General features: G+C 29.1%; 97 protein-coding genes, 1 pseudogene and 1 riboswitch (1 of these 99 running past the window's edge). Of the genes and pseudogenes, 87 read left to right on the top strand and 11 right to left on the bottom strand.

The annotated features are described in order from the left end of the window. From I2E83_RS11795 to I2E83_RS11685, 23 genes and pseudogenes are all read left to right on the top strand, one after another. Window positions 1-1743: the 3' portion of a methyl-accepting chemotaxis protein gene (locus tag I2E83_RS11795; protein ID WP_195429947.1), read on the top strand. 366 nt of this gene lie to the left of the window's left edge; only the last 1743 of its 2109 coding nucleotides appear in the window; the start codon falls outside the window, past its left edge; the stop codon is at window positions 1741-1743. Window positions 1744-1913: 170 nt separating this feature from the next. After that, complete coding sequence (locus I2E83_RS11790) at window positions 1914-2969, top strand: aldose epimerase family protein (protein WP_195429945.1); 1056 nt, start codon at window positions 1914-1916, stop codon at window positions 2967-2969. A 41-nt stretch (window positions 2970-3010) separates the two neighbouring features. Continuing rightward, the gene (gene fsa, locus I2E83_RS11785) at window positions 3011-3661 is read left to right on the top strand and encodes a fructose-6-phosphate aldolase (protein WP_195429943.1); all 651 of its coding nucleotides are present in this window, start codon (window positions 3011-3013) and stop codon (window positions 3659-3661) included. Window positions 3662-3690: 29 nt separating this feature from the next. Beyond that, the gene (tkt, locus tag I2E83_RS11780; protein ID WP_195429941.1) at window positions 3691-5688 is read left to right on the top strand and encodes a transketolase; all 1998 of its coding nucleotides are present in this window, start codon (window positions 3691-3693) and stop codon (window positions 5686-5688) included. A 71-nt stretch (window positions 5689-5759) separates the two neighbouring features. Continuing rightward, window positions 5760-7235: an L-fucose/L-arabinose isomerase family protein gene (locus I2E83_RS11775; protein WP_195429939.1), complete on the top strand. Its 1476-nt coding sequence runs from the start codon at window positions 5760-5762 to the stop codon at window positions 7233-7235. 145 nt (window positions 7236-7380) lie between these two features. Next, a complete protein-coding gene (locus tag I2E83_RS11770; RefSeq protein WP_195266514.1) occupies window positions 7381-7560 on the top strand; it encodes a hypothetical protein in 180 nt (59 codons plus the stop codon). A 1-nt stretch (window position 7561) separates the two neighbouring features. Beyond that, window positions 7562-9115 (top strand): recombinase family protein, encoded by a 1554-nt coding sequence (locus tag I2E83_RS11765; protein WP_195429938.1) that lies wholly within the window; start codon window positions 7562-7564, stop codon window positions 9113-9115. Between the two features lie 54 nt (window positions 9116-9169). Continuing rightward, window positions 9170-9994, top strand: a pseudogene (locus I2E83_RS11760) (sugar phosphate nucleotidyltransferase); the annotation flags it as partial. Between the two features lie 96 nt (window positions 9995-10090). Beyond that, window positions 10091-10483, top strand: coding sequence for a hypothetical protein (locus I2E83_RS11755; protein ID WP_195266518.1), 393 nt, complete (start codon window positions 10091-10093; stop codon window positions 10481-10483). 178 nt (window positions 10484-10661) lie between these two features. Further along, the gene (locus I2E83_RS11750) at window positions 10662-11276 is read left to right on the top strand and encodes a PH domain-containing protein (protein WP_195429937.1); all 615 of its coding nucleotides are present in this window, start codon (window positions 10662-10664) and stop codon (window positions 11274-11276) included. Window positions 11277-11570: 294 nt separating this feature from the next. Continuing rightward, window positions 11571-12647, top strand: a complete 1077-nt coding sequence (gene ytvI / locus I2E83_RS11745; protein WP_243242200.1) for a sporulation integral membrane protein YtvI — start codon at window positions 11571-11573, stop codon at window positions 12645-12647. Between the two features lie 180 nt (window positions 12648-12827). Continuing rightward, on the top strand, window positions 12828-13262 hold the full coding sequence (locus I2E83_RS11740; RefSeq protein WP_195266532.1) for an NUDIX domain-containing protein: 435 nt from the start codon (window positions 12828-12830) through the stop codon (window positions 13260-13262). A 139-nt stretch (window positions 13263-13401) separates the two neighbouring features. Next, window positions 13402-13995 carry a zinc dependent phospholipase C family protein gene (locus I2E83_RS11735; protein ID WP_195266533.1) on the top strand — a complete coding sequence of 198 codons (594 nt, stop codon included), beginning with the start codon at window positions 13402-13404 and terminating at the stop codon, window positions 13993-13995. Between the two features lie 213 nt (window positions 13996-14208). Further along, window positions 14209-14568 (top strand): metalloregulator ArsR/SmtB family transcription factor, encoded by a 360-nt coding sequence (locus I2E83_RS11730; RefSeq protein ID WP_195266535.1) that lies wholly within the window; start codon window positions 14209-14211, stop codon window positions 14566-14568. A gap of 16 nt (window positions 14569-14584) precedes the next feature. After that, window positions 14585-16876: a heavy metal translocating P-type ATPase gene (locus I2E83_RS11725; RefSeq protein WP_195429936.1), complete on the top strand. Its 2292-nt coding sequence runs from the start codon at window positions 14585-14587 to the stop codon at window positions 16874-16876. Window positions 16877-17324: 448 nt separating this feature from the next. After that, a complete protein-coding gene (locus I2E83_RS11720; RefSeq protein ID WP_195266547.1) occupies window positions 17325-17966 on the top strand; it encodes a redox-sensing transcriptional repressor Rex in 642 nt (213 codons plus the stop codon). A 254-nt stretch (window positions 17967-18220) separates the two neighbouring features. Next, entirely contained in the window at window positions 18221-19003 is a 783-nt protein-coding gene (locus tag I2E83_RS11715; RefSeq protein WP_195429935.1) for a short-chain-enoyl-CoA hydratase, read from the top strand. 88 nt (window positions 19004-19091) lie between these two features. Next, window positions 19092-20231 (top strand): acyl-CoA dehydrogenase, encoded by a 1140-nt coding sequence (locus I2E83_RS11710; RefSeq protein ID WP_195266551.1) that lies wholly within the window; start codon window positions 19092-19094, stop codon window positions 20229-20231. Window positions 20232-20249: 18 nt separating this feature from the next. After that, window positions 20250-21029 carry an electron transfer flavoprotein subunit beta/FixA family protein gene (locus I2E83_RS11705; RefSeq protein ID WP_195266553.1) on the top strand — a complete coding sequence of 260 codons (780 nt, stop codon included), beginning with the start codon at window positions 20250-20252 and terminating at the stop codon, window positions 21027-21029. A gap of 21 nt (window positions 21030-21050) precedes the next feature. Further along, window positions 21051-22055 carry an electron transfer flavoprotein subunit alpha/FixB family protein gene (locus tag I2E83_RS11700; protein WP_195266555.1) on the top strand — a complete coding sequence of 335 codons (1005 nt, stop codon included), beginning with the start codon at window positions 21051-21053 and terminating at the stop codon, window positions 22053-22055. Window positions 22056-22074: 19 nt separating this feature from the next. After that, on the top strand, window positions 22075-22917 hold the full coding sequence (locus I2E83_RS11695; RefSeq protein WP_195429934.1) for a 3-hydroxybutyryl-CoA dehydrogenase: 843 nt from the start codon (window positions 22075-22077) through the stop codon (window positions 22915-22917). Between the two features lie 326 nt (window positions 22918-23243). Further along, window positions 23244-24185, top strand: a complete 942-nt coding sequence (locus I2E83_RS11690; RefSeq protein ID WP_195266560.1) for a DNA-3-methyladenine glycosylase 2 family protein — start codon at window positions 23244-23246, stop codon at window positions 24183-24185. A gap of 474 nt (window positions 24186-24659) precedes the next feature. Then, window positions 24660-25613 (top strand): BadF/BadG/BcrA/BcrD ATPase family protein, encoded by a 954-nt coding sequence (locus tag I2E83_RS11685; protein WP_195429933.1) that lies wholly within the window; start codon window positions 24660-24662, stop codon window positions 25611-25613. Window positions 25614-25798: 185 nt separating this feature from the next. Here the strand turns inward: I2E83_RS11685 and I2E83_RS11680 are convergent, their stop codons facing one another. The 3 genes from I2E83_RS11680 to agaV are packed head-to-tail and all read right to left on the bottom strand — an operon-like array spanning window position 25799 to window position 27929. Further along, complete coding sequence (locus I2E83_RS11680; RefSeq protein WP_195266694.1) at window positions 25799-26626, bottom strand: PTS system mannose/fructose/sorbose family transporter subunit IID; 828 nt, start codon at window positions 26624-26626, stop codon at window positions 25799-25801. Then, the gene (locus I2E83_RS11675) at window positions 26616-27428 is read right to left on the bottom strand and encodes a PTS sugar transporter subunit IIC (RefSeq protein ID WP_195429932.1); all 813 of its coding nucleotides are present in this window, start codon (window positions 27426-27428) and stop codon (window positions 26616-26618) included. Before I2E83_RS11675 ends, I2E83_RS11680 begins: the two co-directional genes overlap by 11 nt. 24 nt (window positions 27429-27452) lie before the next feature. Beyond that, on the bottom strand, window positions 27453-27929 hold the full coding sequence (gene agaV / locus I2E83_RS11670; RefSeq protein WP_195266690.1) for a PTS N-acetylgalactosamine transporter subunit IIB: 477 nt from the start codon (window positions 27927-27929) through the stop codon (window positions 27453-27455). 451 nt (window positions 27930-28380) lie between these two features. Between agaV and I2E83_RS18240 the strand changes: the two genes are divergently transcribed. Further along, a complete protein-coding gene (locus tag I2E83_RS18240) occupies window positions 28381-29550 on the top strand; it encodes an AraC family transcriptional regulator (protein ID WP_195266688.1) in 1170 nt (389 codons plus the stop codon). A 280-nt stretch (window positions 29551-29830) separates the two neighbouring features. Here the strand turns inward: I2E83_RS18240 and yajC are convergent, their stop codons facing one another. After that, on the bottom strand, window positions 29831-30109 hold the full coding sequence (gene yajC, locus I2E83_RS11660) for a preprotein translocase subunit YajC (RefSeq protein WP_243242203.1): 279 nt from the start codon (window positions 30107-30109) through the stop codon (window positions 29831-29833). A gap of 1 nt (window position 30110) precedes the next feature. Further along, complete coding sequence (locus I2E83_RS11655; protein WP_195266684.1) at window positions 30111-30542, bottom strand: PTS sugar transporter subunit IIA; 432 nt, start codon at window positions 30540-30542, stop codon at window positions 30111-30113. 170 nt (window positions 30543-30712) lie between these two features. Between I2E83_RS11655 and nagA the strand changes: the two genes are divergently transcribed. The 30 genes from nagA (at window position 30713) to I2E83_RS11500 (ending at window position 70600) form a co-directional block, all read left to right on the top strand. After that, window positions 30713-31852 carry an N-acetylglucosamine-6-phosphate deacetylase gene (nagA, locus tag I2E83_RS11650; RefSeq protein WP_195266682.1) on the top strand — a complete coding sequence of 380 codons (1140 nt, stop codon included), beginning with the start codon at window positions 30713-30715 and terminating at the stop codon, window positions 31850-31852. Continuing rightward, on the top strand, window positions 31852-32376 hold the full coding sequence (locus I2E83_RS11645) for a hypothetical protein (RefSeq protein WP_195266680.1): 525 nt from the start codon (window positions 31852-31854) through the stop codon (window positions 32374-32376). The genes nagA and I2E83_RS11645 overlap by 1 nt, the downstream gene beginning before the upstream one ends. Before the next feature lie 147 nt (window positions 32377-32523). Next, entirely contained in the window at window positions 32524-33687 is a 1164-nt protein-coding gene (locus tag I2E83_RS11640; RefSeq protein ID WP_195429931.1) for an SIS domain-containing protein, read from the top strand. 83 nt (window positions 33688-33770) lie between these two features. Beyond that, entirely contained in the window at window positions 33771-34628 is an 858-nt protein-coding gene (locus I2E83_RS11635) for a tagatose bisphosphate family class II aldolase (protein WP_308463892.1), read from the top strand. 210 nt (window positions 34629-34838) lie between these two features. Next, complete coding sequence (locus I2E83_RS11630; RefSeq protein WP_195429929.1) at window positions 34839-36329, top strand: 4Fe-4S dicluster domain-containing protein; 1491 nt, start codon at window positions 34839-34841, stop codon at window positions 36327-36329. A gap of 305 nt (window positions 36330-36634) precedes the next feature. Next, a complete protein-coding gene (locus I2E83_RS11625; protein WP_195429928.1) occupies window positions 36635-37897 on the top strand; it encodes an O-antigen ligase family protein in 1263 nt (420 codons plus the stop codon). A 251-nt stretch (window positions 37898-38148) separates the two neighbouring features. After that, window positions 38149-38433, top strand: coding sequence for a co-chaperone GroES (groES, locus tag I2E83_RS11620; RefSeq protein WP_008680972.1), 285 nt, complete (start codon window positions 38149-38151; stop codon window positions 38431-38433). Window positions 38434-38447: 14 nt separating this feature from the next. Continuing rightward, a complete protein-coding gene (gene groL, locus I2E83_RS11615; protein ID WP_195266670.1) occupies window positions 38448-40073 on the top strand; it encodes a chaperonin GroEL in 1626 nt (541 codons plus the stop codon). Between the two features lie 224 nt (window positions 40074-40297). Beyond that, window positions 40298-40708, top strand: coding sequence for a type II secretion system protein (locus tag I2E83_RS11610; protein ID WP_195429927.1), 411 nt, complete (start codon window positions 40298-40300; stop codon window positions 40706-40708). 301 nt (window positions 40709-41009) lie between these two features. Continuing rightward, complete coding sequence (locus I2E83_RS11605; protein ID WP_195429926.1) at window positions 41010-41759, top strand: A24 family peptidase; 750 nt, start codon at window positions 41010-41012, stop codon at window positions 41757-41759. Window positions 41760-41897: 138 nt separating this feature from the next. Continuing rightward, window positions 41898-43589 (top strand): GspE/PulE family protein, encoded by a 1692-nt coding sequence (locus tag I2E83_RS11600; RefSeq protein WP_195429925.1) that lies wholly within the window; start codon window positions 41898-41900, stop codon window positions 43587-43589. A 16-nt stretch (window positions 43590-43605) separates the two neighbouring features. Next, on the top strand, window positions 43606-44808 hold the full coding sequence (locus I2E83_RS11595) for a type II secretion system F family protein (protein ID WP_195429924.1): 1203 nt from the start codon (window positions 43606-43608) through the stop codon (window positions 44806-44808). Window positions 44809-45010: 202 nt separating this feature from the next. Continuing rightward, on the top strand, window positions 45011-45439 hold the full coding sequence (locus I2E83_RS18180) for a prepilin-type N-terminal cleavage/methylation domain-containing protein (protein WP_195429923.1): 429 nt from the start codon (window positions 45011-45013) through the stop codon (window positions 45437-45439). 131 nt (window positions 45440-45570) lie between these two features. Further along, window positions 45571-46767, top strand: coding sequence for a type IV pilus assembly protein PilM (gene pilM / locus I2E83_RS11585; protein ID WP_195429922.1), 1197 nt, complete (start codon window positions 45571-45573; stop codon window positions 46765-46767). A 12-nt stretch (window positions 46768-46779) separates the two neighbouring features. Next, entirely contained in the window at window positions 46780-47328 is a 549-nt protein-coding gene (locus I2E83_RS11580; RefSeq protein ID WP_195429921.1) for a PilN domain-containing protein, read from the top strand. 1 nt (window position 47329) lies between these two features. Further along, entirely contained in the window at window positions 47330-48607 is a 1278-nt protein-coding gene (gene pilO / locus I2E83_RS11575; protein WP_195429919.1) for a type 4a pilus biogenesis protein PilO, read from the top strand. An 8-nt stretch (window positions 48608-48615) separates the two neighbouring features. Then, window positions 48616-49536, top strand: a complete 921-nt coding sequence (locus I2E83_RS11570) for a prepilin-type N-terminal cleavage/methylation domain-containing protein (RefSeq protein ID WP_195429917.1) — start codon at window positions 48616-48618, stop codon at window positions 49534-49536. 21 nt (window positions 49537-49557) lie between these two features. Next, window positions 49558-51630, top strand: coding sequence for a hypothetical protein (locus tag I2E83_RS11565; protein WP_195429915.1), 2073 nt, complete (start codon window positions 49558-49560; stop codon window positions 51628-51630). A gap of 13 nt (window positions 51631-51643) precedes the next feature. Then, on the top strand, window positions 51644-52240 hold the full coding sequence (locus I2E83_RS11560) for a type II secretion system protein (RefSeq protein ID WP_195429912.1): 597 nt from the start codon (window positions 51644-51646) through the stop codon (window positions 52238-52240). Between the two features lie 16 nt (window positions 52241-52256). Then, the gene (locus tag I2E83_RS11555) at window positions 52257-55196 is read left to right on the top strand and encodes a VWA domain-containing protein (protein ID WP_195429911.1); all 2940 of its coding nucleotides are present in this window, start codon (window positions 52257-52259) and stop codon (window positions 55194-55196) included. Between the two features lie 666 nt (window positions 55197-55862). Continuing rightward, a complete protein-coding gene (gene kdpA / locus I2E83_RS11545) occupies window positions 55863-57602 on the top strand; it encodes a potassium-transporting ATPase subunit KdpA (protein WP_195429909.1) in 1740 nt (579 codons plus the stop codon). 16 nt (window positions 57603-57618) lie between these two features. Beyond that, window positions 57619-59685, top strand: coding sequence for a potassium-transporting ATPase subunit KdpB (kdpB, locus tag I2E83_RS11540; RefSeq protein ID WP_195429907.1), 2067 nt, complete (start codon window positions 57619-57621; stop codon window positions 59683-59685). Window positions 59686-59700: 15 nt separating this feature from the next. Continuing rightward, the gene (gene kdpC / locus I2E83_RS11535) at window positions 59701-60291 is read left to right on the top strand and encodes a potassium-transporting ATPase subunit KdpC (protein WP_195429905.1); all 591 of its coding nucleotides are present in this window, start codon (window positions 59701-59703) and stop codon (window positions 60289-60291) included. Between the two features lie 24 nt (window positions 60292-60315). Then, window positions 60316-63021 carry a sensor histidine kinase KdpD gene (locus I2E83_RS11530; protein ID WP_195266632.1) on the top strand — a complete coding sequence of 902 codons (2706 nt, stop codon included), beginning with the start codon at window positions 60316-60318 and terminating at the stop codon, window positions 63019-63021. Further along, window positions 62996-63694 carry a response regulator transcription factor gene (locus tag I2E83_RS11525; RefSeq protein ID WP_195266630.1) on the top strand — a complete coding sequence of 233 codons (699 nt, stop codon included), beginning with the start codon at window positions 62996-62998 and terminating at the stop codon, window positions 63692-63694. Before I2E83_RS11530 ends, I2E83_RS11525 begins: the two co-directional genes overlap by 26 nt. A 45-nt stretch (window positions 63695-63739) precedes the next feature. Continuing rightward, entirely contained in the window at window positions 63740-64078 is a 339-nt protein-coding gene (locus tag I2E83_RS11520; protein ID WP_195266628.1) for a hypothetical protein, read from the top strand. 90 nt (window positions 64079-64168) lie between these two features. Further along, window positions 64169-64266: riboswitch (purine riboswitch) on the top strand. A 156-nt stretch (window positions 64267-64422) separates the two neighbouring features. Beyond that, window positions 64423-65871, top strand: a complete 1449-nt coding sequence (gene guaB, locus I2E83_RS11515; RefSeq protein WP_195429903.1) for an IMP dehydrogenase — start codon at window positions 64423-64425, stop codon at window positions 65869-65871. A gap of 426 nt (window positions 65872-66297) precedes the next feature. Next, window positions 66298-67839 (top strand): glutamine-hydrolyzing GMP synthase, encoded by a 1542-nt coding sequence (gene guaA / locus I2E83_RS11510; protein ID WP_195429902.1) that lies wholly within the window; start codon window positions 66298-66300, stop codon window positions 67837-67839. 145 nt (window positions 67840-67984) lie between these two features. Beyond that, complete coding sequence (locus I2E83_RS11505) at window positions 67985-68518, top strand: pyridoxamine 5'-phosphate oxidase family protein (RefSeq protein WP_195266622.1); 534 nt, start codon at window positions 67985-67987, stop codon at window positions 68516-68518. A 336-nt stretch (window positions 68519-68854) separates the two neighbouring features. Then, window positions 68855-70600, top strand: a complete 1746-nt coding sequence (locus I2E83_RS11500; RefSeq protein WP_195430015.1) for an ammonium transporter — start codon at window positions 68855-68857, stop codon at window positions 70598-70600. Between the two features lie 174 nt (window positions 70601-70774). Here I2E83_RS11500 and I2E83_RS11495 read toward each other — a convergent pair whose 3' ends face one another. After that, a complete protein-coding gene (locus I2E83_RS11495) occupies window positions 70775-71539 on the bottom strand; it encodes a hypothetical protein (protein ID WP_195429900.1) in 765 nt (254 codons plus the stop codon). Between the two features lie 374 nt (window positions 71540-71913). Here I2E83_RS11495 and gltS point away from each other — a divergent pair, with 374 nt between their 5' ends. Next, on the top strand, window positions 71914-73110 hold the full coding sequence (gene gltS, locus I2E83_RS11490; protein ID WP_195429898.1) for a sodium/glutamate symporter: 1197 nt from the start codon (window positions 71914-71916) through the stop codon (window positions 73108-73110). Window positions 73111-73208: 98 nt separating this feature from the next. Here gltS and I2E83_RS11485 read toward each other — a convergent pair whose 3' ends face one another. Continuing rightward, a complete protein-coding gene (locus tag I2E83_RS11485) occupies window positions 73209-73631 on the bottom strand; it encodes a GNAT family N-acetyltransferase (RefSeq protein WP_195429896.1) in 423 nt (140 codons plus the stop codon). 224 nt (window positions 73632-73855) lie between these two features. Beyond that, a complete protein-coding gene (locus I2E83_RS11480; RefSeq protein WP_195266612.1) occupies window positions 73856-74035 on the bottom strand; it encodes a hypothetical protein in 180 nt (59 codons plus the stop codon). A 201-nt stretch (window positions 74036-74236) separates the two neighbouring features. On the opposite strand from I2E83_RS11480, the gene I2E83_RS11475 reads away from it, so the two are divergent. The 10 genes from I2E83_RS11475 (at window position 74237) to I2E83_RS11430 (ending at window position 88238) form a co-directional block, all read left to right on the top strand. Next, window positions 74237-75055, top strand: a complete 819-nt coding sequence (locus tag I2E83_RS11475; RefSeq protein ID WP_195266610.1) for an N-acetylmuramoyl-L-alanine amidase — start codon at window positions 74237-74239, stop codon at window positions 75053-75055. A gap of 416 nt (window positions 75056-75471) precedes the next feature. After that, window positions 75472-76824 (top strand): glucose-6-phosphate isomerase, encoded by a 1353-nt coding sequence (locus I2E83_RS11470; protein ID WP_195266600.1) that lies wholly within the window; start codon window positions 75472-75474, stop codon window positions 76822-76824. Further along, window positions 76824-77267: a YaiI/YqxD family protein gene (locus I2E83_RS11465; RefSeq protein WP_195266598.1), complete on the top strand. Its 444-nt coding sequence runs from the start codon at window positions 76824-76826 to the stop codon at window positions 77265-77267. The genes I2E83_RS11470 and I2E83_RS11465 overlap by 1 nt, the downstream gene beginning before the upstream one ends. 127 nt (window positions 77268-77394) lie before the next feature. Further along, complete coding sequence (locus I2E83_RS11460) at window positions 77395-79440, top strand: triple tyrosine motif-containing protein (protein WP_195266596.1); 2046 nt, start codon at window positions 77395-77397, stop codon at window positions 79438-79440. Between the two features lie 57 nt (window positions 79441-79497). Further along, on the top strand, window positions 79498-80244 hold the full coding sequence (locus I2E83_RS11455) for a lytic transglycosylase domain-containing protein (RefSeq protein WP_195266594.1): 747 nt from the start codon (window positions 79498-79500) through the stop codon (window positions 80242-80244). A gap of 115 nt (window positions 80245-80359) precedes the next feature. Then, the gene (locus tag I2E83_RS11450) at window positions 80360-80908 is read left to right on the top strand and encodes a DUF4829 domain-containing protein (RefSeq protein WP_195266591.1); all 549 of its coding nucleotides are present in this window, start codon (window positions 80360-80362) and stop codon (window positions 80906-80908) included. Between the two features lie 232 nt (window positions 80909-81140). Continuing rightward, complete coding sequence (locus tag I2E83_RS11445) at window positions 81141-81857, top strand: pseudouridine synthase (RefSeq protein WP_195266589.1); 717 nt, start codon at window positions 81141-81143, stop codon at window positions 81855-81857. 636 nt (window positions 81858-82493) lie between these two features. Further along, entirely contained in the window at window positions 82494-85799 is a 3306-nt protein-coding gene (locus I2E83_RS11440; protein WP_195429893.1) for a UvrD-helicase domain-containing protein, read from the top strand. 153 nt (window positions 85800-85952) lie between these two features. Beyond that, window positions 85953-87944: an NAD-dependent DNA ligase LigA gene (gene ligA, locus I2E83_RS11435; RefSeq protein WP_195429891.1), complete on the top strand. Its 1992-nt coding sequence runs from the start codon at window positions 85953-85955 to the stop codon at window positions 87942-87944. 6 nt (window positions 87945-87950) lie between these two features. Then, a complete protein-coding gene (locus I2E83_RS11430; protein WP_195429889.1) occupies window positions 87951-88238 on the top strand; it encodes a hypothetical protein in 288 nt (95 codons plus the stop codon). 55 nt (window positions 88239-88293) lie between these two features. Here the strand turns inward: I2E83_RS11430 and I2E83_RS11425 are convergent, their stop codons facing one another. Beyond that, the gene (locus I2E83_RS11425) at window positions 88294-89391 is read right to left on the bottom strand and encodes a PRK06851 family protein (protein WP_347708061.1); all 1098 of its coding nucleotides are present in this window, start codon (window positions 89389-89391) and stop codon (window positions 88294-88296) included. A gap of 522 nt (window positions 89392-89913) precedes the next feature. Between I2E83_RS11425 and I2E83_RS11420 the strand changes: the two genes are divergently transcribed. From I2E83_RS11420 to I2E83_RS11355, 14 genes are all read left to right on the top strand, one after another. Continuing rightward, the gene (locus I2E83_RS11420) at window positions 89914-90732 is read left to right on the top strand and encodes an ABC transporter substrate-binding protein (RefSeq protein WP_195266579.1); all 819 of its coding nucleotides are present in this window, start codon (window positions 89914-89916) and stop codon (window positions 90730-90732) included. A gap of 179 nt (window positions 90733-90911) precedes the next feature. After that, window positions 90912-91559, top strand: a complete 648-nt coding sequence (locus I2E83_RS11415; RefSeq protein ID WP_195266638.1) for an amino acid ABC transporter permease — start codon at window positions 90912-90914, stop codon at window positions 91557-91559. After that, complete coding sequence (locus tag I2E83_RS11410; RefSeq protein ID WP_195266577.1) at window positions 91546-92268, top strand: amino acid ABC transporter ATP-binding protein; 723 nt, start codon at window positions 91546-91548, stop codon at window positions 92266-92268. The genes I2E83_RS11415 and I2E83_RS11410 overlap by 14 nt, the downstream gene beginning before the upstream one ends. 375 nt (window positions 92269-92643) lie before the next feature. Further along, window positions 92644-92856 carry a DUF5808 domain-containing protein gene (locus I2E83_RS11405; RefSeq protein WP_195429884.1) on the top strand — a complete coding sequence of 71 codons (213 nt, stop codon included), beginning with the start codon at window positions 92644-92646 and terminating at the stop codon, window positions 92854-92856. A gap of 264 nt (window positions 92857-93120) precedes the next feature. Further along, a complete protein-coding gene (locus I2E83_RS11400) occupies window positions 93121-93681 on the top strand; it encodes a glycerol-3-phosphate responsive antiterminator (protein ID WP_035285489.1) in 561 nt (186 codons plus the stop codon). A gap of 91 nt (window positions 93682-93772) precedes the next feature. Next, on the top strand, window positions 93773-94528 hold the full coding sequence (locus I2E83_RS11395) for an MIP/aquaporin family protein (protein ID WP_099345759.1): 756 nt from the start codon (window positions 93773-93775) through the stop codon (window positions 94526-94528). A 27-nt stretch (window positions 94529-94555) separates the two neighbouring features. Further along, window positions 94556-96046 carry a glycerol kinase GlpK gene (gene glpK, locus I2E83_RS11390; protein WP_195429882.1) on the top strand — a complete coding sequence of 497 codons (1491 nt, stop codon included), beginning with the start codon at window positions 94556-94558 and terminating at the stop codon, window positions 96044-96046. 448 nt (window positions 96047-96494) lie between these two features. Further along, window positions 96495-98999: a tetratricopeptide repeat protein gene (locus tag I2E83_RS11385; RefSeq protein WP_195429880.1), complete on the top strand. Its 2505-nt coding sequence runs from the start codon at window positions 96495-96497 to the stop codon at window positions 98997-98999. A 292-nt stretch (window positions 99000-99291) separates the two neighbouring features. Then, window positions 99292-99609 carry a PTS lactose/cellobiose transporter subunit IIA gene (locus tag I2E83_RS11380; protein WP_195429878.1) on the top strand — a complete coding sequence of 106 codons (318 nt, stop codon included), beginning with the start codon at window positions 99292-99294 and terminating at the stop codon, window positions 99607-99609. A gap of 39 nt (window positions 99610-99648) precedes the next feature. Next, complete coding sequence (locus I2E83_RS11375; RefSeq protein ID WP_195429877.1) at window positions 99649-99981, top strand: hypothetical protein; 333 nt, start codon at window positions 99649-99651, stop codon at window positions 99979-99981. Between the two features lie 116 nt (window positions 99982-100097). Then, a complete protein-coding gene (locus tag I2E83_RS11370) occupies window positions 100098-100409 on the top strand; it encodes a PTS sugar transporter subunit IIB (RefSeq protein ID WP_195429875.1) in 312 nt (103 codons plus the stop codon). 60 nt (window positions 100410-100469) lie between these two features. Beyond that, window positions 100470-101831, top strand: a complete 1362-nt coding sequence (locus I2E83_RS11365) for a PTS sugar transporter subunit IIC (protein WP_195429873.1) — start codon at window positions 100470-100472, stop codon at window positions 101829-101831. Window positions 101832-101901: 70 nt separating this feature from the next. Continuing rightward, on the top strand, window positions 101902-102996 hold the full coding sequence (locus I2E83_RS11360) for a MupG family TIM beta-alpha barrel fold protein (RefSeq protein WP_195429871.1): 1095 nt from the start codon (window positions 101902-101904) through the stop codon (window positions 102994-102996). A gap of 14 nt (window positions 102997-103010) precedes the next feature. Then, a complete protein-coding gene (locus tag I2E83_RS11355) occupies window positions 103011-103958 on the top strand; it encodes a BadF/BadG/BcrA/BcrD ATPase family protein (RefSeq protein ID WP_195429869.1) in 948 nt (315 codons plus the stop codon). Between the two features lie 186 nt (window positions 103959-104144). Here the strand turns inward: I2E83_RS11355 and I2E83_RS11350 are convergent, their stop codons facing one another. Next, window positions 104145-105323, bottom strand: a complete 1179-nt coding sequence (locus I2E83_RS11350) for a cation diffusion facilitator family transporter (protein WP_195429867.1) — start codon at window positions 105321-105323, stop codon at window positions 104145-104147. A 300-nt stretch (window positions 105324-105623) separates the two neighbouring features. On the opposite strand from I2E83_RS11350, the gene I2E83_RS11345 reads away from it, so the two are divergent. From I2E83_RS11345 to I2E83_RS11315, 7 genes are all read left to right on the top strand, one after another. After that, on the top strand, window positions 105624-106115 hold the full coding sequence (locus I2E83_RS11345; RefSeq protein ID WP_195429866.1) for a hypothetical protein: 492 nt from the start codon (window positions 105624-105626) through the stop codon (window positions 106113-106115). A 541-nt stretch (window positions 106116-106656) separates the two neighbouring features. Continuing rightward, entirely contained in the window at window positions 106657-107952 is a 1296-nt protein-coding gene (locus I2E83_RS11340; protein WP_195429865.1) for a M18 family aminopeptidase, read from the top strand. Between the two features lie 225 nt (window positions 107953-108177). Next, window positions 108178-109083, top strand: a complete 906-nt coding sequence (gene murQ / locus I2E83_RS11335; RefSeq protein WP_195429864.1) for an N-acetylmuramic acid 6-phosphate etherase — start codon at window positions 108178-108180, stop codon at window positions 109081-109083. A 30-nt stretch (window positions 109084-109113) separates the two neighbouring features. Beyond that, window positions 109114-110475 carry a PTS transporter subunit EIIC gene (locus I2E83_RS11330; RefSeq protein ID WP_195429863.1) on the top strand — a complete coding sequence of 454 codons (1362 nt, stop codon included), beginning with the start codon at window positions 109114-109116 and terminating at the stop codon, window positions 110473-110475. A 165-nt stretch (window positions 110476-110640) separates the two neighbouring features. Continuing rightward, window positions 110641-111477: an alpha/beta hydrolase-fold protein gene (locus I2E83_RS11325; protein ID WP_195429862.1), complete on the top strand. Its 837-nt coding sequence runs from the start codon at window positions 110641-110643 to the stop codon at window positions 111475-111477. 157 nt (window positions 111478-111634) lie between these two features. Then, entirely contained in the window at window positions 111635-112714 is a 1080-nt protein-coding gene (locus tag I2E83_RS11320; protein WP_195429861.1) for a MupG family TIM beta-alpha barrel fold protein, read from the top strand. Between the two features lie 24 nt (window positions 112715-112738). Further along, on the top strand, window positions 112739-113584 hold the full coding sequence (locus I2E83_RS11315; RefSeq protein ID WP_195429860.1) for a MurR/RpiR family transcriptional regulator: 846 nt from the start codon (window positions 112739-112741) through the stop codon (window positions 113582-113584). Window positions 113585-113872: 288 nt separating this feature from the next. Here I2E83_RS11315 and I2E83_RS11310 read toward each other — a convergent pair whose 3' ends face one another. Continuing rightward, on the bottom strand, window positions 113873-114301 hold the full coding sequence (locus tag I2E83_RS11310) for a hypothetical protein (RefSeq protein WP_195429859.1): 429 nt from the start codon (window positions 114299-114301) through the stop codon (window positions 113873-113875). 365 nt (window positions 114302-114666) lie between these two features. Between I2E83_RS11310 and I2E83_RS11305 the strand changes: the two genes are divergently transcribed. Beyond that, the gene (locus I2E83_RS11305; protein ID WP_195429858.1) at window positions 114667-115044 is read left to right on the top strand and encodes a hypothetical protein; all 378 of its coding nucleotides are present in this window, start codon (window positions 114667-114669) and stop codon (window positions 115042-115044) included. The last annotated feature ends 299 nt before the right edge of the window (window positions 115045-115343 follow it).

The following is a 115343-nucleotide window of genomic DNA, read 5'->3' as shown; positions in this document are numbered from 1 at the left end:
ATGACTATATCTTTATCTAAATTAATGAGAATTAGAGCTCTAGCAAATAAAAACTTAGAAAATATAAGTATTTTAGATAGTGAGAACAATAGCTTAGGAAATACTGCAATAAGTATGTTAGATTATTTGAAAGAAAATGAGATCAATGATCAAAAGTGGATTTTACAAAAGAATGATGATGTATATTCAATTTATAATATTACTCCAATAAATTCTCCGAATAATGGTAAAAAGATGGGATTATTAATTCAAGAAATAGACCCTAATATTTTTTCAAATGTACTAAAAGATATAGATTTAGGAGAAGGATATAATGTATCAATAGTAGGGTTAGATGGAACGATTATAGGGAATACTGATAAGATTAACATAGGACAGAAATACAAAGAAGAGAAGATTATAGAAGATGTTAAAAGAGAAATTAGCCTACTAGGCGAAAAGGAAGAAAATATAGAAAAAACATTTTCTGGTTCAAATAATAAACAATTAATATCTTTTGCAAGTATAGAAGCTAATGATTGGTATTTATTATCTACTATCCCATATAGTTATTTGAACAAGGAAGCTAATAAGATTAGCATAAATATAATAATAATAGGCTTAATCTCTTTTGTAATAGCTATGATTATTTCTATATTAATATCAAGAGGTATTTCAAGATCATTGCAAGATTTAATTAATCATATGGATAAGGCTAAAGGCGGAGATTTACACATCAATATAAATGATAATTACAAGGATGAAATAGGAAAAGTTAATGGTGCATTTAAAGAAATGCTTAAGAAAATAAGCGTGTTAATAGAAGATATAAAAAGCTTAATTGATAATATATCTAATGGAACAAAAGTAATTTCTATAGCAGCAGAGCATTCATATGCAGTTTCAGAAGAAATATCAGCAACTATGGTAGAAATAGAAACAGGAGCTGTTGGACAAGTATCTAGTGCAACTGAAAGCTTAGATTGTATGAATAATTTATCAAATGAGATAAATATAGTTAATGAAAAAGCAAGCAATGTATTAAGTCATTTAGAAAAGGCAAAATATTTACAAAATGGAGCAGTAGATACAGTAAAAGTATTGAACTTAAGGGCAGGAGAAACTAATGAAATATCTTTGGAAATTGTAAATCAAATAAATGCTTTAAATCATGAAGTAAAAGAAATTAAAGACATAGTTGATATAATAAAAGATATATCAGAGCAAACTAATTTATTGTCATTAAATGCAGCAATAGAAGCAGCAAGAGCTGGTGAAGCTGGAAAGGGATTTGCAGTAGTGGCAGATGAAGTTAGAAACTTAGCAAATAAGTCAAAGGAATCTTCAATAAGAATATCTAATATAATAAGCAATATTCAAAGGAAAACAGATGGAGTTGCTAATATGGCAAATAATTCAAAGGGCGTAATTATACAACAAATGGACGCTTTAAAAGATACTAGTTCAGCTTTTAATGATATCTTCTATTCAATGGGAAAAATTGATATTGAACTAAAAGAAGTCTTTGAATCTATAGAGAGAATAGTTGAGTCAAAGGAAGTTACAAAGACTGCAATAGAAAGTATAGTATCTATATCAGAAGAAACAGAAGCAACAACTAGAGAAGTATCAAGTGCTACTCAAGAGCAAATAAAAGAAATAGAAAAGGTATCTGATTTTTCAAAGGAGTTAGATGCAATAGTAGAAAAGGTAAAATATACAGTTTCCTATTTTAATGTAGATGATTCTAATAATGTAAACTAATAATATTTTAAAGAAGGAGTATATCCTTCTTTTTTTATAAAAATATAAATTGAAATTCAAATTAATCAATAGGATAAATATTGTCCATAAAAACATAAGTAATTTCTTGTAGCATGAATCAGGTATATTATAAGATAAATATGAATATAAGATTAAGTGGGGGGAAGAATATGTCTATAGTTGAACAGTCATTTGGAACAACAAAAAGTGGCATAGAAGTAAAAAGCTATACCTTAACTAATAAAAATAAAATGGAAGTTAAAATAATAACTTATGGTGGAGCTATAGTAGAAATTAATGCTCCAGATAAAAATGATAACTTTAGCGATGTTATTTTAGGATATGACAGTATTGAAGGATATGAAAATGGAAAGAAATTTCATGGAGCTTTAATAGGAAGATGTGGAAATAGAATAAAAGATAGTAGATTTACAATTAATAATGAAGAGTATGTTTTAGCAGCAAACGATGGAGTAAATCATCTTCATGGGGGCAGAAAAGGTTTTGATAAGGTTGTATGGGATGCAGAAATAATTGATGACGAAAACAATATATTAAAATTGTCATACTTAAGTAAAGATGGAGAAGAAGGATATCCAGGAAACTTAAATGTAAATGTATTCTATTCTCTTACAGCAGATAATGAGATAAAGATAGAATATAGAGCTGTTAGTGATAAAGATACAGTAGTTAATCTTACTAATCATGCATATTTCAATCTTAGAGGACATTCTTCAGGTGACATTTTAGATCAAAAGTTAATGGTTAATGCTGATAATTTCACTGTAAATGATAGATATTCAATTCCAACTGGAGAAATAAGAAGTGTAGAAAATACTCCTATGAATTTTAAGGAATTAAAAGCTATAGGAGAAAATATAAACGATCAAGATGAGCAAATTGAATTTGGACAAGGTTACGATCATAATTGGTTACTAAACTCAAAAGGAGATTTATCGGTTTTATCAGCTAAACTTGTTGATGAAGTAAGTGGACGAGTTATGGAAATGTATACAACAAATGTAGGAGTACAAGTCTATAGTGGTAATTTTCTAGATGGATCTGAAATAGGTAAAAATAATGTAGCTTATGAAAAAAGAAGTGGAGTATGCTTAGAAACGCAATTTGTTCCTAATGCTATAAATGATAATAATTTTGAAACTTCATTACTTAAGGCAAATGACGAGTATAGACATACTACAATATATAAATTTACAACTATATAACTAATAAAAAAGATTTATAGATAAAAGGAGAGGTAGTAATAATGAAATTTTTCTTAGATACAGCAAATGTAAGTCATATTAGAGAAGTAAATGAAATGGGAGTTATTTGTGGAGTAACAACAAACCCATCTCTTATAGCAAAAGAAGGCAGAGATTTTAATGAAGTAATAAAGGAAATTACAGAAATCGTAGATGGACCAATTAGTGGGGAAGTAGTTAGTGAAGATGCTGCTGGAATGATAAAAGAAGGTAGGGAAATAGCTAAAATCCATAAAAATATGATAGTAAAAATTCCTATGACAGGCGAAGGATTAAAGGCAACTAAAGTTTTAAACAATGAAGGTATAAAAACTAATGTAACTTTAGTATTTTCAGCTACTCAAGCTTTACTTGCAGCAAATGCAGGGGCAACATATGTTAGTCCATTCCTTGGAAGATTAGATGATATATCAATGACAGGTATGGATTTAATAAGAGATATTTCAGAGATATTTAGCATACACCAAATAAATACAAAAATAATTGCAGCAAGCGTAAGAAATCCAATACATGTTTTAGATGCAGCTAGAGCAGGAGCAGATATAGCAACAGTTCCTTATGAACTAGTTAAACAAATGTTAAAGCATCCATTAACAGATCAAGGTCTTGAAAAATTTAAGGCAGATTGGGAACAAGCTTTTGGAAATAAATAAGATATTGATTATAAGAAAGTGAGGGAAATATGAATAGAGAATTAGATAAGTTATCAATAAATGCTATAAGAGTTTTATCAGCAGATGCAATACAAAAGTCAAATTCTGGCCATCCAGGATTACCACTTGGAGCAGCTACAATGGCCTTTACTTTATGGAGCAAAATGAATCACAATGGAAAAAATCCAAATTGGGATAATAGAGATAGATTTATATTATCAGCAGGACATGGTTCAATGCTTGAATATTCCTTATTACATTTGTTTGGATATGGAATAGGTATAGAAGATATCAAAAATTTTAGACAAGTTGGAAGCTTAACTCCAGGACATCCTGAGTATAAACATACAAAAGGTGTAGAAATAACAACAGGTCCACTTGGACAAGGGATATGTAATGCTGTAGGTATGGCTATTGCAGAAGCATATTTAGCACAAAAGTTTAATAAGGACAAGTTTGATATTATTGATCACTACACATATACAATTGTTGGTGATGGATGTCTTATGGAAGGAATTTCAGGAGAAGCTTCATCATTAGCTGGAACATTAGCTCTTGGAAAATTAATTGCCCTTTATGATTCAAATAATATTTCAATAGAAGGTGATACTGATATCGCTTTTAGGGAAGATGTTGCAAAAAGATATGAAGCATATGGATGGCAAGTTATTAAAGTTCAAGATGGAAATGATATAGATGCAATTTCAAGTGCCATAGATGAAGCAAAAGCAGAAACTTCAAAACCTTCTATTATAATAGTTAAAAATATAATAGGCTTTGGATGTCCTGCAAAGCAAGGAAAAGCATCAGCGCATGGAGAACCATTAGGTGAAGAAAATATCAAAGCATTAAAAGAAAACCTAGGATGGAAGCTTGAGCCTTCTTTCTATGTTCCAGATGAAGTATATGAAAATATGAATAAATATATTAATAAAGGAATAGAAAAAGAAGAAAAGTGGAATGAGTTATTTAATGAATATAAAAATTCTTATCCTGAATTAGCAGATGAATATGTTAAGTGGATAAAAAATGAAGTAGATAAAGATGAATTATTAAATAATGAAGAATTCTGGAGCTTTGATAAAGAAATGGCAACTAGAGAATCTTCAGGAATTATAATAAATAGATTAGCAAGTATTGTTCCAAATTTAATTGGGGGATCAGCAGATTTAGCTCCTTCAAATAAGAGTTATATGAACAATAAAGGAGATTTTTCAGCGGAAGATAGAAGTGGACAAAATCTTCACTTTGGAGTAAGAGAACATGCAATGGCAGCGATATCTAATGGTATATATGCTCATGGTGGACTTAAGATATTCTGCTCAACATTCTTTGTTTTCAGTGACTATATGAAGGGGGCAATGAGATTATCTTCTTTAATGAAGCTACCAGTAACATACGTTTTAACTCACGATAGTATTGGAGTAGGAGAAGATGGTCCAACTCATCAACCTATAGAACAATTAGCAGCACTAAGAAGTATGCCAAATATGGCAGTGTTTAGACCTGCCGATTCAAAGGAAACAGCTGCAGCATGGTATTATGCTTTAACTAATGGTGAAACACCAACATCATTAGTATTAACAAGACAAAAGTTGCCACTATATGAAGGGTGTCCAAAGAGAGCATTAAAAGGTGGATATATAATTAAGGAATCTAAAAAAGAAGTTCCAGATATTATATTAATGGCATCAGGTTCAGAAGTGGAATTAGTGTATAAGGCTGCGGAGAAGCTTTTTGAACAGGGTATTGATGCGAGAGTAGTAAGTATTCCTTGTTTTGAATTATTTGATGCTCAAGATAAGGATTATAAAGAAAGTGTACTTCCAAATAGAGTACGTACAAGATTAGCAGTAGAAGCTTTAACTTCATTTGGATGGCACAAGTATGTAGGGCTAGATGGAGATATAATATCCCTTGATACCTTTGGAGAATCAGGAAATGCAAATGAATTATTTAAGAAATTTGGATTTACAGTAGAAAATGTTGTTGAGAGATCAATAAATTGCATTATTAAAAATAGATAAATTTAAATAAATATCAGTTCATAAGAAATTTAATGTTTAGAATTTACAAAAGTTATTTGGAGGAGATATAAATGAATAATATACCAAAGGTTAAGCTAGGAATAGTAGCAGTAAGTAGAGATTGTTTTCCAATGGAATTATCAGCAAATCGTAGAAAAGCTGTAGTTGAAGCATATAACGGAGAAATATATGAATGTCAAGTAACAGTAGAAAATGAAGTTCATATGAGACAAGCGTTAAAAGATATAAAGGATGCAGGTGTAAATGCTTTAGTAGTTTATTTAGGTAACTTTGGACCAGAAACATCAGAAACATTATTAGCAAAAGAATTTGATGGACCAGTAATGTTTGTTGCTGCAGCTGAAGAAACTGGAGATGACTTAATAGGAGGAAGAGGAGATGCTTATTGTGGAATGTTAAATGCTAGCTATAATCTAGCACTTAGAAATGTAAATGCATATATTCCAGAATATCCAGTAGGAACAGCAGATGAAGTTTCAGAAATGATTGAAGAATTTATTCCAGTAGCAACAGCTTTAATTGGACTTAAAAACTTAAAAATAATTTCTTTTGGACCAAGACCACAAGATTTCTTAGCTTGCAATGCACCAATTAAGCAATTATATAATTTAGGAGTAGAAATTGAAGAAAACTCTGAATTAGATTTATATGCAGCATTTAATGACCACAAAGATGACCCTAGAATTCCAGATGTAATTGCAGATATGGAAAAAGAATTAGGCGAAGGAAATAAAATGCCTGGTATTTTACCTAAGCTTGCACAATATGAACTTACATTATTAGATTGGATGGAAGGACATAAAGGGTCAAGAGAATTCGTAGTATTTGCTAATAAGTGCTGGCCATCATTCCAAACTCAATTTGGATTTGTTCCATGCTATGTTAATAGCAGATTAACAGCTAAAGGAATAGCAGTATCATGCGAAGTTGATATTTATGGAGCATTAAGTGAATATATTGGAACTTGCATAAGTCAAGATGTTGTAACTTTACTAGATATTAATAATACAGTTCCAAAAGATATGTATGAGTCAGATATCAAAGGAAAGTTTAACTATACATTAAAAGATACATTTATGGGATTCCACTGCGGTAATACAGCAGCATGCAAATTAACAAGCTGTACTATGAAAAATCAAATGATTATGGCAAGAGCTTTAGAGCCAAATCAAGAGCCAAACATTACAAGAGGAACTCTTGAAGGAGATATAGTTCCAGGAGAAATAACTTTCTTCAGATTACAAAGTAATGCAGATGCAGAGCTTACTGCATATGTTGCAGAAGGCGAAGTATTACCAGTTGCAACAAGATCTTTTGGGGCAATAGGAATATTTGCAATTCCTGAAATGGGAAGATTCTATAGACATGTGTTAATAGAAGGAAGATATCCTCATCATGGAGCAGTTGCATTTGGACACTTTGGTAAGGCAATCCATAATTTATTTAGATACTTAGGAGTTAAGGAAATAGGCTTTAATCAACCTAAAGGAATGCTATATAAAACAGAAAATCCATTTATAAAATAATATATTAATTTTTTTTATTGCACTATAAAAAGGCTGTATCATATCACCAGATACGGCCTTTTTACTTTAATAAAATAAAATATAAGCATATCCACAAAATGTTATAAATAAAATTCTATATAAACAATTATTATGAGGGATTGGCTTGGTAAATATTAATAATAAAGTTTATTTTGGAGATGAAAACCTGGAGGAATTACTTTATGAAGTAATTAAAAATAAATTATTACAGGTGACACATGATATAAAAAACGGAGATAGTAGTATTATCTTGGATAAAAAGTTAAATCCATCTTTAGAAGATAAAGTAGAGGTGGATAAATAGAATGAAAAAGATATGGAATGTAGCTATATATGCAAGGGTTTCAACAGATAAAAAGGATCAAAGTGAATCTATTCCGGCACAAGTTGGTAATTTAAAAAAATGGCTTTTAGAAAAAGAAATAAGTGATATTAATTCTGTATATAATTTAATCGATATTTATGAAGATCAAGGAACATCTGGATCTACATTCGAAAGACAAGCTTTTATTAGGATGAAACAAGCTATTGAAGATAAAAAGATTAATATGATTCTTACACGTGATTTATCAAGATTTTCAAGAAATTATGTTTTAGCAGGATATTATCTAGAGGATTATTTTAAAGTTAATAATGTAAGATTTGTATCTGTTTTAGATAATGTAGATACAGAAAATGAGTTTAATGATATCATTCCATTTAAAAATATTTTGAATGAAATGTATATTAAGGATTGTAGTAAAAGAGTAAGAAGTGCCTTATTAGAAAGAATGCAAAGAGGTTCATCTATTGCCAGCAAGCCTCCATATGGCTATAAATTTGAGGAATACTATGAGGGAAATCAAAAAACTATAGTATTAGTACCAGAAGGTGGAGAAGCTACAGAGGTTATAAAAGAAATTTTTACATTATATATAAGTGGATGGGGAGCAGGAAAAATTGCTAATTATTTAAATGAAAAAGGCATAGAGCCACCAGCAGCAAGATTAAAAAACTTTAAAAATAAAAAGACTGGGTTATGGAATAGCAATACTATATTTTCTATATTAAAAAATCCTAAGTATGGCGGATATATGGCACAACAAAGATGGAAAAAGGTAAGTTATAAAATAAATCAAGTTAGGGCTACAGATGAAAGTGAATGGATATGGGGAGGGGAGTTCGATGGAATAATAGACAAGAATACATTTAATAATGTTCAAAGGCTACTAAGCGAAAGAAGTAGTGGATATAGATATAAAAATGGGGTTTTGCACCCATTTTCAAGAGTTTTAAAATGTGGGGATTGTAACGGCTCAATGACTTATAAAGCACAATATAAAGGATATAAATGTTCAAATAGTCAAAAAGGTGGGAGTAGGTGTACAGCTCATAGCGTAAAGGAAGATTATTTAATAGAAATCATAAAAGAAAATTTAATAAAGTTAATAGATGAAAATATAGATAAAAACAAATATTATAATCTAATAAAAGATATAAAGATAGACAATAATTTTGAGAAAGAATTACTCACAGTTGAACATGAGTTATCCACATTAGATAATAAATTCCAAAAGTTATATGAGGATAAATTAACAGATTTAATCACAGAAAGAAATTTTAATAATATGGTTAAGGTTATTCAAGATAAACAAGAAAAACTAATTAAAAGAAATAAAGAACTGCATACAATGATTGATAATAGTATTAATAATAATATCTTAGAAATATACAATAATAAAATAAAAAGAATATTAGAGCTTAAAGAAATAGACAGAGAATTTATAGAGGCAGTAGTAGATAAAATTATTGTTACAGAAAATAAAGAAAAGCAAGAAAAAATGATTGAGGTGTATTTTAAGTTTAGTAATAAAATATAAAGTTTGAGTTGTAATTAGTAATATATAAGTATTATAAAAATAGCCTTTATCATTAACAAAGAAACCGCTACATGTATAGGTCTATCTGCTGTTAAGCTTTTGAAGAAAGATGGAGATGCTGTTATGGTTGTATTGCCTTCTGATCATCATATAGAAAACGAGAAGGTTTATATAGAAACATTATCACAAGCTGTGGATATCGCAAATAAAAGACGGGGAATAGTAACACTTGGTATATCTCCAACAAGAGCAGAAACAGGCTATGGGTATATCGAGATGGGACAAAGAATACAATCATCAGAGATACCAACTTATAAAGTAGCTAGGTTTACTGAAAAACCTAATGTGGAAGTCGCAAAAGACTTTTTATTAAAAGGAACTTATTTATGGAATTCAGGAATGTTTGTTTTTAGAGCAGATGTAATATTAAGAGAAATAGAAAAATATCTTCCACAACTATATAAATCATTAATGGAAATATATAAGCATATTGGGGAAGAAGATGAAGAAGAAGTTATTAACGAGCAATATTCATTAATAGATGGAATATCAATAGATTTTGGAGTTATGCAAAAAACTAGAAAGGCTTTCGTTATAAAAAGTGATTTTGTATGGGATGATATAGGAAGCTTTTCAGCACTAAGTAGATATTTAGAAGAAAAGAAAGATAATAAAACAAGTAATAATGTATATTTGCAAGATAGTGAAAATTGCTCTATATTTGGAGATAAAAATTTAATAATTGGATTAGGAATAAAAGATTTAGTTATAGTAGATGCTGGAGATGTTATTCTTATAATGGACAAGAATAAGGATCAGGAAATAAAACATTTACTAAGTGATCTGACTAATAAACCTGAATATGAAGACTACATTTAGAGGGAAGATTGATCTTCCCTATTTTATTTGTAATATTCTATTAATTTTATGATAAAATATACATATAATAGTTAAATTAATTAAGGAGGATTAGATTTGGGTAAAGGAGTAAGCATTCAGTGTAAGAGATGTGATTATAGTGCAACGTTATTTGAAGGGATTGGTTCTAGGACTAAAGACTTCGAAGTGTTTAGAGGAGAGCTTACTAAGAAAAGAAATGACAGTATAGACTTTATATTAAGTAAGAAAAATATTAACAATATAAGCTATTATAATGCATATGTAAAATGTGATAAGTGTGGAAATTTAGCAACAGTTCCTTACGTAGAAATTAATTATGATGATAATAAAATTTTCAAATTAGAGTATAGCTGTGAAATATGTAGAAGTAAATATAAGGTAGTTAGTGAAGATGAGATAGTTAACAGTAGATGTCCAATTTGTAATTACGAGCATTTACAAAATTCTAGAAGTATATTTTGGGATTAATAGAAAGCAAAAAAAGGTTATATTTTTATATGAGTTTTTGTAAATGTATTCATGAATATTTTCTTTTAGATATAAAAATAAATTTTAATAATAAATAATTCGATAAAATAAAATATATATGTGTTATTAAAAAGTTACTATATAAATAAAAAAATTATAAGGATTTGGGAGGGTATATATGTTAAAAAAATTAGCTTCAGATGCTCTAGGACTAAGTGATATAGGAAAAATAATTGATAAAAAGGATTTTAATAAGGTGGATGCAGATGATTATATAATGCATGAAGATGGAGAACAAATATTTTTCCTTATAAAATCAAGAACTGATGAGTATTGCTTCACTAATTTAGCTCTTATCCATGTAGATGGTACTTCTGCTGTAAGTAAAAAGAGACTTGTGGCAAGATATGATTATTATAGAAATGAAATTAGAAATGTTGCTATAGAAACAGCTGGGACTATAGATCTGGATTGTGAAATTAAATTTATTATTGGAGAAACAGCTTTTTCAATAGATGTAGATAAAAATCAAATAGAACAATTAAAGGATTTATATAAATCATTAATTAGAATATCTCATATAATACATGAAAATGATATTATGCTTACTAAATCTGAAGAAACTTTAAAAATAGCAGCCAGTGCTTGTGCATCAAGTAAGGTTGTTGAAGGAAATGCAGCAGAAATATTTAAAGATATAAATGAGTATGCTTTTAATTGGACAAAGATAAGTAGAGAAAATTACATTAAAAAAGATTTTTCTGATGTGTTTAAGAATTATATAAATAACTAATATTAATAACCATAAACTTATTTACTAAATATTAAGTTTATGGTTATTTTTTATATAAGTATTTGTAGAAGTTCATCTATTATTAATGCAATACTTAAATTTATTTAACAATAGAGGATATTAAATTGATTTAAATATTGAATATAATTTTTTATTAAGTCATGATTACATGGATTTTTATTTAAATATATATTTTTTTATAATGAATTCTGAATTTTAAATTAATATTGAAATTATAAATTTAAAATTAAATTTATTTATTGTATAATCAATATAAAATATAAGGAGATTAAGATGATGGGTGTAGAGAAAAAAAGAGAATTTATAATTAATACGCTGTACTTAGCAATCGTTTCTGCAATAATATATATTGCAATTAGATATGGGCTAGCTTGGTTTTTACCATTTGTAATAGGATTTGGAATAGCATTTATATTAAAGCCATTGATAAATCTAATATCAAGAAAATCTGGGGTAAATAGGAAGGCGGTTGCTGGTATTACAGTTTTAATTTTTTATACAACAGTTGGAGCCTTATTTACATTAATTATAGTAAAGGTATTTGTTGCATTAAAGGAATTATTTATTAAATTGCCAGGCATTTATATGACTTCTATAGAACCAGCAATATTTCAGTTATCTAGCGGATTTGAAGATATATTGATAAAATTAGATCCTACTTTAGTGCAAGCTATAAGAGATATTATATCCTCATTTACAGAATCATTAGGAGCTGTAATTTCTAGTATATCATCAGGCGTTGTTGTATTTGTATCATCAACAGTTACTTCTGTACCAACATTTTTTATTATAGTGATATTTTCCATTATTGCATCTTTCTTCTTTGCGATGGATTATACAAATATAACAAGTTTTATAACAAGACAATTTTCTGAAAAAACTTCTAGTTTGATATTTGATGTTAAAGATTATATAGTTGGTACCTTATTTAAATTTGTAAAGGCTTATTCAATAATAATAACAGTAACTTTTATAGAACTAGCTATAGGGCTATCTATATTAAGGATAGAGGGCGCAATTACAATAGCATTATTAATAGCTTGTGTAGATGTACTTCCTGTACTTGGAACAGGTGGGATAGTTATACCTTGGATTATAATAGAATTAATTAGAGGTAATATAGCTTTAGCAATAGGATTAACTATAGTTTATGTTGTTATAACAATAGTAAGAAACGTTTTAGAACCAAAAGTTGTAGGACAGCAAGTTGGGTTGCATCCTATAATAATGTTGATGTGTATGTTTATAGGAGTTAAAATATTTGGATTCCTAGGATTATTTGTATTACCTATAATAGTTATAATATTAAAAAACTTAAATGATAGTGGAAAGATACATATATTTAAATAGGAAGACAATAAAAATTATTATTTAAGAAAATTTAAAAGTGAATTAAGTAATTTATTAAAAGATAGTGAATAAACGATATATTAATATTTATTAAAAGATGTAGATATATGAAAGTATAGATTATTATACTGAATATATCTATTATTTTATAAATAATACCTTTATAAATAGGAGTAGCATATGAAAATTGAATTTTATGAAAAAAATATAGTAGAAAATGAAAAATTACTTTATGCAATAATTGTATCAAGATATAAGAATAAATGGATATTTGTTAAACATAAAGAACGAGATACGTGGGAAATTCCAGCAGGACATAGAGAAATTAATGAAGATATAAATTTTACGGCAAAAAGAGAATTATTTGAAGAAACAGGAGCTAAGGAATTTGAAATATTATACATGAACGATTATTCTTTAGAGATTAATGGAAAGAAAAGTTACGCGGCATTATTCTTTGCTGAAATATATTCTTTAGGAGATTTGCCGGATTTTGAAATAGGAGAAATTAAAGAATTTGATAATATACCTAAAAATTTAACTTATCCAGATATACAACCTAAATTATTCGAAAAAATAAAAGAAGTATTAAAGGTAAATATTAACAAATTATAGATTTAAGGTTATAATGGTTAAGAGAGAAGGCAATTACTAATATGATAATAAGTGGGGCTATATACAAGAAAACATATTTGTTTTTTATCATCTATAGTATTATCATATAGTTAAATAAGAAAAGCGAGGTGAGGAAATTATGATGATGAATACTCACAAAGCTTTAGCACAACAATTTATAAGCAATGTAGAAGAGGATAAAGTCTTTATAATAAATGATGGACATTTTATATGGGGAAACTTAAAACCTGATTCTGTATCAAAGTATAAATTTAAAAAACACTATATAGATGAAAGTTTTGATATGGTTGTTAAAAAGATAGAATTTTTATCCTCATTAACTTTAGATGATATCTATAGTAGATATTCATCTAAAAAATTTAATCAAGAGCTAGGCGTTGTTTGTCATTTTTTATGTGACTTTTTCTGTATTCCACATTTTCAAAGATGGGAATTTAAAAGTGCTAATGCTATGAAGGAACATGTATTATATGAAAATGAATTAAATAAATTTTCTAAGGATTATAATATAAAAAGAGATATGAATTTCCACCTAACATCAGAAGAAATTGGGAAGTATATAATGAAACTTCAAAAAGAATACGAAGGAATAGCCTCATACGAGAAAGATTTACTTTTTGCTAGTCATATTTGTAGTACTGTTGTGAATATGGTATTAAACGAAGTAGTTTTAAATCAAAAGTTAAAAGAGCATATAGCTTTAGTAATATAGAGAGTCAATAGACTCTCTATTTTTTTATATAAGGACAGTATAAAAGCATAAGATTTCGAAAATCTTATTATATAAGAAGTTTAACAGTGTAATATTTGAAAAGTAGATTTATGGAAAATTTTTTTATTTAAAGTTGACACATTTGATGGGAATATCATATAATATTATTAAATAAACATATGAGCAATTGTTCATATGTTGTGGGAGGGAATTATGGAAGAGAATAAATTAGAAAGTTGTAATTGTACAATAATTCATAAGGATGTTGTTGATAAAGTAAGAAAGTCTATACCAGATGAGGAAAAATTATACGATTTAGCTGATTTATTTAAAGCTTTTAGTGATTCTACAAGAATAAAAATATTATGTGCTTTATTCCAGGAAGAATTATGTGTATGTGATTTAGCTGCACTATTGAATATGACACAATCTGCAATCTCACATCAGCTTAGAGTATTAAAATCAAATAGATTAGTTAAGTTTAGAAGAGATGGGAAAGTTATATATTATTCATTATCAGATGATCATATCAAGCATATATTTAATGAAGGATTTAAGCACATTATTGAATAGGAAAGTGGTGAAAAATATGAGTAGTAATGAAATAAAATTAATTTTATCAGGTTTAACATGTGCAAATTGTGCAAACAAAATTGAAACAAGAGTAAATAGTATCAATGGTGTTAAAGAAGCTACTTTAAATTTTACAACATCAACTTTAATTATAGAATTAAATGGGGAAAGACATAATGATGATGTTATAGCAGAAGCAAAAGGGATAATAAATAAACTTGAACCAGGTGTCAAAGTATTTAATAAAAATGAAAATAATATTGTTACTAAAGAAGTTAATAAGTGTACAAGTGGTACGTGTTCAATAGAAAATAAAAGTGATAAAGAAAATCATAATCATGACAATAATCATTCTCATAGCAATTTAAGAGGCGAATCCAATGAGAATTCTCATGAACACTCACATGAACACTCACATGGACATTCACATGATCATTCTCATGGGCATTCACATGATCATTCTCACGGAGAAGCAGTGAGTTTGAAAGAAAACATGAGGCTAATAATAGGAGCAATAGTATATGCAATTGCTTTGATTTCAACTGAAGGATCAATTCTATCTGTAGTATTATTTGCGCTTAGTTATGTATTAGTTGGAGGAGAAGTTGTATTAACTGCTATAAAAAATATCTTAAGAGGAGAAGTTTTTGATGAAAATTTCTTAATGACAGTAGCTACTTTAGGTGCATTCTTTGTAGGAGAGTTTCCAGAAGGTGTAGCTGTTATGTTATTTTATCAAATAGGAGAAGTATTCCAATCATATGCAGTAAATAGATCAAGGAAATCAATTACTTCTCTTATGAATATAAGAGCTGATTATGCAAATATTTTAAAGAATGGGAAAGAAGAAAAAGTTAACCCAGAAACTGTTAATATAGATGATGTAATAATTATAAAACCAGGAGAAAGAGTGCCATTAGATGGTACAGTATTAGATGGAACGAGTTTTGTTGATACATCAGCGCTTACTGGAGAATCAGTTCCAAGAGAAATTTCAATAGGAGAAGATATATTAGCTGGTTTTATAAATACTAATGGTGTTTTAAAGGTAAAAGTAACTAAGAACTTTAAGGAGTCAACAGTTTCTAGAATTTTAGAATTAGTAGAAAATGCTTCTAATAAAAAGGCACCAACTGAAAAGTTTATAACTAAATTTGCAAGAATTTATACTCCAATAGTTGTTTTCTCTGCATTAGCATTGGCAATAATACCACCTTTAGTGATAAAGGATGCAAGTTTTTATGACTGGATTTATAGAGCATTGATATTCTTAGTAGTATCTTGTCCATGTGCTTTGGTAGTTTCAATCCCTCTTGGATTATTTGCTGGAATTGGTGGTGCTTCTAGAAAAGGTATATTAGTTAAGGGTGGAAATTACTTAGAGGCACTTAAAGATGTTAATACAGTTGTTTTTGATAAAACAGGAACATTAACAAAAGGTGTTTTCAAAGTAACCGAAGTAAATAATATTGATATACCTAAAGAAGAGCTAATAAAGGTTGCAGCTATTTCTGAAAGTTTATCAAATCATCCAATAGCACAATCTATAATTAAGGAATATGGAAAAGAAATAGATTCTAATGAATTAAGTGATTACGAAGAGATATCTGGACATGGAATTAAGGTAACTATTAATAATTCACAAGTATTAATTGGTAACTATAAGCTTATGGAAAAGTTCGAAATAAAATATAATAATATAAATTCAATTGGAACAATAGTCCATGTAGCAATAAATAATGAATATAAAGGTAATATAGTAATTTCAGATGAAATAAAAGAAAGTTCTAAATCAGCAATAGCAGGTTTAAAGAGTATAGGTGTATCTCAAACTGTTATGTTAACAGGAGACAATAAATCCGTAGGAGAAAAGGTAGCATCATTAGTAGGTGTTGATAAAGTGTTTGCTGAATTGTTACCAGGAGATAAGGTTGATAAAGTAGAAGAGTTAATTGAAAATAATTCAACTGAAGGAAAGGTTATATTTGTAGGTGATGGAATAAATGATGCTCCAGTTTTAGCAAGAGCAGATATTGGAGTTGCTATGGGTGGTATTGGATCAGATGCGGCTATAGAGGCAGCAGATGTTGTTTTAATGAAAGATGATCCAGAGGCTCTAGTTACAGCTATTAAAGTTGCAAGAAAAACCAATAAAGTATTATGGCAAAATATAATATTCTCATTAGGAGTAAAAGTTCTTGTATTACTTTTAGGAGCTTTTGGTATTGCTAATATGTGGGAAGCTGTATTTGCAGATGTTGGAGTTACAGTAATAGCAGTAATAAACTCAACAAGATGCTTGAAATAATTTCAAATACTATTTTTATTGACAAATTTCAGCATATTCAATATAATAAACTAGGTTGAGAACATTTCAGGCATAAGGGAAGCATACAAGATCATTATCTTGTTTACAGAGCATATTAATAAGGCTTTGTATAAATTTGAGACTTATGTATAACGGATCTGCTACGTTATACATAAGTCTTAATTTTTTTATGTAATATAACTACACTAAATTTTATATGAAAATAAAATTTGTTAAAAATATATAAGAAATGTATAAATTGGCAATAATAATAGTATGTAAACTTATATGATTGAGAAAAAATTAACTATTTTATATGAATTTTAGCTTGTTAAATAGTTAACCTAAGTTGTTTTAAAATTATGATAAAAGTGGTAAAATAATAAATATAAATAAGAATAATATTGTTTTAATATATAAGATAAGAGAAAGTAGGAGAATATATAGTATGGATAAGAAAAAGAATATTTCAATGGCTGTAATCAAGAGATTACCAAAATATCATAGATATTTACAAGAATTGTTAAGAAACGATGTAGATAGAATCTCTTCAAAAGAACTTGGAGAAAAAATAGGATTTACGGCATCACAAATAAGACAGGATTTAAATTGTTTTGGTGATTTTGGTCAACAAGGATATGGATACAATGTAAAGGACTTATATAATCAAATTAGCATTATATTAGGATTAAATAGAGAATATAAGGGTGTAATCATCGGAGCCGGAAATATAGGTCAGGCAATAGCAAATTACAGTAGATTTTCTCAAATTGGATTAGATATAGAAGCAATATTTGATGCAAATCCAAAACTTATAGGAATGAGAATAAGAGATATAGAAATACAAGATATAGATATACTAAAAGATTATCTTGAAGATAATAACATAGATATAGGTATAATTTGTGTTCCAAGAATTAATGCACAAAAGGTATGCGATACTTTAGTGGAAAATGGAGTAACAGGTATATGGAATTTTGCACCTGTTGATTTAATAGTACCAGAAGATATAACAGTAGAAAATGTTCATTTATCAGAAAGTTTATTGACATTAATATATTTATTACATGATAAAAATGAAAATAAATAACTAAATTGATAATTGGATTAAATTAGAAATAGTTATTGCAAAAGAAAATTTTAAAGTTTATAATAATAATTGAAGCATCTGCTTCAATTATTTTTGCTTATGATTGTTATAAGATTAACAAATTTGTTGTTTTATGATACATATTAACATTAATATAATTTTTAATATGTTTTAAATGCAATTATAAGATACTACATGGGTTATGTCTATTGAAAAAACTTAATATAAGCATGGATAAAAGGGAGGATTCTATAATGGAATTAAAAAATATAATTCTTGAAAAAGAAGAAAATCTAGCGATTGTTACAATTAATAGACCTAAAGCATTAAATGCATTAAACTCAGAAACATTAAAAGATTTAGACGTAGTATTAGAAGACTTAGAAAATGATAGTAATATTTATTGTGTTATATTAACAGGAGCTGGAGAAAAAGCTTTTGTCGCAGGAGCTGATATTTCAGAAATGAAAGATTTATCAGAGGAAGAAGGAAAAGAATTTGGCCTTTTAGGAAACAGAGTTTTCAGAAGATTAGAAAAATTAGACAAGCCTGTAATTGCAGCAGTATCAGGATTTGCTCTTGGTGGTGGTTGTGAATTAGCTATGGCTTGTGATATAAGAATAGCTTCAGAAAAGGCAAGATTTGCTCAACCAGAGGTTGGTCTTGGAATAACACCAGGATTTGGGGGAACTCAAAGGTTAGCTAGACTAGTTGGAGAAGGTAAGGCTAAAGAGCTTATTTATACATGTGCAACTGTAAAAGCAGAAGAAGCACTTAGAATTGGTTTGGTAAATAAAGTTGTAGCTCTTGAAAATTTAATGGAAGAAGCAAAAACTATGGCAAATACCATAATAGCTAATGCTCCAATAGCAGTTAAGTTATGTAAGGATGCTATAAATAGGGGAATGCAAGTTGATATAGATACAGCTGTAGAAATTGAAGCTGAGGATTTTGGGAAATGCTTCTCTACAGAAGATCAAAAAGAAGGAATGGCAGCTTTCATGGAAAAGAGAGCTAAAAATTTTTCAAATAAATAGTCAGAAAAAATAAAATATAACGAATTGTCGCAATATTAAAACGGAAGTGTTTAAGTAAAAAGGGTGCAATATCGAGGAGGTATAATAAATGAATTTTCAATTAACTAGAGAACAAGAATTAGTAAGACAAATGGTTAGAGAATTCGCTGTGAATGAAGTAAAACCAATTGCTGCTGAAATTGATGAGACAGAAAGATTTCCAATGGAAAATGTTAAAAAGATGGCTGAACTTGGAATGTTAGGAATTCCATTTGCTAAAGAATATGGCGGAGCTGGTGGAGATACTCTTTCTTATATTTTAGCAGTAGAAGAACTATCAAAAGTTTGTGGAACTACAGGGGTTATAGTATCTGCTCATACTTCTCTTTGTGCTTCTTTAATAGAACAATTTGGAACAAAAGAGCAAAAAGAAAAATATCTAGTAGATCTTGCAAGTGGCAAAAAGCTAGGAGCTTTTGGATTAACAGAACCAGGAGCAGGTACAGATGCAGCAGGACAACAAACTGTAGCCGTGTTAGATGGAGATAATTATATATTAAATGGATCAAAGATATTTATAACAAATGGTGGAGTAGCTGATACATTTATAATTTTTGCTATGACTGATAGAAGTAAAGGAACAAGAGGAATTTCAGCATTTATAGTTGAAAAAAGTTTTGAAGGCTTCTCAATTGGTAAAAAGGAAGATAAGCTTGGAATTAGAGGATCTTCAACAACAGAATTAGTTATGAGTAATTGTGTAGTACCAAAGGAAAACTTAATTGGACAAGAAGGTAAGGGCTTTGGTATAGCTATGAAAACTCTTGATGGTGGAAGAATTGGTATAGCAGCTCAAGCTTTAGGAATTGCAGAAGGTGCATATGATGAAGCAGTTGCTTATATGAAAGAAAGAAAGCAATTTGGAAAACCATTATCAGCATTCCAAGGACTTCAATGGATGATAGCAGAAATGGATACTAAAATTGAAGCTGCAAGACATTTAGTTTATAAAGCTGCTTGGTTAAAAGATAATAGACTTCCATATTCAGTAGATGCAGCAAGAGCTAAGCTTTATGCAGCAGAAGTTGCTATGGATGTAACAACTAAGGCAGTTCAAATATTTGGTGGATATGGATACACTAAAGAATACCCAGTTGAAAGAATGATGAGAGATGCAAAGATAACTGAAATATATGAAGGAACTTCAGAAGTTCAAAAGATGGTTATTTCAGGAAATGCTTTAAGATAATAGGGGGAGGATTTATAAATGAATATAGTAGTTTGTTTAAAACAAGTTCCAGATACAACAGCTGTTAAAATTGATCCAAAGACAGGAACTCTTATAAGAGATGGTGTTCCGTCAATAATAAATCCAGAAGATAAGCATGCTTTAGAAGCAGCCTTAACTTTAAAAGATAATGTAGGTGGAAAGGTTACAGTAATAAGTATGGGACCTCCTCAAGCAAAAAATGCATTAAGAGAAGCGTTATGTATGGGGGCTGATGAAGCTATACTTATAACAGATAGAGCTTTTGCTGGTGCCGACACATTAGCTACTTCAAAGACTTTAGCAGGAGCAATAAGAACCTTAGAATATGATATAGTTTTTGCTGGAAGACAAGCTATAGATGGGGATACTGCTCAAGTTGGACCAGAAATTGCAGAACATTTAAATATACCTCAAGTGACATATGTTCAAGATGTTAAGGTAGAGGATGATGGATTATTAATAAATAGAGCATTAGAGGACGGTTATGAATTAATAAAGGTTAATACACCAGTTTTATTAACAGCTATAAAAGAATTAAATGAGCCAAGATATATGAATGTTAGATATATCTTTGATACTGCAAATACAGAAATAAAAGTTTGGTCAGCAGACGATTTAGAAGTAAATAAAGAAGAATTAGGACTTAAAGGTTCACCAACAAAGGTTAAAAAGTCAATGACTAAAGAAGCTAAGGGAGCAGGCGAATTAATAAATGAAGTTCCAGGTGAAGCTGTAAAATATGTATTAGGTAAATTAAAAGAAAAACACTACATCTAGGAAATATGGGAGGTAAAAAAGATGAGTTTAGCAGATTACAAAGGCGTATGGGTATTTGCAGAGCAAAGAGAAGGAGAGCTTCAAAAGGTTTCTCTAGAGTTACTTGGTGAAGGAAGAAAAATTGCAGATAAATTAGGTGTAAAATTAACAGCTCTTTTATTAGGAGATAATATAAGAGATTTAGCTGATACATTAGGAAGACATGGAGCAGATGAAGTTATAGTTGCAGAAAATGAATTATTAAAGCACTATACTACTGATGGTTATACAAAGGTTATTTGTGACTTAGCAAATGAAAGAAAGCCAGGAATTTTATTTATAGGAGCAACTTTCATTGGAAGAGATTTAGGACCTAGAGTAGCTGCAAGATTATCTACAGGATTAACAGCAGACTGCACAGTTTTAGATGTTGATGTTGAAAAAGCAGATTTATTAGCTACAAGACCAGCATTTGGTGGTAACTTAATGGCTACAATTGCATGCCCAGATCACAGACCACAAATGGCAACAGTAAGACCTGGAGTATTTGAAAAGCTTCCAGATGAAGATAGAAGCTTTACTGTGGAAGAAGTGGAAGTAAAAATCTTAGATTCAGATATCAGAACTAAAATAGTTGAAATAGTAAAAGAAGCTAAGGATATTGTTGATATAAGTGAAGCTAACTTTATAGTTTCAGGTGGTAGAGGAGTAGGAGCAAAAGAAAACTTTGCTATTTTAGAAGAATTAGCAGAAGCTTTAGGTGGAACAGTAGCAGGCTCAAGAGCAGCTGTTGAAAATGGCTGGATAGAAAGAGATTATCAAGTTGGTCAAACAGGTAAGACAGTAAGACCTACTATATATATAGCTTGTGGTATTTCAGGTGCAATACAACACGTTGCAGGTATGCAAGATTCAGATTTAATAATAGCTATAAATAAAGATGCATCAGCTCCAATAATGAAAACAGCTGATTATGCAATAGTTGGAGACTTGTTAAAAGTTGTTCCAGAAATGACAGCTCAAGTAAAGGCAATGAAAGAGAATTAAAATTGGGAGGTTTTTTAATATGGAAAAGATTTTTGTTATAGGTGCTGGAACTATGGGAGCAGGTATAGTTCAAGCTTTTGCTCAAAAGGGCTATGAAGTAATAGTTAGAGATATAAAAGACGAATTTGTTGAAAGAGGTATAGCTGGGATTAATAAAGGGCTAACTAAGTTAGTTGCTAAAGGAAAGATGACTGAAGAAGATAAGGAAGCTGTTCTTTCTAGAATAACTGGAACTACTGATTTATCTCTTGCAGAAGATTGTGATTTAGTAATTGAAGCTGCTGTTGAAAATATGGAAATTAAAAAGAGTATATTTGCTGAATTAGATGGAATTTGTAAAGAATCTACTATATTAGCTTCTAATACATCATCTTTATCAATAACAGAAGTTGCTTCAGCAACAAAGAGACCTGATAAAGTTATAGGAATGCATTTCTTTAATCCAGCTCCAGTAATGAAGCTAGTAGAAATTATAAAAGGTATGGCAACATCAAATGAAACTTTTGATGCTATAAAAGAATTATCAGTAGCAATTGGAAAAGAGCCAGTAGAAGTTGCAGAGGCACCAGGATTTGTTGTTAATAGAATACTTATACCAATGATTAATGAAGCATCATTTATCCTTCAAGAAGGAATAGCTTCAGTTGAAGATATAGATACAGCTATGAAATATGGTGCAAATCATCCAATGGGGCCTTTAGCTTTAGGAGATCTTATAGGTTTAGATGTATGTTTAGCTATTATGGATGTTTTATATAATGAAACAGGAGATACTAAATATAGAGCAAGTAATCTTTTAAGAAAGTATGTTAGAGCTGGATATCTTGGAAGAAAGAGTGGAAGAGGATTCTACAATTATTAAAAGTTAAATCTAAATAGGATTTGATTTGCTTAGCTTATTAAGATAGAGGAGTTTATTTAATTCCTCTATTTTTTATATTTAAAATGATAATAGCCACATTAAAACATTAATATGTTAGAAGATTAGTATATTTATTTAATAAAATTAAGAGAAAATATTATTATTGGATATCAATTATCCATTTTGTTTATAGTATGATATAATTTATAAAGAGTAAATTTTTAATATTAAGTTATCCGTTGAGGGGGAAAAGGCAACCTAATAAGAATAGTTTATTAATATCTCGGGGATAAATAATATATTAATGATATATATGAGGTGAAAAAATGGATTTTAAAAATGTTTTATTTGAAGATAATAAAGTAATAATACAAGGTACAAAGAATTTTAATATAAAACAAATATTAGAGTGTGGACAATGTTTTAGATGGGATAAGATAGAAGATAATAACTATATCATAGTTGCTTATGGAAGAGTTATTGAAGTAGTTCAAAATGATGATGAAGTTATTATATTAAATTCAAATGAAGAAGATTTTAATAATATATGGAAAAATTATTTTGATTTAGAAAGAAACTATGATGAAATAAAAGATGAACTTGCAAAAGATGAAATACTTAGAAAGAGTGTTGAATTTGGATATGGTATAAGAATATTAAATCAAGATCCTTTTGAAATTCTTATAAGTTTCATAATATCTGCAAGAAATAGCATTCCTTCAATAAAGAAAACTGTTAAGAAGATATGTGAAAAATGGGGAGAAAAGATAGAGTATAAAGAAAATGAATATTATACTTTTCCAACTCCACAAGCAATTAAAGATGCTACATTAGAAGAAATCCAAGAAACAGGAGCATCTTTTAGAAGTAAGTACATATTAGATACAATTAAAAAAGTAAATGAAGCTATAGAAGTTAAAGAAGAAATTAAATTAAATCCTAATAAGTATGCTGAAAGACCGGAAATATTAGATTTTGATTTAGAATATATAAAGTCATTAAATGATGATGAATGCCATATAGCACTTCAAAAATTTATGGGTGTTGGTGCTAAGGTAGCAGATTGTATAATGCTATTTTCAATGACAAAACACTCAGCGTTCCCTGTAGATGTATGGGTAAAGAGAGCTATGATTCATTTTTATGTGGCACCAGATGTTTCATTAAACAAAATGAGAGTATTTGCAAGAGATAAATTTGGAGCTTTATCAGGAATGGCTCAACAATATTTATTCTACTATGCTAGAGAAAATAAAATTGAAGTATAGAATTTTAATAAATTGAGAATATAAAGGCTAAGATAACTAGAAATGTTCCATAAGCTAAATAGCTACACAAAGAAGTACTAGGCTTGGAAAACCTACTATGCCAATAGTTTTGGTTAACTCGCTGCGCTCAAACAATTAAGCAACACTAAGGCCTAGCAGTTTTTCCTTCGCCAAGTACTTCTAATTGCTCGCTATATGCTTATTTCACGGTCTATTTATCTTCGCTAACTTATATTTCTCCACTTAAAATTATTAAATGAAGAATTAGTCTCATTAATACATATCATTATGTTTACGGAGTCTTTATATTCGCAATTTATTACTATTGGAATTTAATAATAATGAATATATAATTAAATTGATGGATTTTAATATAATATATAAAGTAATAAATACAGATTATAGGTAATAAGGTTAGTAATAATACGTGTAATACATCCAATCACATATATAAATGTAGTAGGGGGAAACAAAATGTATTATTTAGGAATTGATGGTGGAGGCACTAAAACAAAGTATCTATTAGTAGATGAAAAGTTACAAAAGGTATGCGAAAGAGAAGGAGCAACTATACACATTCATCAAGTTGGAGTAGAAGGCATTAAGAGTGAGCTAAGAGAAAATATTTCAAAGATATGTGAAGAAGCAAACATTTCTGTAAAGGATATCTCATACGCATTTGCAGGGGTACCCGGATATGGTGAAAGCTTAGATGATATGGTTAAAATTGATAGAGCTATAAAAGAAGTTATGGAAATACCGTATTCAATTGATAACGATGCTGTTAATGGTTGGGCAGGAGGAACTGCTTGTAAGCCAGGTATAAATGTAGTAGCAGGTACAGGAAGCATAGCTTATGGTAGAAATGCAGAAGGAAAGCTAGCAAGATGTGGTGGTTTTGGACCAGGAATAGGCGATGATGGAAGTGCTTATTGGATTGCACTTAGAACGATTAATGAATATACAAAACAAAAAGATGGAAGAAGTGAAAAAACTGTTTTAGTTGATATACTAGAAAAAGAATATAATATAACATATAGATATGAAATTGTTGATATTGCATTTAATAGATTGAAATTTAATAGAACAGAATTAGCTAAGTTTTCAACAATATGCTTTTTAGCAGCAGAAGAGGGATGTCCAGCTTGTAAAAATATATTTAAAGATGCAGCAAAAGCTATATTTGAACACATATCTGCTATATCAAAAGAATTAAATTTCAAAGATGAGTTCGTTGTTTCATACACTGGTGGTGTGTTTAAATCAGGTAAACATGTTTTAGAGCCACTTCAAGAAATGATAAATGAATCAGGATTAAAGTGCCATTTACAAGAACCTGCACTTGATCCTTGGAATGGATCTGTTTTATTAGCATATAATTTAGCTGGTAATACAGTACCTGATAATGTAAAAGAAATATTTAAGTAAATTATAAAAAGGTATTTTTGAAATATATAAGATATAAATAAGTAAGTGGATTTTAAAGAAGAATTTGTTCTTTTTTATACTGAGATAGAAAAGTTTATATGTTTATAAAGTTGAGAATACTATTATTATATTAATAATTAAAAAGAGGACTGCTAATAAATAGCATGTCCTCTTTTTGAAGTAAATTATTTAGCCCAAATTTTAAAGAATCCACCAACTATACCAATTACAAGTAATAAACCTATACATGCAACAGGAGTCCATTTTCTTTTCTTAATTAAGTAGAATAACATTAATGTTAGAGCTAGTGGAAGCATTTGAGGAAGAACACCATCTAATATATTTTGTATATTAATTGGAGCTTCTCCATTTGGTATTTCAATAGCTAGTTTTGTTGCACCATAGTTTGAAGTAAGAGCTCCAACTATGAATACTCCTAACATAGAAGCTGAACGTGTAAATTCCTTAGCATTTTTTGTCAAGATATCAATTGCTTTTGAACCTAAGTTATATGACCAATGCATTAACCAATATCTAAGTCCAAATTGAACACCATTAAATATTAGCAAGAATAGTATTGGACCAATTAAGGATCCACCAATAGCCATGTTAGCAGTGATACCAGCAGTAATTGGAACTAATGTGAACCAGAAAATAGCATCTCCAATTCCACCTAAAGGACCCATAGCAGCAACACGGACAGCACGAATAGTATTAGTATCAGCTTTTTGTTGCTCTAATGACATAATTATACCCATAACAAAAGTTACAAGGAATGGGTGAGTATTAAAGAATTCTAGATTGTGTTTCATTGATTTTGAAAGGTCTTCTTTATTAGTATGAATTTTTTTAAGTCCAGGTAATATTCCATATAGCCATCCAGCAGCCTGCATTCTTTCATAGTTAAATGAAGCCTGTAAGAATAATGAACGCCAAACCATCTTGTTTAAAGTTTTCTTATCAAGTTGTTTGGCAGGAGTCAAATCTTTATATAATGTGTTATTAGATTCCATCTTCGTCATCTCCTCCCATTCCTATATTTGCTGAAGCAGCTTTCATTTTTACATTAATTTGGAAGTCGTAAATGCATATTGCTAGTCCAATAAATGCAATTAATAATAAAGCTGAGCTACCCAAACCTTCAATTTTTCCTATAATAGTTGCAAGTGCAAAACCTGCAAAGTAAACTCCCCATAAGTCATTTGATAACATAATACGTAATAAAATTGCGAATCCAACATAACGCATCATTTTACCAGCAGCACTAAGTCCATCCATGAACCAAGCATATTTTGTTGAGAAGTCGGATAGCCACTCACCAGCAGCACTACCGCCTATTAAACCTATAACAACTACAAGTGCAAAGAATAATCCTAAAGCAGCCATTGCGCCATAGTTAAGTCTTTTGATGCCTTTTGTATCTGCATTATCAGCATATTTATCAGCTTTTGACATTAATGGTGACATGATTGTGAATAATAATGTAACACAATATTGTCCTATTAATGCAAATGGAACTGCTAATCCAACTGCGGCAGCTGGATCTAATTTAGAAGAAATGGCAAATACTACAGCCATTATTCCTCCGATAACTGCATTTGGAGGTTGAGCTCCACCTACAGGCATGTTACCGATTGTCATTAATTGATAAGTACCACCTACAATAAGTCCAGTTTGTAAGTCTCCAAGAATTGCACCAATAACAGCTCCTGATACAATTGGTTGATACAATGATTCTAGGAAACTATATTGGTCAATAGCTGCAATAAATGCAAATACTGCAACCAATAGAATTTGTATAATATTAAAATCCATTTAGCATTCCCCCGTATTATTTAATTATTTAAATATCTTATCAGTACTTTCTGAATTTTCAGTAGGGACTCTTCTTATTTCAAGCTCTACTCCTAATTCCTTTAACCTTTTGAATGCTTCTACATCTTTGTCATTTACTGCAACAGAGCCAGCAACTTGTCTTTTTCCTTCTGCCATGTGCATGTTTCCAATATTAACTTTTTTTATTGGGACACCACCTTCAACAAGTTTTAATACATCTGCAGGAGTTTCACAAACTATAAATATAAGTTGTTTAGCACTAGCTTTATGAATAGTAGTTATAGTTTTTTCAATTGTCCAATATCTAGTTGAAGCGTAAGATGGTGCTGCCATATCCATTAGGCCTTGTCTTAATTTATCTTCAGCCACAACGTCATTTGCAACTAGAATCAAGTTTGCACCAATAGAACCACACCATTGAGTTGCAACTTGTCCATGAATTAATCTATTGTCTATTCTTGTTAATATAATATTTGGCATATTCTCACCCCCTTTTATGTAAACAATTTATTTTGATTGAATACAAGGATATTATATAATTAATATAAATAATAATCTTTATACTTTTTGGTGTTTAATTTATTCTTTTTAACAACGTTTACACAGGGGTTTTGAAAATGTGTAATTTAAGTGGTAATATATACATATATTTATTTATATATGTTTCAACTAATTATCTTTATCACTATACTGTTATATGATTAAAAGTTAATAGATTTATCCTAAGTAAATAAACAAAATTGAAAGCATATAGTATTTTAATTAAGGTCTTAATCATTATGGTTGAAATTTAAGGTGCTTCTCTAAATAAAATAGTAAAATTTATATCCTATTTTTTACATACATCTACTATATTAAATTAATATTGATTAAAAATAATAAAAAGTTACATTTAAAATGAAGTTATGAATTTATAGTGAGGTGATTTATTGTGTATGATAAAACAACAAATGTTGAGTTTAAAAAGTATGGTTTTATTTATGATGAAGCTAAAGATGTAGAGAAGGAAAATTTGATATTAAAGCAAATTGTAACTAGTGATAAGGTTATTTCTAGTTTATATAATTTTTCAGAAGCAGTATATATAGAAGTTGTTGAAGGAATGGCGGCTATACTAATAAGTGATTCAAGTAATGGTAATTTCAAGCTTTTTGCAATTCATAGAAAGCTGGAGATAAAGCCTAATATGTATTTTAATGTTATTTCTATGACATCTCAAACTACTTTTAATTTGATAATACCATTAGGGTACAACCTTAAACTTGAATTTTTAAATAAACCATATGTTTATAATAGAATATTACCGACTATAAATATTCCAGAAATAATAGCATATTACTATACAATTAAAAGTCCAAATTATAAATTTAAGGGTGAAAGGCATAATTTATATGAATTAACATTTGTGGATAATGGAGTTTTAAATACATCTATTGATGGCGTTGATTATACATTAAATCCATATGACTTGGTTATATATGGAAAGAATCAATTTCATACTCAATCTGTAAATAGCGATTCATCTTGTTCATATTTAACAATTATTTTTGATATGGAATCTGATGATGATAGCTCAATATGTAATAGGATATTTCATTGTAGAAAGGAATTATATAATGCAGTAAGAACTTTTGCAAAAAATATATCATCAAATACAATACCATATTCAGAAAATCTTATTTTGAGCAATTTTCATGAAATTATAATTAGATTGTTTCAATACGATTATTTAGAGGTGGATGATAGCAAATTGCCCAAAGAATCATATCAGCATTTTCAAGATGAACTATTGGAAAGAATAATAGAATATATTAATAAGAATGTTGAATCTCCAATAGGTATAGGAGAACTTTGTGAAAGATTTTCAGTTTCCAGATCATCATTGCAAACTTTATTTAAAAATAATTTAAATATATCTCCGAAGAAATATATCAATGATTTAAAATTAGCTAAGAGTAAGCAGTTAATTAAAGAAAATAAATATACTATTAGTGAAATAGCATTTATGTTAGGATTTAACTCAATACATTACTTTTCAAGAGCCTTTACACAACATTATGAAATAAGTCCTAGCGAATATGCTCAAACTTTATTTAAATAAGAAGAAAAGGCGCAGTCTGAGAAATCTATTTAATATAAAATTTATTCAATTTCAAGTAAGTTTTTTATTGCTTTAAAAAGTTAATCTCTTATTTTTATAAAGGGGGTCGCGTTTCGCGACCGCCTTTTAAACCATTGATTTTTACTTACTTGAGGGCACTTTCAAATTTGAAAAGAAATTTTTGTATATTATTTATATGTGCAAAAAAATGGAAGTTCTAATTCGAACTTCCATTTTTATAGTCTAATATAAAAATTTATTTTGATATAGCGCTTATATTTTATAGAATATTTTGAATTGAATATCTAGATATAGTTATTACTGTATTTTTAGCAATTTCAACTTCTACTTGTTCTTCTTTTACAGATACTATTTTTCCATAAATTCCACCACAGAACATTATTTTCATTCCAGGTTTTAATTCAAGATGAACTTCCTTTAGTTCAGAGGTTCTTTTTTTTATGTTTTTAGCAGATATAAATAGTAGTATTAAGGCTCCAATCCCTAATAATACAGCAACAGTGATACATGTCCATATAACTACTTCCCAATTTATCATTTTAGATACCATCCTCACTTTCATTATCTTCATGAGCTATGAATTCATATTTTATAATACCATTTTTACCTACATCTATAGCTGATTCAGATAATGAATATAAATCATCTATAATATCCTTAGTCATGGATATTTCAAGAAGCATAGGTAAATTAGTACCGCAAATTACTTCCATGGGCTTGTCTATTTCCATTTTAACTTCTACTAATGTTTTAAAGGGTGATCCCCCAGGTAAATCACTAAGGGCTAAAACGTTATCACAATTACTTAAATTTTTTAATGAAGTATAATATTTTTTCTTTAAATCTTCTATAGAATCTGCTTCCTCAAAGTCAACGTATTCTATATTAGAAGGTTCTCCTGCAATTAACTTTAAGGAGGTGTGCAATCCTGATGCAAAGTTACCATGTCCGCTAATTATTAATCCTATCATTTTATCATCTCCCAAAATAGTTTGTACATATTGATAATTATAATTATAATGTAGAGTTATTTAAATTCAATAAGTGTGGTAAAAGATATAAGATATATGTTCAAAAGTGCAAATATTAGCTGGATAAACTTATGTATAATGAGATTAAGTTAATTTAGGAGGTATGCCATGTGTTAATACAAAGTAAAAAAGTATGGATTGCTGATCAATTTATTCCAGCTCAAATTGAGATTGATGATAATAAAATAGTCAATATCTATGCTTACAATGAAAAGGTAGATGCTTATGATTATGGCAGCAAGAGGATTTTACCAGGTTTTATAGATATTCATTGTCATGGGGCATATGGATTTGATACAAATGATGCAAATGAAAAAGGTTTGAAAAATTGGACAAAGGGTATAGTAAGCGAAGGGGTTACCTCGATACTACCTACTACTATAACTCAAAGTAAAGAAGTACTTCTTGAAGCTCTAAGAAATGTTGCAAATGTAGTTGAAAATGGATATGAAGGAGCAGAAATATTAGGGATTCATTTTGAAGGCCCTTATCTTGATATGGAATACAAAGGTGCTCAGCCCAAAGAATATATAGTTAAACCTACCATTAAAGAATTTCAATCCTATCAAAAGGCAGCAAAAGGATTAATAAAATATGTAACTTTAGCTACTGAAATAGATGAGGATTACTCACTTACAGAATATTTATTTAAAAATAACATAGTGGTAAGTATAGGCCATTCGGCATCTACATATGAAGATGCAATATTTGCTTTTGCTCATGGAGCTAGGTCACAAACTCATGTATATAATGGGATGACTCCATTTAATCATAGAAAAAATGGATTAGTTGGAGTAGCACTAAGGGTTAAAGGAATGTATGGAGAAATAATTTGTGATGGAAATCACTCTACTACCACAGCTTTGTATAATTTCTTTAATGCAAAGGGACCTGATTATGGGATTATGATTACGGATGCTCTAATGGCAAAAGGGTTTGAGCCAGGTACTAAATTTATTTTTGGTGGAAATGAAATAGAAATTTATGAAGATGGAAGTGCACATTTAATAGAAACAAAGGGTCTAGCGGGCTCTACATTGAGGATGAATGATGGTTTAAGAATATTAGTTGAAGAAGCTATGGTACCGTTTAATTATGCTATTAATTCATGCACTATTAATCCAGCCAAATGCTTAGGTGTTGATAAGCGCAAGGGAAGGATAGGGGTTGGATATGATAGTGATTTAGTAATTATAAATGATGACTATTCAGTATATCAAACATATTGTTTAGGAAAGGCGATGTTATAGTGAAAAAAGATTTTGTTAATTTAGCTGGGAATAATATATATTTGGATCTTTATGGAGAAGCTGTTTATTATAATTTCTTTGACAAAAATGGATATATTGTATCTAAACAAATAGAGCAAAAGTTTAAGGTATTTTATCATAGATACTCAATTATATTTATCGTTATGATTTTATTAGGAGATTATTTTAAATCTTTACAAAATACTTTTTTAATTGGTATTGGAGTAGTAGCGATAGTAGAACTATATTTTAGATTTATCTTTTTAAAACAATTAAAGGTAATTAAAAACTTTAAGAGAGAACGTAAGACATCAATGCTAGAAAGTATAGTCAGAAGCAATGAAAAAGAAAAAATAGTGATGAAAGCTTGTGCTTATGCTTTATTAAGTGTTCTTATTGTAATAAATGCAATACAACAAAACTTTAACGTAATATTTTTAGCTTTAAGTATATTAGGTGCAGTATATTGCCTCTATATAGGTATTATAAATGTTATTGCCTTTAGTAAAATTAAAAAAGCTTAAAATGTAAGTGTTTTTATTAAAGGTGATAGGTAATAAAGTACATGTGAATATATCTATAGTGGGTAATTTTAAGTGTACATTAAATGATAAAAATAAAAAATAACATTAATATTAATGATTACATTAACAGGTGCAGGAGGTATTAAAATGTTTTTTGGAATGGATAATGAAAAACTTAAGGAGCTTAGGGCAACTTATACAGCTACAGAAATAAGTCAGCAACCTAAGTTATGGGGAGAAACGTACAATATAATAAAAGAAAATGAAGAGAAAATAAAAAGTTTTTTTACTAGAAGATTAAAAGATAATACTAGAATAATTTTAACTGGAGCAGGAACTTCAGATTATGTTGGAGATACAATTTATCTATATTTAGCAAAAAAATTAAACTTAAGAGTAGAAGCAATTGCTACAACAGATTTAGTATCAAATCCTTATGAATTTATTGAAGAAGATATACCAACAATTTTAGTATCATATGCAAGATCAGGAAACAGTCCTGAAAGTGTTGGAGCTTTTGATTTATTTCAGGAAAATGTAAAAGATATATCACAGTTAGTAATTACATGTAATAAGGATGGAGAGCTTGCTAAGAAAGCAGAAGGAAGTAATAACAACCTTTGTATATTAATGCCTGAGCTTTCAAATGATAAGAGTTTTGCAATGACAAGTTCTTTTAGCTGTATGCTATTAGCATCATTATTAGTATTTGATATTAATAATTTAGAAGAAAATAAAAAATATTTAGATATAGTGATTAATCAAGGAAATTCAATTTTAAACAATAAGTGGAAGGATATAAAGGAGTTAGTTGATTTAAATGCATCAAGAGTAGTTTATTTAGGATCAGGTATATTAAAAGGATTATGCCAAGAAATGGCTTTAAAAAATCTAGAGCTAACTAGTGGTAAAATAACTACAGTTTGTGAATCAGTATTAGGATTTAGACATGGCCCAAAATCAATAATAAATGATAATACTTTAGTAATATTTATGAATTCTACTAATAAATACACAAATCTTTATGATATGGACCTTATTAGAGAAATAAACTCTGATTCAGGAAATCATAAATTAGCTGTAATAAGTTATGAAAAGAATTCAGAGTTAAATAATATATGTGATAAATATATAGAAATAGATGGACAAGTAATTCCTGAAGTTTATACAGTATTTAATTATATGTTATTTGGACAAATGTTTGGATTATTTAATTCACTTAAATTAGGAATTTCACCTGACAATCCAAGACCTGATGGAACAGTTAACAGAGTTGTTAAAGGTGTAGTCATTCATAAATATAATAAATAAGCTTTTTTTATGAAAACAAAAACTAAAGATGAATTTAATCAAGAAGACAGAATATAAAAATTTATTAATAGGAGTTGAGGTAGATTATGAAAATATTATCAACAAGAGAAATGTTAAAAAAAGCTCAAAGAGAAGGATATGCTGTACCAGCATTTAATATTCATAACTTAGAAACTCTACAAGTAGTTGTAGATACAGCAGCTGAATTAAAATCACCAGTTATTTTAGCGGGAACACCATCAACAATACTTTATGCAGGTGGAGAATATATAGTATCTATGGCAGAGGTTGCAGCAGAAAAATATAATATTCCAATAGCTATACATTTAGATCATTTTGAAGATGTAGAAGAAATAAAGCATTATGTAGATTTAGGATTCAAATCAACAATGATAGATGCATCACATTCAGATTATGAAACTAATATAAAGATTGTCAAAGAAGTAGTTGAATATGCTCATAAATTTGATGCTACAGTAGAAGCTGAACTTGGAAGATTAGGTGGACAAGAAGATGATTTAGTAGTAGATGAAAAAGATGCTATGTACACTAATCCAAAGCAAGCAAAAGAATTTGTTGAGAAAACAGGAATAGATTCATTAGCAATAGCAATAGGAACAGCGCATGGATTATATAAGGGTGGCGCAAAGCTTGATTTTGATAGATTAAAGGAAATAAGAGATATGGTAGATGTTCCTCTAGTTTTACATGGGGCATCAGATGTACCAGACGATTTAGTAAAGAAAGCAATTTCTCTTGGAATATGTAAGGTGAATGTAGCAACAGATTTAAAAATACCATTTTCTGATGCAGTAAAAAAATTCTTCAATGATCATCCAGATGCTAATGACCCAAGAAAATATATGACACCTGGGAAAGAAGCAATGAAGAATATAGTTTCTCATAAAATAATGGTTTGTGGAAGTAATGGAAAAGCTTAATTAAATTAGCTTTTAGATAAAAATGTAATAATGTATTTGAGAGGAAATAATATGAAGGCGTATGCTGACATATTATTTTCTTTCATATATAAGTGTTTTTATCCAAAATAATTTTCAGAATATTTAGAATTTAACGAATTGGTATAAATTTACTGGTATAATGGTACTGGGGAGTATTGGTTTTATTTTATTAGATAGGAGGATTTTGGTATGTTTCAATTTGAAACTCAGTTAAAGAAACTTAAGCATGAGGTGCTAACAGAAGTTGCTAAGTTAGCTAAAGATGGTAATTTAACCACAGAATCAATAGAAAAGATTCCTTATGAAATTATTAAGGGCGATAAAGCTATGTATAGATGTTGCGTATATAAGGAAAGAGCTATTGTTTTAGAAAGAGCAAAATTGGCTGCAGGATATTTAGCTAATGGAGATAATGTGGAAGATGAATTTGTTGATATCAAAGAAGATGATCAAATAATATACGTTATTGAAGCAGCTTGTGATAGATGCCCAATAAATAAATACAGTGTTACAGATTCTTGTAGAAATTGTTTAGCTCATAAATGTCATGAGGCTTGTAATTTTGGAGCTATAACTTATGTTGCTGGAAGAGCATACATAAACCAAGAAATTTGCAAGGAGTGTGGAATGTGCAAAAAGGCATGTCCTTATGATGCAATTGCAGAAGTTATGAGACCTTGTAAGAGAGTATGCCCTACAGGAGCTTTAGATATAAATCCAGATGATAGAAGAGCAATGATAAAGGAAGAAACATGTGTTAATTGTGGAAGTTGTATGAGCGCGTGTCCTTTTGGAGCTATTTCTGATAAGAGCTTAATAGTTCCTATAGCAAAGAGGCTTGCAAGAGGAAGAAAGATGTATGCTGTAGTAGCACCTGCTATAACTGGTCAATTTGGAGCAAAAACGCCATATGGAAAAATAAAAAATGCAATTAAGAAATTAGGTTTTGTAGATATGATTGAAGCAGCCTGTGGAGCAGATGCTGTGACTGTTCATGAAAGCGGAGAATTTTTAGAAAGATTAGAAAATGGACAAAATTATATGACAAATTCTTGTTGCCCTGGTTTCTTAAGTTATGTAGAGAAGATGTTCCCATCAGAAGTAGAAAAAGTATCAGGTACAGTTTCTCCAATGATAGCAACAGCAAGATTTATAAAGCATAATGATCCAGATGCAAAAGTTGTATTTATTGGACCATGTACTGCTAAAAAGAGTGAAGCTGTTAGAGAATCTGTAAGGGATGCAGTAGATTATGTTTTAACGTTTGAAGAATTACTAGCATTATTTAGTGCTTTTGAAGTAGATATAGATAGTTGTGATGAAGATGTAGTTGATGATGCTTCTATATATGGAAGAGGATTCGGAGCACATGGAGGATTAACTGCAGCTATAGAAAATTATATAAGAAGCCAAGGGTTAGAAGTAAACTTTAATCCAGTAAAAGTATCTGGAGGAATAGAAATAAAGAAAACAATGACTATGGCAAAAATAGGCAAATTACAAGGAAACTTTATTGAAGGTATGATGTGTGAAGGTGGTTGTATAAATGGGGCAGGAGCCCTAGTGACACCATTTAAGGCTAAAGGTGTTTTCAATAAGATAAATGCTCAAGCCACAAAGAAAGCTGTAATAGATAATGAAACCCTTGATGAATATAAGAATGTAAACTTAGAAAGATAGTTATAAATTGAGAATTAAACCTAATGATATGTATTAACTTTCCGATTTTTATATAATTTCGAATACAATTCTAAATTTAAGATATCTAAGATGACTAAATTTTTATAACTCGCTGCGCTCAGACAATAAAAATTCTTAACGCCATCTTAGATATCTTAAATAAGAATTGTAGTTTCTCATTATAATAAAATCTCCAATTTAATACATATCATTAATGAGGATAATTCTTAATTTAATGGTTTGAAGTGGGAAAATATAAGTTATCGTAGGCTTTATTTTCGCAATCTCTACCAGTGGGTGTTAGGATGGAAAGTATAAATAAAAAAGTAAGGGGAGCTCTTACAAAAGAAATTGATTTTAAAATTTTAGTGAACATAAGCTTATATTCTGTGATAGTTATAATGCCATTCATAGTTGTAAATGTATCATCACCTAGATATGTAATTGGTAAGATGATATTTCTTTACGTAGTTGGTGTAATTTCTATTATTGCATTAATTGGATTAAAGGTAACAGAATTTAATATTGAGCATAAGATAGCATTAGTGTTTATGTTAACTATGTTAATTCCAAGTATATTATCACCACAGAAATATGTAGCTTTTATTGGCAATATTCAACGGAATGAAGGCTTCGTAATGTATTGCATTTATATTCTACTTTTTATACTATCTTCTAAATATTTTGTTATAAATGAAAAACTTATAAATCTAGTATTAATTTCTTCATGTGTCATGGGTATATATGGGATACTTCAATTTTATAACATAGATCCTGTACAGTTTTGGATGTTTGGATTTATATCAGTAAGTGATTCTATTGGAATGATAGGAAATAGAAACTTTTTTTCATCATATTTATGTATATTTTTATTTATAAGTATGGCAATTTATATTTTTTATGAAGGAAAAAGATATTTAATATATTCAATTATATTATTTGGGTCATTAATCACTACATTAACTCGTAGTGGGTGGCTAGCTTTTTTAGTTTATTCACTTATTGGATTAATTTTTATAATAAAAGATAAAAAGAGAATAAAAAAATCAGTGGTTGTATTTATATCATTTTTAAGTATTTTTTTATTATTAAATTTATCTACTAATTGTAAGATTATTGGGCGTGCAACTAACAGCATTGTAATTGATGAAACTGGTATAACAAAAGTTGAGGATAGTGGTAGAATTGAAATATTAAACATATCATGGAATGCATTTAAAGATCATCCGTTTATAGGGTGGGGGCCTGATACATTAAAATATAGATTGGATTCACAGTATAGTGAAAGTCATAGAGAGTATATAAATAAGCATGGTGCTTATATAGATAAATCACATAATGAATTTTTAGAATATGCAGTTAGTAATGGGATATTTAATTTAATAGCTTACCTATTATTAATTGGAGTAATAATATATAATCTGATTAAAAGTATTAGAAATGATTTATCTAAGTTACTCTTACTAACGCTAATAGGGTATTTAGTACAATCATTTTTTAATATTAGTGTAATAATGGTAGCACCAATATTTTGGATATTTTTAGGATTCTGTGTCAAAGAAAAATAATTTAAATTAAATGAAAAAATAATTTAAATAAATACATGTATAAAATGAAGAAAATAAATAAAAGCTTGAGAAAATGGAAAATAATTAATGAGAAGTGGTAATATTTATAATATATAGGGTAATAATATATTAGGTAACATTTGAAAAATACAAACTAAAAGATTATCATAAATTTGTTAGCACTTATCTATGGTGAGTGCTAATATAAAAGGGTAATTAAATTTATAGATATAAATAGGAGGGATTTTTTTATGAACATTAAGCCACTAGCAGATAGGGTAGTAATAAAGAAGTTAGAAGCAGAAGAAACAACTAAAAGTGGAATAGTTTTAACAGGGACAGCAAAGGAAAGACCACAAGAGGCAGAAGTTGTAGCTGTTGGACCAGGAGCTATAGTTGATGGAAATAGAATAGCAATGGAAGTTAAAGTTGGAGATAAAGTACTTTATTCAAAATATGCAGGTACAGAAGTTAAGGTTGAGGGTGAAGAATATACTATTTTAAAACAAGATGATATTTTAGCAATAGTTGAATAAGGGAGGAAAGAATAATGGCAAAAATGATTAAGTTTAGTGAAGACGCAAGAAGAGCAATGCAAGTTGGTGTTGATACGTTAGCAGATACAGTTAAGGTTACATTAGGACCAAAAGGAAGAAATGTAGTTTTAGATAAAAAGTTTGGAGCACCACTTATAACTAATGATGGTGTTTCTATAGCAAGAGAAATTGAATTAGAAGATCCATATGAAAATATGGGAGCACAATTAGTTAAAGAAGTTGCAACTAAGACTAATGATGTTGCAGGGGATGGTACTACTACAGCAACTCTTTTAGCACAAGCAATTATAAGAGAAGGCTTAAAGAATGTTACTGCTGGATCAAACCCAATACTAATTAGAAATGGTATTAAAATGGCTGTAGATAAGGCTGTTGAAGAAATAAAGAAGATTTCTAAGCCTGTTAACGGTAAAGAAGATATAGCTAGAGTTGCAGCTATTTCAGCAGCTGATGAAGAAGTAGGTAAGCTAATTTCTGATGCCATGGAAAAGGTAGGAAATGAAGGCGTTATTACTGTTGAAGAATCAAAATCAATGGGAACTGAATTAGACGTTGTTGAAGGAATGCAATTTGATAGAGGATATGTATCAGCATACATGGTAACTGATACAGAAAAAATGGAAGCAGTTTTAGACAACCCATTAATATTAATTGCTGATAAAAAGATTTCAAATATTCAAGAGTTACTTCCAATACTTGAACAAATAGTTCAACAAGGAAAGAAATTACTTATAATAGCTGAAGATGTTGAAGGCGATGCAATGACTACATTAGTAGTTAATAAATTAAGAGGAACTTTCACATGTGTAGCTGTAAAAGCTCCAGGCTTTGGAGATAGAAGAAAAGAAATGCTTCAAGATATAGCTATATTAACAGGTGGAACAGTTATATCAGAAGAGCTTGGAATAGACATAAAAGAAGTGACTTTAGATATGCTTGGACAATGTGAAAGCATCAAAGTTACAAAAGAAAATACTACAATAGTTAATGGAAGAGGAAATAGTGAAGCTATTAAAGAAAGAGTATCACAAATAAAAGCTCAAATCGAAGAAACTTCTTCAGAATTTGATAAAGAAAAATTAACTGAAAGATTAGCTAAGCTAGCTGGTGGAGTTGCAGTAATTAAAGTTGGTGCGGCAACAGAAACAGAATTAAAAGAAAAGAAATTAAGAATAGAAGATGCTTTAGCAGCAACAAAAGCAGCTGTTGAAGAAGGTATAGTACCAGGTGGTGGTGCTGCTTATGCAAATATAATTAATGAAGTAGCTAAGGTAACTTCAAATGTTCCAGATACACAAGTTGGTATTAATATAATAACAAGATCATTAGAAGAACCAATGAGACAAATTGCAACTAATGCAGGTGTTGAAGGTTCAGTTATTATAGAACATGTTAAAAACTGTGAAGCTGGAATGGGTTATGATGCATTAAATGGAGAATATGTAAACATGATTAAAGCTGGTATAGTCGATCCAACTAAGGTTACAAGATCAGCACTTCAAAATGCTGCGTCAGTAGCATCAACATTCTTAACAACAGAAGCTGCTGTTGTTGAAATTCCTCAAAAAGAAGCTCCAATGCCAGGAGCACCAGGAATGGGAATGGACGGAATGTACTAATAAATTTTAAATTTAGGAACTTAGGGATTCTAAGTTCCTTTTTTTATGTTTAAAATAGTACAAAGTTCAAGATTTTAAAGTTCAAGATTTTAAAGTTAATTCAAAATATATTTGATATATAATAAATATAACCTTTATATTGATTTTAAGTGCATTAAGATATTATAATTTATAATGTATAATAAACAAAAAGAGGAATAAAGAAAAAACTTTGGAGGTACAATATGGAAGGTAATATGAATAGAAAAAGAAAGGGTAAGTTTACTATATTTGATTTAATTGCAGTAGTAGTAATAATAGGAATATTAGTAGCTATATTAGTACCTAGTTTTAAAAAGTATTCTATTGACTCAAAAAAGGCTGAAGTAAAATCTATTATGAGGGAATTTGTTCTAGCAGTAGAAACAACTGAAATAAGTGATAAAGTTGAATTTTCTAATACAGACTCTATAAAAACTATAGAAGCAAATAATAACGAAAAGCTAGATTCAATAAATAAATACATAAATAATCCAGAAGATTTAAATAAAATAAAAGATTTAACTATAGAAGAAGCAAATCAAATTATAAATAATGAATTAGACTTTGAAATCAATAAAGATGGACAATTTTTAAGGGTAATAAAAGAGAATTAGGGGAATTTAGCTTATATTAAATATAAAGATATCGGATATTAAGTATAAAATAGTACTTTTATCCGATTTTTTTGTTTTATAACCGAAATAAAAATTTAATATTGACTAAAAAATACAATTAATGGATAATATTTGAATAACATGAGGGTTTTAAAACTCATTATATAACTTATAAGTATAATATAATTCAATAGTATAATTCATTTATTTAATTCTTAAAAAGTTTAAAATTAAAAGTGTAAAAGAAATGCTTATATAATGACAAATAAATATATTAGTTTATAACTTTAAGGAGGTTATTATGGAAATTTTGATATTAATAATAGGGTTGTGTATAGGAAGTTTTTTAAATGTATGCATTTATAGAATACCTAGAGAGGAATCTATTGCTTTTCCACCATCACATTGTACAAGTTGTGGATATGAGCTTAAAGCAGTAGATCTTATTCCTATAATAAGTTATTTATTTTTAAAAGGAAAATGCAGAAAGTGTGGGGAAAAGATATCTATAAAATATCCGCTAGTTGAATTGTTGAATGGAGTATTGTATTTATTAATATTTTTAAGATTTGGATTAAGCTTAAGTTTTGTATTTTATAGTCTTTTGACTTCTTTATTAATTGTTATATCTTATATAGATTTAGAGTGTAAATATATATATTCATCTACTACTATTTTTGGAGTAGTACTTGCTGCTATTTATATATTAATAGGATTATATACTAAAGATGCAAGTATTGTTAATAATCTATTAGGTGGAGTTATTGGATATGGAATTATATATTTGATAGTAATAGTCACAAAAGGGATGGGACAAGGTGACGCAGAGATTGCAGGATTTTGTGGGTTTTTTTTAGGAATTAAAGGTATTTTAGTTAGTTTATTTATAGCTGTTATTCTAGGGGGATTAGTAGCAGCAATAATATTATTATTTAAATTAAAGGATAGAAAATCAGAAATTGCTTTTGGACCATACATAGCTATTGGTTCAATTGTGTACATTTTCATAGGAAAGGAATTATTGTCGTTATATTTAAATTTTTTATTTTAAAAAGTGAATTTAATTTAAGTTTATATTCTGATTGAAAAAGCAATATAGCTATATTAATATTAAAATAAGTAAACTAAATGGTCAAAAAAGGAAATTTTTTAACAAATAAAATTAAAATTAAACATAGGAGCGGAGTTTATGGCTATAGTTCAAAAGAAAAGACTTGGAGATATTTTAGTAATGGCAGAAAAAATAACTCCTTTTCAACTTCAAAATGCATTAAAAGCACAAAAGCTTTTAGGTAAAAAATTAGGTGAAGTTCTAATTGAAAGTGGAATTGTTTCAGAAGAAGATATTATAGATGCTATAGAAACTCAAACTGGAATTAAGAAAATTGATTTGAATAATGTTAATTTTGATAAAAAGGCCATTAAGATAGTACCTCAAAATCTTTGTAATAAATATAATTTAATAGCATTTGGATTTGAAGAAGAAAAAATAATGGTTGCACTAGCAGATCCATTAAATATATTTGCAATAGATGATATTTCTATATCAACAGGTTTAAGCGTTAAGACATTTATTGCACCTAAAAAAGACATTCATAAATTTGTTCAAATAAATTATAGTACTGAAGAAGTTAACAAGGCGGCAGAAGAACTGTTAAAGGAAACTTTAGAGTCAAAAAGTATATCGTTAGATGTAGAAGAAATTGATGATGTAAAAAATGCTCCAGTTGTGAAAATGATAGAGCATTTATTTAGAAATTCAATTGAAATGAGGGCATCAGATATACATATAGAACCATATGAAAAGGAAATAAGAATAAGATATAGAATTGATGGTGAGCTTACAACTATAAATACTCTTGGAATAGAAAGCTTAGCACCATTAATAACTAGAATAAAAATACTTGCAAATTTAAATATAGCTGAAAAAAGGATACCTCAAGATGGAAGAATAATAACTAAGGTTGGAAAGACAGATGTAGATCTTAGAGTGTCCATTTTACCAACTGTAAATGGTGAAAAAGTAGTAATAAGAATTTTAAATAGGGATAATTATAGGTTAGGTAAAGAAAGGCTTGGTTTAAGTAAAGATAATCTTAAGAAACTAGATAATATAGTATCTAGCCCTCATGGAATAGTACTTGTTACTGGACCAACAGGAAGTGGAAAATCCACAACTCTTTATACAATTTTAAGTGAACTTAACTCTAACAATGTAAATATAGTTACAATAGAAGACCCTGTTGAATATACATTAAATGGTATTAATCAAGTTAATGTAAATACTAAGGCTGGATTAACATTTGCTAGTGGACTTAGGAGTATTTTAAGACAGGATCCAGATATAGTGATGATAGGGGAAATAAGAGATGAGGAAACTGCTCAAATAGCTATAAAAGCAGCTATTACAGGACATTTGGTTTTAAGCACACTCCACACTAATGATGCTCCATCATCTATGACTAGATTAGTTGATATGGGAGTTGAACCTTACTTAGTTGCAACTTCAATTTCTGGAATAATTGCTCAAAGATTAGTAAAAAAAATATGTAACAATTGTAAAGAAGAATATATAGCTTCAGATTACGAAAAACATGCATTTAATATAAGAAATAATGATACCTTAAAATTATATAGGGGTAAGGGATGTGGCCATTGTAATAATACTGGGTATAATGGTCGAATAGGTGTATATGAAATAATGGAAATAACAAGAGAACATAGAGATGCAATAAATAGAACTAGGGATGCAAATATCTTAAAGGATATATCTATAAAACATGGAATGACAACACTTGCGGATGAATGTAAAAAGCTAGTTTTGGATGGAATAACTACTATAGAAGAACTTGCAACTATAACTTTATTAAGGGATATATAAGGGGTGATAAGAAGTTATGAAAAAATTTAAATATAGGGCTATGAAAAATGATGGAACTAAGATAGAAGGAAAATTTGAAGGGAGTTCCAGAGATGATGTAATAAATATGATAACTTCAAGTGGATATTATCCCCTAATAATAGAAGAAATAATTGAAAGTAAACAAATTGAGTTTAAATTTTTTGAAAAAGTAACAACAAAGGATTTAGCAATTTTCTGTAGACAATTTTACACAATGCTAGATGCTGGAGTTACAATAACTACTTGTTTAAATATCTTATCTAATGAAATTCCCAATAAAAAGTTAAGAGAACTTCTATCTATAATAGAAGATGATGTTAAAAAAGGAGAACTTTTATCAGAATCAATGGCAAAACATAAAAAGTATTTTCCACAGCTTTTAATAAGTATGGTAGAGTCTGGCGAAGTTAGTGGAAATATTGATGAAATGATGCTTAGAATGTCTGTCCATTTTGAAAAAGAAAATAAGATCAATAATAAGGTTAAATCAGCCATGACATATCCAAGCATCTTAAGTATAGTAGCTGTGGTAGCTGTTGTGTTTATTATGACATTTGTGATGCCTACGTTTGTAGAAATGTTTGAAGGAGAGGGAATAGAACTTCCTTTAATAACAAAAATAATGCTTGGGACAAGTAAGTTTTTAAGCAATAACTTAATTTTTATATTAATAGCTGTAGCAATTATAGTTATACTATTTAATATTTACAAAAAAAGTCCAAGTGGAATAGTGAATATAAGTAAGTTAAAGTTAAAACTTCCCATAATAGGGGCTTTAAATAAAAAGATAATTGTTTCAAGGTTTACAAGAACATTATCAACATTATTAGCATCTGGTGTATCTTTGGTGCAAGCTTTACCAACAGTTGCAGGAGTGCTAGAAAATAAAATAGCAGAAGATGCAATTTTAAAAATAAGAGAAAGAGTAGTAAGAGGAGATGGCTTAAGTGCTCCAATAAGAGAAAATAATATCTTCCCTAAAATGCTTTCATCAATGATAAAAATAGGAGAAGAATCAGGTTCACTAGATGATATTTTAAACAAAACAGCAGATTTCTATGATGATGAAGTTGAACAAGCCATTCAAACAACTACATCAATGATAGAACCATTGTTGATAGTCATTATGGGAGTAGTCATTGGTGGAATAGTAATTTCAATAATGCTTCCAATGTTTAATATGTACACTGAGATGTAATAAATTGCTAAGCAATTTATTAATGAAAGAATGAAAAAATTAAAAGAATAAAAGAATTGAGGATAAAAATCCTTAAGGGATTTTTTTATAAAATTTTTTAATAATTTAACGAAGGTGAATCATAACCATAATTTTTTCATTATTAAGTTAGGTTTAAATTGAAAAATTTAATATAAATTTAAAAAATCAAGGAGGAATTTACATGGTTAACAATTTAAAAAACAAGAAAAAAAAGAAAGGCTTTACACTTATTGAACTTATCATTGTTATAGCAATTATAGCTATATTAGCGGCAATAGCTATTCCTAAGTTTGGTGAAGTAAGAAAAAATGCTAATGTGAAAACAGATGTAGCGAATGCTAAGACTATAGCAAATGCAGCTAGTACATTAGTAGCAGATGGGAAAATAGAGTTAACAACAACTGCAAAGACTTTAACAATTAATTCTACTACAGCTAATCCTGCCACTACAGATGAGGATAAAATTGAAGAATATCTTCAAAATGTTCCAACTGCTAAAAGTGTTACAGGACAAAGTAATTTCACAGTTACAATTGATTCAAAGGGAGGAGTAAAAGTTTTAGTAGGAACTAAAGAATTTTTCCCAGCAGCAGCTACTGATGTTAATTAATGTGTTAATAAAAGCAAAATGCAGACAAAATCTGCATTTTGCCCATACAAAAGATTTTTAGATCAACTAAAAATCAACCTTAATTATCAATTATCCATTGTCCATTATCAATTGTATCGTGGGGTGATTTAATGCCAAGTAAAAAGTTCAATTTATCCAAGTTAAAAGAAATAAGTAGTATGGATGTAAAAGACATAGGGAAGTTTTTTAAGAAGGAAAACTCTGAGGATTTGAATTCTTCTTATAAAGGAAATAAAACTGAAAAGAAAAGTAAGTCTAAAGAAAGATCAAAGGCTGTTTTATCTATAGATTTAGGAACTAACTCTATAAAATTAGTGGAAGGTAAGTTTCAAAAAAATAGGCTTAGTTTAAGTAAAGCAATTCAAATACCAACGCCTGAAGGATGTATTGCAGATGGAAAAGTAATAAATCTTCAAGGGGTTATAGATGTTTTGGATTTTATAATAAAGGAAAACGGTATAAAAGCTAAGGATGTAGTGTTTACAACTAATTCATCTTCAATAATAAATAGAGATATTGTAATACCTTTAGTTCAAGAAGATGAAATGGAAACTGTAATTAGATATGAAATACAACAATATTTACCTATAAATTTAGATGATTACATAATTCAATTTATAGTTTTAGATGAAATTGTTGATGATGCAGGAGCAAAGCTAAAAATAAATGTAACTTCATTTCCAGAAAGAATGGCTTTTGCATATTACAGTGTAGTAAATTCATTAGAGTTAAATCCATATGCATTAGATGTAACTTATAATTCTGTAAATAAGATAGCTAATTATGCTGATTACACATCAAATAATGGACAAGTTATGGGAGGTACTGTTGCTTTTGTTGATATGGGAGCAACCTCTATTAATGTGGCAATATTTAAAAATGGTAAATTAGATTTTACAAGAATGATAAAGTCTGGTGGGGATAATATAGATTATGCCTTAAGCCAAAGCTTGAATATGTCAATAAAATCAACAGAATCTATAAAGATAAAGGAAGGAAATCTTTTGAGTGATGATGATAAAGATATTTCAAACATAACTATAAAAAAAGCTGTTGATGAAATACTAGAAGAATTAGAAAGAATACTTCAATTCTATAGTAATAAATCTAATACAAGTATAGATAAAATATATATTTATGGAGGCTTATCAAATTTAAATAATATTAATTTATATATGAAAAGTAAGTTATCAATTGATACTGTTAAAATAGATGAAATAAGAAATATAGATATAACATCTAAGGATTTAATAAATGAAAATCTTGGTCAATATTTAAATGCCATAGGCGCAATTATAAGATTGTAAGGAGGACATTATATGATAAAAGATATGAACTTTTTTGCACCTTATCAAGGTCAGAAAAAAGAACAAAAAAATAAGAATATTTATGTTTACTCCTTAGTAGGTTTTTTATCTGTAGTTATAGTTGGAAGCTTGGCTTGGAATAGTACAAATATAATTTTATTAAATAGTAAGATAAAAAATTATAATGAAAAGTTAAATCAAGAGGATATCAAAGAAAAGATAGCTAAATGGGATGATATTAGTAGAAAAGATGATATCTTAAATAGATATGATAATGAGCTTAGTAAAATAGTAGGTTCATTAAAAACTAGAGAAGTTGTAACCACAGAATTATTAGATAAATTGAGTGCAACATTACCAACGGAAGTAACATTTAATAGTATAAACATAACTAATACAGAAATTTCTATTCAAGCTGTTTCAACAAGTAGAGTTGCAATAGGGGAAATAGAACATAACTTAAAGAAACTAGATAATATACAAGATGTGTATATTGGGGGAATATCAGGGGATGAAATTTATACTTTTGATATAAAATGTGTATTAAAGGATGTTGAGTAAAATGAATATAAGTAAGAGAGAAAAATATTTAATAGGAATTTTATTAACTGTATTAATATGTTTTGTTTATTATCAATTTATCTATACTAAGCAAGTTGGGAAATTAGCTACTAAAAGAACTGAAAAAAATCAAGTTGAACAAAGATATGAAGATGTAATGGAGAATATATCAAATCTAGATTCTAAAGAAGAAAATTTAAAGATATTAAAATCAACAGTTCTTGATAAATCTAAAAATTTATACCCAACAATAATGCAAGAAAAAATAATAATTGAACTAGATAAATTACTAAATGATAGTGGTCTTAAGGGAAATATTGCATTTAGCCCTATAGAAGTATCATCTGTAGAAAAAATGGTATCACCAGAAATTCAAAAGGAAGAAAGTTCATTAAAAGCCATAGTAGATGAATATTCAGGAGATGTAACAAAAGATGAAAGTAGTAATGTAGAAGCTAATAACGAAAATAATACATCTACTGAAAGTAATGGAGGACAAGCATCTCAAGATTCTCAAGAAGTATCACCTGAACAAAATGGTGCAACATCAGAACAACTTAAAGTTGCAATAAATTTTTCAGGAAGCTATGAAGCCTTAAAGAAGTTCATATCATCAGTACAAAACTATGAGAGAAAAATAGTAATTACTAATATATCAATATCATCAAAATCACAAGAAGAGCTAACTGGAGTCATGAACTTAGAATTCCATGCAGTGCCTAAATTATCAGATGAAGACATGCAATATTTACTTTGGACATTAAACAATGTATATGGAAAAGAAATTTTATTTAGTAGTGGAGCAGCAAGTGGAGCTTATGCATCTACTATAGAGGAACAAAACAATAAAGAAGATATTAATGATTTTGTGATGATGCTAAGATCATCTTTATCTGAACTACCTACAGTAACTATTGGTAGAGCTAAGGATGAATCAAGGGAAAGTTATATTTATTCAGATAATGATAAGGTTGAAGAAGTGGAAATAATCTTTGATGAAGCAGAAGGAAAAACATATTATAAGTATAAAACAGCTGATTCATATTATCCTAAAGACAATTCTTCAGAGGGGAAAGAGTTTACCTCAAAATCTGATGATATAGTTTTTGAAATAATGAGTGAAAAAAGGGGAGAAAGCTCAGACAATTCAGGAATAAAGTTAAAAGTAGTTAATAATACATCTAAAAAGGTTGAAATCATAGTTAAAGATGATGATACTTCAAATCCTAGAGTTTCAGTAACAAGTGAAGGTAATACTGTAAATGTTACTAAGAAGTAGGTGTTAATATGAAAAATAATAAAGTAAAAGCAAAGAAAGGGATGACATTAATTGAGGTAATAATTAGTGTTGCCCTTTTATCAATATTAATAGTACCTTTATCAGGTTTAGTAATGTCTAGCTTAAAAAATAATATAAGTGCAGAGTACAGACAAAAAGCAAGTTATATTGGACAAAAGGTTTTAGAAGAGCTAAAGGCTTACGATAAAATAACTTTAAAGAATGATGCTGGAAAAAAATATTTTGAACTTTTAGATGGGGATGAAATAATTCAGGATTTAAAGGCGGATTCAACTGGGAATACCTTTAAAGGAAGCTTTGAAAGAACTATATATGGAGGTGCTTCTGAGTCAGCAGGAAAAGATGACAATCTTTATAATGTTGAAGTTAAGCTAGAAAAGGATTTGAATTTTCAATATGAAAATGTAAATAACCTAGATAAAAATAATAATGCAGCTTTTATACTTAATTTTCTTAGAGATAGTAGTAACAACAATGTAATTAAAATAGAAGATAACCCTGACAATAGTTATGCTGTTTCAAATGAATTAATAATGGAATTAGATAAGAACTCAAATAACCTAATTGTATATAAAAAAAATGAATCTACACCTTTAGTAACTGTTAATAAAACGAAAGCAGATAATAATACTATTGTTTTATATATTAAAGAGGGATTTTCTCGAAATGTAAACATAGAATTCAAAAATAACACAGAAGAAATAGTAGAAATTCATTTAATAAGTGGTGATAATAATTATTCTAAGTTTAAGATATACTCAAGCATTGGGGATGTTATTTTATATGAAGAAAAGCAAATAGAAGAAAATCCAGTAGCGGATATGTATAACTATAAAGTTATAGTTAAAGATAGTGAAAATAATACTTTATTTGAAGGCTCTTCAAGTAAAAATGTGAATATAAAATAGGTTTATGGAGGTGAATTATAGATGAAGGCTAGAAAAAAGAAAAAAGGATCTACCTTTGTAATAGTAGTTGTAGTAATGGCAATTATATTTATGACAGGAACTACTATATTAGCAGTTACAGCAAATGATTATAAGATGAGAATAAATCAAAGTAAAAAGATTCAAAACCTTTATGAAGCAGATTCAGGTCTAGATGTAGTTGAAAATATAATAATAAAAACCTCACAAGAAGCCATAAAATATGCAGATAAAGAAGTTAAAAAGGAATTTACAAAGTTAGAAGAGAAAGATAGAACCAAGGAAAACTTAGACAAAATCTTCCGCAAGTATTTTTTTGAATTTTTAACTGAAAAAAACAAACAGAAACTTAGTGGAGTAGATTTGGATATTTTACAATACTTAATAATTGAAAAGAAGTATATAAAATCAATACTAGAAAGTGGAACTTTAGAATTTGAGTCTGCAGTAGATAATAAAAAAGATACATTTAAAATAGAGATACCAGTGAAGGGTTACGATTTTAAGAAAGATGACAGTATTACAATAAAAGTTAATTCAACCTTTGAAAATGCTGAAGGAGAATTAAAAAATAAAAAAACAATTTCTACTACTTTTAAAGTGGTAGCTCCAGAATACAATTCAGAAATAACTTCAATAAATATTTATCCAGTTTTTGATGGAAAAGCAATAATAGCAGATGGAAATATGAATGTTGAAAGCTTAGTAAATAAAAGCGTTGTAAATATAAGTGGTGATATATGGATAAAGGGAAATAATAATTTAGGAGAAAAACCAGAGTACACTTTTGAAAAGTATATAGGAGGAATAAAGCTAGATAATACAAGCTTTAATATTAATGGAGATATATACACAGCAAATACTTATCATTTAAATAATAATGCACAAAGCACAGTAAATGGAGATATATTTGCTAAAAATATTTATGTAGGAAAGTCTATAAATTCAAATGTTTCAAAATCAAATAATGTAACCTTTGGAAATAATGTTATTGTAAATAATGATTTAGCTTTAAATGCTACAAATAGCAATATAGTAATAAAAAATAATTTTTATGGGATTAATGATAAAACAGTTAAGAAAGTAGTTGATTTTTCAACAGCAGATAAAGCTTTAAATTCTAGTAGTATTATTGTAAATGATATAAGTAAAACTTCTACAATTACAGTAAATAAGGATTCTTATATTATGGGAGTTGCTTATTTAAATGCAACAGATGAAAGTGGAAATAAATATCAAACAGGAGAATCAGTAGCAGTAAAGGGAAATTATCTAGCTTATACTGATGTTGAGGATTTATTAAATGGAGCTACAAATGTTACTTTAAAATATTATTCACCGTTACAGCTATTAGAAAGTAAAAATGGACAATCTGATGCGGCTATGAAGGCAAATTATTTCTCAGAGTATTATTCTAAAAATAATTCTTATAGTTTTAATGATGGTGGTGTTAAGCTTAAAGGAATAGTTAAATCTGTTGGAGCAAGTGTTAAAGATAGTAAAGGAAACGTTCAAAAATCTAATATAAGTGATAGTGATATAGGTATAGTAAATGAGAAAAGAAATGAATTTGCAAGAAATGTATTTGCTATGGGGGATGCTACAGGATATGAAAACCTGTATGATGGACAAGAAGTTAAGAGATCTGTTGATAATCAAATTGATTTCAGTAAGATTTCAAGTGTTGAGAATAAACCTTTCAATACAAGTGAAGGTATAGTAATTTTAAAAGGTAAGCAAAATGGCAATATTAAAATAAAAGATAATAAATATAACGGACAAACTATAAATAAGGGGTTAATAATAACTAATGGAGATATAACAATAGAAGGTGAGTTTAATTTTACAGGAAATATAATAACTACAGGGAATATAATTTTAAAAGGCGAGGGAGAAAAAAATATAACTTATGATCCACAAGTTGTAAGAAGTATTTTAGCTTTAAATCATGATTTATTAAAAGACATATTTGTAAAATCACAAGGTGATAGAGAAGAAGTAAAAGTTACTTCAGCTTCAGAGCTTTATAGTGTTGATAAATTCCTCACAAAATCATTATGGAGAATTGTTAAATAGAAGAGGTGGAATTATGAGAAAAAAAGCAAAAGGGTTTACTGTATTAGAACTTATACTTACATTAAGTCTAACAGTTGTAGTGCTTGGAGTAGTTTACACCTTTTTCTTTAGTAATAGCAAAACATTAGCAAAAACAGAAATCAATTCTGATTTGCAATTAGAATCAGAAGCGATTCAAAAGGAATTATTACTATATGGGACACAAGCAGAAGGAATAAGTAAGCTGAATAATGTTACTATTAAAGATACTAATAAATATAATTATGAGGGCTCAATAGATAGTAACGGAAAATTAGATGTTACTGAATTAAGGTATAAAATTGGGGAAGAGTATTTTACATTTATATATGATAAGAGAAATAATAAATTAACTTTAAAGAAAGTTAATAAAGATGGGGATGAAGTTACAGACTCTAAATTAAATCTTCCTAAAATATTATCATCTAATGTTACAGAATTTAAAGTTAGGCCTTTAGATTATAGAATGAATCCAAAAGGGAATTTTAAAGAAACTACAGGCTTGGAAATTTCGCTAGTTTTAAATAAGAAAAAAGGATACTCAGATGTGACTATACCATTAAGTGTCATAGTTAAGTTTAGAAATAAATAATATGGGGAGGGATAAAATGGTTAGTAAAAGAAAGTTTAAGATAATAAGTATTATAACAAGTTTATTTGTTATATCAACTTTAATATCCCTTAAGAGTTTGAATGTAAAAGCAACAGGAGAAATTCCTGATAAGCCGGATTTTGATTTGGAAATTTCAGCATCACCGAATCCTGCTATGGTTGGTGAAGATATAACAGTTAGCGGGAAAATAATACCAAAGCCTTTTGAAACAGCAATACCAGCTAAGGAAATAGTATTAGTTTTAGATGTATCTGGAAGTATGGATGAAGAAATAGAAAATCCATGTACTAATAAAAGGGTAAGATATTGTACAAGGCATGATAGTAGCGATCCAAATCATGGTGAGTGGTGGAACTTGTGGCATAACTGGGTAAATGATTACTGCGTTGAGCATAAGAAGGTTGGTGATCATAACACTGTTTCTGATAATAGAAAAATAGATGAACTAAAAAGAGCAGCTAATGGTTTTATAGATAGAATGAAAGATGTTCCTAATCTTAAAATAGGTATAGTAGCATATTCTAGTATAGCTACAATTAATCCAAATAGCAAAAGTGGAACTAAGAAAGTTAAAAATTTAGATTCTAATAGTAGCCATGATGTTACAAATTATAATTCACTTGGAGCAAATTTCTTGCAAAGTAATGATTCAAGATTGACGTCAGTAATTAATAACTTAGAAGCCTTAGGTGGAACTAATATTGGTGAAGGTATGAGAAAAGCAGTGTATATGCTTGATAGTGGAGACAAATTTGCAAGTAAAACTATAGTTCTTATGACAGATGGATTACCTACATTTTATTCAGTAACAGGTTCGAATAAGAATAACTATATGACAATAGATAATACTGAGCCCCAAATTGCTGGAATAGGAACAGGTCTAGATACAAAATCTATAAATTATTCAAGAGCTGTAGGCGAAATTATAAAGTCAAGGGGATATAATTCATTTTCAATAGGATACGGTTTAGATACTGAGGGAAATGACACCTTATTATCAATACATGAAGCAATGACTGGAGTTAGTATTAAAGGAAAACCAGATTTATTTGAAAGTAGTGGATTTTTCCCAACTAGTACTAATGCAATACAAGCTGTATTTAATAAAATAGCGACACAAATTTTAGATAGTTATCCAATAAATAATATAGAGATGAATATAAATTTTACAGAAGGATTCACGCTAAATATAGGAGGAAATACTGTAAAATTAAATAATGTAAATTATAAAAAGGTATCTGAAAAAAATGGTAAAGTAAGGTACGAAGCTAATCCAGTACCATTTGAATTTGTGGTAAAAGGAAATAGACCAGGAGAGCAGCAAATATATAACAAAATGAGTATTAACTTTCCATGGAAAGATAGCACTACAACAATAAATCCTAAAAATACTGTTCCTATAACAATTAAATCAAATGATTTACCAGCTATAAGTGCAAACCTTATAAGTGAAAGGGATATTAGTGTCAATAGAGGAGAAGCATTTAATCTAAGATATCAAATTGAAGCAGCAGATTTTGTATTTAATGATAGTACAAATGCAATTCCTAATGATATTGTTATAGTTCTAGATGTTTCACAGGGAATGAAGGATTCATTAACAATAGTAAAAAACTCTTTATTTAATAAGCTTTTAAATAAGGATGCTTTAAGAATTAGTAAATCTCAATATGGATTAATAACATTTAGTAGTCAAGTTAAACAAGAAATTCCTTTAACAGACAATATTACAAATTTAAATGATAATTATATAAAAAATTTAACTGCTGATAATTTAAATCCTAATATTTCTAAAACATTTGATTCTATTACAAAGGTTTTAAATTCAGGAAGAACTGATGCAAAGAAAAATATAATATTTATATCTACTGGACAAGCAACTTATACTGATAGTGATTTGGGTAAGTTAAGAGATAAGGGATATAATATTGTAAGTTTGTCTGTGAATAATAGAACAACTGCGGATAGTTTATATAAAATGCATAGTCTATTAGTAGGAAATACTGAAGGATATTTTAATGTAGTGAATAATGATTATAATAGTATTGAAAATAGCTTAATGAATCTAGTAGCAGAGAGAATAATTTTAACTACCAATTACAAACCATATAAGTTTAGTCCTGTATTGAAAATAAATTTAGGAAATAATTTTATTCCTGTAAGTGGGATAGAAAGTGTAAGTAATGGTATTGCAACTATAGAATTACCAGAGATTACTTATAATTATGTTTCAAATGGTAGATATTCGGCAAATAGTATTATTCCAATAGAGTTTTCTGTATCACCTAGTTTAGATAAATTTGGGGAACTAAATTTTGGTGAAGCAAATAAAAATATAATTACTTATAATAAGCTAAAAGGAGGAATTGTAGAATATTTAGTATCTACTCCTATAGTAACTGTAAAGGAAGAAATTAAAAATGTTACTCATGGATTATACAATGGAATTATAAGTAATAAAACTACAGGTAAAAAAGAAATAAGTATCCAAGAAAATAATGACGGTACAAGCTTCGAAATAGCTCAAGACTCAACAGTAACCTTTGGTTCTAAGTTTACATTAAGCGGAAACAGCGTTGATTTTGCCTTAAATATAGATAATAAATTTAATACTGTAAGTACAAATGATATTAAGATATATAAAATTTTAAAAGATTCATCAGGCAATAGCATATTAACAGAGATAACAAATGGAAATAGAGCTATAGAGAATCAGGGAGATAATAATTTTAAGATATCTATTAATAATATTAAAGAAAGCAACCAGACATCAGAATCGGATATATTAGTTATATATCAAGCCAGGGTTAAAGATGAGCTTTCAATGTCACAATCACTAACAAATGAAATTAAGTTTAGTAATTTATCAAAGAGTGTTAATATAATAACTCCACAGGCATCTGATAAAAGTCCGAGCTTGCCTGATTTATTTTAAAAATACACAAAAGAACATACATTTTTAAGGTGGTCGCGTTGCGCGCCCCCCTTATACTTAATATAAAATAAATAATATTTTAAGGGTCTCACGTTTCGTTATATCCTTGAATTTAAAATAAATTATCACTTATATTATCTTAGTTTTAACTAAGAATTTTATAGGATATGATAATATATATGCTTAATGATAATTTATTTTAGTTATATTGGAGTATTTAACCAAGGGTGAAATTAAAAATATAAGATGGAAGCAAAGAACTGAAAAGAATGCATGATAAATTAGAGAAGGAATTATAGGAAATGTATGGATTATTAGATAAAGATATAAATTATATTATTAATACACTAATAAGATTCCAAGAAATAGAGAAGGCAATTATCTTTGTGAGTAGAGCAAGGAAAATTGGAAAAGTAATATACCAAAAATAATAAGTACTTTTTAAGGAGGTCGCGAAACGCGACCTCCTTTTTTTATAAACAAAATAATCTTTATACAATCTTAATGTCATACTTATTAATCCTAACACTATCTTTATATGGATTTTTATATAATTTTAGATGAAAGGGGGAAGAAAATAATGACAGTAGTTACTATTTTAATTGGTTTAGTAGCCTTAGCGCTATTTGTTTATTTAACTTATATTTTACTAAGGGGTGATAATGAATGATTAACTCAATAATACAGTACTCATTATATTTGATAATTTTAGTTGTACTAGCTATTCCGTTAGGAAAATATATTGGGAAGGTAATGAATGGAGAAAATGTTTTCTTAAGTAAGGTATTAAATCCAATAGAAAACTTTATATACAAGATATTAATAATAGATAAAGATGAGGAAATGGATTGGAAGAAGTATTCAATTTCAGTAATTGCTTTTAGTGTTATAGGATTTGTAATTTTATTTTTGTTACAAATGGTACAAGGTATATTGCCTTTAAATCCTGAAGGAATTAATGGAATGAGTTGGCATTTAAGTTTTAATACAGCATCAAGTTTTGTAACTAATACAAACTGGCAATCGTATTCAGGTGAAAGTCAGGCAACTTATTTAACTCAGATGATAGGATTAACAGTTCAAAACTTTGTATCAGCAGCCGCTGGTATAGCAGTTTTATTTGCACTTATAAGAGGCTTCACTAGAGTAAAAGAAAAGACTATAGGAAACTTCTGGGTAGATGCTACAAGAAGTACAATTCATATTTTAATGCCATTATCAATAGTTGTTTCATTATTAATAGCATCTCAAGGAGTTGTGCAAAATTTTTCATCATATCAAGAAGTTGAATTATTACAACCTATAACTCTTGAAGATGGAACAGTTATAACAAAACAAGTTGTCCCTCAAGGACCAGCAGCAAGCCAAATTGCAATTAAGCAATTAGGAACTAATGGTGGTGGATTCTTTGGAGTTAACTCAGCTCATCCGCTAGAAAATCCTACACCTTTTTCAAATGCAGTAGAAATGTTATCAATACTAATAATTCCAGCAGCTTTATGCTTTACATTTGGGAGAAATATTAAGGATAAAAGACAAGGTAGAGCAATATTTATTGCAATGTTTTTAATGCTAGTTATTGCTCTTGGAGTAATAGCAGTAAATGAAGCTAATGCAACACCTCAATTAGCACAAAATGGATTAGTAGATATATCTACAATTAATCAAGCTGGTGGAAATATGGAAGGTAAAGAAACCAGATTTGGTATAGCTTCATCAGCAACATGGACAGCATTTACAACAGCAGTAGCTAATGGATCAGTAAACTCAATGCATGATAGCTATACTCCTATAGGGGGAATGGTGCCTATGCTACTTATGCAGCTAGGGGAAGTAATATTTGGTGGAGCTGGATGTGGATTATATGGAATGTTAGCCTTTGCGATAATAGCAGTATTCATGGCAGGTTTAATGGTTGGAAGAACTCCTGAATATTTAGGAAAGAAAATAGAACCATTTGAAATGAAGATGGCAATGCTAGTTTGTCTTGCAACACCAATTGCAGCATTAGTAGGAAGTGGAATTGCAGCATTAGTTCCAAGTGTATTAGATAGTCTTAGTAACTCAGGTGCACATGGTTTTTCAGAAATGCTTTATGCATATTCATCAGCAGCTGGAAATAATGGGTCAGCTTTTGCAGGATTTGCAGCAAATAAACCATTTATAAATGTTAGTTTAGGATTGATTATGTTATTTGTAAGGTTTGTTCCAATGATAGCAACACTTGCTATTGCGGGTTCATTGGTTCAAAAGAAGAAGGTAGCAGTAAGTGCAGGAACATTACCAACACATGATGCATTATTTGTAGGTCTTTTAGTGTTTGTAGTACTTTTAGTTGGGGCATTAAGCTTTTTCCCAGCTCTTGCATTAGGACCAATAGCTGAATTCTTCCAAATGATAGGATAGAATGGGGGGATAATATATGAAAAATAATAATAGTATTTTATCTGATAAAAAAATGGTAAAAAGAGCAATTAAGGACTCCTTTGTAAAGTTAAATCCTAAGATACAAAAGGACAATCCTGTAATGTTTATAGTATATATAGCTTCTATTATAACAACTATTTTATATTTTGTAGCTTTGCTTGGAATTAAAGACAATTCTCCAGGTTTTATATTGGGGATAACAATTTTACTTTGGTTTACAGTTTTATTTGCAAACTTTGCAGAAGCAATTGCAGAAGGGCGTGGTAAGGCTCAGGCAGATGCATTACGTTCAGCAAAAAAGGATGTTGTAGCAAGTAAAATATTATCAGCAAAAGAAAAAGATAAAGTTGTAAAAGTAAATTCAACAGAACTAAAAAAAGGTGATATTGTTATTGTTTTTGCTGGAGAACAAATTCCAGCAGATGGTGATGTTATTGATGGTGCAGCTTCAGTTGACGAAAGTGCAATAACAGGAGAATCAGCTCCTGTTATCCGTGAAAGTGGTGGAGATAGAAGTGCAGTAACAGGTGGAACAACAGTAATTTCTGACTGGCTTATAATTAAAGTAAGTAATGATCCTGGTGAAAGCTTCATGGATAAAATGATAGCTATGGTAGAAGGTGCAGCTAGAAAGAAAACACCAAATGAAAAGGCACTTGAAATATTATTAGTAGCACTTACAATAATTTTCCTTATAGTAACAGTTTCTTTGTACACTTACTCAGTATTTATTTCTAATGAAGCAGGTATGGTAAATAGTACTTCAATTACTTCATTAATTGCATTGTTAGTTTGCTTGGCACCAACAACTATAGGAGCTCTTTTATCAGCAATAGGTATAGCTGGAATGAGTAGATTAAATCAAGCAAATGTATTAGCAATGAGTGGAAGAGCAATTGAAGCAGCTGGTGATGTTGATATATTAATGTTAGATAAAACTGGAACAATAACCCTTGGAAATCGTCAAGCTAGTGAATTTATACCAGTTGATGGAGTTGATATAAAAGAATTAGCAGATGCAGCTCAATTAGCATCTCTTGCAGATGAAACTCCAGAAGGAAGAAGTGTAGTAATTTTAGCTAAAGAACAGTTTGGCATTAGAGGAAGAGATATGAGTAGTCTCAATGCAACCTTTATCGAATTTACAGCTAAAACAAGAATGAGTGGAGTAGATTTCAATGGAAATGAAATAAGAAAAGGAGCTTCAGATGCAGTTAGGAAATATGTTTTAGAAAAAGGTGGTTTCTTTTCAAAGGAATGCGAAGAGAAGGTTAAAGAAATAGCTAAAGTTGGAGGGACTCCTTTAGTTGTTGCTAAAAATAATAAAGTACTTGGAATAATACACTTAAAAGATATAGTTAAAAAAGGAGTAAAAGAAAAATTTGCAGATCTTAGAAAAATGGGTATTAAAACCATAATGATAACTGGTGATAACCCACTTACTGCAGCAGCAATAGCAGCAGAAGCTGGAGTTGATGACTTCTTAGCAGAGGCAACACCAGAAGGAAAGCTAGATATGATAAAAGATTTCCAAAAGAAAGGGCATTTAGTTGCAATGACAGGTGATGGAACAAACGATGCCCCAGCTTTAGCACAAGCAGATGTTGCTGTTGCAATGAATACAGGAACACAAGCAGCAAAAGAAGCTGGAAACATGGTTGATTTAGATTCATCACCAACTAAGCTTATAGAAATTGTTAGAATTGGTAAGCAGCTTTTAATGACAAGAGGATCACTAACAACATTTAGTATTGCAAATGATATAGCAAAATACTTTGCTATAATACCACCATTATTTTTAGGGCTTTATCCTGAACTACAAAAATTAAATATAATGAAATTAAGTAGTCCAGAAAGTGCAATACTTTCAGCTGTTATATATAATGCTTTAATAATAATAGCACTTATTCCATTAGCATTAAAAGGTGTAAAATATAGAGAAGTTCCAGCTAGTAAGTTGTTATCAAGAAATCTTTTAGTGTATGGTCTTGGAGGAATAATAGCTCCATTTATAGCAATAAAGATTATAGATATAATAATAACTATGCTTGGTTTAGTATAATAGGAGGTATAAATTATGAAAGTTATAAGTAAAGCATTTAAATTTATACTAGTATTTATGATAATATGTGGATTAATATATCCAGTTTTTATAACAGGTGCTTCACAATTACTATTTAAAGATAAAGTAAATGGTAGTATTATAGAAGTTAATGGAAAAAAATATGGTAGTGTATTACTTGCTCAAGAATTTACTGGAGATGAGTATTTATGGGGACGTGTAATGAACTTGGATACAAGTACATTTACAGATGAAAATGGAGAAGTATTAATGTATGCAGCTCCTTCAAATTTAAGTCCAGCAAGTGAAGAGTATGAAAAGCTAGTAAGCGAGAGAATAGAAAAAATAAAAGCATCAAATCCTGATAAAAAAGATGAACCTATTCCAGTAGATTTAGTTACATCATCAGGAAGTGGGCTTGATCCTCATATTTCAGTTGCAGCAGCAGAATATCAAGTAGAAAGAATTGCAAAGGCACGTAATATAAGTACTGATGAAGTAGAGCAAATAATTGAAAAATATACAAAGGGAAGAACACTTGGAGTATTTGGAGAAGAAACTGTAAATGTGTTACAGGTTAATCTTGCCTTAGATGGAAAGTTATAACAATTGAAAACAGGGGTGCTATAAATGAATGAAACTCGTCCTAATCCAGAAGAGTTATTGAAAAAAATTAATGAAGAAGAATTAGAAAATAAAAGAGGAAAGTTAAAAATATTTTTTGGTTATGCAGCTGGTGTAGGTAAAACCTACGCTATGCTGGATGCTGCTCATGCTGCAAAGAAAGCTGGAGTAGATGTAGTAGTTGGATATATAGAACCACATACAAGACCAGAGACTTTAGCTCTTTTAGATGGATTAGAACTTTTACCAAAACTTGAAGTTAAATATAAGGGCATAACTTTAAAAGAGTTTGATTTAGATGGAGCATTACAAAGGAAACCAGAATTAATATTAGTAGATGAGCTTGCACATACAAATGCACATGGACTAAGGCACAAGAAGAGATATAGTGATATAGAAGAGTTGTTAAGTGCAGGTATTGATGTTTATACAACAGTTAATGTTCAGCATATAGAAAGTTTAAATGATATAATTGCATCAATTACTCATGTTGTAGTAAAGGAAAGAGTGCCAGATAGATTTTTCAATGATGCATTTCAAGTTGAGCTTATTGATATAGAGCCTTCAGATCTTATAGATAGATTAAATGCAGGTAAAATATACAGGGAAAAGCAAGCCAAAAGGGCACTGAACAACTTTTTTACAAGAGAAAATCTAGCCGCATTACGTGAAATTGCATTAAGGGAAACGGCTGATAGAGTAAATAAAGAAGTTACCGTAAATAAGAGCTATAGCAAAGGAATATATCATACAAATGAGCATATACTAGTATGTTTAAGCTCATCGCCTTCTAATACTAAAGTTATAAGAGCAGCAGCTAGAATGGCAGAAGCCTTTCATGCTGAGTTTACAGCTCTTTTTGTAGAAACAATAGTTTCAAAGGAGCTAGATGAAAAAAATATTAAAAAGCTTAGAGAAAATTTAAAGCTTGCTGAAGATTTAGGGGCAAATGTAGAAACTGTATATGGTGATGATGTGCCGTATCAAGTTGCAGAATTTGCAAAATTAAGTGGTGTATCAAAGATAATTCTAGGAAGAACAAAAAGGAGAAAATTATTCTTTAAGTCTAAGCTAGGATATGTAGATAGAATTGTAGAACTAGCTCCTGAAATAGATCTTTATGTTATACCAGATAGTGAAGATATTGTTGCTAAAAGGAAGTATCAAGTTAAAAATATAAAACTATCAAGCTCTGATGTAGTGAAAACACTAGTAATATTAGCATTAGCTGTAGGAATAAGTGCAATTTTATATAAGCTTGGATTTAGTGAAGCTAATGTAATAACAGTATTTATACTTGGTGTTTTATTAATATCAAATAAAACTGATGGGATTATTTATGGTGGAGTTGCTTCATTAGCAAGTGTACTGTTATTTAATTTTCTTTTTACAGATCCTAGATTTTCTCTTAATTTTTATGATCCAGGATATTTAGTTACATTTATTATAATGCTTACATCTGCATTGGTTACAAGCACACTTACTAATAAAGTTAAATATCAAGCAAATGTATCAGCAGTAATTGCCAATAGAACAAATATATTATTAGAGGCAAGTAGAGATTTAGAAAGAACTAATAATTTAGAAGATATAATCTTAACAGCTCAAAGGCAGTTATATAAGTTTTTGAAAAAGCCAATCATAATATATGAAGTAGAGAATGAGAGTATAAAAAGCATATATAACTATAGGTTTGAAGATGGTAGTGAAATAGATAAGAAATATATAAGTGAAGATGAAAAGGCTGTAGTTAGTTGGGTAATAAGAAATAAAAAAAGAGCAGGGGTTAGTACGGATACATTACCAGGAGCGAAGGCTATGTATATACCTCTTACTGGACAAAATAATGTTATGGTTGTAATAGGAATAGTAATGATAGAAAATGAAAATATTGATAGTGGAGAAAAGTCATTACTAGAAGCAATGCTTAGTCAAATTTCATTTGCAATAGAGAAATATATTTTAAATGAATCTAAAAAAAATGCATTAATGCAAGCTGAAAATGAGAGGTTCAGGGCAAATTTATTAAGAGCAGTTTCTCATGATTTAAGAACACCACTTACCAGTATATCTGGAAGTGCTAGTTCCATATTAAATAATGAATTTGATGAAGAAACAAAGAAAAAATTAATTTTAGATATTTATGATGATTCAGTTTGGTTAATAAATTTAGTTGAAAATCTATTATCTGTATCAAGATTAGATAATGGAAATGTGAAATTAAATACTGAGCCACAATTAATTGAAGAAATAATAAATGAAGCGCTTGAACATGTAAATCGTAAAATTTCAGATTATAAAGTTAAAGTTAACTTAAAAGATGACTTATTAATGGTTGATGTTGATGTAAGGTTAATAGTTCAAGTAATGATAAATATAGTAGATAATGCAATTAAATATACTGAACCAGGAAGTGAAATTCAAATTAACGTATTTAGTAAATATAGAAAAGTCGTAGTAGAAGTTATAGATAACGGTAGAGGTATAAGTAAACAAAATCAAGAGTGTATTTTTGATATGTTCTTTACTGTTAATGGAAATAAAGGTGATAGTAGAAGAGGTTTAGGGTTAGGGCTTGCTCTTTGCAAGTCTATAATAAATGCGCACGGTGGAGAAATTTATGTTAGAAATAATAAACCTCATGGAACAGTAATAGGATTTACATTATCACAAGTGGAGGTAAATAATGAAGGTATCAATTTTAGTAGTTGAGGATGATAAGGCAATAAGAAATTTTATGTATGCTACTTTAGATATTCATTCTTATAACTGTTTTACAGCAGAAAATGGGGAGCAAGCAATAATACTAGCAACATCACATAAGCCAGATATTATTGTACTAGATTTAGGATTACCTGATATAGATGGTGTTGATATAATAAAGAAAATAAGAGCTTGGTCTAATTGTCCAATAATAGTTGTAAGTGCTAGAAGTGAAGATAAAGATAAAATAGAAGCTTTAGATTCTGGTGCAGATGATTATTTGACTAAGCCATTTAGTGTAGATGAATTACTAGCAAGAATTAGAGTAGCTATTAGAAAGATGAATTATGATAACTCAAAAAAGGAAGAAAGCACCGAATTTATAAACGGAGATTTAAAGATAGATTATGTATCAGGATGTGTTTTTGTAGGAAAAGAAGAAACACATTTAACTCCAATAGAATATAAGCTTTTATGCTTGTTAGCAAAAAATGTAGGTAAGGTTCTTACTCATACCTATATTTTGAAGGAAATATGGGGAATAGCATATGAAAGTGAAATTCCATCATTAAGAGTTTTTATGGCTACTCTAAGAAAGAAGATAGAGAAAAATTGTGAGAAAAATACTTATATACAAACTCATATAGGGGTTGGATATAGACTTGTAAGGATGCAAGATTAAACTAAATTAATGATCTTCTATTATATTAGGATGTAGGAGGTAAGTATGGAATATAATGAAAAATGCTATAAGAATAAGATAAAAATATTAAAAGCTAATCATGATTTAAAGAAATATATAAAACAAGCTAGAGAGGCTATAATAAATAAGGAATATTCTAAAGCTGAGTTATATTTAAAAGAAGCTTTAGTAATGGATAGCAGAAATGCTGAGATAGAAAATCTATTTGGAGTTATTGAAGAATTAATTGGGAATAAAAGGGTAGCTCAAAATTATTATAGAGTTGCATTAGTATTTGATTCAACCTATACTCCAGCAGAAAATAATTTAAAAAGACTTTCTTTAGATAATAGTGGGATTTATTTAATAGATTTAGGAGAATGATTGACATCAATTGATAAATTTTACTTGAAATATAAATTGCAAACTTATTGACAAGCATAGGGCGTAGATATATAATATCTATAAATTAAAAATAGTCAGACATAAATAACTCGTATATCCTCTGAATATGGCAGAGAGTATCTACCGGAAACCTTAAATTTCCGACTATGAGTGATTTTGATATACTATACCTATATTTGTCATATAGCGTTTTTAGGCATATTAACTTCACTTAGAGGCTTAGTATGTCTTTTTTTGTACATAAAAATAGAGATGAAAAGAAATATTACATTCATAAATTCAAAATAGTGAAAGAAATAAATCATTTTTAAGGGGGAAGACTAATGGCAACAATTATTAAAACAGCTTATACTTTTGATGATGTATTATTAGTACCAAATAAATCAGAGGTTTTACCTAATGAGGTTAGCTTAAAAACTAAATTAACTAAAAAAATTACATTAAATATTCCATTAATGAGTGCAAGTATGGATACTGTAACAGAGTCTAAAATGGCTATTGCAATGGCAAGAGAAGGTGGAATAGGAATAATCCATAAAAATATGACTATAGAAGAGCAAGCAAAAGAAGTCGATAGAGTAAAAAGACAAGAAAATGGAGTTATAACAGATCCTATATACTTATCTGAAGACAACACAATAAGACAAGCTCAAGAACTTATGGCTCAATATAGAATATCAGGAGTTCCAATAACTAGAGGAACTAAATTAATTGGAATAATAACTAATAGAGATATAGTTTTTGAAACAAATTATGATAGATTAATTTCAGAAGTTATGACAAAAAGTCCACTAATAACATCTAAAGAAGGAACTACATTAGAAGAAGCCCTTGAAATATTAAAGAAGCATAAAATAGAAAAACTTCCTCTAGTTGACAATGACAACAACTTAAAGGGATTAATAACTATTAAAGATATAGAAAAAGCAAAAGCTTTCCCAAATGCAGCAAAAGATGAAAAAGGTAGATTATTATGTGGAGCATCAGTAGGAGTAACTAAAGATATGATGGATAGAGTAGATGCTTTAGTTAAAGCTAATGTTGATGTTATTACATTAGATACAGCTCATGGACATTCAAAAGGAGTTATGGATGGAGTAAGAAAAATAAAAGCTAAGTATCCAGAACTTCAAATTATAGCTGGTAATATAGCAACTGCTGAAGCTACAAGAGATTTAATAGAAGCAGGAGCAGATTGTGTTAAGGTTGGTATAGGACCAGGATCAATATGTACAACAAGAATAGTAGCAGGTGTTGGAGTTCCTCAATTAACAGCAGTTATGGATTGTGCAGAAGAAGGAAGAAAACATGGAGTTCCAGTAATTGCAGATGGAGGATTAAAATACTCAGGAGATATAGTTAAAGCATTAGCTGGTGGAGCATCTGTTGCAATGATGGGATCAATGTTTGCAGGTTGTGAAGAAGCACCAGGGGAAATGGAAATATATCAAGGAAGAAGCTATAAAGTTTATAGAGGAATGGGATCACTTGGCGCAATGGAAAAAGGATCAAGTGATAGATACTTCCAAAATGGAACAAAGAAATTTGTACCAGAAGGTGTTGAAGGAAGAGTTGCATTTAAAGGCGCTGTAGCAGATACAATTTATCAATTATTAGGTGGAATAAGATCTGGAATGGGATACCTAGGAGCACCTACTTTAGATGATTTATATGAAAATGCAAAATTTGTAGTTCAAACAGCATCAGGAATAAGAGAAAGTCATCCACATGATGTTAATATTACTAAAGAAGCACCAAACTACAGCAAGTAAAAGACGATTGATAATTGACAATGGACAATGGACAATGGACAATGGACAATGGACAATCGAGGAAATAACTCAGACAAGCTGAGTTATAATGAAAGAATGAAAGAATGAAAATTTTATTTAAAATCGCAATTTTAAATGGCAAATGAAAGAATTATGGAGACAACTCAGGCGAGCTGAGTTATAGTGAAAAGTGAAAGCGTGAGGATTTATTTAAAATTAAAATTTTAAATAGCAGTGAAAGAATTATGGAAATAAATTAGAACAATTTATAATTGATAATGGAGAATTGATAATTGAGGAAACAACTCAGATAAACTGAGGTGTAGGAAAAATTTTTATTTAAGAAATTCAGCTTTGGCTGAATTTCATCCTTAATTATTAATTGTCAATTGTCAACTATACATTAAAGAAATTTTGGAGGTACCCATGAATAAAGAGTTAATTTTAGTTGTTGACTTCGGTGGACAATATAACCAATTGATAGCTAGAAGAGTTAGGGAATGTGGTGTTTATTGTGAAGTTCACCCACATACTTTAAGCGTTGATGAAATAAAGGAAATGAATCCAAAGGGAATAATATTTACAGGTGGACCAAACAGTGTATATGGAGAAGATTCTCCTTTATGTGATAAAGCTTTATTTGAAGCTGGGATTCCTATACTTGGAATTTGTTATGGATCTCAATTAATGGCACATATGCTTGGAGGAAAGGTTGCTACTGCTCCTGTAAGTGAATATGGAAAGACAAAGGTTGATGTTAATGTTGATTCAAAAATATTTGATGGAGTATCAGCATCTACTATTTGTTGGATGAGTCATACAGATTACATAGAAAAAGCTCCAGAAGGATTTAAAATAATAGCTAATACACCAGTGTGTCCAGTTGCTGCAATGGAGTGCGAAGAAAAGAATTTATATGCAGTTCAATTCCATCCAGAAGTTATGCATACGCAAGAAGGAACAAAGATGATATCAAACTTCTTATATAATGTTTGTGAATGCTCTGGTGATTGGAAAATGGATTCATTTGTAGAAAAGACAATTGAAGAAGTACGTGAAAAAGTTGGAAATGGTAAAGTATTATGTGCATTATCAGGTGGGGTTGATTCATCTGTAGCTGCTGTATTACTTTCAAAAGCTGTAGGAAATCAATTAACTTGTGTGTTTGTTGATCATGGTTTACTTCGTAAAAATGAAGGAGATGAAGTTGAAGAAGTATTTGGACCTAACGGACAATATGACTTAAACTTTATACGTGTAAATGCTCAAGAAAGATTCTATGAAAAGTTAAAAGGAATAGAAGAGCCAGAACAAAAGAGAAAGATAATCGGTGAAGAGTTCATAAGAGTATTTGAAGAGGAAGCTAAAAAAATAGGAGCAGTAGATTTCTTAGTACAAGGAACTATTTATCCAGATGTAATTGAAAGTGGACTTGGAAAATCAGCAGTTATAAAATCACATCATAATGTTGGAGGACTTCCAGACTATGTTGATTTTAAAGAAATAATCGAACCATTAAGATTATTATTTAAAGATGAAGTACGTAAAGCTGGTTTAGAACTTGGAATACCAGAAAAATTAGTTTACAGACAACCATTCCCAGGACCAGGTCTTGGAATACGTATAATTGGTGAAGTAACGGCAGAAAAAGTTAGAATAGTTCAAGATGCAGATGCAATTTACAGAGAAGAAATAGCAAATGCAGGAGTTGATAAAGAACTAGGTCAATACTTTGCAGCACTTACTAATATGCGTTCAGTTGGTGTAATGGGAGATGAAAGAACTTATGATTATGCAGTAGTTCTTCGTGCAGTAACTACAAGTGACTTTATGACAGCAGAATCAGCAGATCTTCCATGGGAAGTACTTGGAAAAGTAACAACTAGAATAGTAAATGAAGTTAAAGGTGTTAACCGTGTAATGTATGATTGTACAGGAAAGCCACCTGCAACTATAGAGTTTGAATAATAATTTTAATCGTAGGCTATATTTATAGGCCTACGATTTATTTTTGTTAAAAATAATACAAATAAAATGAGTATTTTGTTGTAAAAAGTAGAAAAGGCGTATATAATGAGAATGGTTACATAAAAATTGCAGGGGTGGTAATAAGATGAAAAAGAAATTGATTGCATTATTATTATGTGGAGGTATGACATTATCCATGATAGCTTGCTCAGAGCAAAAAGAAAATGAAACTGTTACAGCAAGTGTGGATACTATTTCTAAGGCATCTACAGAAGTATATTATGGGGAAAGTTCATGGGATGAAGCAAAGGTAAAAGAAGTTTTAAAAAATAATGTTAGTAAAGCAGCAGCAGTTGTTGTTTCTACAACAAATGAAGATGGAACACCAAATGCAGCAACTATAGTTCCTGGATTAGTGAATGATAATACTTTACTATTTAATATAGCTACAGAAGGAAATACTAAGAAGAATATGTTAGAAAGACAAATAGCTGTTCTATCTTTATTTGCCCATAATCCTGAAGCAGAAGATAAAGCTTTAAGAAATCAAGGGGCAAGAGTGATATTGAAGACTATTACGGATGAAGATAAAATAAATGAATTAGTAAAGGAAGCACAATTAAAAGACGCTTCAACTGCTGTATTTATGGAGATAGTTGAAATCTTACCATTAGGTTAATAAGTTTATTGCATTTGAACTAGTACGATGATTATGATTTTAGTGGCATTTATAATAGCTATAAGTCATTTAAATATGGGTATCTTTGTATAAATATTATCAATGTGTTGTTCAATTGCTGAATTGGTATCTGGAAAGACATAATAACTTACCAGCATGTTGTATAGAATTACTGAATTTAAACTAGAAGTAAGATGTTTATTTAGTTTATATGGGAAATATTGACAAGGTATTTTAGTTATGATATTATATTATTAATAACAAAAAGAGAGCAGAGACGTTCTTAGAAAAACGTCTCTGCTCTCTTTTTTATTTAGTTAGGGGGTATTATATATGATGAATGCTACAATGATTATTGATACCATGTGGGTATTAGTTGCAGCTATTTTAGTTTTCTTTATGAACTTGGGATTTGCATCAGTTGAAGCAGGTTTTGCAAGATCAAAGAATACTGTCAACATTCTCTCAAAAAACTTTATTGTGTTTGCAGTTTCTTCTCTTGGATTTATGCTATTAGGTTGGGGGCTAATGTTTGGAGGGGACAACCCATTCGTAGGAACTAAGAATATTTTTATTTTAGGAAATGCCGATCTCTCATTTTATAATGAAACATTGACATCAAATGTTCCTTTCTGGGGAAAGTTTTTCTTTCAATTAGTTTTCTGTGGTACTGCAGCAACGATAGTTTCAGGTGCTGTTGCTGAACGTGTAAAATATATCTCATTTATTGTTTTCTCATTTGTGCTCACACTTGTTATATATCCAATAATAGGTCATTGGGTATGGGGAAGTGGCTGGCTTGCAAGTATAGGATTTATGGATTTTGCAGGTGACACGGTTGTACATTCAGTTGGAGGCTGGGCTGCTCTTGCTGGAGCATTAATTCTTGGACCTCGTATTGGGAAATACGGTAAAGATGGAAAGGCAAAAGCTATTCCAGGGCATAATATGTCACTAGCCGTTATAGGTTTATTTGTGCTTTGGCTTGGATGGTTTGGTTTTAATCCTGGATCAACAATGAGTTTTCAAAATCCAGCTGATGTTATGCATATACTAATGACAACTAATACTGCAGCAATTGCAGCTATATTAACATCAACAGCTACTTCGTGGATTGTAATAGGAAAGCCTGACTTAGGAATGACTATAAATGGCTGTCTTGCAGGACTAGTAGGAATTACAGGTAGTTGTGCATATGTTAGCATTGAAGCTTCTTTATTAATTGGAGCTATAGCTGGTATTATAGTTGTATATGCAGTAATGTTCTTCGATAAAATAAAAGTTGACGATCCAGTAGGGGCAACAGCTGTTCATCTTTGCTGTGGTGTTTTTGGGACAATCTGTGTAGGGTTATTTGCAAGAGAAGGAGTTACAAGTCTATCAACTAAAAATGGTCTTTTCTATGGAGGCGGATTCGAACTTATTTGGATTCAACTTATAGGTATAATTGCTGTAGGTGCATTTGTATTTATTTCATCTTTACTAGTTTGGTATTTAATTAAGAAAACCATTGGCATTCGTGTATCTCCAGAAGAAGAAATTGCAGGTCTTGATATTGGAGAACATGGAAATATTGCTTATCCAGACTTCGCTCAAGTTGCAAATGGAACAGCATATACAAATAGTGTAGAAGATATCAAGCTAGATAATAAATCTATTCCTACAAATGCAAACACTGTTTCAGAAGAGGTTGCAATACCTGTTATTCACAAAGAACACCAAGGCGAAAAAATAACAAAGGTTACTATAATTACAAATCAAAACAAATTCTCAGAATTGCAAGCTGCTCTTGAAAAGCTTGGTGTCACTGGGCTTACAGTTACAAATGTTCTTGGACATGGTATGCAAAATGGAAATCCAACCTATTTCATGGGGGTACCTATGGAGACAAGGTTGCTTCCTAAGGTTAAGATTGACGTTATTATATGTAAAATTCCAATTGAAATTCTTGTTAAAACTGTTCAAAAGGTACTTTATACAGGAAATATTGGGGATGGAAAAATATTTATTTATGATGTAGAAGATGTAATAAAGATTCGTACAAATGAACATGGATATGATGCATTGCAGGATGAAGAATAGGAAGCGGATTTAGGAAGCTAATTACTGTATTGGTTTTATAATAAATGTGTGCTCAAATAATTAAATAATTTATATTTAATTATTAAAAGTATAATAAAAGGAGTAACTAAATAATAGTTACTCCTAAATTTTTAAATTAAAGGATTATAAACACTATTTTATAAAATGATTATATTATCTATACTTTTTAGAGTTGTCGTACTCATCTTTACACCAATAAAAATACTTTTCAACAGAATAATCGTTGTCCTTATAGTCATCTTTATCATCATCTTTTTTGTTATCGTTATCTTTCTTGCAGTATCTATCAAGATACTCTTCGTAATATTTCTTACAGCGCTTATCATTGTCTTTATCATGCTTCTTGCAACGTTTATCATCGTCGTCATCATTCTTCTTACAACATCTGTCTTCATCATCATGCTTCTTGCAACGTTTTTTATCATCATCTTTTTTGTCATCTTCACGTTTTTTACAATATCTATCAAGGTACTCTTCGTAGTATTTCTTACAGCGCTTATCGTTGTCTTTGTCATGCTTCTTGCAACACTTATCATCGTCATCGTCGTCATCATGCTTTTTACAACATCTGTCTTCATCATCATGCTTCTTGCAACGTTTTTTATCATCATCTTTTTTGTCATCTTCACGTTTCTTACAATATCTATCAAGGTACTCTTCGTAATATTTCTTGCAGCGCTTATCGTTGTCTTTGTCATGCTTCTTGCAACACTTATCATCGTCATCGTCGTCATCATGCTTCTTGCAACGCTTTTCTTCATCTTCACGTTTCTTGAACCACTTATCATAGTCATCATCATAGTCATCATCATAGTCATCATAGTCTTTGCAAGGCTTCTTATAAGAGTCCTTACCGTATTTATCTTCATCTTTGTAATCTTCATATTCATAATCATTATTTGAATAATCACGTGTCATATCAGATTCATCTCCATTTATCATTAGTATATTTGAACATTATATCTCTATAATGCACATAGTCTATAATATGTTGAAGATGCTTACATTGTTACGAAATATAATAAAAGTATATTAAAAATATACTATAAAACTTTGTTATTAGCTTCATAAGATTTTAAGATATTAGATTACTTCTAGTTTTTAAAAGATATTATCTGATGAATTTAAACAAGCCATTTATAAAGTGAACGTTAACATTAAAATATGGAAAATAATGATTTGACAAAATGAATATTTTATAGTAATTTTACATTTTAAAAGCACATTTTGATAAAAAATAAAGTAATGGTGCATATTATAAAATATAAACTAAAGAGGAGAGAAGTGAATACATGGATTTTAAATTAGACATATTTCAAACAATGGCATTAGCAACAGTTGTATTTTACTTTGGAGTATATTTAAGAAAGAAAATAAAATTATTGGAAAAGTACTGTATACCATCTGCTGTAGTTGGAGGAATGACTTTTGCATTAATAATATTAATATTAAAAGTGACTCATATTGCAACAATAACATTAGATGTCACACTTCAAAATGTTTTTATGACGGCATTTTTTACTAGTATAGGATATACAGCTAGTATTAAGGTATTAAAAAATGGTGGAATAAAAGTAGCTATTTTTTTAATACTATCAATAATCTTGGTAATTTTTCAAGATTTAATTGGAGTAGCGTTAGCAGCAGTATTCAATTTAAATCCATTATTGGGACTTTCAACAGGCTCAATCCCACTAGTAGGGGGGCATGGTACAGCAGGATCCTTTGGTCCACTACTAGAGGAAATTGGAGTTAAGGGAGCTACTACAGTTTCTTTTGCATCAGCAACATTTGGGCTAGTAATGGGTAGTATTCTTGGAGGGTTCCTTGCAAAGTCTTTAATAGAAAGAAATAATATAAAAACTCCAAAAGAATATCATGATAGAGATATTCCTTTAAGTGATTTTCATCATGATGAATCTGCAAGTTTAAGTTATAATAGGTTAATGAAGGCAACTTCATGGATTTTTATTGCTATGGGTATAGGATCTATTATAACTAAATATATACAAAGCTTGGGTCTAACTTTTCCATCGTATATAGGAGCAATGATTTCAGCTGCTATTATTAAAAATATAAGTGATTTTAAAGGCTTTGAAATAGAAGATAAGGAAATAGAAACCTTAGGAGGTATAAGTCTTTCTTTCTATCTTTCATTGGCATTGATGGGATTAAAATTATGGGAATTATTTGATTTAGCACTTCCTATGATTGTTATGCTTATCTCACAAACAATTCTTATGGGGATTTTTGCGTTCGTAATTGTATTTAAAACTATGGGAAAAAATTATGAAGCAGCAGTCTTTTCATCAGCTATATGTGGGTTTGGTATGGGATCAACAGCAAATGCGATAGCCAATATGGATGCGCTTACAAATAAATATGGTTTCAGTCAGACTCCGTATTTTGTAGTTCCTATTGTAGGTGGACTATTCATTGATTTTATAAATTCTGCTATAATAACATTATTCATAAATATATTTGGTTAAGAAATAAATTAGTATGTAAAAATAGTAGGCATCTCAGTAATCTAAAGTTATGAGATGCCTATTTTATTTAAATAAAGTAACCAAAATAAAAGAATGGATTATTTTATAAATCCTTTATCTTTCATTTTAGACATATCTGCAAATAGCCCCATACCTGTTTTTAGTTTTCCAAAGCCTACTTTTTCGTAAAATGGTTCCTTTCCTGGTGCAGCATACAATATAAAATTGCAATTAGGAAGTTTTTCTTTAATACCATTTAAAATTAATCTTCCTAATCCTTTACCTTGATATTCAGGGTCTATTGCTACATCATAAATGGCTGCTTGCCTAACACCATCAGAAATAGCTCGTCCAAATCCGATTAATTTGTCATCATTAAAAACAAATATAACAGTATGACTGTTTTCAAAAGATATTTTATGAATTTTGGCGTCTGAATAAGACATTCCTACAGTTTTTAGTATTTCTATCACATCATTCCAATTAACATTTAAGCAATTATATTGAACTCTTATACTCATAAATAAACACCTCATTTTAATTAATTTACAAAATTAGTTTATATTATAGCATAAAATAAATGCGCATTTAAGAAACATAAATGTGCAGTATCAGAAATCTATTTAATATAAAATATATTCAATTTCAAGTAAGCTTTATTGATTTAAAAAAGTTAATCTCTTATTTTTATAAAGGGCCTCGCGAAACGCGAGCCCCTTTGAAAAATTTAATATAGTAGTAAGTTTTATAAGTCATCGACATCTTGCTCTTCACCATATCTTACTGTTCCTTCAGAGCTAAAGCTATCATTAGGATCTCTTTCAATAAAATACCCATCATTAGGTTCTTTAGAAGGTTTTGCATGATTTGTGCAAGATTTAGCTTGAACATTTATTAATTCTTTAATGTTTTTCATTTTTCCCATAAAATCACAACCTTTAATAATAGATTATAAAGCATTATTTAGTATCTCCATCCGCTTATATAATATTTACAAAATAATTTAAAGAAATTTTAAAAAAATTTTAAAAATTTTTTAAAAGTGCATATGTAATAGATGTAGGAAGCTAGCTTCAAAATAAAAAATTAAAAGAAAAAATTAAAATTAAAAAGGAGAGGATTTAAAATGGCTTTAGTACAAAGACTTATATCATCAGACAAATACAGTATAAAATGCCCATATTCAATGACACCAAAGGGGATATGCATTCATAACACTGCAAATGATGCAAGTGCAGCAAATGAAATATCTTATATGCAATCAAATACTAATAGTGTATCTTTCCATATTGGAATAGATGACGTGGAAGCTATTCAAGGAATACCATTTAATCGTAATGCTTGGCATGCAGGAGATGGATCAACAGGAGATGGAAACAGAAATTATATATCTGTTGAAATTTGTTATTCAAAATCAGGTGGTACTAGATTTATAAATGCTGAAAAAAGAGCAGCAAAAGAAGTTGCAGCATTATTAAAGCAATATGGATGGGGTATAGCTCAAATTAGAAAACATCAAGATTTTAGTGGGAAATATTGTCCTCATAGAACTTTAGACATGGGATGGCAAAGATTCTTAAATATGATTCAAGATGAACTAGATACTTCAAATCCACCAACAACTGAATTATATAGAGTTAGAAAGACATGGGAAGATGCTGCTTCACAAATAGGAGCATTTAGTAACTTACAAAATGCAAAAGATTGTGCAGATGCAAATCCAGGCTATAGTGTATTCAATGGTAATGGAGTTAAAGTATATCCAGTTTCAACTATAGTAGTGGGATCTACAGTAAGAGTTACAGGTACTAACTATGCAACAGGAGAATCAATTCCAGATTGGGTTAAACAAGGAACTTATACAGTTAGTCAAATAACAGATAATAAAGCATTATTAAAAGAAATATCAAGCTGGGTGTATTTGAAGGACTTAGTATTAGCCTAGGAAAAGTAAAATAGTGAATAGTTGAGATGAAATTCCTTCGGAATTATTAAGATTAAGAAGCTGTATTAATGGATAATTTAGAAGATTATTAATATAAGATTAATTATTAAAATAATGGATGTATAAAAGAATTAATGAAAATTCCTTAGGAGTTAAGATGATGAGTAGATAAGTTTAATTTAAATTTATCTACTCTTTTTAAATTTACTTATATTAAATTTTAATTAATATGAGAATTTAATTTAAATTGATTTATGTATAGTATTTAAATAATAACAGAAAATAATATGAGTATTTTATATAAAGTAACAAAATAAGTTATACAGTAAAAAAAATAAGGAATATAATTTAAATTATGGTATAATGATTATTGATTAAATCAGCAAAAATTCCCAGAAAGATTCGGAGGTATGAAGATGAATAAAGGTTTAAGATTAGATTTATCTATGGTAGAACCATATGCAAGTTTGCAAGAATTAGATCATATGGAAGTAATGGTAAAAGGGGCTCATGAAACTCTTCATAATAAAATAGGAGCAGGTAATGACTTTTTAGGATGGTTAGACTTACCTGTTAACTATGACAAGGAAGAATTTTCAAGAATAAAAAATGCTGCTGAAAGAATAAAAAAGAATTCAGAAGCTTTAATAGTTATAGGAATTGGTGGTTCATACCTAGGACCTAGAGCAGCTATAGAAATGTTAAACAGCAATTTCTATAATGTATTAGGAAATGATAAGAGAAATACGCCAAAGGTATTCTTTGTTGGTAACAATATAAGTTCAACATATTTAGCTGATCTTTTAGATGCTATAGAAGGTATCGATATCAGCGTTAATGTTATTTCAAAATCAGGTACTACAACAGAGCCTGCAATAGCATTTAGAGTATTTAAAGATTATATGGAAAAGAAATATGGAATAGATGGAGCTAAGGAAAGAATTTTTGCAACTACTGATAAGAGCAAAGGAGCTTTAAAATCATTAGCTGATGAAATGGGATATGAAACATTTGTTATTCCAGATGATGTTGGAGGAAGATTCTCAGTTTTAACTGCAGTTGGTTTATTACCAATAGCTGTTGCTGGAATTAGCATAGATGAAATGATGCAAGGAGCTGCTGATGCAAGAGAAGCATATGCTACTCCAGATCTTAAAAATAACGATTGTTACAAGTATGCTGCAATGAGAAATGCTCTATATAACAAAGGTAAAGATGTAGAAATACTAGTTAACTACGAACCAGGTTTACACTACTTTAATGAATGGTGGAAACAATTATTTGGTGAATCAGAAGGAAAAGACCAAAAAGGAATATTCCCTGCAGCAGTTGACTTCTCAACAGATTTACATTCAATGGGACAATTCATTCAAGAAGGTAAGAGAATAATGTTTGAAACTGTTCTAAATGTAGAAAAAGCTAAGAGAGAAGTTAAAATAGAAAAGGCAGAAGGAGATCTTGATGGATTAAACTTCTTAGCTGGAAAAACTATAGATTTTGTTAATAAACAAGCATTTAACGGAACTTTATTAGCACACAATGATGGTGGAGTTCCTAACATGGTAGTAAATATTCCAGAGCTTAGCCCATATTACTTTGGATATATGGTTTACTTCTTTGAAAAAGCTTGTGCAATAAGCGGATATATCTTAGGAGTTAATCCATTTGACCAACCAGGAGTTGAAGCTTACAAGAAGAATATGTTTGCTTTACTAGGAAAGCCTGGATATGAAGAATTAAAGGCTGAATTAGAAGCTAAATTAAAATAGTGAGAATTATAGTAGATGGAGATGCCTGTCCAGGTATCTCCATTATTCAAAAAATAGCAAAAAAATATGGGTTAGAATTAATGGTATTTTGTGACATCCATCATTACATAACTTTAGATTATGGTGAAGTTAAAGTTGTAGATAGTGGATTTCAGAGTGTAGATATGTATGTAGTAAATATATGTGAGTCAAATGATGTAGTAATTAGTCAAGATTATGGGGTTGCAGCAATTTGTTTAGGGAAAAAAGCTCATATATTAAATCCAAAAGGATATTTATATACAGAAGAAAATATAGATAGAATGCTAGAAGAGAGACATATTTCTCAAAAGATTAGAAGAGCAGGTGGAAGAACATCAAACCCTAAAAAAAGAACTTCAGAAGATGACTTAAGATTAGAAAAAAACTTAATAAGAACAATAGAATGTAATTTAAGAGGATAAACTGTAGAAATATAAAATATAGTTTGTCCTTATTTTTTTTTCTTGTTGACAAATTTCGTTATAAATTTCCTTATGTAAACTGTATAATGATATTAGGGAAAATTGAGAAAAATAGGGTGTGAAGAATATGAGCGAATTATTAATAACTTTTGATAAGGAAAGTCCATCAGTTATAGATGAAAAAATAAATATAAAAATAGTTTCAGAAGATGATAATTGTGTTGAATATAAGTTTTTGGAAGGATCTCCTGGGGAAAGAAATTTAACTTGGAAGCCAATTCAGGATTTTTCAGATAAAAAGGAATGTGAGTGGAGGCCTAGAAAATCTGGAGATTATATGATAATGGTTCAATACAAAGATAAGGATTCTAATGAGTTAAAAAATACAAAGGTAAATTACCAAATAAAAGGTATAGAAGAAAAGGATATTATTGAGCTTAATAAAAATATTAAGCTTATAAAAGATGTAATAATTGATAAAACATCATTAATTGTAGGGGAAAAGATAAACTTAGAAGTGCTTTCAGATGAAGAAGAAATATTATTATATAGATTTTGGATAAAAGGAAAGCAAGGTTGGGAGCCACTAAAAGATTACAGTACAGAAAATAAGTTAACTTATACTACTACTAAGTCAGGGGACGGAGAGTTACTTATTGAATGTAAAAGACCATCTTCTAAGGAAAATGTAGATGATTTTACTACAGTAATATTTAAAGTTAAAGAACAACCTATTATAGAAATAAATTCTTTTGAGTGCTTAAGTGAAAATCTATTAATAAATGAAGAGTTAATTTTTAAGGTTGGTGTAAATTGTGATAAAACTAGGACAATACTCTATAAATTTTTAAGAGTAGATACTAATGGAAGAATAACATGTATTCAAGATTATTCTACTAAAAATATAGTATCATTTTCTGAAAAGCAAAAGGGTAATTATAAACTTTTATGCTATGTAAGGGATATTTTTTCTAATAAACAATATGATGATAGAGCATGTATGATGTACAATATAAAGCCTTATGATGAAATAAAAATAAGAAATTTTTCATCTGATTTAAATTCTCCTCAAGTATCTGGAACTAATATAACATTTAAATCATCTGTAATAGGGGGAAAAGAAATATTATATAGATATATAATTGAAGGCCCAGTAGCAGAGGATACAGGATATATAAGATCTAGAAGTTTTAATTGGGAAACCAAGCTAGAAGGAGAGTATAAGATAATCCTTAAGGCTAAAGATATATCTTTTGATGGAGAATATGAGGATATAAAGGAATTAAGCTTTAAAATAGATAAGAAAGGTGAAAAGCCAGTAAATATCTTAGATGTTTTTTCTAATAAAACTAGAGGATGTATAAAAGGTGAGCCAATCAATATAAAAGTTAAAGCTGAAGGTGGGACAGAACTTAAATATTCATTTATAGTATTTAAAGATGGTAAAGAAAAAGAAAGAAGTAATTATGGAAGAACTAACTGGGTTAATTTCACGCCAGAAGAAAGTGGAGAATATCAAGTTGAAGTTAGGGTTTTAGATAAATATTCATCAAAGGAATATGATGTACATGATTTTGTTTATTTCAAGGTTAAGGACTATCAAGAAGCTGAAATAGATTATGTTTTACTTTCACAAAAGGAAATTTATTTAGTTGGAGATACCATAGAGCTAGAAACTATAGTACAAAATACTAAAAATATATTATTAAGATATGTAACTAAGATTAATGGACATGAAGTTGAGGATACTGGATTTATTGAAAGTAAAAGACTTAGAGTTAAACCTAAATGTTCAGGAAAATATACATTTGAGATTTATGCGAAGAATGTTTTATGTCATGAAGACTATGATGTTAAAAAGGAAGTATCACTTTATGTTCATGAAGCTATTCCAGTTAGCAATACGAAAATAAAAGTTAAAAATAAAAACATAGTTGTTAATAATGAAGTAACTTTTGAGGTAACTAGTGAAGGTGGAAAAGAAGTTTGTTATGAATTTTATATTATGGAAAAAGGAAATTGGGTAAGAGTACAAGCTTATAGCAGAAAGAATTATTATACTTTCTTACCATTTTCTACTGGAAGCTATAGAATATTGGTTCTTAGTAAAAGTTATTATAAAAAGATTAACTATGAAGATTATATAAGCTTAGAATTTGAAGTTGAGCCTTAAGGAAAGCTATATTTATCCGATATTAATATAAAAGTGTAATTTCGGAGGGTAAAAGAAGTGGATATTCCTAAGATAGAAGATTATATGGGAAGTATGGTTAGTAAAGAAGTATTAAAAAAAGCCATAGGGGATGGCCCAGAATTTGAGATAGTATATGAAGCATTATTAAAAAATAACGAATCAAATTCTTCAAATAATAATGGTGAAGAAAATTCTAATACTTACGTGACTACTGGAGTTGGACAAAAGCTTGAACAAATACCACTTAGAATGAGAAAAGAACCTATACAAACAGGTGAATTAATATTAGATGATACCGTAAAGAGAAGTACAACTACTAACATAAGTTCTAATGAATCTACTATAGAGGGAAATGAAGATTCTTCAGTTGATGTGGAAAAGATTTATTCTACTGTTGATAAGTATTCACAAAAATATGGTGTAGATAGAAACTTAATACTTGCTATAATTAAACAAGAATCTAATTTTAATCCCAATGCAGTATCATCTGCAGGAGCAAAAGGACTAATGCAATTAATGGATTTTAATTCAGAAGCCTATGGATTAACTAATCCCTTTGATATTGACGAAAATATAGAAGCTGGAGTTAAACATATTAAAGATTATATAAATATGTTTGATGGAAATTTAGAAATGGCACTTATGGCATACAATGGTGGACAAGGAACAATGGAAAGAAGAGGAGTAAAGTCATCTAGTGATTTATACAAGATGCCACAAGAAACTCAAAATTATGTTCCTAAAATATTAGAAAACTATAGATATTATAGAAGTATGAGTTAATAGTTAATGAATAAATTTAATAGCAAAAAAAGGATGTCTAGATGAATAGTTAAAAATCATTTTGAGACATCCTTTTATTTATTAATTTGAAACATGCAACAAAATAATAGAAGGGGTGATTAATATAAATAGAAGTAAATATATATGGATTGCCGTATTGTTAATAATAATCCTTATAGGTATTAGTAAATTATTGAATACTACTATTTACAAGGAAAGTTATACCATTAATGAACAAGATTCTGGTACGAAGGAAAATGCTATTATTAAGAAATCAAATATTTCTGAACGTTCTTTGGAGGCAGAAGAAACAATAACTAATGCAATTAAGTATAGAAATGATAAGAACTTAGAAAAACTATTAGAAAACTACACAGATAGAAATAAAAAGAATAAATTTAGATTAGATAACTTAGAAAAAATAGAACTTGAGAATATAAAGCTTGTAACGGATGAATCACAATATAAAAACTATATAATTAATTTATTGTTACAGGAAGGTGATTTAGAAATTGATCAAGTAAAGATATATCGCGTAACATATAATATTATGTATAAAGATGAATCATTAGAGCCAACAGGAAATGGTGAAGAGTCAAAACATTATTATTTGATAAAGCATAAGGGGTCTGATAAATGGCTTATAAATGACATAGGAGACTAATAAAATAAGACAGTAGTTAATTTTGTGTAAAAACAAAACTAACTACTGTTTTTATAAATAGTTGGTGATTTTGGAATAATATACTATATAAATTTAAAAATCCTATAAGGATTTTATCCATAATTATTTCATTTTCAATTCTTTCATTCCTTCTCCTCCTTGTTTATTTCTGCTTTAAGTAATAAAATAGTGGATAAAGGCTCAACATAATATTAAGAAGGAAGGTGCTTGAATGGAAAGACTAGACAAGGTTTTATCTAATTTAGGATATGGAACTAGAAAAGAAATTAAGCAGGCAGTTAGAAAAGGACTTATTGAAGTAAATGGTGAAGTTGTTAAGGATAATGGAATGCAAGTTGATCCAGAAGTTGATAAGATTTATGTAAATGGAGAAGAGATATTTTATAGAAAGTACATATATTTAATGATGAATAAACCAGATGGGGTTATATCTGCAACTTTTGATAATAGAGATGAAACTGTTATTGATTTATTAGAAATAGAGCATCAAGTATTTAACCCATTTCCAGTAGGAAGGCTAGATAAGGATACAGTTGGATTATTATTATTAACAAATGATGGGGATTTAAATCATAGATTAATATCTCCAAAATGGAAGGTTGACAAAGTTTATTATGCTAAAATAGACAAAAAAGTTACAGAAGAAGATATTAAGAAATTTAAAAATGGAATTACTTTAGATGATGGATATACATGTAAGGAAGCTAAACTCGAAATTTTAGAATCATCAGAGAATGGATCAGAAGTTATGATTACTATTCAAGAAGGAAAATTCCATCAAGTAAAAAGAATGTTTGAAGCTGTTGATAAGAGCGTGGTTTACTTAAAAAGAGTTGAATTTGGAACTTTACAATTAGATGAAGACCTGGAAGAGGGCGAATATAGGGAGCTAACTGAAGAAGAAGTTGCGATTTTAAAAGGCTTTTAACGAATATTTGGTTAAAATGAAGGTTTATCATTCATAATAGACAAACTTTACAATAATATTTTCAAAATATCTTGCATTTTATAAAAAGATGCAATATAATATTTTTGCAAGGATAAATAAAAGGAATAAATAGCCCCCTTTTTATTTATTGCTTATTGCTAAAGCGCAACCTGGCCCCAAGGGTTGCGTTTTTTGTTTGTTTAAAAACAAATACAAACGTTTACTATAAGTATAATTTATAAAATAAATAAAAGAAAACAATTTCAATTACTATATTGATTTTATAATAATTTCGACATTATTTATAAATTTTAAAAAAGTTTTTAAGAAATAGATTGGTTAACGGACTTATTAATAAGACTTTTTTGCAATAAAAAAATCATTTACAACAAATAATGATATTTTTTATTCAAATATTGCGATTATTGCATTGTTAATGAATATACTAAAATAGGGTGAGATTATAATAAAGAAAAAATATATAATAAATAAAAAAGATATACTAGAATTTTGAAATAGTATATCGATTTTTTATGTATAAATTTAAATTACTATAATCTAATTAATGTTTTTAGGCAACAATATAAAAGATATGTATGTTATAATATGTTAGTAATAGGAAAGGAGTCTGTACAGATGGATTTAAAGTCATTACTTAACAAAGAGCAATATGAAGGGGCTACTACTATAGAAGGTCAAGTATTAATATTAGCAGGAGCTGGTTCAGGTAAAACCAGAGTTTTGACACATAGAATGGCTCATATGATAGACGATTTAGGAATTTTACCATATAAAATATTAGCTATTACCTTCACTAATAAAGCTGCAAAGGAAATGAAGGATAGAGTTAAAGCTTTAATAGGTGAAAGAGCAGAGGATATGTGGATATCTACATTTCACTCAACTTGTGTAAGAATACTTAGAAGAGAAATAGAAAAACTAGGATATAAAAAGAGTTTTACAATATATGATACTTCAGATCAAAAGACACTTATAAAAGAGTGTATGAAAGCTTTAAATATAAATGATAAAGATATAACTGAACAAGAAATCATGAGTAAAATAGGTAAGGCTAAGGATAATATGCAAAGCCCTGCAAGTTTTATGAGAGAGCATGAAAGTAATTTTAGAGAAAAGAAAATAGCAGATGTTTATGAAATGTATCAAAAGAGATTAAAAGAAAATAATGCTTTAGACTTTGATGATTTAATATTTAAAACTGTAGAGCTATTTAAAAAGGATAAAGAAACATTAGAATTCTATCAAAGAAAATTCCAATATATTATGGTAGATGAGTATCAAGATACTAATAAAGTTCAATATGAATTAATTAGACTTTTGGCAGAAAAATACAGAAATGTATGCGTGGTAGGCGATGATGACCAATGTTTAGTTGAGGGAACTCTAATTCAAGGTGAAGATAAAGTTTATAAAATAGAAGAGTTAGAAGCTTCAAATAAAATTAGAGTAGCAGCTGGAAACGGAGAAACTACCTTATTAGAAATAAAAGATATATCTAAAAGAGAATATAGTGGAAAAGTAGTCAAGATAACTACTGAAACTGGAAAAGTAATAAAAGGAACACCAAATCATATAAGCTTTGCGAGAGTAACTGTAAGAGATGAAAAATATTATGTTTATTTGATGTATAAAAAAGGCTTTGGATATAGAATTGGTCAAACATCATCAACAAGAAGCAGAAAAGGTATCGATGCAAGTGGCTTAGCTGTAAGATTAAATGGAGAGCAAGCAGATAAAATGTGGATAATAAAGGTTTGTGATTCAAGAGGTGAGGCTACTTATTATGAAGAATATTATTCTGTTAAGTATGGTATTCCAAAGGTTGTGTTTAACTCAAGAGGAAGAAGTATTTCTTTAACTCAAGAACAAATAAATAAGATGTTTAAAGAAATAAACACATATGATAATGCTCAAAAGTTAATGGATGAAGAGTATCTTTATTTAGATTATCCTCATCATATAAGTTCTGCTGTAATAAGAGGAGAAAGTGTAAGGAAGATAGTGAATGTAAGCTTCTTTGGTGGACGTAAATGTGAAGAAAGAGGTTTATATTCGCATAGAATAGGATTAAATACTTCTGGCGAAGAAAGTAAGAAGAAGTTAATGGAATCAGGTTTTAATGTAAGAGATGGAAAAAGAAATACTTTTAGAGTAGAGACAGAACGTGCCTTATATGATGATGCCGAAGAATTTTCAAGCAAGCTTGCTTCTGTAGAAGATGCTTATGAAGTTGTTAGAAAAGCAAAATTAACTTCAGATAATACTTTTAAGTTTATGCCATTAGGAAGTATGAAAGAAGGCATGGCAATTGCTATTTTAGATGGAGAAGGAATAATTGAAGATATTATAACTTTAGTAGAAGTAGAAGATTATGAAGGCTACGTATATGACCTTAACATAGATAATGCAAGAAATTATATAGCTAATGATGTAGTAGTTCATAATTGCATCTATCAATGGAGAGGGGCAGATATAAGAAATATATTAGATTTTGAAAAAGATTATCCAGATGCAAAAGTTATAAAACTTGAGCAAAATTATCGTTCAAAAGGAAATATATTAAATGCTGCTAATGTTGTAATTGTAAATAATGCAAATAGAAAAAGTAAGGTTTTAAGAACAGAGCAAGAATCAGGAAATAAAATAAAGGTTTATAGAGCTTATTCTGATAGTGATGAAGGGGATTTTGTTGCAACTCAAATAAGAAAAATAAAAGATGAAGAAAACAAAAGTTATAAGGACTTTGCAATTCTTTATAGAACAAATGCTCAATCACGTATATTTGAAGAAAGTTTAAGAAGAAAAGATATTCCTTATAAAATTTTAGGTGGAACAAGATTCTATGACAGAAAAGAAATTAAGGATATGATTTCATACTTAAAAGTATTAGTTAATCCAACTGATAGTATAAGCTTAAGAAGAATTATAAATGTTCCAAAGAGAGGTATTGGAGATGCAACTGTAAATAAAGTAGTTGATTTTGCAGATGACTATGAATTACCTTTATGGGATGCATTAAGTACAGTAAGAAATATTCCAACTCTTACAGCAAGGAATTGTGGTGGAATAGAAATATTTATGGAAATGATGGATAAGTTCATGGAAATGAGCGAAATAATGCCTGTATCAACATTAATAGAAACTATATTAAAGGACACAGGATATATATCAGAGCTTGAAAAATCAAAGGAAATAGAAGATAAGAGTAGAATAGAAAACTTAAAAGAATTAGTATCAGATGCTGTTGATTTTGAAAGAAGCAGTGAAGATAAGAGTCTTTCAGCATATTTAGAAAAAGTATCATTAGTTCAAGATACAGATAAGCTAGAGGAAGAGGATGATACTATAGTTTTAATGACTGTACATAGTGCTAAGGGGTTAGAATTCCCAGTAGTATTTATGGTTGGTATGGAAAATGGAATCTTCCCAGGTAATGCTTCATTTGAAAGTGATGCTGAAATGGAAGAATCAAGAAGATTATGTTATGTTGGTATAACTAGAGCAAAAGAGCAGTTATTCATGACTTCAGCAGAGGTTAGAAGACAATTTGGTAGAACTGTTGCATATCCACAATCAGATTTCATAGCTGAAATAAAAGGTGATTTAAAGGAATATGTTTCAGGAAACAACTCAGCACAAAGTGCAAGAGCTACAATGTTCCCAAGAGAAAATAGATTTAGCAATCCACATAGCTTAAGAGGAAACTCAATGCAAATGCAAAAGCCAAAAGCACAAACTATACAATCATCTGTTTCAAATGATGATGTAACAGTAGGAAGAAAAGTAAAGCACAGTAAGTTTGGTGTTGGAACAGTAGTGTCAATAGCTGACTCAGGAAATGACAAAAAACTTACAATAGCCTTTGATAACCAAGGCATAAAAATACTGATGCTTTCATTAGCAAACCTAGAACTTATGTAAATATTCAATGGACAATGGATAATTGATAATGCACAATTAAGGTATAAACTCCAAAGGAGTTTAGAAAAATATTTTAATTTAGCAAAGCTGAATTATTTCAATAATTATCAATTGTCCATTAACAATTATCAATTATATAACGAGGTGTTTTATTTGGATAAGAAACAGCGAATAGAAGAGTTAGTAGATGAATTAAACAGATATGCATATGAGTATTATTCATTAGACAATCCTTCGATTTCTGATAAGGATTATGACAAGAAGTATGATGAACTTAAAAAGTTAGAAGAGGAAACAAGTTATGTTCTTCCTTACTCACCTACTTTAAGAGTTGGGGATAGGATATTAGAAGGATTTAGTAAATATACTCATAAGGCAAGATTATGGAGTTTAGATAAGGCTCAAAGTTTAGAAGAATTAAAAGATTGGCATAATAGAAATCTTAAATTTATTAGAGAGATGAATTCAAGAGGAGAAGATTTACCAGAGCCTAGATATGTACTTACTAAGAAGTTTGATGGGTTAACTGTTAATTTAACTTATGATGAAAATGGAATATTAGTATCTGCTGCTACAAGAGGTAATGGTGAAGTAGGAGAAGAGGTTTCAGCTCAGGTTAAAACTATAAAATCAATACCATTAAAGATAAATAACGATGATTTATTTGAAGTTCATGGTGAAGCTATAATGACAACAGAGGCTTTTGACAACTACAATAAAAATGCAGATGTACCACTTAAAAATTTAAGAAATGGTGCTGCTGGAGCTTTAAGAAATCTAAACTTAAAAGAAACAGCTAAGAGAAACTTGTCAGCATTTTTCTATGATGTAGGATATAAAGAAGGTGAAGGCTTTAAGACTTATGAAGAAATGTTAAATTTCATAAAAGATAAAGGTCTTCCAATGGACGATTATGTTAAGTATTGCACTACTATTGAAGAAATAGAAAAAGAAATAGATTATATCAATGATATTAGATTTGATTTAAATTACGATATTGATGGAGTTGTTATTGCTATTGATGATATAAGAACTAGGGAATTACTAGGATACACAGTAAAGTTTCCAAAGTGGGCAATAGCATACAAATTTGAAGCACAAGAAGCAACAACAAAGCTAATTGATGTAGAATGGAATGTTGGTAGAAGTGGAAGAGTAGGGCCTACTGCTATATTAGATCCTATAGATTTAGCTGGTGTAACTGTAAAGAGAGCAACTTTAAACAACATAGATGATATAAGAAGAAAAGGTGTAAGAGTAGGAGCAGAAGTCTTTGTAAGAAGATCTAATGATGTTATTCCAGAAATAATGGGAGTAGTAACTGAATCATTAGAAGGAACAGAAGAAATTAATGTTCCTGAAGTTTGTCCAGCATGTGGAGCACATCTTGTACAAAATGGAGTTCATTATTTCTGTGAAAATACTCTTTCATGTAAACCTCAAATGGTTAAAACTATAGTTCATTTTGCATCAAGAGATGCTATGAATATTGAAGGATTTTCAGAAAAAACAGCTGAGCAATTATTTGAAAAACTAGATATTAAATCTATAGCAGATTTATATAAGCTAGAAAAGGAAGAGTTGCTACAGTTAGATAAGTTTGGACCAAAGAAAGCGCAAAATTTATTAGATGCAGTTGAAAAAAGTAAGGATTGTGAACTATATAGATTTATATATTCTTTAGGGATTCCTAATGTTGGGGTTAAAACTGCTAAAGATTTAGTAAATAGATTTAAGTCTTTAGAAGGTTTAAAAAATGCTAGTTTTGATGATTTAGTATCAGTGCAAGACGTAGGAGGCATAGTTGCTAAATGTGTTTTAGAGTTCTTCAAGGAAGAAAAAGCATTAAATACGATAAATGAACTTTTAGAACTTGGAGTTAATCCTAAATTTGAAGAAAAAGAAATAATCTCAAGTCCTTTTGAAGGAAAGACAGTTGTTGTAACAGGAACACTAAAAAATTATTCTAGAGGCGAAATAAAAGCAAAGTTAGAACTATTAGGGGCGAAGGTTTCAGGAAGCGTAAGTAAGAAAACTGATTTTGTAATAGCAGGAGAAGAAGCAGGATCAAAATTAGACAAAGCTGTTGAACTTGGAGTAAAGGTTCTAAATGAAGAAGAGTTTGAGGGGATAATAAAGGAGTAAATAGAAATGGATAAATTTAGAGTTAAGGATATTTTTACAATAATATGCACCTTAGCTGCAATATCAACAAGTGTAACTATAGTGCTTACATTCTTAACAACATATCATTTCATAAACAATATGCCTATATTTAATTCCTATCTTTTGTTGCAAATTGGTATATGTGTAACTATGATATTATGGGCAATAAGATTTTTCCTATATAGAAAAGGAAGAGAAAGATATATATATACATCAATGTGTATAATAATTTCAATTGTAAGTTTATTTTTTGTAATGAACTCAGTAAGATAAATAAATATAAAAGAAATAAAAATGGGGATGCCGTAGGCACCCCATTTATTCATAATTATTGAGGGATGTATTTTTCAAATTTTTGGATTACGTCATCATAAATTTTGTCTAACATTTTAAAATCTATTGCATTTATATAATAAGCTTCTAAGTCATCATGAAGTTTATGTGCTTCAGAAATGAAGTATAAAGCTTTATTAGTTAATTCATAAAAGATTTTTTTGTCATAATCAATGTCTTCCTTATTATTTGAAAGTATAGATGCATCACAGAAGTCTTCAATATTATATACTTTTCCATTAAAAGAGCTTTGACTAATTTCATTCTCTGTTACTACACATGTAGATAGCTCTGGTATAAAAATATGCTCTATTCTTTCAGGAATAAAAGGATCATGCATGTATTCCACGAAGTAGCCTTTCTTTTGAGCAACTTTACCTATTTCCGTTAAAATAGTAGTTTTGCTAAATCCAGGTCCGCCTTTTAATATAAATTTATGATTAAATTCAGAGGTAAGATCATTAGCAAAGGTGATTATTCCATTAGGTGTAAAGGCCGTTGCAAATAAGTGTCGTTCATCACCAAAACCAGCTTTTTGCTTATTAAATATTCCTTCTTTTAAGCTTTCGGTTATAGTAACTATTTTACTATAAGCTAATGCTTTAGAATTTAATTTGCTCCAATCATCATGAATAGATTTGGCTGAAGATAGAAATCTATAAGCTCTTTGAAAGTTGTTACTAATATTCTTAGAAATATCGATAATTTCCCTCTTGTGCAAAGAAAGAGCATCATTGTTAAGGGCAATCCCCATGTTAAGAATTTCATCAACAGCACCTGGATGAATTGGATCAACCATGTGAGGTGAGGTACCATCTAGAATAGCTAACCCAAGCTCTTTTATAACAATGCCATCTAAAGAATTATTATCAGAAGAGCAATGATGATACTCTATGGTATATCCTTTACTCTTAAAATGAGCTCCCACTTTTTTCATTAAAGAAGATTTTCCTGTACCAGGCCCACCTTTCATGCAGATAATTCTATTTGCATCTTCTTGAGTGAGTATATACTTATAAAAAGAATAAAATCCTTTGTTAGTATTTCCTCCAGGAAAGAGATGTCTTTCTTTTAGATGTGTCAAATATATCACTCCTAAATATTGCTTTCATTCAAGTTTCAATATTAATATATGTATTTATTAGAAAAATGCAACAGTATAATTAAGGTTTATTTAAGTTAAAATAAATAATATATCTAAATAAACTATAACTAACTGCTAATGTATAGTAGAAATTTAGATTTTAGTAGCATATAAAAGATATAGCATAGCAGTTTGATTTGCTATATTAATTAAATAATTCTATTAACTATATAATATTCTACCTTTGTTAATTATGAGGAATGTATACATATTATGTATAATTAATAACTGACAACTTTTAATTATGCATAAAGTTTTGATGGATAAAAAGACAAAAAATATTATAGAAATTTGATTTTACGAATAAAATATGCTGTTTTTTTTAATATTTTTATTAAAATATTATAATAAATAAAAAATATTAAAAAAATTTTAAAAAGGTATTGAATAAAAATGAAAGTAGGGTGTATAATTATGCTATCGCAATTGAATGGGAATTGTATATTTAATCATAAAGAGGGGGATTTAATAATGAAAAAAGGTATGATAAAGAAGATATTAGCCGTAGCAGTTGTTGGGGTTATGGGATTAGGATTAATAAGTTGTGGAAATAAAAATAATGCAGACAAGCTAACAGAAATTAAGGAAAAAGGAACATTAGTTGTTGGCTTAAGTGCAGATTATGCTCCATATGAATTCCACATGATGAAAGATGGAAAAGATGAAATAGTAGGGTTTGACGTTGAAATAGCTAAAGAAATAGCTAAAGATATGGGCGTTGAATTAGAAATAAAAGATATGGAATTTGATTCATTGATATCAGCTGTTCCAACAGGAAAAATAGATATGGTAATATCAGGTATGACTCCTACAGCAGAGAGAAAAGAAGCAGTTGATTTTTCAGATATATACTATATTGCAGAACATGGAATGGTAGTAAGAGCTGAGGATAAAGATAAATATAAAACATTTGAAGATTTAACAGGTAAAAAAATTGGTGCTCAAATGGGATCAATTCAAGCGGATTTAGCAGAAGAAAAAATAAAAGATGCTGATATGCAATTACTTTCAAGTGTTAATGATTTAATTCTTGGATTAAAATCAGGAAAGATAGATGCATTAGTAGTTGAATTACCTGTTGCAGAAATGATTGTTAAAAACAATTCAGAACTAGTTATAGGCGAAGAAAAAGTAAAAGATACAGATGGTGGATCAGCAATTGCAATAAAGAAAAACTCACCAGAATTCGCAGAACAAATAAATAAGACAATTAAAAGAATAAAAGAAGAAAATTTACTAGATCAATTTATAATAGATGCTAATGATTTAGCAGGACAAACAAATAACTAGAATAAAAAGATGAAATACTGAAAAAATTAAGTAGTGAAAGAATCATGGAATAAATTAAATTACTAACTCAGTCTGTCTGAGTTAGTAATCATTTTTTTTCATTTTTAACTTTTTCATTTTTCACATTAAAATAAGGGGTGTATGATTTGACATTAGATTTTAGTTTTTTATCTGAATATATGCCATATTTTATAGATGGCGTTAAGTGGACATTATTAATTTCTTTAATAAGCGTACTTTTAGGTGTCCTTTTAGGATCAATATTATGCTTTATGAAGAGATCAAATTTTGTAATTTTTAAAATAAATCCTTTAAAGATTATCGCTAATGTGTACATAGAGATAATTAGAGGAACTCCAATGCTATTACAAATAATGATTGTATATATTGCATTTGATGAATTGTTAGGTATAAATATGTCTCCATTAACTGCAGGTATAATAGCTGTATCTTTAAATTCAGCTGCTTATGTATCTGAAATAATAAGAGCTGGTATTGATGCTGTTGATAGAGGACAACTAGAAGCAGCGAGAAGCTTAGGAATGAATCAACTCATGGCTATGAGACTTATAATAATGCCTCAAGCAATTAGAAATATATTACCTGCTATAGGTAATGAATTTGTAACTGTAATTAAAGAATCTTCAATGGCATCTGTAATAGGTGTTGGAGAGCTTATGTATGCGGCAAAGGTTATTAGAGGAAAAACATTTAGAGGGTTTGAACCTTTAATAGTTGCAGCAGTATTTTACTTTGTAATTACATTTACATTAGGTAGACTTATGAATTATATAGAAAGGAGAATGAAGGCCGGTGATTCACGTTAATAATTTACACAAGTATTTTGGAGAAAATGAAGTTTTAAAAGGAATTAATGAAAATATAAAAAAAGGTGAAGTTGTTGTTGTAATAGGACCTTCAGGATCTGGTAAAAGTACATTCCTAAGATGCTTAAATTTATTAGAAGTTCCAACTGATGGTGAAATAATATTTGAAGAACAAAATATTACAGATAAGAAAACTGATATAAATAAGATAAGAGAAAAAATGGGGATGGTATTCCAACAATTTAATTTATTCCCTCATAAAACAGTTTTAGAAAATCTAACAATAGCGCCTATGCAGGTTAAGAATAAATCTAGGAATGAAGCTGAAAAAATTGCTAAAGATTTATTATCTAAGGTTGGATTATTAGAGAAAGCAAATGCATATCCAGCATCATTATCTGGAGGACAAAAGCAAAGAATAGCAATTGCAAGAGCTTTAGCTATGGAACCAGATGTTATGCTATTTGATGAGCCAACATCTGCTTTAGACCCAGAAATGGTTGGAGAAGTTCTAAATGTTATGAAGAACTTAGCCAAAGAAGGAATGACTATGGTCGTTGTAACTCACGAAATGGGATTTGCTAAGGAAGTTGGAGATAGAATATTATTTATGGACGGCGGAAATATAGTAGAGCAAGGAACTCCAGAAGAAATATTCACAAATCCTAAAAATCCAAGAACCATAGACTTTTTATCTAAGGTATTATAATTGTATTTTGCGAGGCAAAATAGTGAAAAAATAAAATAATTAATTATGTTTTGTTATGCAGAACTTAAATTTACTTGTGCAAAGCACTATTTATTTAAAATTCCTAAGGGTTTTTGAATAAATAGTGCTTTGTACTTATTTTTTAGTTTTGTAGTGCAAAACATAATTAACTGTTTAACTAGTGAACTATTAACTTATTACTTATAAATTGCTTTACAATTCTAAATAATAACTAATTAAAGGCGTCTAGTAATTGGCTGTTTTAAGATTTTAATAATAAATATAATATATTGTATATTTAGAATAATGATTAATATATAATAATATATTATATAGATATGTAACAAAGAAAGGATAAGTGGAGGTAACTTTCTAATGAATAAAGACAATGATTCTAGTAATTGGAAATTTGGTGTTTTCTACTACAATCCAGAAGATCCTTCAGAAGTTGTTGATAGAAAAAATGGAAAAGGGGTAACTATTAACTTTGCTCAAAAAGAAGGAAGACGTATATTTGGATTTATTTTAATTCCAGCATTTATAGGAATTATGATTGCAATTCTTATTGCATGCTTAAGTAAATATTAAATCTTTTATTAAAAATATGTAGTAAAATACAAAGAATAGTGATAAAATGAAAATGTGGAAAATAAAAGTACAATAAATTGAATATTAAGTGCAAGAGATAATAGAGTTAAGCACAAATTTGGGATACACCCTCTTTTTTGCTAAGCTCTTTTTTTGTTTAATATCTATTTATTTAAATTAATAATTATTATATTTGCTAGTTTCATATGATGCTGATATAATTATTATACTATTGTAAATGATTACAAAGAGGTAGGGGATGAAATGAATAATTTTAAAAGGATTTTAGAAGATAATCCAATAGTAGCAGCTGTTAAGGATGAGAAGGAATTAGACTTAGCACTGCAAAGCGATATACAAGTTATTTTTATTTTATTCGGAGACATATTAAACATTAAAAATTTAAGTGAAAAGATATTTAAACATAGAAAAATTGGAATTTTACATGTTGATTTAGTTGAGGGAATTTCTAGTAAAGAGATAGCTTTAAAATTTATTAAAGAAAATACAAAGTTTCAAGGAATAATTAGTACAAAACCTCAAATGATAAGAATGGGAAAAAAGCTTGGATTTATAGCTATTCAGAGAGTATTTATGATAGATAGTTTATCTAAAGAAAATATGAAGAATCATTTAGTAGAAGAATGTGATGCAGTAGAAATTCTTCCAGGATTACTTTTTAAGATAATTAAGGAGCTTTCAGTAAGCCTTAATAAACCTTTAATAGCTGGTGGATTAATTTCTGATAAAGAAGACGTGATGGAAACATTAAAAAGTGGTGCAACATGTATATCTACAACTAAAAAAGAAATTTGGTATATGTAGAAACAGAGAATTGGAGAGAAAGCTACATAGGATTGTTTTTTGCGATCTTATGTAGTTTTTTTATAAAAAATTTAATAAAGGGGAGAGCAAAATGCAAGCTTATTTTTCAGAATTCATAGGTACTCTTATTTTGATATTACTTGGTAATGGGGTAGTAGCAAATGTAGTGCTTAGAAAGACTAAGGGTAATTCTTCAGGTTGGATTGTAATTACAGCAGGATGGGGGTTCGCTGTAGCAATAGCAGCCTATATTACAGGATGGATGGGGGGAGCTCATCTAAATCCAGCAGTAACTATTGCACTAGCTTCATCAGGTTTATTCGAATGGAGTCAAGTACCAGGATACATCATCAGCCAAATGTTAGGGGCAATGGCTGGAATGCTTGTTGTTTATCTTAACTACAAATTACACTATGATGAAACTTCAAATGGAGAGGACGTTAGAGGAACATTTTGTACAGCACCAGCAATAAGAAGCAATCTTTATAATTTCATTTGCGAATTTACTGGCACTTTTGTATTATTAATAGGAATAAGAGGAATAACTTATAGTGAAGTGTTTAAAACTACTTTCCAAAGTTCAGGGGGAGAAATAATAGGAACAGTAGGAATTATGGGATCATTTTTAGTTGGTATCTTAGTCTGGGCAATAGGCTTATCCCTTGGTGGTACAACAGGATATGCTATAAATCCAGCTAGAGATTTAGCACCAAGAATAGTACATGCTATCTTACCTATGAAGAATAAAATTGATTCAGATTGGAGTTATGCTTGGATACCAGTTTTGGCTCCTATACTTGGAGGAGTTTTTGGAAGCTTAGTATTTGATTTTATTATTAAGTTATAGAATTTTAATTTAAGGGGAGAGATGATTATGGGAAAGTATATTATAGCATTAGATCAAGGAACAACAAGTTCAAGAGCAATTGTATTTGATAAGGAACAAAATATAATAGGGATAAGCCAAAAGGAATTTACACAAATTTATCCTAAAGAAGGATGGGTTGAACATGATCCAGTAGAAATATGGGCAACTCAATATGGAGTTCTTCAAGAAGTTATAGCAAAAACTAATGTAGATAGAGATGAAATTGCAGCTATAGGTATAACAAATCAAAGAGAAACTACAATTGTTTGGGAAAAGAGCACAGGAAAGCCTATTTATAATGCAATAGTATGGCAATGTAGAAGAACAGCTGATATATGTGATAATTTAAAAGCTAATGGATGGGAAGATTATATTAAGAAAAATACAGGATTAGTTGTAGATGCTTATTTCTCAGGAACTAAAATAAAATGGATACTTGATAATGTAGAAGGTGCAAGAGAAAAAGCTGAAAGAGGAGAACTTTTATTTGGAACTGTAGATACATGGCTTGTATGGAAGTTAACTAATGGTAAAGTTCATATTACAGATTACACTAATGCATCTAGAACTATGCTTTATAACATAAAAGACTTAAAATGGGATGAAAAAATATTAGAAGAATTAGATATACCTAAATCAATGCTACCTGAAGTTAGAAATTCATCTGAAGTTTATGGATATGTAAATCTTGGAGGCAATACAGATGTTCCTATAGCAGGTATTGCAGGAGATCAACAAGCAGCTTTATTTGGTCAAACTTGTTTTGAAAAGGGTGAAGCAAAAAATACTTATGGAACAGGATGCTTCTTATTAATGAATACAGGAGAAGAAATGGTAGAAAGCAAAAATGGACTTTTAACTACTATAGCAATAGGGATTGATGGAAAAGTTCAATATGCTTTAGAAGGATCTGTATTTGTTGGTGGTGCTGTTGTTCAATGGCTTAGAGATGAACTTAGAATAGTAAACGATTCAGCTGATACTGAATACTTTGCGTCTAAAGTTGATGATAATGGAGGAGTTTATATAGTACCAGCCTTTGTTGGTCTTGGAGCACCTCATTGGGATATGTATGCTAGAGGAGCAATACTTGGATTAACTAGAGGAAGTAACAGAAATCATCTTATAAGGGCTGCTCTTGAATCAATAGCATATCAAACAAGGGATCTTATAGATGCAATGAAAGAAGATGTAGGATCTGACCTTAAGAATATAAAAGTAGATGGAGGAGCAAGCAGAAACAAATTCTTAATGCAATTCCAAGCAGATATATTAGGAAAGAATGTTATAAGACCTATAATATCAGAAACAACAGCTCTAGGAGCAGCTTACTTAGCAGGTATTGCAGTAGGTTTCTGGAAGGACAAAGAAGAAGTTAAAAAGTTCTGGCATATGGCAGATGAATTTGAAGCTAAACTTGATAAAGAAAAAGTTGATAAGTATTATAAGGGCTGGAAAAAAGCAGTCAAGAGATCTTTAAGCTGGGAAGAAGAGTAGAATTAAACTTAATGATATGTATTAACTTTCCGATTTTTATATAATTTCGAATACAATTTAATACATATCATTAATGAGATTAATTCTACAATTAGTAATTTTAAATGGTGAAGCTAAAAAGAATGAAAAAGTGAAAGAATGAAAGAGTGAAGGAAAAAATCCCTAAGGGATTTTGAATGAAAAGTGCTGCGTACAAATTGAATTTTAAGTTTTACGCACTAAAACATCCTAAACTTTTCACTCTTTCACTTTTAACTTTTTACTCTTCCTGTGTTTTTGTAGAGTAATCTATAAACAACCTCATTTCATAATTCAGCTTGTCTGAAGTATCTCCTTAATTCTTTCATTTTTTCATTCTTTAATTCTTTCGCAACTAATAAGTTCTATAAAAGTTTTCCTATAAATAAAATATAAATAAGAAATTAAATAGATAGTTTATGGGGGAATGATGAAACTTAAATTTGACTTCAATTTTTTATTACTTGAATTTAGAGATTTGTATTATATTTTAAACAAAATAGGTGAAGAAAAAGATTATAAAATAGTATGCTCAAAGCTAGTAAAAATAATTAATCAAATAATTATAACAATACATTTAAATAATAAGTTGTTTTATAATAGTGAGAACTCATTGGTAGAAAATATTGAATATTTATCTAGAAAGGATATAATTCCATATGAACTTATGAAGTGTCTAGTTAATTATGTAGAGGACTTATATTATATAAAAGATATATTAGATGATGATGATGTAAGTATGAATAAGAAGAAGGAATTTGCAGAATTATTAAATGATCAAAAAGTCATTTATGAAACTTGTGTTTGGCTAGTTATTAATTGTGGAGAAGAGGATTACTCTCTATTTTATGATAAATTAGCAGACTATGAAAAAAAGATATTTGATAAGTATTTAAACTATGATGAATTGGATGAAGAAAATGTTGAAATTGATTTATTGAACTCAGTAAATGAGGTTGAATATGAAGAAGAAGATGATGATGAGATTAATTCAGTAGAAGAGTGCTTATTAGCTGGGGAAATGTATTATTTAGGAAAAGACGTTGAAAAGGATTATTATAAAGCAAAAGAATATTTTGAGAAGGCAGCAGAAGAAGGCAGTGAATATGCTGAAAGCTATCTAGGATTATTTTGGGAAAAGGGATATGGATGCGAAAAAGATATTGAAAAAGCCTTATATTGGTATAAGAAGGCAGCCTTAAAAGGAAATGCATTTGCTCAATATTCATTAGGATATATGTATTTCATAGGAGAAGAGGTGGAAAAAAACTTAGAGTATTCATTTAAATGGTATAGAGAGGCAGCAGAAAATGGATTTGCGCCAGCTCAATATGCACTATCATATCTTTATAAGAATGGAGAAGGATGCGAGAAAAGTGTGTTTAAAGCATACTACTGGTTAGAAGAGTCAGCAGAAAATGATTTTGAAGACTCTTATTATATTTTAGGACAATCTTATTTGGAAGGGAATGCTATAGAGACTAATTATAAAAAAGCCTTCTTTTATTTATCAAAAGGTGTAGAAAAAGATGATATGAATTGTCTTGAGAGTCTAGGAGATATGTATTATTGGGGTCTATATGTAGATGAAGACAGAGAAAAAGCCTTTTCACTATATGATAAAAGTATAGAATCAGGAAATATATCCCTATATTATAAGCTTGGTAAGTTATATGAAGAAGATAATAATATAAAGATGGCATTAGTAAATTATTTAAAGGGCCATGGCAATGGAGATTTAAAATCAACTCAAAGACTTGGAATAATGTATTATAACGGAGATGGAGTTGAAATAGATAAGAAAAAAGCATTAACTTATATGAAGGCTGCCATAGAAGGTGAAGATCCTCATTCTTTGTATGTAATTGGAGTTGCATATTTAAATGATAATAGAGAAAAAGGATTAGAATATTTAAAAAAGGCTTATGAAAAGGGATCATATTATGCAGCAGAAGCTCTTGCAAGTGAGTATCTAATTGATTTATTAAATGATAAAGAAATAAATGAAGATGAATTATTAGAATATATAAATTATGCTATGGAAAATGAGATGGTAGAAGCTATATATTATTATGGATTACTTCATGTGTATGGATTTGGTGTAGAAAAAAATAATGAGGAAGCTTTTAAGTATTTTATAAAGGCTGCAGAAAAAGGATCTCAAAAAGCTATGCTAAAGCTTGGAAATTGGTATAAGCATGGAATATTTGTTAAGGCAAACTCAAAAGAAGCTATAGAATGGTATAAAAAAGCAGCAGAAGAATATAATACTGAAGCATTATTAAACATAATAGAAATTCATGAAAAGGGAATAGGAATAGAAAAAGATTATAAGAAGGCATTAGAAGGAGCATATCTTCTAAGGGAAATAAATATAGTCGAAGGAAATTTAAAGCTTGCTTATTATTATTCAAAAGGGATAGGGGTAGAGATATCTAATAGCAAAGCAAATGAATATATAGAAGAATTATTAATTTTAGATGAAGCTAAGGCATATAACTTACTAGGGGAGTTAGCGGAAGAGAAATTATTTAATAAGAGAGAAGAAGATGCAATTGAATATTATCTTAAAGCTATTTCCTTAGGAGAAGCAAAAGCATATTCAAATCTAGAATATTATCTATATATAAGAGGAAGAAAAATAGATGAATTTGATAATTTAATCGATAGTGTTGATAAAAAAAGTTATAGCTTTGAGCAAGCGAAAAGTATATTTGTAGAAGGAAAAAATGAGATACTTAAAGGAAAAAATGAAAAAAATAGTGAATTGATTAAAGATGGAATTAAGAAGTTAAAGAAAAGTACTCGTTTAGGATTTTATGATGCTATAAAAGATATTATAGATTACTATGAAAATGAAGAAAAAACTAAAGATAACTTAATTGAATTATATAAGTATAAGCACAAAATGGTATACTATGGTATTAATATTTAGATTAAAAAGGAGCATAAAATTTATATGCTCCTATATTTTTGCTATAGTACACATAATATTAAATAAATAAATTATATGATGCTTAATGAAAAAATATAACTTGATTATAAATTTTATATATTTATAAAAAATGAATAATAAATAATTGGAAATTAATAAAATTAATACCTTAATAAAATAATATTTCAAAATTTTGAAATATTATTGAAATAAAAAAATAATAGTGTATAATAAAGGTATAATAAAAAATAACAGTCTATGTAAACGTAAACTTATTATAGGAGGAATATTTATGGCAGAAGATATGGAAGTAATAATCTTTGAAATTATTAGTCAAGGTGGTACAGCAAAGGGACTAGCTTATGAAGCTTTAGCAGCTGCTGAAGAAGGAAACTTTGATAAGGCAGAAGAACTTTTAAAAGAAGCAGATGTATGTTTAGGTGAAGCTCATAAAATACAAACAGGAATAATTCAAGCTGAAGCAAGAGGAGAAAAAACAGAAGTATCAGTACTATTTGTACATGCTCAAGATCATTTAATGACAGCTATTGAAGCTAAAACACTAATAGAGCATATTATAAAATTACACAAAAAAATAGCAGATATATAAAACTTATTTAATTTATAAATAAAGGAGGTATTATGACTTATGAAAAGAAATTCTGTTGTTAGCGAATTAAAGGCTAAAAAGACAGATTATGATATACCAACCTTTGGATTTAAGAGCGCATTTTTTATATTATTAGGAGCGGTAACTGGTACTATTATATGTCCAATGATATTAGGAATTTTTGGAGTAAGTATGAATTTTGGTATATTAGTAGGAAATACATTTATAACAAGTTTTGCTGTTAATTATTCAAGATTCTTTATTGAAAGTAAAAGAGGATATTGTAAGGCTTTTTGGATGAACTATGCATTCTTTGGATTTTCATTTGGAGTGATTACTTATTTATGGAGGTATTTAAATTTCTTTATTTAAATACTAAACCTTATGGAAACGTTATAACGCGTGAAAACGTTATATAAAATTAATGAATTACTTAATTTATAAACTAAATGTCAATAATTAATTATAAAAATTTGGAGGTATTATTTATGAAAGTATTATTCGTATGTTCACAAGGTATGTCAAGTGCAATAGCAGTTAATGCACTGAAGAAGGAAGCAGAAAAAAATGGTGTAGATATGGAAGTAAAAGCCGTAAGTACACAAGAATTTGAAGAAGAGGTTAAGGGAGGATATGATGTTGCAATGGTAGCACCACAAATTAGACATCGTTTTGAGTACTTGAAGGAATATGCAGATGCTGAAAATGTTCCATGTGCATTAATACAACCTCAAGCTTATAGTCCATTAGGAGGACCAAAGCTATTTAAACAAGTTAAAGAACTTGTAGAAGCAAAATAGTTTCATACAAGCTTTATATATTTACTTTTTATTTTATTTATTATAAGGGGGAATTAAATTATGAACAGTTTTGCTGATTTCTTAGACAAGAAGTTATCTACGCCTATGGCAAAACTAGCAGAGCAACGTCATTTACGTGCTGTGCGTGACGGTATTATAGCTACTTTACCATTAATTATTGTGGGATCATTTTTCTTAATAATTGCAAACCCACCATTACCAGAAAGCTGGGGGATTTATAAAACCCTAAAAGCTAATGCAGCTACAATAGTACTACCATATAGAATGACAATGTATATTATGACAGTATATGCTTGTTGGGGTATAGGCTATAGTTTAGCAAAATCTTATAAACTTGATGGAGTTACTGGAGGAACATTATCAGCAGCAGCGTTTTTATTAACACTTGTTCCAAAGAGTGTAGCAGCTTTAACTCCAGAGTTAATGGAAATAGTTAATGGAAATCCAGATCTTTTAAAATGGTATCAAGGAGTTCCACAAGGATTCCAAATGCCTATGGCAAACATGGGTGGAGGCGGAATGTTCGTTGGTATTATAGTATCAATACTAGCTGTTGAAATATTTAGATTTACTAATAAGAGTGGATTTAAAATTTCAATGCCTGAACAAGTTCCACCATCAGTTGCTAGAAGCTTTGAAGCTCTAACACCTGCAGCAATTATAGTTTTATTAATTGGTTCAATAACATATTATGTAGGCTTTGATTGGCATGGATTTATTGGGAAAATAGTTACTCCACTTGTAAAAGCAAGTGATACTTTGCCAAGTGTTTGGATATTAGCAATCTTACAAGATTTCTTCTGGTCATTTGGTATTCATGGTGCATCAGTAGTTGGCTCTATTGCAAGACCAGTATGGTTAATTTTATTAGAACAAAACTCAGCTGCAGCAGCTGCTGGAACTTCTTTAACAGCAATAGCAGCAGAACCTTTCTTCCAATGGTTCTTATATATTGGGGGTTCAGGATGTACTATAGGTTTAATTTTAGCTTTAGCATTTGGTGGTAAATCTACTTATGGTAAGCAAATAGGTAGAGCAGCTTTAGTACCAGGTATATTTAATATAAATGAACCTATAGTGTTTGGTGCTCCAATAGTATTAAATCCAACATTAATTATACCATTTATAACTGTACCATTAGTTACAGGTACAGTGGCATGGTTTGCTACCACATTTGGATTAATCAATAGGGTTCAATTGATTGCACCTTGGACATTACCAGGACCAATTGGAGCTTATCTAGCTACAGGTGGAGACTGGAGAGCTGCTGTATTAAATGTTATTTGTATTATAATATCAGTAGTAATGTACTATCCATTTGTTAAAATGTATGACAATAAATTATTAGCAGAAGAAAAAGGTGAAGCTTTAGAAGCACTAAACAAAAGTTTAAATGCATAATATAAAAAATTAAAAAAATAAAAAAGTGGTGAAGTAATTCACCACTTTATTTAAAATAGAGGTGAATTTTATGGGAAAATTAGGAATATCAATCTATCCAGAAAAAACTACAGAAGAAGAAATTTATAAATATATAGATAAAGCAAGTGAATATGGATTTAGTAGAATATTTTCATGTTTGCTTTCAGTAGATGATACTAAAGAAAATATAAAAAAGAACTTCAAAAAAATAAATGAATATGCAAAATCAAAAGGATTTGAAATTATAGTAGACGTAAGTCCAAGAGTGTTTGATGAATTGGGAATAAGCTATAAGGACTTAAGCTTTTTTAAGGAAATTGGAGCAGATGGCTTAAGGTTAGATATGGGATTTACTGGTTCAGAGGAATCATTAATGACATTTAATGATGAAAATCTTAAAATTGAAATTAATATGAGTAATAATACTAATTATATAGATACAATAATGAATTATATGCCTAATAAAGATAATTTAATTGCTTGTCATAATTTTTATCCACATAGATATAGTGGTTTAAATTTCGATCATTTTATGAGATGTACAGAAAGATTTAATAAATACGGATTAAGAACAGCTGCATTTATAACAAGTCAAAATGAAGGAACATTTGGCCCATGGCCTGTTACAGATGGACTTCCAACTTTAGAAATTCATCGTAACTTACCAATAGACGTTCAAGCTAAACACTTAATAGCATTAGGTAATATCAATGACATAATAATATCAAATTGTTATCCTACAGAAGAGGAAATGAAAAAGTTAGGATCTATGAGAAAAGATATGGTAACTTTTGATTTAGAGCTTGTAGATGGAGTTCCTGAAATAGAGCAGAAGATATTATTTGAAGAAATGCATTTTAATAGAGGAGATTTCTCAGATAATTTAATTAGGTCTACTCAAAGTAGAGTTAAGTATAAGGGACATGACTTTAAATTATTTAATGCTCCTGAAATAATTAAAAAGGGAGATGTAGTTATAGAAAGTAGTGAATATGGACACTATGCAGGAGAGCTACAAATTGCTTTAAATGATATGAAAAATAGTGGTAAATCAAATGTTGTAGGTCATATAAAGGAAGAAGAAATATTCATTTTAGATTGTATTAGACCATGGCAAAAATTTAACTTCAACTTAATTAAATAATTGGAGGTTAATCTATGTATTTTTTAGGAATAGATGGTGGTGGAACTAAGACTTGTTTTACGTTAATAAATGAAACTGGAAATGTTATTAATAGAGTTATAAAGGGAACTTGTCATCCAACACAAATAGGATTTGAGAATTTAGAAAAATTACTGAGAGAAGGATTAGAGGAAATAATAAGTTCTAGTAATATTTCTAAAAAAGAAATTACAAAAAGTTATCTAGGATTAGCAGGCTATGGAATAGTAAAAGAAATTGCAGAAGGAATAGCAAAGGTAGTTTCAAGAGTATTTAATGGAATGGACTATATCTTAAATAATGATGTTAGAGTTGCAATAGCAGGGGCACTAGCTGGTGAAGATGGAATAAATGTTGTTGCAGGCACAGGTTCAATAGCCTTAGCACTAAAAGATGAAAAAGTTCTAAGATGCGGTGGATGGGGGTACTCCATAGGTGATGAAGCTTCAGCATATTGGATAGGTAAAAAATCATTAGCATTATTTAGTAAGCAAAGTGATGGAAGATTAAAAAAAGCACCATTATATGAAATATTTAAAAAAGAACTTGAGTTAAAGACTGATTTTGAAATAGTTTCCTATGTAAATGAAAAATTAAAAGGTGATAGAGGAGAAATAGCAAAGCTTGCTAGATTATGCTCTGATGCCGCTGAATGTGGAGATGAAGGTGCAATAGCAATCTTTAATGAAGCTGCAAAAGAAATGGCAGAAATGATAAAAACTCTATTAAAAAATTATGATGAAGATATGGTTAAGGTTTCATATACAGGCGGAGTATTCAAAAGTGGGGAATTAATCCTAAAACCATTAAGAGAATATTTAAAGGGACATAATGCTGAACTAGTAGAACCAAAGCTAAGTCCAGATTTAGGAGCTTGCTTATTAGCATATATAAGTTCTGGAAATAAAGTCACTGAAGAAGCAATAGAAGAAATGAAAAAATGAAAAAATAAAAAGAGAAATTCTTAGGAGTTTCTCTTTTTAACTTTCTAAACTCCGTAGGAGTTTTTTCACTAATTTTTTAATTGAAATTTGAAATATATATTTCAAATAAATTTTCATTTCTTCATTATTAATTATGAACTATCAATTGCCATTGCCCATTATCAATTTTCAATTATTCATTGTTAATTACATGAAGTCATAGTCTATAGTAATAACACAATTATATTGAGGGTGCTCTTTTTTTATTGCATCCTTTATATCTACTAGCATTTTTTCTTGTTTCTTCTTATTACCTGATTCGGCTGCTTCTAATACTATATCAAATATTAGGTTTTTTATTTCACCTTCACCAACTATTCTGAAATCATGCATTGATTTTATTTCAGGATATTTTCTAAGTATTTTTTCAACATAATCCCATGCTTCTTTAATTTCATCAGTTATAACACAAATTGGATCCATGTGTATAACTAAATGTAAATTAAGATCTCTTGAAACTTCTCTTTCTGCTTTATCTATCACATTATGAATTTCCATTATATCTATATCAGATGGAATTTCGGCATGTAGTGAAGCTATAATTCTTCCAGGACCATAGTTATGAACTATAAGATCATGAACACCTGAAATATGTGGATAAGATAATACTTTTTCACAGATTTCACTTACAAGCTCAGGATCTGGAGCTTCTCCAAGTAATGGATTTAATGTTTCTTTTACTAATCCAAAACCTGCATATAAGATAGCCAGAGCTACAAATACACCTATATATCCATCAATAGGAAAGCTTGTGAATTTTGCTAATAAAAATGATATTACAACAGTGCTAGATGTAAAAACATCACCAAGTGCATCAGTTGCAGCAGCCTTTAAAGCAGATGAATTTATTTTATTTCCTATAAATTTATTAAAGGATGATAACCATACTTTAAAACCAATTGAAACTAAAAGTAATATAAATGGAACAAGTTCAAAAGTTATGACTTCTGGATTTAAAATTCTTTCAACAGATGACTTAACAAATTGTACTCCTACAAGCATTACCATAAAGGCTACTAAAAGAGCAGATAAATATTCTATCCTACCATGTCCAAAAGGATGCTCTGCATCAGCAGGCTTGTTTGACATTTTAAAACCAATTATGGTAATTATAGATGATGCTGCATCAGATAAATTATTAAATGCATCAGCAGAAATGGCAATAGAGCCAACTAACATTCCAACTGAAAATTTTATTAAAAATAAAATAAAATTTATTATGATTCCAACAATTCCACCTAAGGTTCCATAAGAATTACGAACCCTTGAATCCTTTGTATTTTCACTATTTTTAATGAAAGATTTAACTAGAAATTTAGAAATCATCTTATCACTCCTATCTATATAATATTTTCCCAATGAAGTGGTTATCTATTCAATAATAATTTTTAACTGTATTTACATTACTCTTATACATATAATCATTATTATATACTAAAATATACTAATTTCAATTAGAATAAATTCAATAAATATACTTACATTATTTAATATATTAATTCCATTCTTTGCAGCATTATATTCCCAATAAATGTATAATATATATATATTATTACGCAATTGTATTAAATTGAGTAATAAGTGATTTTATCGATTCATTAATTTTAATTTTAGAAGGAGATAAAAATGATTAAAAATAATATTAAGGCTCTATTAATTCATATAGTGATTAGCATATTATCATTTATAATTTCTATGCTTTTTCATACTCATGCTGCGAAGTGGGTATCCGAGGAAGCTGCTAATCAACATCATTTTTCTATGCTTGGAGCTTCTTTTTTAATTATTATAGTTTTATTATTTTTATACTATCATTTCAGCATGAAGTTTTTAACCAATCAATCATCTATCATAAAAAACATCTTATCATTTAGTATAATTGGGTTAATAGGCATAGTTTTATGGTTCATTGCGTTTTCTATTGATTTAACAGGTGGAACTCAAATTCTACTAAATTCAGAATTATGGCAGTTGTATAGTTTATATTATGGATACTGCGTGTCCCTAGTTTATGAAATAAGCACCACTAATCCTTACATTATGCTTGTATTTGGCATCTTGCCAATTATTGTTATGTATATTGGAGTAAAAAAGTCTAGAATTACGAGACAGAAATAATAAGTAGTTAGTTCAAAATAGTAAACTATTACGAACTAAAGACCAGTGAGTTAGAAATAGCTGGTCTTTTAAATTCTATATATATTATCAACATTATTTTAAAATAGAGCCTATTTAAAAAAGCTAAAATAATAAGCTTGATATATATGATAGATAGTAAATTTTATATAAAAATATTATTGACAAAAGTAAAATAAATGGTTTGAAAGGATATAACGTTTCGTTATACTCTTTGTCAATACATGCTCTCAATTAGAAAAACTACTAGGCCAAGAGTTTTGGTTAATTCGCTACGCTCAAACAAACCAACAAGACTAAGGTCTAGTAGCTTTTCCTTCACCAAGTACTTCTAATTGTTCGATATATGCTTATTCCAGAGTCTATTTATCTTCACCAACTTATATTTTAACACTTTAAACCATTAAATGAAGAATTAGCCTAATTAATAGATATCATTAAGTTTAAGTAGTAATTTATTACATAAGTATATTTTCATAAATATGGTATAATAGTATTAATCTTTACTTTAGGAGGAATTAAAATGGAAAAACAACTAGCATTAGATTTAATAGACTTTTTATATAAAAGTCCAACTGCATATCATTCAGTTAAAACTATAAAAGAAGAGTTAGATTCAAATGGTTTTAATGAAGTAAAAGAAAATGAAAAGTGGGACTTAAAAAAAGAAGGAAAGTATTATGTTATAAAAAATGATTCAGCTTTAATAGCTTTCACTGTTGGGAATGGAGATATTGAGGAAGATGGATTTAGATTAATCGGTGCTCATACTGATTCACCTGGATTTAGAATAAAAGCAAATCCAGAAATGGTTTCAGAAGGTAAGTATCTAAAGCTTAATACTGAGGGATATGGTGGACCAATACTTTATACATGGTTTGATAGACCATTAGGTTTAGCAGGAAAAGTTACATTAAAAGGTAAATCACCTATAAATCCAGAAGTTAAGCTTGTTAATATTAATAAACCAATTCTTATAATACCAAGTGTTGCTATTCATATGAATAGAGCTGTTAATGATGGATTTGCAGTAAATAAGCAAAAGGATACATTACCTTTATTAAGCTTAATAAACGAAAAGTTTGAGAAAAATGGATATCTAGTTAATCTTTTAGCTGAAGAATTAAAGGTGGATGCAAGTGAAATATTAGGCTTTGACTTAGGGTTACATGAAGTAGAAAAAGGATGTTTAGCAGGATTAAATGAAGAATTTATATCATCAGGAAGATTAGATGATATGTGGATGGTTTATGCAGGAATTAAAGCATTGATAGATAGTAAAACTAATAAATCAACTAAGGTTATGGTTTGTATAGATAATGAAGAAATTGGAAGCCTTACAGCTCAAGGTGCTAATTCAGCATTATTATTAAATATATTGGAAAGAATAACGTTAGCTTTAGGAAAAGATAGAGAAGGCATGCATAGAGCATTATCAAATTCAATAATGATATCTGCAGATTTAGCTCATGCTGTACATCCAAATGCTGAAGAAAAACATGATCCAACAAATAGACCTGTTTTAGGTAATGGACCAGTATTAAAGACTGCAGCATCAGGAAGTTATAGTACTGATAGTTACAATGCAGCTATATTTGAAGGCCTTTGTAAATCAGCAGGAGTTCCTTATCAAAAGTTCTTTAATAGATCAGATGTAAGGGGTGGAACTACTATAGGACCAATAACATCATCATTATTAACAATTCCAGTTATGGATATGGGTGCACCATTACTTTCAATGCATTCTATAAGAGAGTTAGCAGCTGTAAAAGATAATTATTATACTATTAAACTGTTTACTGAATTTTTTAATATTTAATAAGCAAATAATTAGCACAATAGTTATGTAAAATTATTAGATTAGGATAATGAAGTGAAATCTTTATCCTAATCTTTTTATTTTTAATAAAAACATATATCTGAAATAAAATAAAATATTTTTACTAAAGGTATTGAAATATCATTTCAATAGTGGTAATATAATATTGTGATGAAAACGTCGTCAAAAAGCTAGAAATTTATACTTTATTTCGGAGGTATTTATATGAATAAAATAAACTTAGAAAAATTAACAACAGAAAGTAGAAATCAAGATACCATAGATATAGACAAGGTTTCAACCTTAGAAATGGTAAAAAAAATTAATAATGAAGATAAAAAGGTCGCAGAAGCAGTTGAAGCAGAATTACCAAAGATTGCAAAAGCTATAGATGGAATAGTAGAAGGAATGCATAAAGGGGGTAGATTAATCTATATAGGAGCAGGAACTTCAGGAAGACTTGGAATATTAGATGCATCTGAATGCCCACCTACATATGGGGTATCAGAAGAGTTGGTTCAAGGAATTATAGCAGGGGGACAAGAAGCTATTTTTAGAGCTAAAGAAGGTGCTGAAGATTCAAAAGAGTTAGCTGTAGAGGATTTAAAGTTTAAGAATCTAAATGAAAATGATACAGTTGTTGGATTAGCCGCATCAGGAAGAACACCTTATGTAATTGGTGGATTAAATTATGCAAATGAAATAGGTGCATTAACTGTAGCAGTTACATGTAATGCTGATTCAGAGGTTTCAAAAGCAGCTAAGATTTCAATCGCTCCAGTAGTAGGACCAGAAGTAATAACAGGTTCAACAAGATTAAAATCTGGAACAGCTCAAAAATTAGTTCTAAATATGTTATCTACAGGAACAATGATTAAACTTGGAAAAGTTTATGGAAACTTAATGGTAGATGTAAGAGCAACTAATGAAAAGCTAGTTGAAAGAGCAAAAAAGATAGTTTGTGAAGCAACTGGAGCACAAAGAGAAGAAGCAGAAAAAGTATTAACAGAAACAAACTTCGATGTTAAGCTTTCAATATTTATGATATTATCAAAGCTAAATAAAGATGAAGCTAAAGCTATACTTGATAATAATAATGGATATATAGCTGAAGCATTAAAGAATGTATAAAAATTTAAATTTAAAATGGAGGGACGTAAAATGACAAATGCTGAAATAGCTAAAAATTTAGTTGAATTAGTAGGTGGAAAAGAAAACATAAAATCTGTAGCGAACTGTATGACTCGCTGCAGATTAGAACTTAGAGATTACTCAAAAGCTGATATCGAAAAGATTAAAAAGTCAGAAGGTGCCTTAGGAGTAGTTAATGCAGAAGGACAATTACAAATAGTATATGGTCCAGGTAAGGTTAATAAAGTAACAGCAGAAGTTAGTAAAATAGTTGGAAAGCCGGTTGTTTTAGGAGAAGATGCTGTTAAGGCAACAAAAGAAAAATTAAAAGCAAAAAATGATACTAAGTTTAAAAATATACTTAAAAAATTAGGAAACGTATTTATTCCTTTAATACCTTTATTCGTAGCATGCGGACTTGTTTTAGCAATTAATAATATTTGTGGTGTACAATTTGGCGATGCATATAAGACAACTACAGCAGGTCAAATTATCGGACTTATAGGTAACGGTGTATTCTCAATTCTTTCAATTTTAGTAGGTGTAAATGCAGCTAAGGAATTTGGCTCAGATATGCCAATGATGGGTGGAGTATTAGGTGGAATACTTTCATCAGCAACATTAGCTAACATTACTCTTTTGGGTAAACCTTTAACACCAGGTAGAGGCGGTATTATTTCAGTTATATTAGTTGTAGTTTTAGCGGTTTATATAGAAAAGGCTTGCAGAAAGTTTGTACCAGATGTGTTAGATTTATTTGTAACACCATTACTTACATTAACTTTATCAGTATTAGCAGCTTTATTTATTCTTCAACCAGTTGGTGGATTTATTTCTGACTCAATAGGAGCTATAGTTGCTCAAACAATTGCATCAGATAATATGTTTGTATCAGTAATTTCAGGAGCAGTTTCAGGAGCATTATTCTTACCATTAGTTATGACAGGAATGCACCAAGCATTAACTCCAATACATGCAGATTTAATAGCAAATGTAGGATATACAGTATTACTTCCAATATTAGCAACAGCAGGTATGGCTCAAGTTGGAGCTACTATAGCAGTTCTTAGAAGAACAAAAAATGAAAGATTAAAGAAGACAGCTAAAAATGGATTAGTACCAGGATTCTTAGGAATTGGAGAACCATTAATATATGGTATAACTTTACCACTAGGAAAACCATTCTTAGGCGCTTGTTTAGGAGCTGGAGTTGGTGGAGCTATAATGGCATTCCTAAAAGTTGGATCAGTTGCAATTGGAGTTTCAGGATTACCACTTGCATTATTAATAGCAGATGGAAAAATGCTTGTTTTCTTAATAGGAGTACTTGTATCATATGTAGCAGGATATTTATTTACAGAAATGCTTGGATTTGAAGATCCAGTAGAATAAGAAATAACCAATAATTTATAAAAGATAATTAGGGAAATAACTCAGCGAGATGAGTTATGAAAAATAGATTAAAAGGCTGTCGAGGACAGCCTTTTAATTTAAAATATAGAATTTTAAATTCTATTAGTATTTAATACTAAAATATTTAAATTTAGAGGGTGTGAAATGGGTAATAATTTAGAATCTATAGGGCAAACAAAAGTTGAAGATAAAAGCAAATTAGAAGAAAAGACATCTCAAGTAATAGCAGATACTAAGTGGTCTGATACAATGAAAATACATTGGAATCATAGAGTATATCTTCCTAAAGAGTATGAGGAAAAGTTAAACAAAAAGTATCCAGTGCTTTATGTTTTACATGGATGGGGTGGAAATGTTACTAATACAACTGATGAAACTAGAATAGATTCAAAATCAATACTAGATAAGTTAATTGGTGATAAAGAAATTGAACCTATGATAGTAGTATTTGTAGATGGATTTAATAGTTATTATGTAGATGGTCCAACTTTTAAAATGAAGAGTGCAATAATTAATGATTTAATTCCATTAATAGATTCTAAGTATAGAACTTTAAGCAATAAAAATAATAGAGCTATAGCGGGAATTTCTATGGGTGGATTTGGATCATTGAGTATTGCATTAAGTAATAGTAATATGTTTTCTTCAGTTGGTTTAATGTCACCAGCAATTTGGGATGTTATAGAAAAAGATAACAGTATTTATGGGAGTCCATTAGAAGAGAAGTATTATGAGAATTCATATAAAAACTTGATTGAAAAGGTTAAATCAAAAGATATAGATATTTTTGTTTATTATGGAAAGGCAGATGAAGTAATAAACTATAAGAACATTGAAAACTTTATTAGTTTTATTAAAAACTTTGGATTTAATGTAAAATATGAATGTGAAGATCAAGGGACTCACGCTTGGCCAACATGGAGAGAAATGTATCCTAAGGTATTAAGGGATATAAGTAATAACTTAAAAAAGTCTAAATAAAAATGCAAGAATGAAGAAATGAAAGAGTGAAAAAGTTAAGGATAAAATCTTTTATTTTAAGTTCTAAATTATTCACTTTAAATTGTGACAAATTATTATCCTTAACTTTTTCACTAGTTCACTTTTAATTATAAATTCAATTAAGGAGAGTGTTAATATGAGTTATGGATTTTCAGTTTATTTTGGATTAGATAATACTAAGGAAGAAAATATTCAATTGCTAAAGGATGCTCATAGCTTAGGCTTTAGTAGAATTTTTACTTCTCTTCATATACCAGAGGCTAATTATGAAGTTTTAAAGAAAGAAGTTAGAGAATTCTTTGCTTTAGCTAAGGAATATGATATGGACATAATTAGTGATATATCACCTAATACTTTTAAATTTTTAGATTTAGAAGACATGGATTTAAAGGGTTTAAGGGATATGGGAGTTAAAACTATAAGGATAGATTTTGGCTATAGTGAAGAAGATATAGCTAAAATGAGTAGAAATGAATATGGAATTAAAATTCAATTAAATGCTTCAACTATTACAGAAGAGTTTTTTGATGAACTTGATAAATGGTCACCAGACTATAGTAATGTAGATGCATTGCATAATTTCTATCCAAGAGTTGGAACTGCAATTTCAGAAGAATGTATGATAAATAAAAATAATATCCTTAGTAAAAGAAATATAAATCCTTGTGCCTTTGTACAATCAAATAACAGAAAAAGAAGCCCATTAAAGGATGGATTGCCAACTCTTGAAGATCATAGGGGGATGGAAGTAAGAGAAGCTGCTAATCATTTATTTGCTTTAGGAAATAAATCTGTTTTTATAGGAGATTCTCTTCCTAGTTTAGAAGAACTAAAGGATTTAGCATCTTTAGATCCAAATACTATAGAGTTGGATATAGAAGTAAAAACTAAAGATAAAGTAATACTTAGAATTCTAGATAAAGTTTATACAGCCAGAACAGATGAGGCTAGAGATGCTATTAGAGCAAGTGAAAGTAGATTAATATTAAATGGTGATGTTATTGAGCCATTTAATACAGTAAATAAGAAATTTGGAGATATTTCAATAGATAATAAAGACTATATGAGATATATGGGTGAACTTCAAATATTAAAAACAAATCAAGATAAAGATTTCAGAACAAATATTGTAGCTTCTATTTTACAAAAGGATATATATTTATTAAAATATATACAAGGTGCAAAGAAATTTCACTTTAATATAGTTAATAAATAAATCAAAGAATAGTAGGGTGTGAAAATGAACGTATTGCAGTATATAAAACAGAACTTCGAGAGCTTTACAGATAGAGAAAAATTAATAGCTGAGTACTTACTTAGCAATAAAAAAAGCATTATAGGTATGTCAGCAAAGGAAATAGGAGATATTACAAATACTTCAGCTCCAACAGTTGTAAGATTTTCAAAAAAGATAGGCTTTGATTCACTTAATGAAATGAAATTACAGCTATCAATAAACTTGCAAAGTGATGAAGAAAATACAGATTTTGAATATCTACATGGTGATTTATCAACCCAAAATATAATTCATGGTATAAAGAAATCCATAGATTCAATTATGAATCAAACAATTAGTACTTTAAAAGAAGAGGAATTGGAAAAAGCTATAGATGTTCTTAATGGTGCTAAAAATATATATATATTTAGCGTAGGAGTTTCTAGTTTGGTAGGAATGGACTTTTATTATAAGTTAAGTAGAATAAATAAGAGATGTATTGCACATTCTGATACACATCTTCAAATTACATCCTCAGCACTTATGGAGAAAGGAGATGTAGCAATAGCTATATCTTATTCTGGAGAAACAAAAGAAGTAATAAAATGTGCAGAAAATGCTAAAAAAGCTAAAGTTCCAGTTATAGCAATTACAAAAGCTAGTATAAACAATACATTAGCAGATATATCAGATATAGTACTGCAAGTACCTTTTGTAGAAAAGACTTTAAGAGAAGGTGCAATGAGTTCAAGAATATCACAACTTTCAATAATAGATATGCTGTTTATAGGAATGGCAAAAACAAACCTAAAAGGCGTAGAAGAAAAACTTAGAATAACAAGAAAAGCTGTGGAAGAACTTAAGAATTAGTGAAAGAATTAAGAAATGAAAGAATGAAAATTTATTTGAAATAGAGATTTCAAATTTCAGTGAAAGAATAGAATTCAACTAATAATTGACAATGTATAATGGATAAAAAGAGAAATTCGAAAGAATTTCTCTTTTTATTTTTTATAATTCAACGTAGGTTAATTATTACCCGAATTTTAAATTTAAAATTATAAATTATATCGGCAATTCTTTCACTCTTTTTTTATTATTATATAGTATTTATCTTCGGTTGATTCTTCAGTTGAAACATTAATAAAATTAATTTTATTAATATCCCCATGTTTTAAGTGACCATTTGTCATTTGAGTTATTGCGAACTAAAATCCATTGCCATTCGCAGTAAGTTGTATTAGGATTTAGTGATCCATCCATACCAGAAGAACCTACATTAAAGTTTGATAATAAAATTATTGCTTCATCTGCATTATATTGTTTTGCCCATTCTGATTCTGAACGCCTACTTATATTTTCACCATACCATAAATCTGTTAATATACACCCTTTAAAATCTTTTTCAAATTTTTTCTTAACAATATTCATTGCATCTTTAATTTCCTCTTCACTATAAATTTCTGATTTTACAAAACCTTCACTAACATTATCTATGTTACCAACTTTGTAAGTATTAAGATAATAGATTATTATCCCTATTAAACATGCTGAAAGAGTGAGCATGATAAATTTATTTTTTTTCACTTAATTCTCCCCCTTTTATTTATACTTAATGAATTACTCAATATACTTATTCAGTATTCATATTATTATTATACAGTATCTATTATTAATGATTACTTAAAATGGAAAATTAACATTGTTAATATAAATAGTGCTTGAATACTTTTAAATTCTTTTATCTTAGCATAATTATGATATATAGTACTATAAACCATAAAATTTTTAATTATAATAGATTTTTTATAATATAAAGGAATTCGTCAATTTATGATATTTCATATAGTTTATTAATATTTACTGGACTACGTATAGTTGAAAAAGTATATAATAAATATGTGTATATAGCAATAAATGTATATTACCTTTTGGTGGGAGGTGAAAATAAGATGAAAAGAAATTTAAGTTTCGCAATTATAATTGGAATAGTTTTTTCGATAATGACAGGATGTGTAGTGAGAAATAAAAGTTCAGCACATAATACTATTAAAGAAGGTACTGAAATAAGTGATATTTATACTTATAATGTTGAAGATGATTTTAAAAGAATGAAATTAGAAATAAATCTAACTCTTAATAAAGGCAAAGTTAAATTTGAACTTAAAGACCCAAATGGAAATATACAATGGAGCGAGGAAGTTACAACTGATAAAGCTTTAAAAGAAATAAAAAGCTTTGATAAGGTAGTAGGGGAATGGACACTAACATTTGAAAATATTGATAACACAGGTGAAGGAGAATTCGACTTACAATTTAATAGACTCTAAAAATAATTGATAATTGAGGTTATAATTCAAAGAAGGTGAATTATAACCTCAATTTTAAATTCTAAATTTTAAATCATATCAACAATATTTTCATTTTTATTTATTAGATTCTGTTTTAAAAGAATGCTGGTATTATAGTGAGGGAAAAGTAGAGAATTAATTGTCAATTCTTAATTCGTAATAGTTTAAAATTGCAAATTAGTTATTAATAATTTTATTAATTGTCATGCTATAAGTTAAGAATATAAATACAACAAGTATTGCTATATAACTAACTACTAAAAATATTTTTTCTTTGT

The organism is Clostridium sp. D46t1_190503_E9, assembly GCF_015555225.1.
GTDB lineage: Bacteria > Bacillota > Clostridia > Clostridiales > Clostridiaceae > Clostridium.
The sequence above is the reverse complement of the archived record's forward strand: the minus strand, read 5'-3'. Positions and strand labels throughout refer to the sequence as shown.

Bases quoted from the DNA above. Each gene is read 5' to 3' on its own strand.
- I2E83_RS11790 (WP_195429945.1), top strand. From the start codon at position 1,914: ATGTCTATAGTTGAACAGTCATTTGGAACAACAAAAAGTGGCATAGAA.
- fsa (WP_195429943.1), top strand. From the start codon at position 3,011: ATGAAATTTTTCTTAGATACAGCAAATGTAAGTCATATTAGAGAAGTA.
- tkt (WP_195429941.1), top strand. From the start codon at position 3,691: ATGAATAGAGAATTAGATAAGTTATCAATAAATGCTATAAGAGTTTTA.
- I2E83_RS11775 (WP_195429939.1), top strand. From the start codon at position 5,760: ATGAATAATATACCAAAGGTTAAGCTAGGAATAGTAGCAGTAAGTAGA.
- I2E83_RS11765 (WP_195429938.1), top strand. From the start codon at position 7,562: ATGAAAAAGATATGGAATGTAGCTATATATGCAAGGGTTTCAACAGAT.
- I2E83_RS11750 (WP_195429937.1), top strand. From the start codon at position 10,662: ATGTTAAAAAAATTAGCTTCAGATGCTCTAGGACTAAGTGATATAGGA.
- ytvI (WP_243242200.1), top strand. From the start codon at position 11,571: ATGATGGGTGTAGAGAAAAAAAGAGAATTTATAATTAATACGCTGTAC.
- I2E83_RS11740 (WP_195266532.1), top strand. From the start codon at position 12,828: ATGAAAATTGAATTTTATGAAAAAAATATAGTAGAAAATGAAAAATTA.
- I2E83_RS11735 (WP_195266533.1), top strand. From the start codon at position 13,402: ATGATGATGAATACTCACAAAGCTTTAGCACAACAATTTATAAGCAAT.
- I2E83_RS11730 (WP_195266535.1), top strand. From the start codon at position 14,209: ATGGAAGAGAATAAATTAGAAAGTTGTAATTGTACAATAATTCATAAG.
- I2E83_RS11725 (WP_195429936.1), top strand. From the start codon at position 14,585: ATGAGTAGTAATGAAATAAAATTAATTTTATCAGGTTTAACATGTGCA.
- I2E83_RS11720 (WP_195266547.1), top strand. From the start codon at position 17,325: ATGGATAAGAAAAAGAATATTTCAATGGCTGTAATCAAGAGATTACCA.
- I2E83_RS11715 (WP_195429935.1), top strand. From the start codon at position 18,221: ATGGAATTAAAAAATATAATTCTTGAAAAAGAAGAAAATCTAGCGATT.
- I2E83_RS11710 (WP_195266551.1), top strand. From the start codon at position 19,092: ATGAATTTTCAATTAACTAGAGAACAAGAATTAGTAAGACAAATGGTT.
- I2E83_RS11705 (WP_195266553.1), top strand. From the start codon at position 20,250: ATGAATATAGTAGTTTGTTTAAAACAAGTTCCAGATACAACAGCTGTT.
- I2E83_RS11700 (WP_195266555.1), top strand. From the start codon at position 21,051: ATGAGTTTAGCAGATTACAAAGGCGTATGGGTATTTGCAGAGCAAAGA.
- I2E83_RS11695 (WP_195429934.1), top strand. From the start codon at position 22,075: ATGGAAAAGATTTTTGTTATAGGTGCTGGAACTATGGGAGCAGGTATA.
- I2E83_RS11690 (WP_195266560.1), top strand. From the start codon at position 23,244: ATGGATTTTAAAAATGTTTTATTTGAAGATAATAAAGTAATAATACAA.
- I2E83_RS11685 (WP_195429933.1), top strand. From the start codon at position 24,660: ATGTATTATTTAGGAATTGATGGTGGAGGCACTAAAACAAAGTATCTA.
- I2E83_RS11680 (WP_195266694.1), bottom strand. From the start codon at position 26,626: ATGGAATCTAATAACACATTATATAAAGATTTGACTCCTGCCAAACAA.
- I2E83_RS11675 (WP_195429932.1), bottom strand. From the start codon at position 27,428: ATGGATTTTAATATTATACAAATTCTATTGGTTGCAGTATTTGCATTT.
- agaV (WP_195266690.1), bottom strand. From the start codon at position 27,929: ATGCCAAATATTATATTAACAAGAATAGACAATAGATTAATTCATGGA.
- yajC (WP_243242203.1), bottom strand. From the start codon at position 30,109: ATGATAAATTGGGAAGTAGTTATATGGACATGTATCACTGTTGCTGTA.
- I2E83_RS11655 (WP_195266684.1), bottom strand. From the start codon at position 30,542: ATGATAGGATTAATAATTAGCGGACATGGTAACTTTGCATCAGGATTG.
- I2E83_RS11640 (WP_195429931.1), top strand. From the start codon at position 32,524: ATGTTTTTTGGAATGGATAATGAAAAACTTAAGGAGCTTAGGGCAACT.
- I2E83_RS11630 (WP_195429929.1), top strand. From the start codon at position 34,839: ATGTTTCAATTTGAAACTCAGTTAAAGAAACTTAAGCATGAGGTGCTA.
- I2E83_RS11625 (WP_195429928.1), top strand. From the start codon at position 36,635: ATGGAAAGTATAAATAAAAAAGTAAGGGGAGCTCTTACAAAAGAAATT.
- groES (WP_008680972.1), top strand. From the start codon at position 38,149: ATGAACATTAAGCCACTAGCAGATAGGGTAGTAATAAAGAAGTTAGAA.
- groL (WP_195266670.1), top strand. From the start codon at position 38,448: ATGGCAAAAATGATTAAGTTTAGTGAAGACGCAAGAAGAGCAATGCAA.
- I2E83_RS11610 (WP_195429927.1), top strand. From the start codon at position 40,298: ATGGAAGGTAATATGAATAGAAAAAGAAAGGGTAAGTTTACTATATTT.
- I2E83_RS11605 (WP_195429926.1), top strand. From the start codon at position 41,010: ATGGAAATTTTGATATTAATAATAGGGTTGTGTATAGGAAGTTTTTTA.
- I2E83_RS11600 (WP_195429925.1), top strand. From the start codon at position 41,898: ATGGCTATAGTTCAAAAGAAAAGACTTGGAGATATTTTAGTAATGGCA.
- I2E83_RS11595 (WP_195429924.1), top strand. From the start codon at position 43,606: ATGAAAAAATTTAAATATAGGGCTATGAAAAATGATGGAACTAAGATA.
- I2E83_RS18180 (WP_195429923.1), top strand. From the start codon at position 45,011: ATGGTTAACAATTTAAAAAACAAGAAAAAAAAGAAAGGCTTTACACTT.
- pilM (WP_195429922.1), top strand. From the start codon at position 45,571: ATGCCAAGTAAAAAGTTCAATTTATCCAAGTTAAAAGAAATAAGTAGT.
- I2E83_RS11580 (WP_195429921.1), top strand. From the start codon at position 46,780: ATGATAAAAGATATGAACTTTTTTGCACCTTATCAAGGTCAGAAAAAA.
- pilO (WP_195429919.1), top strand. From the start codon at position 47,330: ATGAATATAAGTAAGAGAGAAAAATATTTAATAGGAATTTTATTAACT.
- I2E83_RS11570 (WP_195429917.1), top strand. From the start codon at position 48,616: ATGAAAAATAATAAAGTAAAAGCAAAGAAAGGGATGACATTAATTGAG.
- I2E83_RS11565 (WP_195429915.1), top strand. From the start codon at position 49,558: ATGAAGGCTAGAAAAAAGAAAAAAGGATCTACCTTTGTAATAGTAGTT.
- I2E83_RS11560 (WP_195429912.1), top strand. From the start codon at position 51,644: ATGAGAAAAAAAGCAAAAGGGTTTACTGTATTAGAACTTATACTTACA.
- I2E83_RS11555 (WP_195429911.1), top strand. From the start codon at position 52,257: ATGGTTAGTAAAAGAAAGTTTAAGATAATAAGTATTATAACAAGTTTA.
- kdpA (WP_195429909.1), top strand. From the start codon at position 55,863: ATGATTAACTCAATAATACAGTACTCATTATATTTGATAATTTTAGTT.
- kdpB (WP_195429907.1), top strand. From the start codon at position 57,619: ATGAAAAATAATAATAGTATTTTATCTGATAAAAAAATGGTAAAAAGA.
- kdpC (WP_195429905.1), top strand. From the start codon at position 59,701: ATGAAAGTTATAAGTAAAGCATTTAAATTTATACTAGTATTTATGATA.
- I2E83_RS11530 (WP_195266632.1), top strand. From the start codon at position 60,316: ATGAATGAAACTCGTCCTAATCCAGAAGAGTTATTGAAAAAAATTAAT.
- I2E83_RS11525 (WP_195266630.1), top strand. From the start codon at position 62,996: ATGAAGGTATCAATTTTAGTAGTTGAGGATGATAAGGCAATAAGAAAT.
- I2E83_RS11520 (WP_195266628.1), top strand. From the start codon at position 63,740: ATGGAATATAATGAAAAATGCTATAAGAATAAGATAAAAATATTAAAA.
- guaB (WP_195429903.1), top strand. From the start codon at position 64,423: ATGGCAACAATTATTAAAACAGCTTATACTTTTGATGATGTATTATTA.
- guaA (WP_195429902.1), top strand. From the start codon at position 66,298: ATGAATAAAGAGTTAATTTTAGTTGTTGACTTCGGTGGACAATATAAC.
- I2E83_RS11505 (WP_195266622.1), top strand. From the start codon at position 67,985: ATGAAAAAGAAATTGATTGCATTATTATTATGTGGAGGTATGACATTA.
- I2E83_RS11500 (WP_195430015.1), top strand. From the start codon at position 68,855: ATGAATGCTACAATGATTATTGATACCATGTGGGTATTAGTTGCAGCT.
- I2E83_RS11495 (WP_195429900.1), bottom strand. From the start codon at position 71,539: ATGACACGTGATTATTCAAATAATGATTATGAATATGAAGATTACAAA.
- gltS (WP_195429898.1), top strand. From the start codon at position 71,914: ATGGATTTTAAATTAGACATATTTCAAACAATGGCATTAGCAACAGTT.
- I2E83_RS11485 (WP_195429896.1), bottom strand. From the start codon at position 73,631: ATGAGTATAAGAGTTCAATATAATTGCTTAAATGTTAATTGGAATGAT.
- I2E83_RS11480 (WP_195266612.1), bottom strand. From the start codon at position 74,035: ATGGGAAAAATGAAAAACATTAAAGAATTAATAAATGTTCAAGCTAAA.
- I2E83_RS11475 (WP_195266610.1), top strand. From the start codon at position 74,237: ATGGCTTTAGTACAAAGACTTATATCATCAGACAAATACAGTATAAAA.
- I2E83_RS11470 (WP_195266600.1), top strand. From the start codon at position 75,472: ATGAATAAAGGTTTAAGATTAGATTTATCTATGGTAGAACCATATGCA.
- I2E83_RS11460 (WP_195266596.1), top strand. From the start codon at position 77,395: ATGAGCGAATTATTAATAACTTTTGATAAGGAAAGTCCATCAGTTATA.
- I2E83_RS11445 (WP_195266589.1), top strand. From the start codon at position 81,141: ATGGAAAGACTAGACAAGGTTTTATCTAATTTAGGATATGGAACTAGA.
- I2E83_RS11440 (WP_195429893.1), top strand. From the start codon at position 82,494: ATGGATTTAAAGTCATTACTTAACAAAGAGCAATATGAAGGGGCTACT.
- I2E83_RS11430 (WP_195429889.1), top strand. From the start codon at position 87,951: ATGGATAAATTTAGAGTTAAGGATATTTTTACAATAATATGCACCTTA.
- I2E83_RS11420 (WP_195266579.1), top strand. From the start codon at position 89,914: ATGAAAAAAGGTATGATAAAGAAGATATTAGCCGTAGCAGTTGTTGGG.
- I2E83_RS11415 (WP_195266638.1), top strand. From the start codon at position 90,912: ATGCCATATTTTATAGATGGCGTTAAGTGGACATTATTAATTTCTTTA.
- I2E83_RS11405 (WP_195429884.1), top strand. From the start codon at position 92,644: ATGAATAAAGACAATGATTCTAGTAATTGGAAATTTGGTGTTTTCTAC.
- I2E83_RS11400 (WP_035285489.1), top strand. From the start codon at position 93,121: ATGAATAATTTTAAAAGGATTTTAGAAGATAATCCAATAGTAGCAGCT.
- I2E83_RS11395 (WP_099345759.1), top strand. From the start codon at position 93,773: ATGCAAGCTTATTTTTCAGAATTCATAGGTACTCTTATTTTGATATTA.
- glpK (WP_195429882.1), top strand. From the start codon at position 94,556: ATGGGAAAGTATATTATAGCATTAGATCAAGGAACAACAAGTTCAAGA.
- I2E83_RS11385 (WP_195429880.1), top strand. From the start codon at position 96,495: ATGAAACTTAAATTTGACTTCAATTTTTTATTACTTGAATTTAGAGAT.
- I2E83_RS11380 (WP_195429878.1), top strand. From the start codon at position 99,292: ATGGCAGAAGATATGGAAGTAATAATCTTTGAAATTATTAGTCAAGGT.
- I2E83_RS11375 (WP_195429877.1), top strand. From the start codon at position 99,649: ATGAAAAGAAATTCTGTTGTTAGCGAATTAAAGGCTAAAAAGACAGAT.
- I2E83_RS11370 (WP_195429875.1), top strand. From the start codon at position 100,098: ATGAAAGTATTATTCGTATGTTCACAAGGTATGTCAAGTGCAATAGCA.
- I2E83_RS11365 (WP_195429873.1), top strand. From the start codon at position 100,470: ATGAACAGTTTTGCTGATTTCTTAGACAAGAAGTTATCTACGCCTATG.
- I2E83_RS11360 (WP_195429871.1), top strand. From the start codon at position 101,902: ATGGGAAAATTAGGAATATCAATCTATCCAGAAAAAACTACAGAAGAA.
- I2E83_RS11355 (WP_195429869.1), top strand. From the start codon at position 103,011: ATGTATTTTTTAGGAATAGATGGTGGTGGAACTAAGACTTGTTTTACG.
- I2E83_RS11350 (WP_195429867.1), bottom strand. From the start codon at position 105,323: ATGATTTCTAAATTTCTAGTTAAATCTTTCATTAAAAATAGTGAAAAT.
- I2E83_RS11345 (WP_195429866.1), top strand. From the start codon at position 105,624: ATGATTAAAAATAATATTAAGGCTCTATTAATTCATATAGTGATTAGC.
- I2E83_RS11340 (WP_195429865.1), top strand. From the start codon at position 106,657: ATGGAAAAACAACTAGCATTAGATTTAATAGACTTTTTATATAAAAGT.
- murQ (WP_195429864.1), top strand. From the start codon at position 108,178: ATGAATAAAATAAACTTAGAAAAATTAACAACAGAAAGTAGAAATCAA.
- I2E83_RS11330 (WP_195429863.1), top strand. From the start codon at position 109,114: ATGACAAATGCTGAAATAGCTAAAAATTTAGTTGAATTAGTAGGTGGA.
- I2E83_RS11325 (WP_195429862.1), top strand. From the start codon at position 110,641: ATGGGTAATAATTTAGAATCTATAGGGCAAACAAAAGTTGAAGATAAA.
- I2E83_RS11320 (WP_195429861.1), top strand. From the start codon at position 111,635: ATGAGTTATGGATTTTCAGTTTATTTTGGATTAGATAATACTAAGGAA.
- I2E83_RS11315 (WP_195429860.1), top strand. From the start codon at position 112,739: ATGAACGTATTGCAGTATATAAAACAGAACTTCGAGAGCTTTACAGAT.
- I2E83_RS11305 (WP_195429858.1), top strand. From the start codon at position 114,667: ATGAAAAGAAATTTAAGTTTCGCAATTATAATTGGAATAGTTTTTTCG.